Annotated in this window: 85 protein-coding genes and 5 pseudogenes (1 of these 90 only partly in view); 41 read left to right on the top strand and 49 right to left on the bottom strand. The window is 53.9% G+C overall.

All coding sequences use genetic code 11. From position 1 onward, the window contains the following. Positions 1–328: 328 nt before the first annotated feature. On the bottom strand, positions 329–1486 hold the full coding sequence (gene hpxO, locus ABD035_RS05085) for an FAD-dependent urate hydroxylase HpxO (protein WP_343868179.1): 1158 nt from the start codon (positions 1484–1486) through the stop codon (positions 329–331). A gap of 1524 nt (positions 1487–3010) precedes the next feature. Further along, positions 3011–3505 (bottom strand): M48 metallopeptidase family protein, encoded by a 495-nt coding sequence (locus ABD035_RS05080; RefSeq protein WP_343868242.1) that lies wholly within the window; start codon positions 3503–3505, stop codon positions 3011–3013. 487 nt (positions 3506–3992) lie between these two features. Here ABD035_RS05080 and ABD035_RS05075 point away from each other — a divergent pair, with 487 nt between their 5' ends. From ABD035_RS05075 to ABD035_RS05065, 3 genes are all read left to right on the top strand, one after another. After that, positions 3993–4451: an STM2901 family protein gene (locus tag ABD035_RS05075; RefSeq protein WP_343868177.1), complete on the top strand. Its 459-nt coding sequence runs from the start codon at positions 3993–3995 to the stop codon at positions 4449–4451. Then, positions 4445–4777 (top strand): DUF1493 family protein, encoded by a 333-nt coding sequence (locus ABD035_RS05070; protein ID WP_343868175.1) that lies wholly within the window; start codon positions 4445–4447, stop codon positions 4775–4777. Before ABD035_RS05075 ends, ABD035_RS05070 begins: the two co-directional genes overlap by 7 nt. A gap of 436 nt (positions 4778–5213) precedes the next feature. Then, a complete protein-coding gene (locus ABD035_RS05065) occupies positions 5214–6116 on the top strand; it encodes an endonuclease/exonuclease/phosphatase family protein (protein ID WP_343868240.1) in 903 nt (300 codons plus the stop codon). A gap of 386 nt (positions 6117–6502) precedes the next feature. On the opposite strand, the gene ABD035_RS05060 is transcribed toward ABD035_RS05065, so the two are convergent. Continuing rightward, positions 6503–6709 carry a hypothetical protein gene (locus ABD035_RS05060; protein ID WP_371813061.1) on the bottom strand — a complete coding sequence of 69 codons (207 nt, stop codon included), beginning with the start codon at positions 6707–6709 and terminating at the stop codon, positions 6503–6505. 914 nt (positions 6710–7623) lie between these two features. After that, the gene (locus tag ABD035_RS05055; protein ID WP_343868173.1) at positions 7624–8043 is read right to left on the bottom strand and encodes a hypothetical protein; all 420 of its coding nucleotides are present in this window, start codon (positions 8041–8043) and stop codon (positions 7624–7626) included. 289 nt (positions 8044–8332) lie between these two features. Here ABD035_RS05055 and ABD035_RS05050 point away from each other — a divergent pair, with 289 nt between their 5' ends. Both ABD035_RS05050 and nudI read left to right on the top strand, forming a co-directional pair. Then, positions 8333–8599, top strand: coding sequence for a DksA/TraR family C4-type zinc finger protein (locus tag ABD035_RS05050; RefSeq protein WP_343868171.1), 267 nt, complete (start codon positions 8333–8335; stop codon positions 8597–8599). A 43-nt stretch (positions 8600–8642) separates the two neighbouring features. After that, positions 8643–8897, top strand: a pseudogene (gene nudI / locus ABD035_RS05045) (nucleoside triphosphatase NudI); the annotation flags it as partial. 4 nt (positions 8898–8901) lie between these two features. Here nudI and ABD035_RS05040 read toward each other — a convergent pair. Beyond that, positions 8902–9195: pseudogene (locus ABD035_RS05040) on the bottom strand (helix-turn-helix domain-containing protein); the annotation flags it as partial. Positions 9196–9394: 199 nt separating this feature from the next. On the opposite strand from ABD035_RS05040, the gene ABD035_RS05035 reads away from it, so the two are divergent. Continuing rightward, positions 9395–9673 carry a CHRD domain-containing protein gene (locus tag ABD035_RS05035; RefSeq protein ID WP_343868169.1) on the top strand — a complete coding sequence of 93 codons (279 nt, stop codon included), beginning with the start codon at positions 9395–9397 and terminating at the stop codon, positions 9671–9673. A gap of 208 nt (positions 9674–9881) precedes the next feature. Here ABD035_RS05035 and ABD035_RS05030 read toward each other — a convergent pair whose 3' ends face one another. Next, entirely contained in the window at positions 9882–10325 is a 444-nt protein-coding gene (locus ABD035_RS05030) for a hypothetical protein (protein ID WP_212712878.1), read from the bottom strand. A 25-nt stretch (positions 10326–10350) separates the two neighbouring features. Then, positions 10351–10610 (bottom strand): annotated as a pseudogene (locus ABD035_RS05025) (recombinase family protein); the annotation flags it as partial. Positions 10611–10754: 144 nt separating this feature from the next. Between ABD035_RS05025 and ABD035_RS05020 the strand changes: the two are divergent. Further along, positions 10755–10979, top strand: coding sequence for a DUF4158 domain-containing protein (locus ABD035_RS05020; RefSeq protein WP_425579705.1), 225 nt, complete (start codon positions 10755–10757; stop codon positions 10977–10979). A 395-nt stretch (positions 10980–11374) separates the two neighbouring features. Here ABD035_RS05020 and ABD035_RS05015 read toward each other — a convergent pair whose 3' ends face one another. Both ABD035_RS05015 and ABD035_RS05010 read right to left on the bottom strand, forming a co-directional pair. Further along, positions 11375–12835, bottom strand: a complete 1461-nt coding sequence (locus tag ABD035_RS05015) for a pyridoxal phosphate-dependent decarboxylase family protein (protein ID WP_343868167.1) — start codon at positions 12833–12835, stop codon at positions 11375–11377. Between the two features lie 12 nt (positions 12836–12847). Further along, positions 12848–14233, bottom strand: a complete 1386-nt coding sequence (locus ABD035_RS05010; RefSeq protein WP_343868165.1) for a diaminobutyrate--2-oxoglutarate transaminase — start codon at positions 14231–14233, stop codon at positions 12848–12850. A 600-nt stretch (positions 14234–14833) separates the two neighbouring features. Here ABD035_RS05010 and ABD035_RS05005 point away from each other — a divergent pair. Next, on the top strand, positions 14834–15160 hold the full coding sequence (locus tag ABD035_RS05005; RefSeq protein ID WP_343868163.1) for an isochorismate lyase: 327 nt from the start codon (positions 14834–14836) through the stop codon (positions 15158–15160). A 375-nt stretch (positions 15161–15535) separates the two neighbouring features. On the opposite strand, the gene ABD035_RS05000 is transcribed toward ABD035_RS05005, so the two are convergent. Genes ABD035_RS05000 through ABD035_RS04990 form a run of 3 tightly spaced genes read right to left on the bottom strand, consistent with a single transcriptional unit; the run spans position 15536 to position 18515 of the window. Further along, the gene (locus ABD035_RS05000; RefSeq protein WP_343868238.1) at positions 15536–16663 is read right to left on the bottom strand and encodes a thiolase family protein; all 1128 of its coding nucleotides are present in this window, start codon (positions 16661–16663) and stop codon (positions 15536–15538) included. Positions 16664–16665: 2 nt separating this feature from the next. Continuing rightward, positions 16666–17820: an AMP-binding protein gene (locus ABD035_RS04995; RefSeq protein WP_343868161.1), complete on the bottom strand. Its 1155-nt coding sequence runs from the start codon at positions 17818–17820 to the stop codon at positions 16666–16668. Then, positions 17817–18515, bottom strand: coding sequence for a nitroreductase (locus ABD035_RS04990; protein WP_343868159.1), 699 nt, complete (start codon positions 18513–18515; stop codon positions 17817–17819). Before ABD035_RS04990 ends, ABD035_RS04995 begins: the two co-directional genes overlap by 4 nt. Before the next feature lie 368 nt (positions 18516–18883). Here ABD035_RS04990 and ABD035_RS04985 point away from each other — a divergent pair, with 368 nt between their 5' ends. Together ABD035_RS04985 and ABD035_RS04980 are read left to right on the top strand one after the other, a co-directional pair. After that, positions 18884–19771 (top strand): EamA family transporter, encoded by an 888-nt coding sequence (locus ABD035_RS04985; protein WP_212712871.1) that lies wholly within the window; start codon positions 18884–18886, stop codon positions 19769–19771. A gap of 372 nt (positions 19772–20143) precedes the next feature. Beyond that, the gene (locus ABD035_RS04980) at positions 20144–20902 is read left to right on the top strand and encodes a DUF4145 domain-containing protein (protein ID WP_343868157.1); all 759 of its coding nucleotides are present in this window, start codon (positions 20144–20146) and stop codon (positions 20900–20902) included. Between the two features lie 356 nt (positions 20903–21258). On the opposite strand, the gene ABD035_RS04975 is transcribed toward ABD035_RS04980, so the two are convergent. The 6 genes from ABD035_RS04975 to ABD035_RS04950 form a co-directional block, all read right to left on the bottom strand. Then, the gene (locus tag ABD035_RS04975) at positions 21259–22020 is read right to left on the bottom strand and encodes a hypothetical protein (RefSeq protein ID WP_343868155.1); all 762 of its coding nucleotides are present in this window, start codon (positions 22018–22020) and stop codon (positions 21259–21261) included. A gap of 489 nt (positions 22021–22509) precedes the next feature. Further along, a complete protein-coding gene (locus ABD035_RS04970; RefSeq protein ID WP_343868153.1) occupies positions 22510–24141 on the bottom strand; it encodes a GMC family oxidoreductase in 1632 nt (543 codons plus the stop codon). 42 nt (positions 24142–24183) lie between these two features. Next, positions 24184–25671 carry a c-type cytochrome gene (locus tag ABD035_RS04965; RefSeq protein ID WP_343868151.1) on the bottom strand — a complete coding sequence of 496 codons (1488 nt, stop codon included), beginning with the start codon at positions 25669–25671 and terminating at the stop codon, positions 24184–24186. Positions 25672–25795: 124 nt separating this feature from the next. After that, complete coding sequence (locus ABD035_RS04960) at positions 25796–26383, bottom strand: sugar dehydrogenase complex small subunit (RefSeq protein ID WP_343868149.1); 588 nt, start codon at positions 26381–26383, stop codon at positions 25796–25798. A gap of 1902 nt (positions 26384–28285) precedes the next feature. Beyond that, positions 28286–29116, bottom strand: coding sequence for a fumarylacetoacetate hydrolase family protein (locus ABD035_RS04955; RefSeq protein WP_343868147.1), 831 nt, complete (start codon positions 29114–29116; stop codon positions 28286–28288). 466 nt (positions 29117–29582) lie between these two features. Next, positions 29583–29912 (bottom strand): YciI family protein, encoded by a 330-nt coding sequence (locus tag ABD035_RS04950; protein ID WP_343868145.1) that lies wholly within the window; start codon positions 29910–29912, stop codon positions 29583–29585. A gap of 96 nt (positions 29913–30008) precedes the next feature. Between ABD035_RS04950 and ABD035_RS04945 the strand changes: the two genes are divergently transcribed. Continuing rightward, positions 30009–30917, top strand: a complete 909-nt coding sequence (locus ABD035_RS04945) for a LysR family transcriptional regulator (RefSeq protein ID WP_343868143.1) — start codon at positions 30009–30011, stop codon at positions 30915–30917. On the opposite strand, the gene ABD035_RS04940 is transcribed toward ABD035_RS04945, so the two are convergent. Beyond that, positions 30867–31811: a LysR family transcriptional regulator gene (locus ABD035_RS04940; protein ID WP_212712865.1), complete on the bottom strand. Its 945-nt coding sequence runs from the start codon at positions 31809–31811 to the stop codon at positions 30867–30869. The genes ABD035_RS04945 and ABD035_RS04940 overlap by 51 nt on opposite strands. A 172-nt stretch (positions 31812–31983) precedes the next feature. On the opposite strand from ABD035_RS04940, the gene ABD035_RS04935 reads away from it, so the two are divergent. Then, on the top strand, positions 31984–33393 hold the full coding sequence (locus tag ABD035_RS04935; RefSeq protein ID WP_343868141.1) for an MFS transporter: 1410 nt from the start codon (positions 31984–31986) through the stop codon (positions 33391–33393). 69 nt (positions 33394–33462) lie between these two features. Here ABD035_RS04935 and ABD035_RS04930 read toward each other — a convergent pair whose 3' ends face one another. Further along, a complete protein-coding gene (locus ABD035_RS04930; protein ID WP_343868139.1) occupies positions 33463–34203 on the bottom strand; it encodes a glutamine amidotransferase in 741 nt (246 codons plus the stop codon). Positions 34204–34526: 323 nt separating this feature from the next. Between ABD035_RS04930 and ABD035_RS04925 the strand changes: the two genes are divergently transcribed. Both ABD035_RS04925 and ABD035_RS04920 read left to right on the top strand, forming a co-directional pair. Continuing rightward, a complete protein-coding gene (locus ABD035_RS04925) occupies positions 34527–35162 on the top strand; it encodes a carbonic anhydrase (protein ID WP_212712862.1) in 636 nt (211 codons plus the stop codon). Between the two features lie 166 nt (positions 35163–35328). Then, the gene (locus tag ABD035_RS04920; RefSeq protein ID WP_212712861.1) at positions 35329–35919 is read left to right on the top strand and encodes a malonic semialdehyde reductase; all 591 of its coding nucleotides are present in this window, start codon (positions 35329–35331) and stop codon (positions 35917–35919) included. Between the two features lie 103 nt (positions 35920–36022). Here ABD035_RS04920 and ABD035_RS04915 read toward each other — a convergent pair whose 3' ends face one another. Beyond that, on the bottom strand, positions 36023–36202 hold the full coding sequence (locus ABD035_RS04915) for a hypothetical protein (protein ID WP_212712860.1): 180 nt from the start codon (positions 36200–36202) through the stop codon (positions 36023–36025). Between the two features lie 119 nt (positions 36203–36321). Then, the gene (gene rutR / locus ABD035_RS04910; protein ID WP_343868136.1) at positions 36322–36957 is read right to left on the bottom strand and encodes an HTH-type transcriptional regulator RutR; all 636 of its coding nucleotides are present in this window, start codon (positions 36955–36957) and stop codon (positions 36322–36324) included. Positions 36958–37250: 293 nt separating this feature from the next. On the opposite strand from rutR, the gene rutA reads away from it, so the two are divergent. From rutA to ABD035_RS04875, 7 genes are all read left to right on the top strand, one after another. Then, positions 37251–38342, top strand: a complete 1092-nt coding sequence (gene rutA, locus ABD035_RS04905; protein WP_212712858.1) for a pyrimidine utilization protein A — start codon at positions 37251–37253, stop codon at positions 38340–38342. Then, positions 38342–39085: a pyrimidine utilization protein B gene (gene rutB / locus ABD035_RS04900; RefSeq protein WP_343868134.1), complete on the top strand. Its 744-nt coding sequence runs from the start codon at positions 38342–38344 to the stop codon at positions 39083–39085. Before rutA ends, rutB begins: the two co-directional genes overlap by 1 nt. A 34-nt stretch (positions 39086–39119) precedes the next feature. Beyond that, on the top strand, positions 39120–39506 hold the full coding sequence (gene rutC, locus ABD035_RS04895; RefSeq protein WP_212712856.1) for a pyrimidine utilization protein C: 387 nt from the start codon (positions 39120–39122) through the stop codon (positions 39504–39506). Positions 39507–39518: 12 nt separating this feature from the next. Continuing rightward, positions 39519–40304 (top strand): pyrimidine utilization protein D, encoded by a 786-nt coding sequence (gene rutD, locus ABD035_RS04890; RefSeq protein WP_343868131.1) that lies wholly within the window; start codon positions 39519–39521, stop codon positions 40302–40304. A 43-nt stretch (positions 40305–40347) separates the two neighbouring features. Next, on the top strand, positions 40348–40851 hold the full coding sequence (gene rutF, locus ABD035_RS04885) for an NADH-dependent FMN reductase RutF (protein WP_343868129.1): 504 nt from the start codon (positions 40348–40350) through the stop codon (positions 40849–40851). 54 nt (positions 40852–40905) lie between these two features. Next, positions 40906–42231: a solute carrier family 23 protein gene (locus ABD035_RS04880; RefSeq protein ID WP_343868127.1), complete on the top strand. Its 1326-nt coding sequence runs from the start codon at positions 40906–40908 to the stop codon at positions 42229–42231. A 132-nt stretch (positions 42232–42363) separates the two neighbouring features. Beyond that, positions 42364–43008 (top strand): LysE family translocator, encoded by a 645-nt coding sequence (locus tag ABD035_RS04875; protein ID WP_343868125.1) that lies wholly within the window; start codon positions 42364–42366, stop codon positions 43006–43008. Positions 43009–43392: 384 nt separating this feature from the next. Here the strand turns inward: ABD035_RS04875 and ABD035_RS04870 are convergent, their stop codons facing one another. Together ABD035_RS04870 and ABD035_RS04865 are read right to left on the bottom strand one after the other, a co-directional pair. Then, a complete protein-coding gene (locus ABD035_RS04870; RefSeq protein WP_212712849.1) occupies positions 43393–44007 on the bottom strand; it encodes an alpha/beta hydrolase in 615 nt (204 codons plus the stop codon). A gap of 838 nt (positions 44008–44845) precedes the next feature. Continuing rightward, positions 44846–45847 (bottom strand): zinc-binding alcohol dehydrogenase family protein, encoded by a 1002-nt coding sequence (locus ABD035_RS04865; RefSeq protein ID WP_343868123.1) that lies wholly within the window; start codon positions 45845–45847, stop codon positions 44846–44848. A 188-nt stretch (positions 45848–46035) separates the two neighbouring features. On the opposite strand from ABD035_RS04865, the gene ABD035_RS04860 reads away from it, so the two are divergent. Both ABD035_RS04860 and ABD035_RS04855 read left to right on the top strand, forming a co-directional pair. Then, complete coding sequence (locus ABD035_RS04860) at positions 46036–46971, top strand: LysR family transcriptional regulator (RefSeq protein WP_343868236.1); 936 nt, start codon at positions 46036–46038, stop codon at positions 46969–46971. A gap of 279 nt (positions 46972–47250) precedes the next feature. Further along, positions 47251–48171 carry an alpha/beta fold hydrolase gene (locus ABD035_RS04855; RefSeq protein WP_343868121.1) on the top strand — a complete coding sequence of 307 codons (921 nt, stop codon included), beginning with the start codon at positions 47251–47253 and terminating at the stop codon, positions 48169–48171. Between the two features lie 321 nt (positions 48172–48492). On the opposite strand, the gene ABD035_RS04850 is transcribed toward ABD035_RS04855, so the two are convergent. The 3 genes from ABD035_RS04850 to ABD035_RS04840 form a co-directional block, all read right to left on the bottom strand. Then, positions 48493–48942: a GNAT family N-acetyltransferase gene (locus ABD035_RS04850; protein WP_343868119.1), complete on the bottom strand. Its 450-nt coding sequence runs from the start codon at positions 48940–48942 to the stop codon at positions 48493–48495. Between the two features lie 122 nt (positions 48943–49064). After that, positions 49065–49463, bottom strand: a complete 399-nt coding sequence (fos, locus tag ABD035_RS04845) for a fosfomycin resistance glutathione transferase (RefSeq protein WP_343868117.1) — start codon at positions 49461–49463, stop codon at positions 49065–49067. Positions 49464–49792: 329 nt separating this feature from the next. Continuing rightward, positions 49793–50623: an oxidoreductase gene (locus ABD035_RS04840; RefSeq protein WP_343868234.1), complete on the bottom strand. Its 831-nt coding sequence runs from the start codon at positions 50621–50623 to the stop codon at positions 49793–49795. Positions 50624–50727: 104 nt separating this feature from the next. Between ABD035_RS04840 and ABD035_RS04835 the strand changes: the two genes are divergently transcribed. After that, positions 50728–51648, top strand: coding sequence for an AraC family transcriptional regulator (locus ABD035_RS04835; RefSeq protein WP_343868115.1), 921 nt, complete (start codon positions 50728–50730; stop codon positions 51646–51648). Between the two features lie 39 nt (positions 51649–51687). On the opposite strand, the gene ABD035_RS04830 is transcribed toward ABD035_RS04835, so the two are convergent. Both ABD035_RS04830 and ABD035_RS04825 read right to left on the bottom strand, forming a co-directional pair. Next, positions 51688–52941, bottom strand: a complete 1254-nt coding sequence (locus tag ABD035_RS04830; protein ID WP_343868113.1) for an MFS transporter — start codon at positions 52939–52941, stop codon at positions 51688–51690. 299 nt (positions 52942–53240) lie between these two features. Further along, positions 53241–53420 carry a hypothetical protein gene (locus ABD035_RS04825; protein WP_343868111.1) on the bottom strand — a complete coding sequence of 60 codons (180 nt, stop codon included), beginning with the start codon at positions 53418–53420 and terminating at the stop codon, positions 53241–53243. Between the two features lie 267 nt (positions 53421–53687). Between ABD035_RS04825 and ABD035_RS04820 the strand changes: the two genes are divergently transcribed. The 5 genes from ABD035_RS04820 to ABD035_RS04800 all read left to right on the top strand — a co-directional run bounded on the left by ABD035_RS04820 (position 53688) and on the right by ABD035_RS04800 (position 57251). Beyond that, positions 53688–54080, top strand: a complete 393-nt coding sequence (locus ABD035_RS04820) for a VOC family protein (RefSeq protein ID WP_343868109.1) — start codon at positions 53688–53690, stop codon at positions 54078–54080. A 331-nt stretch (positions 54081–54411) separates the two neighbouring features. Further along, positions 54412–55008, top strand: coding sequence for a TetR/AcrR family transcriptional regulator (locus ABD035_RS04815; RefSeq protein ID WP_343868107.1), 597 nt, complete (start codon positions 54412–54414; stop codon positions 55006–55008). Positions 55009–55200: 192 nt separating this feature from the next. Beyond that, positions 55201–56235 carry an NADP-dependent oxidoreductase gene (locus ABD035_RS04810; protein WP_343868105.1) on the top strand — a complete coding sequence of 345 codons (1035 nt, stop codon included), beginning with the start codon at positions 55201–55203 and terminating at the stop codon, positions 56233–56235. 40 nt (positions 56236–56275) lie between these two features. Continuing rightward, the gene (locus ABD035_RS04805; protein WP_343868103.1) at positions 56276–56956 is read left to right on the top strand and encodes a type 1 glutamine amidotransferase domain-containing protein; all 681 of its coding nucleotides are present in this window, start codon (positions 56276–56278) and stop codon (positions 56954–56956) included. A gap of 4 nt (positions 56957–56960) precedes the next feature. Continuing rightward, positions 56961–57251, top strand: a complete 291-nt coding sequence (locus ABD035_RS04800; protein WP_212712833.1) for a DUF1330 domain-containing protein — start codon at positions 56961–56963, stop codon at positions 57249–57251. A 50-nt stretch (positions 57252–57301) separates the two neighbouring features. Here ABD035_RS04800 and ABD035_RS04795 read toward each other — a convergent pair whose 3' ends face one another. The 7 genes and pseudogenes from ABD035_RS04795 to ABD035_RS04765 form a co-directional block, all read right to left on the bottom strand. Continuing rightward, on the bottom strand, positions 57302–57829 hold the full coding sequence (locus ABD035_RS04795) for an Lrp/AsnC family transcriptional regulator (protein WP_343868101.1): 528 nt from the start codon (positions 57827–57829) through the stop codon (positions 57302–57304). Between the two features lie 97 nt (positions 57830–57926). Then, positions 57927–59204, bottom strand: a pseudogene (locus ABD035_RS04790) (aspartate aminotransferase family protein). A gap of 130 nt (positions 59205–59334) precedes the next feature. After that, complete coding sequence (locus ABD035_RS04785; RefSeq protein WP_343868099.1) at positions 59335–60465, bottom strand: M20 aminoacylase family protein; 1131 nt, start codon at positions 60463–60465, stop codon at positions 59335–59337. 4 nt (positions 60466–60469) lie between these two features. Continuing rightward, positions 60470–61396, bottom strand: a complete 927-nt coding sequence (locus ABD035_RS04780; RefSeq protein ID WP_343868097.1) for a 2-hydroxyacid dehydrogenase — start codon at positions 61394–61396, stop codon at positions 60470–60472. Then, entirely contained in the window at positions 61396–62241 is an 846-nt protein-coding gene (locus ABD035_RS04775; protein WP_343868095.1) for a GNAT family N-acetyltransferase, read from the bottom strand. The genes ABD035_RS04780 and ABD035_RS04775 overlap by 1 nt, the downstream gene beginning before the upstream one ends. Before the next feature lie 9 nt (positions 62242–62250). Next, positions 62251–62973 (bottom strand): annotated as a pseudogene (locus ABD035_RS04770) (NAD(P)/FAD-dependent oxidoreductase); the annotation flags it as partial. Positions 62974–63047: 74 nt separating this feature from the next. After that, positions 63048–63881 (bottom strand): GIY-YIG nuclease family protein, encoded by an 834-nt coding sequence (locus tag ABD035_RS04765; RefSeq protein ID WP_343868093.1) that lies wholly within the window; start codon positions 63879–63881, stop codon positions 63048–63050. 742 nt (positions 63882–64623) lie between these two features. On the opposite strand from ABD035_RS04765, the gene ABD035_RS04760 reads away from it, so the two are divergent. The 4 genes from ABD035_RS04760 to ABD035_RS04745 all read left to right on the top strand — a co-directional run bounded on the left by ABD035_RS04760 (position 64624) and on the right by ABD035_RS04745 (position 69911). Then, positions 64624–65124, top strand: coding sequence for a sugar dehydrogenase complex small subunit (locus tag ABD035_RS04760; RefSeq protein WP_343868091.1), 501 nt, complete (start codon positions 64624–64626; stop codon positions 65122–65124). Positions 65125–65172: 48 nt separating this feature from the next. Further along, positions 65173–66777 (top strand): GMC family oxidoreductase, encoded by a 1605-nt coding sequence (locus ABD035_RS04755; protein WP_343868089.1) that lies wholly within the window; start codon positions 65173–65175, stop codon positions 66775–66777. Positions 66778–66788: 11 nt separating this feature from the next. Beyond that, positions 66789–68144 (top strand): c-type cytochrome, encoded by a 1356-nt coding sequence (locus tag ABD035_RS04750; protein ID WP_343868087.1) that lies wholly within the window; start codon positions 66789–66791, stop codon positions 68142–68144. A gap of 990 nt (positions 68145–69134) precedes the next feature. Next, the gene (locus ABD035_RS04745; protein WP_343868085.1) at positions 69135–69911 is read left to right on the top strand and encodes a lysine/arginine/ornithine ABC transporter substrate-binding protein; all 777 of its coding nucleotides are present in this window, start codon (positions 69135–69137) and stop codon (positions 69909–69911) included. A gap of 61 nt (positions 69912–69972) precedes the next feature. On the opposite strand, the gene ABD035_RS04740 is transcribed toward ABD035_RS04745, so the two are convergent. From ABD035_RS04740 to ABD035_RS04725, 4 genes are all read right to left on the bottom strand, one after another. Further along, entirely contained in the window at positions 69973–71148 is a 1176-nt protein-coding gene (locus ABD035_RS04740; RefSeq protein ID WP_343868083.1) for a M20 aminoacylase family protein, read from the bottom strand. A 253-nt stretch (positions 71149–71401) separates the two neighbouring features. Beyond that, complete coding sequence (locus tag ABD035_RS04735) at positions 71402–72658, bottom strand: MFS transporter (protein ID WP_343868081.1); 1257 nt, start codon at positions 72656–72658, stop codon at positions 71402–71404. A gap of 197 nt (positions 72659–72855) precedes the next feature. Beyond that, a complete protein-coding gene (locus ABD035_RS04730) occupies positions 72856–74490 on the bottom strand; it encodes a multidrug ABC transporter permease/ATP-binding protein (protein ID WP_343868079.1) in 1635 nt (544 codons plus the stop codon). Positions 74491–74584: 94 nt separating this feature from the next. Beyond that, the gene (locus ABD035_RS04725) at positions 74585–76777 is read right to left on the bottom strand and encodes a TonB-dependent receptor (RefSeq protein ID WP_343868077.1); all 2193 of its coding nucleotides are present in this window, start codon (positions 76775–76777) and stop codon (positions 74585–74587) included. A gap of 166 nt (positions 76778–76943) precedes the next feature. On the opposite strand from ABD035_RS04725, the gene fhuF reads away from it, so the two are divergent. From fhuF to fhuB, 4 genes are read left to right on the top strand one after another with little or no spacing between them, the layout of a single operon-like run. Next, positions 76944–77615, top strand: a complete 672-nt coding sequence (gene fhuF, locus ABD035_RS04720; RefSeq protein WP_343868075.1) for a siderophore-iron reductase FhuF — start codon at positions 76944–76946, stop codon at positions 77613–77615. Positions 77616–77639: 24 nt separating this feature from the next. After that, entirely contained in the window at positions 77640–78431 is a 792-nt protein-coding gene (locus ABD035_RS04715; RefSeq protein WP_425579708.1) for an ATP-binding cassette domain-containing protein, read from the top strand. Beyond that, on the top strand, positions 78421–79347 hold the full coding sequence (gene fhuD / locus ABD035_RS04710) for a Fe(3+)-hydroxamate ABC transporter substrate-binding protein FhuD (RefSeq protein WP_343868073.1): 927 nt from the start codon (positions 78421–78423) through the stop codon (positions 79345–79347). The genes ABD035_RS04715 and fhuD overlap by 11 nt, the downstream gene beginning before the upstream one ends. Then, positions 79340–81307 (top strand): Fe(3+)-hydroxamate ABC transporter permease FhuB, encoded by a 1968-nt coding sequence (gene fhuB, locus ABD035_RS04705; RefSeq protein WP_343868071.1) that lies wholly within the window; start codon positions 79340–79342, stop codon positions 81305–81307. The genes fhuD and fhuB overlap by 8 nt, the downstream gene beginning before the upstream one ends. 670 nt (positions 81308–81977) lie before the next feature. Here the strand turns inward: fhuB and ABD035_RS04700 are convergent. Both ABD035_RS04700 and ABD035_RS04695 read right to left on the bottom strand, forming a co-directional pair. Then, on the bottom strand, positions 81978–82178 hold the full coding sequence (locus tag ABD035_RS04700) for a hypothetical protein (protein ID WP_343868069.1): 201 nt from the start codon (positions 82176–82178) through the stop codon (positions 81978–81980). 48 nt (positions 82179–82226) lie between these two features. After that, positions 82227–83579: a carbohydrate porin gene (locus ABD035_RS04695; RefSeq protein ID WP_343868067.1), complete on the bottom strand. Its 1353-nt coding sequence runs from the start codon at positions 83577–83579 to the stop codon at positions 82227–82229. A 625-nt stretch (positions 83580–84204) separates the two neighbouring features. Here ABD035_RS04695 and ABD035_RS04690 point away from each other — a divergent pair. Then, the gene (locus tag ABD035_RS04690) at positions 84205–85431 is read left to right on the top strand and encodes a multidrug efflux MFS transporter (protein WP_343868065.1); all 1227 of its coding nucleotides are present in this window, start codon (positions 84205–84207) and stop codon (positions 85429–85431) included. 424 nt (positions 85432–85855) lie between these two features. Here the strand turns inward: ABD035_RS04690 and ABD035_RS04685 are convergent, their stop codons facing one another. Next, positions 85856–86773: a bestrophin family protein gene (locus ABD035_RS04685; protein WP_343868230.1), complete on the bottom strand. Its 918-nt coding sequence runs from the start codon at positions 86771–86773 to the stop codon at positions 85856–85858. Positions 86774–87109: 336 nt separating this feature from the next. On the opposite strand from ABD035_RS04685, the gene mqo reads away from it, so the two are divergent. Continuing rightward, entirely contained in the window at positions 87110–88753 is a 1644-nt protein-coding gene (mqo, locus tag ABD035_RS04680) for a malate dehydrogenase (quinone) (RefSeq protein WP_212712805.1), read from the top strand. Between the two features lie 37 nt (positions 88754–88790). Here the strand turns inward: mqo and ABD035_RS04675 are convergent, their stop codons facing one another. The 5 genes from ABD035_RS04675 to ABD035_RS04655 all read right to left on the bottom strand — a co-directional run bounded on the left by ABD035_RS04675 (position 88791) and on the right by ABD035_RS04655 (position 94719). Then, entirely contained in the window at positions 88791–89627 is an 837-nt protein-coding gene (locus ABD035_RS04675) for an aldo/keto reductase (protein ID WP_343868063.1), read from the bottom strand. A 400-nt stretch (positions 89628–90027) separates the two neighbouring features. Beyond that, the gene (locus ABD035_RS04670; protein WP_343868061.1) at positions 90028–90927 is read right to left on the bottom strand and encodes a GNAT family N-acetyltransferase; all 900 of its coding nucleotides are present in this window, start codon (positions 90925–90927) and stop codon (positions 90028–90030) included. Between the two features lie 341 nt (positions 90928–91268). Next, on the bottom strand, positions 91269–92633 hold the full coding sequence (locus ABD035_RS04665) for an NTP/NDP exchange transporter (protein WP_343868059.1): 1365 nt from the start codon (positions 92631–92633) through the stop codon (positions 91269–91271). Positions 92634–92786: 153 nt separating this feature from the next. Further along, positions 92787–93413 (bottom strand): flavin reductase family protein, encoded by a 627-nt coding sequence (locus tag ABD035_RS04660; protein WP_343868057.1) that lies wholly within the window; start codon positions 93411–93413, stop codon positions 92787–92789. Between the two features lie 58 nt (positions 93414–93471). Beyond that, positions 93472–94719: an MFS transporter gene (locus ABD035_RS04655; RefSeq protein ID WP_343868055.1), complete on the bottom strand. Its 1248-nt coding sequence runs from the start codon at positions 94717–94719 to the stop codon at positions 93472–93474. A 228-nt stretch (positions 94720–94947) separates the two neighbouring features. Between ABD035_RS04655 and ABD035_RS04650 the strand changes: the two genes are divergently transcribed. Then, positions 94948–96417, top strand: a complete 1470-nt coding sequence (locus ABD035_RS04650; protein ID WP_212712800.1) for a catalase — start codon at positions 94948–94950, stop codon at positions 96415–96417. Between the two features lie 19 nt (positions 96418–96436). Here the strand turns inward: ABD035_RS04650 and ABD035_RS04645 are convergent, their stop codons facing one another. Continuing rightward, positions 96437–96928, bottom strand: coding sequence for a very short patch repair endonuclease (locus ABD035_RS04645; protein ID WP_212712799.1), 492 nt, complete (start codon positions 96926–96928; stop codon positions 96437–96439). Between the two features lie 637 nt (positions 96929–97565). Between ABD035_RS04645 and pmrA the strand changes: the two genes are divergently transcribed. After that, positions 97566–98113 carry the 5' portion of a two-component system response regulator PmrA gene (gene pmrA, locus ABD035_RS04640; protein ID WP_212712798.1) on the top strand. Its footprint extends 151 nt past the window's final position, so 548 of the gene's 699 nt are visible here — the first part of the coding sequence; it begins with the start codon at positions 97566–97568; its stop codon lies beyond the right edge, outside the window.

Genomic DNA, 98113 nt, shown 5'->3' with positions numbered 1-98113 from the left:
TGAATGCCAGAAGGACCGCCGCTAAGCCATTTTATTCGCTGATAGCCCGGAATACCGGGCCGCAGAGAATTGCCAGGCGTAGCCCGGATTGGTGCATGATCCCATTCAGGAGCCTTAAGCGTTGCGTCTCACGGTACAGAAAGTTATCTGTTAAAGACGCTGTAAGGAAAGCTATTCCGGGACGGGTTTAGTCAGCTATCGCGAGTGTACGCGATGACATCCGGTGACTCACTGAGCCTGCTGACGAGGCCGGGGACGTCCGGCATCATGGAGTAAAATGCCGGCGGATAACCGGCATGGTACGGGTACAGAGCTGCTGGTCCCATCATCAGCCCAATGGCCCGCCTTCGATGGTTTCACACATTCCGGCCAGCACATTGACGCCATCTTCACGGGTGAGTGCCTGATACCAGGCTTCGGTGACCTGAGGGTCTTTGGCGTGGGTGACATCACAGCGCTTACGGGCTTTCAGGATCAGGTCTTTGACGCGCTCATTCCGGCGCTGCTGATAACGTAACAGACTGTCTTCCAGACTCAGTGAATGCGATGCCAGTACCGAGGCCAGTACCACGGCATCTTCCATGGCTGCACAGCCCCCCTGGCCGATATCCGGCGTCGTGCTGTGTGCAGCATCGCCCAGCAGTGCCACGCGACCTTTAACAAACTCCATGAAAGGTTCTATATCGTGGATCTCCACCCGGTTGGTGGTTTGCGGGTCAATAGCATCGATCAGCCGTTGCACCGGTGGTGCCCATCCGCGGAAGTAGCCTTTCAGGTCTTCTCTGACCGTACTGCGATCTTCCTTTAAGCCCTTCGGCAGCGGAACATCAAAAAAGAAGTAGAAGCGGTTATCACTGACCGGCATCAGGGACACGCGTTTACCTTCACCGACATACGTTGTCCATTGATCCGCGGGCGCAATCGACTCATCGATGCTCACCAGTCCGTTCCAGTTCACATAACCGGCATAGCGACGCTCGGTAGGGAACCCCCGCACATATTCGCGTACCACGGAGTGAGTGCCGTCGGCGGCGATAAGAAAATCTCCTCTGGCATGACTCTGGTCATCAAACCAGACGCTGACACCTTCTGCGTCCTGTTCTATCCGGCAAACACGCTTACCAAAGTGGATTTTTTCTGCAGGGTAACTTTCAATCAGCAACTGCTGAAGCTCGGCCCGGGCGACCGGATAGGGGGATTCACCGACACGCGACACCAGAGGCGCCATACTGAAACGGGTCATATCGTTCCCGCTGATATAATCACGGTAAGCCATCCAGGCCATATTGCCGCCCAGTGCTTTTACCGAATCACGCAGGCCAAGGTAATTGAGGCATTTTACCCCGTTTGGCCAGACAGAGATGGCGGCACCCACTGGCCTGATCTCTTTGACGGCTTCATAGACGTCAGCATCATAACCACACCGGCCAAGCGCCAGGGCTGTACTCATCCCGCCAATACCGGCGCCAATAATTATTGCTTTCATTCTTCTCTCCTTTTCCGGACAGGGGAATGGCTGCAACTTTTGTACCAACCCGGGGGATAGGGTGATTTATTCACGAGGTGTATATAAAGCAAGTAAAATCAATGGTTTGAATAAAAGAGTATATAACGGTGAGATGCACGCAGAAAGTGCAATGATCGCGGATGGGCGGGAAGATGCACTACGAGCAGGCATTATGAATCGATGGTTTCATCTGCCTGCCTGAAGCGTGACGCCCGGGGTAAAAAACCGCAAAGCGTGCGGGGGAGTTTAGCGATAAGAAAGGGTCATAATGCCCCGTGAATGGGTGGTATTTAGCCAGTTCATCTGACTGGTACCGAAATCCGGTGGAAGCGTGGCGGTCGTCAGCCTATGCCACGTTTGAGTCGCCGCGGTCCGGATGGCCTTCGGGCAATTAAATACGCTTTTATAGGAGTCGTAACCACATGCAGACTGATAAATATACCCTGTAAAGTTAATGGTTCCGTCTCTGGAATAACTACTGAAACAGGAAAGTAATAGAACTACATTGATCCCAAAGCTGAATATTTTCATTTATTACTCCGTGCATAAAATGTATTGGCATACAGTCATCGAAGAAATTAATAAATTGAATTCAGATAATGATAACTCTCAACTAATAGCAGAACCGTGCTGCCAGTCACCGTGAATAAAGAAGACAACCTGAAAATAAAGGGCAGAGGTATCAAAACAATTACTGCTTACAGTCAAGGGTATCAATGATAGATTTTTCCTTTGAAAACCTCTTCTTTGATTAATTTATTAGCCTTTACTTTTTTTATCAACTGTTTATTTCCAAATTTAAAGTGAAATAAAAAATACCAATATAAATCAGTCGATTAATGCCCCCCCCCCCCGGGACTGGTTCTGTGGTCATCCACGAACAGCTGCTCAGTGAGTCAGAAAATGAACCGCGTTTGTAATTATAATGTAAATAATGGCAACAAAATTATTACATCTTTCTTTGTGTGTTCATCTTCCCGCCATCGGGCGTGCAGCCCGGGACGTTAACTGGCGATAGTTTCTGTAGCAGGGAGAACTTGCTCAAATAACCCCCCGGGAAACTCTATTCAGAATTCGCAGATTGTATTTATGCATTGTCTTATTAGAATAAAAAGCAGCATAAAGTTCTTCGGTCAATACAATATTATGGACAGGGACAAGATAATAGCGGGTGATGAGATTCACTTATCGTTATTGAAATAAATTACCTCAGGGCGTGAATAACGACTGTTCCTGAAAAGGATAATATACGTTCTGCGTAGCCGGTGTCTTTAATGACTTCGAACTTCATAAAATACACCGAGCATGAAATCAATCCGAAGAAAATCGCGCAGAGGGACGTATACCTTTGTACCACGTTAGGTTTTATCCGAAAGACAGTGCCTGTAAGAGGTCTTTTTAGTTACAACATACATTAGGGGTTTTGTAAATAACAGAGCTGTCAGAAAGTGCAGTGTACAAATCAGTCAAACCCCGACGGCAATCGTCAACAGGCCTAAGGGATCAGGCCTGCTGATCGCGCCAGTTCAGCCATAATCGCATATCGAACTCCAGCTGATGATAATCCGGTTCCATATGACAACATAGCTGATAAAACGCTTTATTGTGTTCTTTCTCTTTAAGATGCGCCAGTTCATGAACCACGATCATGCGAAGAAAGGCTTCCGGTGCATCACGGAACAAGGTCGCAATCCGGATTTCGTTATTTGCCTTCAGTTTTCCGCCCTGAACCCGTGAGACAAAGGTATTTGTGCCTAAGGTTCCGGTGATCGGGTTTTGTTTATTATCGTAATACACCTTCGAAAGCGAAGATGCGTTCCGTACATAGCGCTGTTTATAGCCATCGACATACTGATACAAAGACTTATCGCTCTGTATATCATGCCGGTCGGGGTATTTGCTGGTCAGCCAGCGACCCAGTTTTCCCTGGTCAGCGATGGCCTGGATCTGGCGGAGAATGTCAGGGGGATATCCCTGAAGATACTTTAATGGCTTCATAAATACTGGATAACAAGAGGTCTGGCCGACATCATACCATATAAGGGCCGGGAAGTTTGACAGAACCGAACGTGGAATTTTCTGAACCAGGAAGCCATTAAGCCTGGTGGCGAAAGGATCTTCCTGTTGTTCGTATCGGGTTACAGGGTGAATCATCACCCATGCACCAGGCGTTCAGCAATAGCGATTCAAAGACGTTTCACCTGATAACGACGCTCTTCAGCTATTTCCAGCCTGCAATCGGGTGTTGCTACGCGAAAAATACAGGGGCATTACCCTGAACAGCATTCAGATTTTACGTAGCGACAGCAAAAGAACAGGGGAGTTAACCGTCAGATTTCCGGTGAGACAATGCACATCCATCGAACTCGTGACACATTCCCCGGACATAATTCTGTGAATAAGTACAATCAACGAAGCCTGTGCGAGTCCTGTGACAATTTCGTGTGTTTTATATTCAAAAGGACAAAGAAGGAGGGAATACCGTATGGATACAGTTGAAGAAATGAACAATACATATTTTTATGCAGGTCGTTCAAACCTGACTGCCAGTCAGTTACAGTTCATTATTTTCTGTGAAAATACCGCTAATCAGTTGGATGTGAACGATTTTGGTGCCTTAGTCTCTATCGTGGCTGGGTTGAATATTTTACCTACACGAGCAAAGCCTCGTAATGCGATTGAGGGTACTTCATTAGCCTCCCGCAGTTCACGTAAAATCTTTGGTACGACTAAATTTCCGCGTGGGATACTTTTGCCTTCGGTGATCGGTGGATATCCGCCATCGACATTGAAGATAAAAATGGTTGCTAAGATCAGCTCATTTACAGGTCGTGCTATACCTGTGATGGGATGGGGGATTCTGGCGTCTGATGTGTCACAGATTGTCTATAACACCGTCAGGGATTACAACCGTATTGCCCGGGGAGATGACAAAATATGGTAAGTGAGACACCTGAACAACAAATTTATGACCTGGTAAAAAGTCACGATGGTCTTTATCTTTTTAAGCAGAGAGTATTGTCACCCGCAACGGATCTGGATTCAGATCTGCATCTGGACGATGATGAGGCGTTAGCGCTGATGGAGGATTATTTTTTGACGCTGGGGATCGAACGTGGGAATTTTTCAATCAGAACCTATTATCCGCCAGAACCGTCGCTGACCCATCTGCTAAATCCGTTCCGGAAAAAAGAAATTCCTCGAGTGCCTGATTTGACGATAGAGATGTTAATCGCGTCTGCCAAAGCGGGTCACTGGCTATACGACTAACGGATTAACGGGCACTACGCGTGTAATGGAGACCGGTGGCCGGGATGATTTTTTACAGCCGCCGGGAGTAATATCACTCTTAATACAGCAACGTTTCGATCTGAAACCCGGTGTTGCTACGTAAAAAATGCAGGGATAATCCTCCGGAAATTTCCCGGAATTTACGTAGCGACACCGGAAGAAAAGGGGAGTTAAAAGCGGATTTTCCTTGAGATGTTGTTTCCTGCTATAACCGTTGAGTATTGGTACACAATGAGCTGATCCGACCTCAGGCGCGGCGGGATAATTTTCGTTATTAAAACGGTACCTCATGTAACACCAGGAGAATGCTGGAAATCTCTGTTCACTGTTACGAGTCTGTGCAACGCCTCTCAAACCCTGGTTGTTACAATTGATACCATCAGTCCTTATTTTTAAAACAGGGACTCAAAAAGTAATGAAAAGAGGATTTGCTCTGACAATCGTGGCACTGGCATGTCTTATGGCCCACGTACAGGCTTCTGATAAAATTTCAGGTAATGAGATACTTACCGTACAAAAAGGCGGGGTGCCCGATAAAGTCTACACCGGGGATAAACCAGCACTGCGGATAGCCACTTATAATATCGGTAAGAATGAAGCCTCCGACAACGTCACTGATTTTACGGCACTTAATACAGCGATTAAAAAAATCAACGCTGACATTATTGCGGTACTGGAAGTCGATAACAAAACTCAGCGTAGTCAGAAAATCGATCAGTTAAAGCTACTTGCCGATGCCAATAAAATGCATTACGTGTTTGGTAAGGCACTGGATTTTGACGGTGGTGAATATGGTCTGGGGTTGCTATCAAAATATAAAATTCTGCATTCACAGGTGATTAAGTTGCCATCGGGCGATGCCGAACAGCGCGTTGTATTACTGGTGCAAGTAGAGATACCCGGGTTCGATTCTGCACCGATAATCATGGTAACGCATCTCGACTGGCAAAAAGATCCTGCCATTCGTACCGGACAGGCTCGTTACCTGTTAGACCTAAGTATCGGTGATGCGCCTTCTGATTTTAAAAATATTTCCTCTGCGATAAAGATTCTGGCCGGTGATTTTAACTCCACACGTGAAGAGCAGCCGTTAAAAGAGATAGGTTATTTTTTTAACAGAGTTTCTAAGCCCGGGACCGACACCCGCAGTTGGCCGGCAATCAATCCCGCGATCGATATCGACCATATTTTTACTTTCAAAGGGCAGAAATGGGACACCAGAGCCCTCGAAATTCCACATAACTCACCAGAGTTCAGCTGGTCAGCTGCCAGTGATCATTTACCGGTAATTGCCGATATTCAACTTACAGAACAGTAACACGAATATGGGTTTCCTGTTGGAAGCCCATGTTCAGATTGCCGGACGATATAAGCCAGGCTATCAACGTCAATATCAGGCCAGTCAGGATACCTGAACTATAAAATAATAAAGGTTCGCATAATGTATATTATGTTAAATATGATATTATAATCACTGGACCCACACAACCTTGAATACCCGCACATGAATCCTGTTGTTTCATCTGGCCTCACCTTCCTGGTTGCGGCCATCATCTTTACTCGTTACTTTACTCAATATAACTTTTGTCTGCTGACGCAGATCATCCTGTTCTCTGGTGAATAATGAAATTAGCCGTCATCTCCGCCGGCCGCCGTCGAAAGATAGCCAACAACCTGAGCCACTTCCGGAAATGCATCGTTTATTTACTGCTGGACTTTGATACGTGTCCAGCCTTTACGATACATACAGTCTTTCACCAAAATACCTCGCTGACCCGCATTTTGGTCACTCGTTGAGTAGCTGGTATCGGTCGTTTTATATTTTTTATTTTTAGAGGTGTATTTACCCGTGATTTGATTATCAGGTGGTAAATCCCTGAGCGCCTGAGCTTTACATTCAGTTTCAGCCATCTCTGCCTGCTGCCTGTCGGTTCCGGGTTTAACCCACTGATACCCAACGCACCCCGTCAGGCTTATCAGGATCAACGTCATCACAAAGGTCTTTTTCATAGTGTCCAGTCAAAAGTTAAATGAGGTTAACAGAAAATTCAGTGTCATCAGGCTTCTGTACATAAAATACCCGCCCACTCAGCATGGAGCATGGCGGGATAATACATTATGTCTGAAGATGAAAGTCTGACGCAGCATGCAATGTCAGACATATCTCTTACACATCGCTGTAAATTCTCAACCGTTAAAAGAGTCTCCTGAAGAATTTGAGTAAAGCTGCTCTCTGTCTATCCTCAAATCCATGTGCTTACCCGATTAACTGCTGCCATTCACACCCGCCGCTAAGCCATGACATTGTGATGATAATAGTTTTTGTCAGCATCAATTGAGCGTCACCGCCGAAAATATGATGTCAGATTGATCATTCATTCCCGGTCAGCCACGATTACCGCAGAAAGGCAGGTAAATCACCGGTGACGCTACGCGAAAAATCGGCACCTTACCCCCTGCTCTTTCATCAGATTTCACGTAGCGACGCCATTATTTTTGAGTGATATTTCGCCGGTTTATCTCCATCATCGAGGGAGACCCGGAGTGTCAGATCCTGTTCCCGGAGACTTGCTGGCAATCATTCATTTCTCAATGAAAACAGTGAAGCGGCACTTGAGGTGATTCCGGATCACAGGAAACTCTTTGCCGGCCGGGAGTAGAATTTTTTCAGGTTCCGAAGTAATACGCCCCTCTGACTCAGTATCAGAATGATTCCGGGGTGTGTTGCTGTTTATCAGCAGAACTCTATGCCGGAGGTTCGATTGGATGTGCGGAACGCCTCTTCGCTTTTACGATAATTAACAACCCGATCCCCCCAATCCTAATCATTCTTCCTTTCGAAAATCATCATCTTTTGCATAATCTGCGCACAGGCTAATGGCAAAAGGAACGTCGGGCAAAATATCGTTATCAAATGTGGGGCCATAGCCGGAGTTAGTATTATGTTCGGCCACACTGGTTCCCTGACCATTCACATTCAGACCAAGAGGATGCCCCGGCATTCCCATAAAAAAGTGCATAACCTCCTGTTCCCCACTACTGTACCCGTAATCATAGGTAGCGACTTGTGTTTTTGGCCACATCGAAAGGCAATGTGTTCCATCAGCATTGAAGTTAAAATTATCAATTGCCAGTAAATAGTTGATGGCATCTTTTTCACATGTAGTGTCATTCAGTAAAACCGTCATCAGCCCCGGATGCTGAAAGATGACATAGCCAATGATAATGGTTATTGTCAGCATCAATTGATCGTCACCACTGAAAATATGTTGTCAAATTCATCATTTATTCCTGGTCAGCCACAATTGCCGCAAACAGGCAGGTAAATCACTGGTATCGCTACGCGAAAAACAGCCATAAGCCCCCTGCTCTTTTCACCAGATTTCACATAGCGACGCCATCATTTTTGTGTGATATTTCACCTTTTTTTGTCGGTGCAGAGAAAGACTCTGAGGTTCATCGTCCGGGCCGGGAGTGTCTTCCGGTCATTTTCGTCTATACTTCAGTGTTACCGGGAAGACAGGAGGATAATTTATGGCCGGGGGCTGGTCTGATGACGGCGCCGTTAATAAGCAAATTGATGCCACCATTGAAGATGCTGTCGCTCGCGCAAGAGATCATCTGGGTCAGGGTGAAAGCGCAGAATTCTGTGATGAATGCGGTGAGCCCATCCCTGAAGCCCGACGGCGGGCGCTGGCCGGTGTCCGCTATTGTGTTAATTGCCAGGCGAAGGAAGATAAAAAGAATGCCATCGTGAGTGGTTATAACCGGCGCGGCAGTAAAGATAGCCAACTGCGTTAAACACTCACGGAGTCTGATGACCCTGCATATCCTGGTGTCCGGGTTAGGGGAAGAACTACGTATCACGGAAGTTAAGCCGTGGGCTTTTCGTGACGATATCCGGACTAAAACGTATCCGGATGGCACCACCGAAGAAATTTACATGATTTATCTTATATTTGACTGTATTAGTACAAACAGGAACATTACCTTTAATGAGGAATTTCAGGAAATTACCTGGGTGTCATCTGAAGCTATGAAAAGTATGGATTTGAATGAAGCGACCCGGATCACTTTTGCCCGGAAAGGACTTATTTAGCGAGCTATTCATGGTCTTTATGGTAGAAGTTTATCTGTTGATTATTCAGATTATTAATCCGGGAAAGCGTTCGATAGACTGTTGGCCGTGAGACTGGAAATAACGCCGCCAGATCGCTTATTGAGTACTATCCGGCTCCATGCATCCGGTACAATTCTTTCTGTTGTTTGTCCGATGGTTTTGGCTGCTTCCCATGCAGCCGCCCTTTCCCTCTGGCTATATTCCTGCTACGAAGGCGTATCAAATCTCCTTCAAACTTAGCAAAAGTGGCCAGCATGTTGAAGAATATTTTCCCTATGAGGGCATGCCATCGTGCGGGAATTTCCGGACAGTGATGCTGAAGGACCCGCGACCGTCATCGATGGAGTACAATGCCTGAACACGTTATCGCGGGAGAACTTTATTGATGCATCTTCCTCCCGATAAAAAGAGGATTATCTGATACTTATCCGTGTATCCTTTCAATAATTCGTGCATGAAAAATTAAGGTGGTACCCGTGTCCGAATATGAAAAATATCCTGACCTTTTAGCCAATGCTGTTCAGAATCCGACGGAAGAGGCATCTTTGTTACTCAATCCTACCGATCATGGCTGGCTGAATGATGCTGATTTTAAGACGCTGGTAGATCGTCGCGTAAAACTGTTGCTCAAATCTCAGGTGTATAGCAAAACTTATCCCAATGGTGAAATCTGGCAGGTGTTCCCGGAGGGTACAAAGCGGATGCATTTTGATCGGTTCGGTAACCAGGTCGATGGTGAAAGAATTCCTCAGTAACCTTTAAAACGGTGTGGCGCCTGCTCAGTCGGACAAGCACATTAAGAATAGTAAGTTTGCATTCTTTAAAAGGTTTTGTCTTAGTTCAAATAAATCTCGCTCAGGGGTTCTACACCGGAACCGCCGAAATTCCGGCCAGTAATGCGAATAAACCTGTCACTTACCTGTCCAGATCTGCTCCGGATTTATAGTTAAAGGTTAAAATTGATTAACACTCTCCTTCATCACCCAAGCCATAAGTGCATTCCATTGGGTCAATCCAATGATAATCCCGCTGATACAGATGTATTGTTTCACCATTATTCAGCAAAAGACTGGCTGTTCCGCTGGAGTATAAGTTCCAGCTGGCGCTGGTGCCGTCACGCCAGACCAGCTGACCGGAAGTGAAGCAAGGGGTATAACGATCTTTAGTCACTACAAACCCTTCAACAGGCTGGGCTTCGTTAAAAAAACTCAGTATTTGTTCACGGGTGGGCTGGAATTTACTGCAATCCTCTTTAATGGTTGCATCTTCTGATGACCACTCAAGCGTTTGCCCGGTTTCGATTTCAGTCAGTGTTTTTACTTTTCCTTCCTGACTACACGCAGTAATAATAAAAACAACTATTAATGGCGATAAAAATGTCAGAGGATTTTTTTTTATCGTTACCATTTTGCTGTACTCGCCTCTGATGGTGTTTCATTCCCCAGGCCCGGAGATCGTCCGCAATCGCTCTGGCATCCGGGACTGAACGGGCCAATCGGTCCAGCTTTGGTACAACCAGTGTGTCTCCCTGGTTCACTTCTCCAGACCGGGTCGCTGGCGATATGAGCCTGTAAGTCCCTTCTCGGTGTAAATCAGGTCGTGAGAAACGCCCTGACTGGTCAGGGCTTCCTGTTGCGCAGCCAGATCCTGGCTTACGGTACGTCCATAGCCTATGCGTATTTCAATTGTCATATGTACGATTCAGGAGCCATGAAAGAGATTGATAACGTACTGTCTCTATGAGATGACTTTATGCCTGATTTTCTGCAGATACCAGACACATTTTTGAATGTCCGCGGAGCGATCCCCTTACGGATATGATTAATCGGGGTCAGGATGACAATGCGTGGTAAATATGCACTGTTTGGTTACCGCTCGTGGTCATCTTCGCTGTATTCACAGCCTGAACAGCCGGCCGCTCACATTGTTCACAGGGATTGTAACCCCAGGTTTGTTGTCACAGAGCTGATTATTTGGCTCAACGAACATAAAATTATCTGGCGCGGTTATACCAGGTTTCAGGAGCTTGTGAGCCGGGTTCTTTCTGAAGAAAGACAGTGACAGGTGCGTATACTGGCGGAACAACTCGATAATGCAACTATTGCTGACCTGAACAAACCATTTTGCTGAACGGGCATTATAACTTCCAGAGCAGCAATGAACTTATCGCTCCGGATACGCTGGTAGCCGGACTGAAACTGACTTAACGGAAATTTCGGCGGTTCCGGCATAGAGCCCTTAGTAGTGAATTTCTTCCTCTTATCGATAGGGTTTCATCCGGCATCTAATAACCACCTGAATCTTCTGACAAACAGGAGGTGGACGCCTTAATATCATGATCGTGTTTCTTCTATTAAGGTTTGCACCCTGTTTATCTATAAACTCTACTGTATGTTGTAACTAAATTGAAGTAAAAAAAACCGACAACCCGCAGGTCATCGGTTCAGAACGTCCGGTTATGCGCTTAAGCGGCGACCGGTTTGCTGTACGCTGCTCAGCAGAACCTTAACGTCATCCAGCGTGACTACCGGGTTCAGTAAGGTCAGTTTCAGACAGGTGATACCGTCGGCTTCCGTCACACCCACATTGGCGCTGCCACTGGCCAGCAGTTCGTCTCCGATGCGCTGGTTCAGTAAGGCAATACCGCCCGGCACATCGTCTGACGGACGATAACGGAATAAGATACTGGCCAGTTGTGGCTGCATAACCAGTTCCAGATCGGACTGCTCTGCCACATACTCCCCTGCCTCGCGAGCCAGAGTTACGCCGTTATCGATGATTTCGGCATATTTCTTCCGGCCCAGCGCTTCCAGTCCCATCCACAGTTTCAGTGCGTCAAAACGACGGGTTGTCTGCAGTGATTTAGAGACGAGGTTAGGCACCCCCTGCTCTTCATCGAATCCGGAGTTCAGATAAGCCGCCTGATAACGCATCAGTTCATAGTGACGGGCATCCTTCAGCAGGAATGCGCCACAGCTGATGGTCTGGAAGTACTGTTTATGGAAATCCAGGGTCACAGAATCAGCTTTTTCCAGGCCATCCAGGAAGTGACGATATTTCTCAGACAGTAATAACGCCCCGCCCCAGGCGGCATCCACATGAACCCAAATCTGCTGCTCTGCTGCCAGCGCAGTGATTTCGTTTAATGGATCGATGGCACCGGCATCGGTCGTTCCGGCTGTCGCGACGATGGCCATAACCTGCTCACCCTTCGCTTTCGCTTCGGTCAGTTTTTCGGCCAGGTCATTCATATCCATCCGGGAGAACGCGTCTGTTTTAATCTGCGTCACCGAGCGATAGCCCAGCCCCATCAGCGCCATATTCTTCTGAACAGAAAAATGCGCATGCTCCGAGCAGAATACTTTGATTTTGCTCAGGTCGCCGGTCAGCCCCTGCTGCTGGACGGAATGGCCCTGGCGCGCAAAAAAGGCATCGCGGGCCAGCATCAGCCCCATCAGATTACTCTGGGTTCCCCCGCTGGTGAACACGCCCGCATCACCGGCCGGATAACCGACAGAGGCGCGCAGCCATTCGATCAGCTTCATCTCGATAAGCGTCGCTGAAGGGCTCTGATCCCAGGAGTCCATGCTCTGGTTAGTGGCATTAATCAGCACTTCGGCGGCCTGGCTGATCACCAGGCTCGGGCAATGCAGATGCGCCACACACTGCGGGTGATGGACAGACAGGCTGTCTTTCAGGAAATATTCAACCGCACGGCCAATCGCCGCCTCATTTCCCAGCCCCTGCTCAGTAAAGTTCAGCGAAATACGGTCACGTAGCTGCTCAACCGTTTTCCCCTGATACATCTCAGGCTGTTTCAGCCACTCAACGACAGCGGCGGTACTTTGTTCAATAGCCGCCTGGTAGGCGGCAATACTTTCAGCCGACCCGGAAAGGATCGGATTGATATCAGACATTAACTGACTCCGTTATACAGGCTGAACACCGGCGTCCAGCAGAGCCTGTTCGAATTTCTGCAGGAAAATACCCAGCTCTTCTTTGGTGATCAGCAGGGATGGCAGCAGACGCAGAACACAACCGTCACGCCCGCCACGCTCCAGGATCAGACCATTTTCAAAACATTTTTTCTGCAACAGTGCAGAAAGCTGTCCGTCGGCCGGGTAAGAGCCCATCGCATCCTGTGATTTTGACGGGTCAACAATTTCGATACCGATCATCAGGCCCGGGCCACGCACCTGGCCGATCACCGGATAACGTTTCTGCAGGGCACGCAGTTCGCCGGACAGCCATTCACCGTGCTCAGCGACCTGCTCTGCGATATTTTCCTGTTTCAGGATCTTCAGCGTGGTCAGACCGGTGGCCATCGCCATCTGGTTACCACGGAATGTGCCGGTGTGGTGTCCCGGAGACCAGACATCAATCTGCTTTTTGATGCCCAGTACCGCCAGTGGCAGACTGCCGCCGACAGCTTTAGACATGACAATGATGTCCGGCTCAATGCCTGCGTGTTCAAAGGCAAAGAACTTACCGGTACGCGCGAATCCGGCCTGTACTTCGTCGAGGATCAGTAAAATACCGTGTTCTTCGGTCACTTTACGCAGGCGCTGTAAGAATTCGACCGGTGCCGGGTTGACTCCGCCCTCACCCTGAACGGCTTCAAGGATCACGGCCGCAGGTTTACGCACGCCGCTTTCAACGTCGTTGATCAGGTTTTCAAAGTAGTAAGAGATCGCTTTAACACCGGCTTCGCCGCCCAGTCCGAACGGACAGCGGTAAAGATGCGGATACGGCATAAACTGCACTTCCGGCATCAGTCCATCCACCGCTTCTTTCGGTGACAGGTTCGCGGTTACGGACAGTGCACCGTGGGTCATCCCGTGGTAACCGCCGGAGAAGCTGATAATACCGCTACGGCCGGTCGCTTTTTTCGCAAGCTTCAGTGCGGCTTCAACAGCATCGGCACCGGAAGGTCCGGTGAACTGTAAGCAGTATTCTTTCCCTTCACCCGGTAATAACGATAACAGGTAAGCCGAGAATTCGTCTTTTAACGGGGTGGTCAGGTCAAGTGTATGTAACGGTAATCCGCTGGTGATAACACTCTGGATGCTCTCAAGCACTTCCGGATGATTATGACCCAGCGCCAGGGTACCGGCACCGGCCAGACAGTCGAGATATTCTTTACCCTCAACATCCGTGATCCACGCACCTTTGGCTTTAGCGATCGCCAGCGGCAATTTACGCGGATAACTTCTGACGTTTGATTCAAACTCAGACTGTCTGTTTAAGAAGTTTTCATTGCTTTGTGGTAATGAATGCGCATTCAAAGTATTCATACGGACTTTATCCGTCATCATATCACTCCTACAACCCGGAAAAGCTCTGTGCCGGATTGGATAAAAGGTTAAAAAAACAGGGTCTATAAAGCGCGGCTAATATAAGTTTTTTCAGTGGACGTTACAACTGTTTTTACTTTTCCGGTTTTTCGGACTTTTCCTTTATAAATCAACGTAAAATCAGGATTTCCTGTCTTACAGAGTGATCAGTTTTGTAACTAAACCCCGGCCCATTGATGAAGGGTTAATCGCTAACGGGAAATTACCCACTCTTTGGTTACGGGTATTCACTGTCAACCGACGGAACCGGACCACTTCGGGAGGACTTCCTTTGCGGCGGGTGGCATAACATTCTGAAGACTTTCTGAAGGGGGAAAAATGCCTGGTATCCCCCGGCGAACAGGCTGCCCGGCTCAGGATATCCGGGCAGAGATGGCGGGATAATCTGCCGATAACCCGTTCCGGCACGCCACAGCGCAGTCGTGACCAGAGGATGACGGTAGCCTGCCAGTGAATTCCGCGGCAGAAGCCTATTACTATAATCCCCTCTTGCACGCACAATGACCGAAGCCTTTGTGTTAACTTATCAGTCTCGTAAAGCCAGATTTCAACAGGACGACTATGATTAAGAAAAGTAGCGAGGGCAAAGCTGCTCAGTGTACAAACATGTCAGAGATCAGAACTGAAATTGATCGTATTGACCGTGAGGTAATCTCATTACTGGGTGAGCGATATGAATTTGTTAACGCAGCATCCCAATTCAAAAAGTCGCCAGATCAGGTCAAAGCTCAGTCCCGCTTTGACGCTATGTTGAAAGAACGCAGAGCCTGGGCAGAACAGCAGGGGCTAAGCCCGGATCTTATAGAAAAAATCTATAGGGATCTTGTTACCTGGTTTATTTCAGAAGAAATGAAACACTGGGAAGAAGCGCAATCAAATTTAACATAAGGTCATCTTACGTACAGCGTTAAGACGGCCTCAGAGCGATTCTGAGGCCAATGCCATGAACTCCGTCTTGCTGCCACCTGAAAAAAGGTCAGAATCGCTCCTGTGCCGAGTTGGGCTAAATGCACGCCCCTGTTTAACCCGACTACCACGCCATGTAAGGTAACTATCTGGACGCCAGGGCGAAGCACTCCGCATCGAATGTATAGGCTTTTTTCATCTCAGATCCCCTTTGAATGACGGGCGGTGACCGACGGTTATCGCCGGTCTCCGGACACAGTATTTCTGTTATCTTCTGAGTATTGCTTTAATAAAGGCGATATTCTGGTCGCTAATCGGCGGATTAGCGTGTCCCGGCCCCCTCTTTCGTGGCTGTTTTCAGCCCGTCGGGAAGGACGACGGGTTAGCACATTTCGAAAGCAACATCGCGCTGCCCAGGCCGCCGGCGGCCGCAATCGCACACACCCCATCACTGAGTTCAGAACGTTGCAGTTCATAAAACAGACGACAAATAAGAATGGCCCCCGACGCACCGATAGGATGGCCTCTGGCCAGTGCCCCGCCCCCGCAGTTAGTCTGCTGCACATTCAGCCCGCTTTCCTGAACACAGACCATCGCCTGTGAAGCATAGGCTTCCATCATCTCAGTGACACAGTCTCCGGGGGCGACCTGCGGGAATTTAGCGAACAGTTGCCGCAGTGCGACCACCGGAGCATAGCCTGGCAGACGGCTGTCTGCACCGGCGCTGACGAAACCGCGTATGGTCAGCCCCTCCCTGGCTTTCAGTCGGCCAGCGATAGCCCCGGAAACCACCAGACAGAAAGCCGCACCGTCCGCTTCCACCGCCGTCGACACCAGACTGACCGACCCGGAAAGTACAGGCGAACGGGCCGCCAGCCGCTCACTCATCCGGCGGGGGTAACCATCACTGACGACCCCTGCCACCGGCACAATTTCCTGCCGCAGCCTGTCCTGCGCTGCCATCGCCTTTCGGTGACTGTCAATCGCCCAGCCATCCTGGGCCTGCCGGGTCAGAGAATATTTCACTGCCAGGGCATCTGCCGCGTCCGTCATATCCGGATCGGTCGCGGGATCCGGGCTGAACGGCGGCCGGGTGTAAAAACGTGCCGGACGCCCGTCGGCATAAGTCTCCCCGCGGAGCGGACGTCGCGAATAACTTTCCGCGCCACCAGCAATCACGATCTGCGCCGCCCCCGAATCCACCAGCGCAGAAGCCAGTGCGACAGCATCCAGCCCCCCTGCACACTGGGTATCGATAGTGATTCCGGAAACCCCCGGCATCCCGGCGGCCAGTGCGGTGACCCGGGCGGGATTCCCGCCGGCCCCCAGTGCATTAGCCAGAATAAGCTGATCCACCTCTCCGGCAGCAATGCCGTTCTGAGCTAACAGTGCGGAGATCACCGGCGCGGCCAGCTGATGAACCTTCAGCGACTCAAACGCGCCACCCCGCGGGACCACCGCGCTACGCAGGGCTGCAATAATCATGCTCACGTTTTAAGATAGTCCTCAAGACGTTTCAGGTCGGCTTTACCTGCTGACAGCAACGGAAATTCCGGCAGAAACCAGAACCGGCGCGGCACCATACCGCTACCGAGTTGTTCAGTGATAAGCCTGCGCAAGGTCTTCTCCTGTAGCGGATCCGGATGTCCCTGAATAAACGCATGTAAGATATGGCCACGGCTGGCATCCGGAGCGGCAATCACCGCACATACCCCGCTGTCGGAATACTGGCTAAGCAACGCTTCGACCGCTTCCGGGTACACATTCTTATCGGCGATAGTCACCATGCGGCTGCGACGACCGCACAGCCATAAATGCCCGGACGGATCCAGAAACCCCAGTTCACCGACCGTCATAAAATCCCCGTCTGTCCGGGTTTCTTCACTGCCGCCGGCGGCATATCCGGAAAACAGATACGGGCTGCTCACCCAGACCTCACCTACTCCCTGATGAGCGTTTCGGATCGCTATAGTTACGCCGGGATACGTTTTACCCACCGATCCTTCCGGTGTCCCGGCATCCGCCAGAGTAATAAAACTGGTCTCAGAGGCCCCGTAAAACTCATGGATCGTCGCCGCCGGACAATAACGACCGGCACGTTCACGGGTCTTCGCATCGAGTTTACCGCCCCCGCAGAGGATCAGCCGCACCGACGGCAGAGTTTCGCCGCTACCGGTCAGCAAACGCAGTTGGGTCGGGGTAATATACAGCACCGTGGTGCCGGCAGCCTGTAATTGCATGGCCTGAGCACGCGGACGCATACCGGTGACAAAATCACATTCCATCCCGAGATGTAGCGATTCACAGACACCGTACAGCGCCAGTGAATGATTCAGTCCGCCAAAGATGGCACTGCGATCCGCGGCGGTCAGGCCAAAAATCTGCCGGTTAAGTTCAAAGGTTTTCTGCCATGTCATATAGGGCCGACGGATCACTTTGGGGATACCGCTGCTGCCGCAGGTCGTGCATTCGATATGCCCGCTATCATGACCGGTTTCAATCCAGGGTGACTGACTGACCGCACGAAACGTCCGGCCGGCGCTATAAGCCGTTACCACACGCTGCAAGGCATCGGCCACTTCGCCGTCAGCATTATCCAGCGCCACGCCCTGATAGCGAAGACGTGCCATCGTCGTCATCATTCGCCCTCCCCGTCGGCAAAGCCATGCAGAGTGCAGTACTCTTCAGCCGGCGCACGGGAGGTCCGGAAGCTATTCACCGCCGCTGTGATATCCGGCCGGCCCAGAGCGATACCGCAGACCACCGTTTCCTCGTCAGGTAACGCCATCAGACGATGAATGGCACGGCCATAATTTGCCAATGCCCCGATACCGCAGGTCCCGTAACCCAGTTCCTGAGCAGCAAGAAAGAAACTCATCAGTGCCATGCCAAGATCCATAAAGCAACCGGCGCCCATCTGCCGGTGCAGTGTTACCACAATCCCGACCGGAGCATCAAAGAAACGATAATTTGCCGCAAACTGACGCCGGCGTCCCTCTGTATCGCGTTTCTGAATATCCAGCGCCTGATAAAGCGCATAGCCCGCATCCCGTTGACGTTGTTTAAGAAACTCAGGCATCGGCCGGGGGAAATAGCTATACAGCTCCTCTTCAGGCGGCTGCTGTGCAATCAGCGTAAGCTGAGCCGTCATCTCTGCCAGCGGCTGCCCGGTATAGACATGGAACATCCCGGGTTGCAGATTGGCGCCGCTGGGGGCACGACGGGCCGCCTGCAACAGATGCCTGATATCGCTGAGCGGTACAGGATCATCAAGAAAGGCACGACAGGAATGGCGATGAGTCAGTAATTCTGACAACGGATTACGGGGATTGCGCATCGGAAATACAACCTGAAAAAGAGACAACGTAAATGAGCGGCAGTCACCGCAGGACGGTAATCTGACGACGTAGGCCGAGTATAGCTGTAAACTATTTTTATGACTACAGCCTTACAAGTTATGCTGGCCGAAAAGGCCGCCCGGCGCCTGGCAGAATTGCCGGTTCTCACCTGCGGGTAAGCGTCGTACTGGCCGTATCATCGACAGCAGAATAACAAGGCAAACTGCACAACTATCGCCCGGTTATCAGGTCACACTGAGGCCGGATAATCCCCGGTGACCGACCTTCCCTCTGAGCGGGGCTTGCGTAAATCGGCCAGCCATCACATAATCGTCAACTGATTTTTTTAATATAGGTTTACAACTCTGTGTGGTATCTCGCGATCGTTACCTTCCTCTGGGGATCCTCATTCAGTCTGACCGGCCATTTTCTGGCTGGCCAGGTTGACAGCTATTTCGCCGTATTCTTTCGGACGCTGGCAGGCACCCTGATCTTTGTTCCTTTTATGGTATGGCGTAATCTGCCGACGCGGTTAATTGCCGGGTTATGGTTCGCCGGTGCCCTTCAGTTCGGCGTCACTTATGCGCTCTCTTATCAGAGCTACACAATGCTGACGGTGCCGGAGATGTTGCTGTTTACCACCCAGACACCGCTCTACATCAGCCTGCTGAATAATGCACTGGAACGACGGTTTAATCCCTGGACGCTGGTCGCTGCGTTGTTTGCGGTCTCCGGCGGTATTGTCATTCACTACCATCCGCTCACCGGGCATTTCTGGAAAGGGTTCTGGCTGTTACAGCTGGCGAACCTGACGTTTGCCGCCGGACAGGTGATCTGTCGTCGCCTGCTGCTGAAATATAAGCCGGATGTTCCGTTGCCTAAGCTGTTTGGTCACTTCTTCCTGGGCGCGTTGATCATTACCGCCCCGCTCTATTACTTCTTCGGTCAGCAGGGCCATCTGCCACAAACCGGTGCCCAATGGACGGTGCTGGTTTATCTGAGTGTCGTGGCGACAGCGCTGGGCAGTTACTGGCTGGCAAAAGGCAGTACGCTGGTCTCGGTCGCGACGCTGTCGGTATTCAATGAACTGCATGTGCCGGTCGGACTGATTATTAATATGCTGTTATGGGGGAATGATGTTCCTGTGCTGAGGCTGATCGCAGGCTGCTGTCTGATTGCCATCGCTATCGGTATTAATTACCGTCATCCGTCACGTTCCCCGCAGCGCCCGGCACAACAGGAAGCCACAAACTAAGACTCACCGTCTTTTCCTGCCCTCCCTCCGGCACAACGCTACCTGCGTGCCGGAGGGATACGATATAAACCCCTGTTATTCCCCGCCAGTTGTTGCGGCATAAGGTATAGCCAGTGACTCAGGGGGGCGCCTGGAAAGCGGAAGCGTATCCTACATGAAACCTGTTTTTTTGAGCTGGCATGATGGGCTGCTGTGAGCGAGGAGCAAACGTTGAAAGGTTAAAATAGGCCAAGCAAAATTGCTACCTCCTAACGCATAATTGACCTCGGGATTACAAGAGAAATATAATCGGCAGAAAGTAGTTGAACCGATTCTACAATGCTATTTTATATGTTTAGCACTTTCAAAATGCTAATCCGTTGAGGTGATAAAATGACTGAAAAGGCAACGTTACGTGCAGAGTGCCCTGAATGCGCGGGAGAAAGAAACTGTATAGTAATCGGAGAAATAAAGCGGATTTGGGAGAGTGGTGACGGACGAAATTTTATACAATGGGGTACGGAATATCGTCTGTTACAATGCAAAGGATGTGACACGGTGTTTTATCATTCAAAATCGTGGGACAGTGAAGATATAGAATACGATTATGATGAAGAAGGTCAAACTGTTATCACTTCTAACTATAGATATGAAACCTATCCGAGAACACTTGAACACCGACCGCAATGGATTGAAAATATAGCAGCCATCGATTACCAACTTTACCTCTTACTTAATGAAGTGTATCAGGCCTATTATAATGAATCTTATATTTTAGCCTCCATTGGTTTAAGGACTGCCTTTGACCGCACTTCAGAGATTCTGAACATATTACCTGCATTACCTTTAGGGAGGAAAGTTGAAAAGCTTGCAGAGGATGGTTATATCGGTGAAACTGAGAAAAGTCAGTTACTTATAGTCACTGATGCAGGTAATGCTGCTGCACATCGCGCTTGGTCACCGACAAAAAGCGAGTTTAAATCCCTTTTAACAATAACAGAGGATTTTATTCGTCGGTCTGTACTTCGTGATGATGGCATTATTAAACTTGCCGGGAGAATCCCAGCTAAACAAAAAAGTATCGATAAAGACACTAATGCAGTCAATGTACTTCCCGAACTATTAGTACATTCTTATAAAAAAGATGAGTAACAATGCACACTTTCTCTGATAATCTAAGCCGAGAATGCGATATCGTGTGGCGAAATCAATATCCGTTCATTTGGCACCATTTTCGGTAATTCTAACGTTTGACATAATGACCATGGATTTCCATTGATGTGACAAATTATGACTGCTTATGGATCAGAGTAAACCTGTGTCCTAGTAAAGTCTGCTGTGAGCGAGGAGTAGATATTAGTGCAAAATATTAATATGAAATTCATAATGCCAAATGCACTTTAAATAAATCTTACAATTTACACATATGGAAGATGTAGAAAAAAGATAGCAATGGGGGTATTTTCTTCACATCTTCCAGTGTTATAAGCTTTGATTGGATGGTTAATTTAAGCTTTAACCCGCCTGACAAGAGTTTTACTGCAACCTATACTTAGAAGATGACGTCGAAGATTTTTATCAATATGACCATCCAAAGTAGTAATTAAAAAATCTATATCTTCAATAACTTTAAGAACATCCGTACTAGAAATTTTAGTGAGACTAACCTTTGGTCTATCACAATTATGAATGCAATCGTGTCTTCTCTGGATTAGTGAAGTATATCTGTTAGAGAGTTTTTCTAGCATAGATTTACGTTTTTTTTCTTTATCGGATTTGGATAGTTTTTTGTAATCTGTGGGACTGATCCCCATTAGCCGATGCTTCGCGGATTTGTTTATTAACCAGTCCTCCATCATCGACTTGGATAATATCTTATTTCTTTCATCCATAATATGGTTAAATAACTCTTTAATTTTATCAATTGAAAGCACGTTATCTTTTTCAATCAAATCACGCGCTGCATTTCTCCATTTCCAATTCGATGTTGTATTCTGAGCATTCACAATAGAGTTTATAGGCAACTTCAATGATTTTACCCTTGGGCTCAATTGAACTTTATCATCAATACTTTTTGCAATTAGAATTTTTGATAAAATATCTGCAAATGCATCACAAAAATATGCATCTAGTGCTCCAATCGCAATCATCCAAGAAGCTCTATATATATCATCCCTCAATGTTGATGCTGGTAATGAATCAGCATGAACCCTAAGAACATTTGCTCTATCAATATCTTGATTGAAATGGCTTAATGCTGTGCTTGGCATATAACTCCTATAATATAAATGAGAGACACTATAGTTTGAATTGAAAAAATTAAAAACACCACCATAATAATGGTTATTTTTTTATTGTTCCACTTGTAAATTCTATGCTACCTAACATTTGCGTATTTGCAACTTAAACAGTTTTCAATGTCCGCTCCTGCCATATAGCAAACCATCCAACTGTAAACTCAGGGTCATTACTGCCCTGCCTTTACCCTGGGTATGATTTGCCGCCTGGTACTAAACTCACGCGCAATGGTGCTGATACTGATCACGGCGTGGGTCCATGCAATCACCGTAGTTTTCTGTGCTTCCTTAAGAATGTTGCGGATGTCCTGACCTGTATCCGTAACAGTTGGGGGAATGCGTCACCGGCCGTGACTGCCAGTGAGGTGAAGACGCTGCGTAAAACCTTAGCCCGGTAACACGGGATGGTTCTTCCACAGCAGGCCCCGGTAACGGGGCCTGTATCATTCGCAGAAATAGCGATTAACCGTGCAGCAGATCGCGTTTAATACTGTCGGTTGCCCGCAGGGAAAGCGCCACCATACTCAGCGTCGAGTTCACTGTCCCGGCCGCTGCCATCGCCCCGCCGGAGGCAATATACAGGTTCTGGTGATCGTGGGTACGCATCCAGCTATCCACTACGGAATCTTTCGGATCATGCCCCCCGATAGTCCCGCCCATAATATGGTTATTCGGGTTAAAATACGGCGTCATTTCAATTTCTGTCGCACCGAACAGATTGGCAATCTGCATCAGGTGCTGGCGGGAAGAGACCGCTGCTTTACGCACATAATCCCCCACATCATAGGTGACATGCGGATACGGGATCCCCAGGCTGTCTTTACGCTGAGTACTCAGGGTCAGACGGTTGTCCGGGTTGGCCAGGACGTCATGGTTAACATAGATATCCATACCGCAGGCCGCACGGCGACGGATTTCCGCATCCAGTTTTTTACCCACCAGCCCCATCTGCAGTGCTTTCACTCCCGCTTTATGGTTCTGTGAGGTATTGTTCATCCCGATCTGAATCGCGGCATGCTCACTACGGAAGTCTCCATCACGGAAGTTAGTGATGGAACTCATCTGTACGGAACCCCCACCGGTCCAGATAGGCTCTGAGGCCTGGAAACTCATCAGGATCCCCGGGTGATCCATCATATTTCTGCCGACCATGTCCGAGCTGTTGGCAATACCGTTCGGGTTACGATCATTGGCGGCCAGTAATAACAGTTTCGGTGTTTCGATACCGTTACCGGCCAGTACGAAAGTCCGCGCCGTCACGCGATGCGAGTTCTTATCCGGATCGTAATAGTGCAGAGCCGTAATGTTATTATGCTCATCGGTTTCAAACCGGTAGACCACCGCATTCGGCAGAATTTTTGCACCGGCTTTTTCTGCTTTAACAATACTATGGATACCATTGAACATGGCACCGATAGGACAGATAGGCATACAGTTGTTATTACCACAGCACTGCGGACGTCCGTCATATGGGCGGCTGTTACGGCCCTGGGGGACCGGCGTATTTTCATACCCGGCGGTGGCGACCACCTCGGTGAAGCGGCGATCGGCGGGACCATAAGGCATCGGTTCCATCGGGAACGGCTTCTTACGCGGTGCGACATATTTCAGCGTTGTGTCATTCGGGCCATTGACCCCAATCAACACTTCGGCACGGTAGTAATAATCTTCTAACTCATCATAGGTCACGACCCAGTCACGCCCGACCCCATAGGTGGTATGTAACTGAAGATCATGCGGCAGGAAACGCCAGCATGACGCCGCCCAGTGCCAGGTGGTTCCCCCCACCCCTTTGATCATTCCCTGACGGAAGGCAGAGGCATCCGGACCGGAGACTTCCGGATAATTATTGTAAGGGTTTAACTGCGGATGTACCGCCCAGGGCTCGGCCGGATAAGGCGTCGCATAATCGGATTCTGATTTATTCACCGGCGGCATATTACGCCAGTTTTCGACCACTTCTCCCCTTTCCCAGCGCGGACCGGCATCCAGTACCAGTACCGAAAGACCGGCTTCCGCCAGCTCTTTGGCTACCGTACCACCACAAATCCCCGCGCCTACCACTACCACATCAGCGCTATATTGCTCAGACATAACCACCTCGAAATACTACAAATTCGTAAAATGACGGCACGTTCAACGACGTTTGCGTGACAGCCGTACCACAATAAGGACAATGATCAGTAGCACGATAATGCCGCCGATCACCGAACCGGCCGCGGCATAGCGTGCAAGGAACGGTTGCGCTCCGCCTTCGCGCAGGGTCTTAACCTCTGCTGCAGTGACAGACAGCTGCGGATTACCGAACTGCTTAAAGATGTAGTTGCTGAGTTTCGCCACCTGGTCATCATTCAGGGACTGTACATCCGAGCCCGGACCAAATGCCGGCATCAGCACTTCTTTGCCGTTCACTTCACGCTGCACACCAAACAGGATGGCCGACACCAGGTTATTCGGGGTATTTCCGCCGGTCGCCGTGTTATGGAACAGCGACGGATAGAAGCCATCGGCCGTGCCGGTACCGGAGGTCTGGTGACAGCTGGCACAGGTGGTGTCATACAGGGCTTTACCGGTAATATCTGCCGGAAGAGCGGAGCCCATCGGCTGCGTTCCGCGAACATCCGAATCCCCTGCCATCCCCGCCGGGCTGCCGAAATCGCCGGTCGCTTTCGCCTGACCCGGATGACTCACCGCCGGCAGACTTTGCAGATAGGTCACGATGGCACTGATATCATCATCGCTCAGATGCTGAAGACTGTTGGTGACCGCCTCCGCCATCGGACCGGCCGCCTGTGCTTTACCTTCCACATGACCGGTTTTCAGGTAAGTCATCAGCTGATCACGCTGCCAGCTGCCGATACCACTCAGCGGGTCGGATGTCAGATTAGGCGCATACCAGCTGCCCAGTGCGGCACCGCTGAGTTCGGCACTGCCGGTTTCTGTGCCCATCATAATATTGCGCGGGGTGTGACACTCGCCGCAGTGCTCCAGGTTATTCACCAGGTACTTACCGCGGTTCCAGGCGGCGCTCTGTGACGGATCCGGCTGGAAAGGTTTTTGTTTCAGGAATAGCAGGTTCCATCCCCACATCGCCTGGCGCAGGTTAAACGGAAAGCCCAGGGAGGTGATGCGGTTAGGTTGTTCGACGGGCTGAACACCGTGGGTAAAATAATAATACAGGGCATGCACATCCTGATCGGTCAGACCGGCATAGGAGGTGTAAGGCATGGCCGGATACAGATGGCTGCCATCGGCACGAATACCGTGACGTACCGCATTTTCAAACTGCGCTTCGGTATAGTTACCGATACCGTAGGTTTTCGACGGTGTAATATTGGTGGAATAAATTACCCCCATCGGTGAATGGATGGCGTATCCCCCGGCGAAGGTCTTTTTAGTCTGTGGATCCGTATGGCAGGCCGCACAGTCTGCCGCGACCGCCAGATACTGCCCCTGTTTCAGCAAGGCATCGGCACTGTTTTCGACCGCAGGTTGATGAACCGGTACTTCTTCAGCAGCATAGACCGGCAACGCCCCTGTCACGCCACAGCCAAGGCAGAGCGCCAGCAGCTTTCGGCGAAAGTTCCCCGTGGCGCGTTTCCTTATCGACTTTTGATATTTCACATTCACTCCGCATAAAATTCTGCCTTCAACCAGACTGTTACGGGTAACAGTTGCAGACTGATCCGTGACAGACAGAGATCAACCCCGGTTCAGGTTGTCAGGCCGGAAAGGTTTTTTGTTTTATTTAAAAGTTCAGCAGGCGATCAACCGGGGGAGGATCTGCAGTCCAGTAATCCGGGCCATTATGGGCATAGGTCGGGATCACCATTCCGTCACGCGGTACCTGATACATCAGCGCATTCTGGTAGCCGTACACTTTCGCGTGATGGCTGTTATCGGTAACTCCCAGATACCAGCCCCTGATCACAGACATCATCAGATCATGCAGGGGCTGGCCCTGTAACTGAGTATCCAGGGCTTCCACATCCTGCGGTTGCTTATCGGCTATCCACTGGTTCAGGGTGGCCAACCGGGTCACAAAGGCAGGGTCCTGCTCGCTGAAAGCCATATACAGACGCTCACCTAAGGTCACATCCAGGCTCTGATGACCGGTCAGAAAACGGGAAGTCTTCAGAAACTGATTCAGTGTTGCGCTATCCGGCTGAGGGGTAGCGGGTGCAGCACTGGCACTATTGGCCAGAGTTGTTCCGGCGATGGCAGAGCCGATAGCAAAGCTGGCTACCAGCCCCCCGGTCTGACCGAAAAGACGGCGACGACGTAACCCTTCCTCACTCAGAGTCTGCTCTGTGGCGGGATTTTTTTTATTGTCCATAAATTTCCTTGATGCTTATTGTATGATTCAACAGCGCCAACAATACTCACGCATCACCATACTATCCTTAGGGACAAGTAAAAATCTCAAAAAGTAACGATATACTTACAAATACATAAATTAAATTACATTTAAAGTTAACGAAAAAACATCAATGTGAATTTTAAGTTACCTGTTATGGGTGGTTGAATTTTACACACATCAATAATCTACTGATAATCAAGGAAATAAAAACATCTCACAGGCCGTTGTTATTTCCTGTCTTTTTATCGAGACGTGGTTAATTATTCAGCATATCTGCTGGATGATATTTCCGATAACAACTGCACGCAAAATAAACACATAATTAATGCTTAACACTTTTGACTCATCACAGTTACCCCCCTTTTGATTACTGACACCTGCCGGCGCGGCGATCGGGGCGTACCCTATTTATTATTGATGCCTGACCCGCAATCACTGGGGGGATGCCCGGGAGTATGTCTGATCGGGAGGGTGAGAAACGGAAGCCACTGCCATTGTGCTGGTCGTTAGGGAGCGTTGTGCAGAGTTTATCTCACGCCCCGGGTTTACCGCGGCTAATCGTCTACAGTATTTCCACCAGCGTTTTTGTGCAGGTAACAGAACACTATTGAGGCAATGGAACAATACCTTTCATCGTACATCGCGCCTGCCGTCACTTCTTTTACGCGGGGAGCGACAGGGATAAGTGATGGCCGCAGTCTTCAGCAACCGGCGTCACGGATACCGGTAATAACGCACACGTCCCGGTGGAGAATCCGATCTGTGTGTCTGTTTAATCTCTGTCCATGTAAACGATAATTACGGTAACCCGCGATAACCTCAGTTTCCTGCCACAGACCCTACGTGAGATATCACGGTGATTTCATGCTTTGCTGAGATTAATAGCATCCCGGCATCTGTGCAGAATCCTTCCGCTCGGCCGGGAGGCCTTTAGCGGCAGGATCAGAGCATTCTTGTCAGCAAAGGACAGTATTTCGTCAAAAGGCGTTCATAGATTAGTCAATAATGCCCTGTGCACCCGTATAAATGAGGTTTTTACGGCATACTGTATATATATACAGTATTCATATTGATTGAGGTAGTGACCTGTACCGGGGATCACGAAATCCATCGGTGAAGACAGTGCACACCCCATAAGGGCCGGGCCGGACGATTGGCTAAAGGTGACTTCAAGGCAGTCTATTACCCCGGGCGGCAGCGGATACCGATCATCGCCGCCAGGGCTGCAATGGGCGATATAAGCGTATGAAACCCGCAGCAGCGTCTGCGGTCAGAGAATCCGGTCAGGAATCACAAAGGACGTCAGTGCAGGTAATGCAGACAGATGACCGGCGCAGCGCGGGACACTCCCCGGGAAAGTCGCTGGCTATGTCCGGTCAGAAACCTCTGCCCGCCTCTGCGCCGGTAATGTTTTGCCTGAAGGTTCAGGACGGTCCAGGGAAATGACCGGCACCGTGCGGGGCACTACCGGGAGAATCGCAGGCTATTTCCGGTCAGAAACCTCTGCCCGCTTCTGCGTCGCAAATGTTTTGGTGGAGGGTTCTGGACAGACCAGACAGATGATCGCCACCGTGCGGGACACTCCCCGGGAAAGTCGCAGGCTATTCCGGTCAGCATACTTTGCCCGCCTCTGCGTCATAAGTGTTTTTGTGGAAGGTTCGGGACAGACCAGGGAAATAACCGGCACTGTACGGGACACTACAGGGAAAATCGCAGGCTATTTCCGGTCAGAAACCTCTGCCCGCCTCTGCGCCGGTAATTTTTTGCCGGGCCTGTGACCTAATCGGCGGCAAAAAAATCCGGCCAGAGACCGTAATATAGCCGCTGGCCGGACAGGATGCCCTGCTTCAGATAACAGAGCATTTACCGCAGAAAGGGTCAGGCAATCGTGTGAGCCAGGGTACCAATCTTGCTGATTTCGACCGAGATATGGTCGCCCGGGAACATAAACAGTTGCGGGGTACGCGATTTACCCACACCGCCCGGAGAGCCGGTGATGATCACATCGCCTGGCGCCAGAGGAGTGAAACAGGTCACGTAAGCAATAATGTCCTGCACGGTATGGATCATATTGGCCGTGGAGTCATGCTGTACCTGCTGATCATTCAGGAAGGTTTTGATATCCAGCTGCTGCGGGTCCGGGATCTCATCGGTGGTGGTCATCGACGGACCAAAACCGCCGGTGGCCGGCCAGTTTTTACCGGCGGTGAACCAGGTAAACTGCATATCACGTACCGTAGCATCCATAAAGCAGCTGTAGCCTGCCACATACTGCAGGGCCTCACTGGCCGGAACCTGATGTGCATTTTTTCCGATAATCACGGCCAGCTCGCCTTCATAGTCGAACTGCTCACTGCTGGCAGGTTTCTGCAGCGGTGTGTTATGTGCGGAGAGCGTATCGGCAAAACGGACAAACAGCGTCGGTGCCGGGTTAGTTTCGCCAAACTCTTTACGCTTTTCGGAATAGTTCATCCCGACACAGAGAATTTTCCCCGGATTTTCGATCACCGGTAAAAAAGTAATTTCGTCTGCCTGGTAATCTGCAGGTTTATCAGATAGCGCAGAAATTTCGGCTAAGGCGCCGGCAGTCAGTACTGCTTTAAGATCGCTGTAATCCACATATTTACCAGCATCAATGATACCGTCTTCCCGGATGAGACCGAAACTGTGCTGGTCATTATTATTAATTTTAAAACTGCATAACTGCATAGTAATTTAGTTTTCTTATGATTGTGAGGGTCCCCATATTATTACGATTGTGACGCAGCAGATCCAGCAGGAAAATGCTTTCAGTTGAACATATTACGTCTAATCCGCCCGGCCTTACCGGCAATGATGACCACATCCCACTGATAAATATAATTATTTTTTAAATAATCAACAATAGTTGATCCCCCTGAAAAACCGGCCCGCTGATAACATTAACTACTGAAAAATGAAGAAATTAAAATAAAACTCCCCGGTAAAGCGCGGTTTTGACGGCAACAAAAAGTTTAATCCGCTACCGATTAACCGTCCCTGATAATAATTAGCCACCCGCCCTGTTATTGTTAACTTTTCGTTAAATAAAAGCGGTGATTGCGATGCATCCCGAAGGACTTCGGGCGCCCGTAAACCTCTGCCAGCGGACGAAGGTACAACGGCCCCGGGCCCGGGGTCCGTCATACACCGGTTATCAGCCTGCGGTCTGGTCCTGCAACACAGGCGGTAATACGCCGGAAGAGACCTCTGACAGGCAACCGAACAAGGGATCCCACTGACAGATATCCAGCGTGACGATCAGGTTCTCCCTGCTGAACGGATCATCTTCAATCCATTGTCTGACCTGCTGTTCACTCTCCGCCCTGAAAATCAGTAACCCGGCGCGCAGCACTGACCCTTTTACCGGCCCCGATGCCAGCAGATGCCCCCGGGTGATCAGCCCGCGAAGGTAGCTGACATGCTCAGCAACATACTGCCCCCACTCCTCACCGTCCGGGTGCTCCATTCTGACTACAAAAATCATAATTACCTCCTCAATGACAGGATCCACAGTGTAATAAACTCAAACCAGTGGTTAAAATAGCCATTATTTGTTTTCACAAACCACCAGGAGTTGTTAATGCCGGATAAACTGACCGGAATGCAGGTCTTTGTTGATGTCGTTAAGACTGGTTCATTTGTTGCTGCAGCCGGTGTCCGCGGTCTGTCCCCGCAGATGGTGGCCCGGCATATCACCGCCCTGGAACAGCAGCTCGGGGTTACGTTACTGTCCCGTACCACCCGGAAACAGAGCCTGACCGCCGCGGGGGCCGACTACTTCCGGCGCTGTGAAATTATCCTCGGAGCGGTCGAGGATGCTGAAAGACAGGTGAAATTCGACGTCACTCAGCCCGCCGGAACCTTAAGGATTAACAGCCCGGTGACCTTTGGCCGCTATTCTCTGATACCGTTTATCGCCGATTTTATGCGCCGTTACCCGCAGATCCGTATCGAACTGACGCTGTCTGATACGGTGATCTCACCGCTGGACAACGGTATGGATGCGGTGATCCGCATCGGTGAGCCGGATCCGTTACTCAGGCTGGTGGCAAAACCGCTGACCCCGTACCGGCTGATCCTTGCCGCGGCCCCGTCATATCTCGATCACTACGGGGCCCCGCTGTCTCCGGCACAGTTACCGCAGCACCGTTGCCTGGGCTTTTCGCCGTGGCTGGCCGGCGAGATACAGGAATGGACACTGACCGATGGCCGTCAGATCTGGCACACTGACGTCAGTCCGCCACTGGTGATCAATGACTGGGGAGCCCTGGCAGAGGCCGCCACCGAAGGACAGGGTATTCTGGCCGGCCACCGGCAAGCATTAGCGGGCTATTTCCGGCGTCAGCAACTGCGGCCCGTGCTGCCGGGCTATCACTTTCCGGACCAGAAAATGCATCTGCTCTACCCGGCGCGCCGTGGCACCGAGGCCAGACTCCGGTTACTGGTGACTGAACTCAGCCAGTGGTTCCCGCCAGCAGACGGTGCGTAATTGCTCACGCAGCCAGCGGTGGGCGGGATCTTTATCCGAGCGTGGATGCCACATCTGCGATACCGTGATCCCCGGGACTTTCACCGGAAGTTCGAACCGGCGCAGGGTCCCTTCACCCGGCAATGCGGAAATTCCGGGGTAATTCTGTAAAAAGGAGGCCGGTACCTGGGCGATAAGTTCCGAGCCAGTGACCACCGCCAGTGCCGGCGCGAAGCCCGGCACCACGGCGACCACTTCCCGTTGAAAGCCGAGTTCGGCCAGTGCACTGTCTATCGGCCCGCTGTATTTCCCCCGTCTGGATGAGGCAATATGCGGCCAGCGGATATAGTCCTCCAGCGTGATCCGGGGGAGCTGTGCCAGCGGATGATGGCTGTTGACCACCCCGACAAACCGGTCACGGAACAGGGCCTGCAGGCGGATTTCCGGTCCCGTCTCTCCCGCCACGCCGATTTCAATATCCACCTGTCCCTCACGCAGCTGACTGACATTTTTTTCCGGCTTTGGAATAAAGCATAAGCGTACGCCCGGGGCCTGTTGCGCGACCACCGCAATCAATGCCGCCCCGAATGCACTGATAAAGCCGTCATTGGCCCGCAGAATAAAGGTTCGCTCCAGTTCCGGCAGGCATAGCGCCGTGGTGTCCGGCCGCAGCAACTCTCTGGCGGAAGAAACCGTTTTCCGGGTGCGCTCACGGATCTCCTCGGCATAGGGCGTGAGCACCATCTCCCGTCCGGCCCTGACCAGTAACGGGTCGCCGGTCACCGACCGTAAACGGCTCAGTGTACGGCTCATTGCGGAGGCACTCAGCCCGAGCCGGCGGGCGGCACCGGCCACCGAACGGGTCGTCAGCAGCATATCCAGAGCGGTTAACAGATTAAAATCAGCCTCGGCCATCGTGCGTTTTCCTGTCGAATTTTCAATCATGGCGTTGTGTGCACTATATAACTGCAAACAATGCACCTTCCGCCTGCTATCCTGAGAGAGTATATTCCCCACCTCTACAAATCAATGCGCAGACCGGATTGCATTTCCGGTCGCAACAGAAGTAACCGCGGAGACATTTAGCATGCTTTTTTCTGATATGCCGGGCGATGAAGGGCTGCCCGGACGACAACGCCGGCTGGCAATGATTGCGGTGATGATGACCACGGCGATGACCGTCTTTGATGCATCGATGGTCAATGTTGCCCTGCCACAAATTGCCCGCGCGATGAATGTCCGGGCCTCTGAGATTATCTGGGTATCCAACGGCTATCTGTTAGCCGCCGCCATGACACTGGCTATTTTCGCCGCGCTGGCCCCGCGGGTGGGCTACCGTGTTCAGTATCCCTGCGGCCTGCTGGTATTTACACTGTCTTCGCTGGGATGTGCCTTATCCGATACCCCGCACACGCTGATAGCAATGCGCATTCTGCAGGGGATCGGCGCCGCCGCGACCCTGAGTATCGGGCCGGCCGTGCTGCGTTCGGTGTTCCCTAACCGGTTACTGGGCCGTATTCTCGGTATGAATGCGCTGCTGGTTGCCTCAGGAACCGCCATTGCGCCCTTACTGGGCGGTACCCTGCTTTCAGCGTTCAGCTGGCAGTGGCTGTTTGCCATTAACCTGCCGCCGGGTATTCTGGCAATTATTCTGGCCATGCGTGTACTGCCTGAGCGGGCAAAAAAAATTACCGAGCCTTTCGACATCCCGGGCGCTTTCCTGTCGGCCATTGTGCCCGGCAGCCTGATCATGGCTGCGGACAGTTTCGCACTGCACGGCGGGCAGTCATTAACCGCAGATAACGTACTGCATGCCGCCGGTTTCCTGGCACTGGCACTGGCCGCCGGGACCGCGTTTATCTATTGTGAACGCCGGGCCAGTAAACCGTTATTACCGCTGTCTATCTTCTCATCATCCCGTTTTTCACTGGCGGCCCTAACCTCGATGGCGTCATTTATCAGTCAGGGGATCACGTTTATCGCACTGCCGTTCCTGTTCCAGAACGTGTACGGCTACAGCGCGTTTATCTCAGCATTACTGTTTACCCCCTGGCCTCTCGGCATCATCCTGGCCGCCCCTCATGCCGGGCGTCTGTCTGACCGCTTTCCGCCGGCGCTGATCTCCACCACCGGACTCTGTATTTTTGTGACGGGTCTGGCCCTGCTGGCTACCCTGCCGGAACATGCCAGTGTCCTCAATATCTGTCTGCGCAGCCTGGTGTGCGGTATCGGTTTTGGTTGTTTCCAGAGCCCGAACAACCGCGAAATGCTATCCAACGTGGCGCGGGAAAACAGCAGCTATGCCTCAGGAACACTGGCCATTATGCGGATGTTCGGGCAATGCATGGGCAGTGCCGCCATCGGTGTGATCCTCGCACTGTTCAGCCAGCAGGATCTGCACAGTGAAAGCCATGCCGTGCATATTGCTCTGTGGGTTGCCGTCACGTCCTGTCTGATTGCGATTATTGTCAGCGTCAGCCGCATTCGTCGTCCCTGATACTTCACCCCCGGGAGGACCCGGGGGTGACCGGTACGGGTCCCGGGGTTCCGCGCGTGACCTGTCCGGTCAGCAGCCTTCCGTACTTCCTTCCGGCAGATGATGTGCAATAAAACGCTGCAGGATCCCGGTCGCCTCCGGGGTTTCCGTCATCTGCGCCAGAATGGCATCGGTATCCCTTCCTTCCTGGCCGAAGACCGTCCGGTTCCTCTCTGTCATCGCCCTGGCGGCCGCGACCGGGAATTCCGGATGAAACTGGGTGGAAACCGCATATTTCCCGTAACGGATGATCTGATGGGGGTCGATAGCCGACCGGCCAAGTACCTCAGCCCCTGCCGGCAGCCGGGTCACCGATTGCATATGTGTCAGATGCGCCGGGAAGGTGGCGGGTAAATTCTGCAGCAGAGGATCGGCCGCTGCGGCGGCGGTCAGGCTGACCGGTAAACATCCGGTTTCGCGGATACAGTCAAGATACCCCACCTCGCCACCCAGGGCATGAGCCATCAGCTGATGTCCGTAGCAGACCCCCATCAGCGGCATCTCTGCGATTATCGCCTGGCGTATCCATTCGGCAGTGGCCTCACTCCACGGCAGCCGATCCGTCACCATCGCCCAGGAACCGGTAATAACGGCCAGCCGCGCGGGGTCCGGTGGCGGTAACGCTTCCCCTTCAAATACCCGTACCACCTGGATGGCAGATAACGGCAGGCCCATGGCCTGGCTGAACCACTGTGGTAAATCCCCGTACTGCTGACGGATAGCTTCCGGGGGTGTCCCGGTCTGAATAATGATCACTGCTGACTGTGCCATAAAATTCCCTGTGTCATGGTTATTTCTGCGGATAGTAATAGCCGGAAACCGTGGCTATCACAACCACCTTATTACCCGGGCAATGCGCCGCCGGGCAGCCACCCCGGAATGACGTGACACTGTCACACAACCCAGTTCCTCCCTGCCGGGCAATGGGCGGTCAGACAAGCCCCGTATTCCGTGCAGTACAGGCCGCAACCCGGGGTCACATTCCGGGCGCTGACTGTTTTATCGCCGCCTCCGGGGGCATTTTCCTGCAGGGACTTTCCCCGTACCGGTAATCGTTCTATGATTAAGCCGAATTTTTATTATTTGGGCGTGTTATGAAAACGATTGTTGAAGGGTTTCTGAACTTCCAGAAAGAAGTTTATCCGGAGCGTAAAGCGCTGTTCCATAGCCTGGCGGCCAGCCAGAATCCAAAAGCTCTGTTTATCTCCTGTTCAGACAGCCGTCTGGTTCCTGAGCTGGTGACTCAGCAGGAACCGGGCCAGTTATTTGTCATTCGTAATGCAGGCAACATTGTGCCGTCCTTCGGTCCGGAACCGGGCGGTGTGTCTGCCACCATCGAGTATGCTGTGGTCGCGCTGGGTGTCCGCGATATCATTATCTGCGGTCATTCGAATTGCGGTGCGATGGGGGCTATCGCCAAATGTCAGGATATGCACACCATGCCAGCCGTCGAGCACTGGCTGCGTTATGCCGATGCGGCAAAAGCCGTGGTGGACAAAAACGACTACCCGGATGAAGAGCATAAAGTCAGTGCGATGGTTCGGGAAAACGTGATCGCGCAGCTGAATAATATTAAAACTCACCCGTCCGTGGCTGTGGCCCTGCGCAATGAAAAAATCCGCCTGCATGGCTGGGTTTATGATATTGAAAGTGGTGAAGTTCAGGCACTGGATCGCGGCGGCAAAAAGTTTGTGTCGCTGGCCGAAAATCCGGGTACCTGTTTCGAATAAGTTTTACCGGCATTCGCCGTTTGTCACTGCGGGCCTCCGGGTCCGCAGTGTACACCCGGAAGTCATCTGCGTCAGACAGGTTCGGTGCAGTGGCCCTGCAAACAGGCCGCACCGATGACCGGACGGGCCGGCAGAGAAAAATAGTGGTTCATTTAGGGAGAATGCGATGAGTACACCGGTTGACAGATCTGCTCTTGATACACTTTTCCATCAGGCACGTACCCACAGTTACTGGCAGGATAAACCGGTAACGGATGATATTCTGCAAAGACTGTATGAACTCACCCGTCTGGGTCCCACGTCGGCTAACTGTTCCCCGGCCCGATTCGTGTTTGTGAGATCCGAGGCCGGCAAACAGGCACTGAAACCCGCCCTCTCTTCCGGGAATATCGAAAAAACGATGGCTGCACCGGTCACCGTGATCGTGGCCTCTGATATGGCATTCTATGAGAAGTTACCTGGCCTGTTCCCTCATGCCGACGCCCGCAGCTGGTTTACCAGCAGTGAAAGCCTCGCACGGGAAACTGCCTTTCGTAACAGCAGTCTGCAGGCCGGATATCTGGTGGTGGCTGCGCGCTCGCTGGGGCTGGATGTCGGTCCGATGTCAGGGTTTGATGCGGAGAAAATTAACGAAGTTTTCTTTCACGGCAGTGACTGGCAGGTCAATCTGCTGATCAATATTGGCTACGGAGATGACTCGAAACTGCATGGCCGCTTACCGCGTCTGGATTTCGACGACGCCTGCCGTTTTGCCTGATAAAAACCACCCGGAGAGCGAAGTGAATCCGCTGTCCGGGAGATCCTCCGGCCACAATACGCACAGCTCATTCCAGTAGGATAACCGCAACAGCCGTTGCTGTTTACTTCTGTTCATCATTTGTCCAGGCCGGATCCAGATATCCCGGGCCAATGCCGTATAACCCCATGATCGGGATCATCGACTCGAGCAGCAAATGACTGTCTCTTGCTCTTTCCGCCGCCGGACTCCGTGTTGCCAGACCGGAGAGTCGTTTTAACTTCTGCCATAAAACCGATGCCATGATAGTTTCCCCGCTGTGTTCTGATAACACCAGTACAGCCTGAAAATCGCCTTAAGGGAAATATCAAATTTATCGCTGTTATGAACTAAAATCGCATTACTACCCGCCCCCCTGGCCATTCAGCGGGGGCGTAATCCTTCGGTGATCACCTGCTGAATACTGTCCAGGGTTTGTTCAAAAAACACCGCATCCTGTAACGTTTTTCCGGTGATCGCCTCTACCTGGGTCGCAAAATCGGCATAGTGCTGAGTGACCGACCACAACATAAAAATCAGATGCCAGGGGTCGATAGCGGTCAGTTGCTGACGTTCGATCCACAGGCGGATCAGCGCGGCTTTTTCGTCCACCAGCGCCCTCACCGGCCCGGTCAGTTCTTCTTTCAGTACCGGTGCGCCCTGCAGCATTTCCAGGCAAAACAATCGCGAAGCGCGGGGATGGTCCCGCGAAACTTCCAGCTTCAGGCGGATATACTGACGGATAGCCTCCAGCGGCTGCTGATCGGCCTGCAATGCCCGCAGGGGGGCCAGCCAGACCGCCAGCAGATCCTGCAGTACCGCCAGATAGAGCTGCTTTTTAGAGGGGAAGTAGTAGAGCAGATTGGTTTTAGAGATCCCGGCGGCTACCGCGACCTGTTCCAGCCGCGTGCCATGCAGGCCAAACTGAGAAAACAGCATCAGAGCCGCATCGGTAATGGCAGAACGTTTTTCCGCGGTCGTCCGGCGGCGGCGCCCGGAATTTTTTTCTACAGCGTTCACTCAGACCTCGTAATTTCTGACTTTTCCGCATCATAACAGAATCCCCCGGTGCCCTCCCATCGCAGGGCTGCCCTTTTTTTGCACAGTCGCCTGAAAAACGTGCATCCTTTTTTACCAAATGGTCCACTTTAACCCTCTTCTGTTTGCATTATTTTTACATCTCTTTGTTTTAATTAATCTTTAAAACATGGCATACGCCTTGCATTAACTTTTACGCGACGACAGTACGGAGTTGCAGGATGCACCGCCGCCAGTAGGTTAAACCCGTGATCATCTTTCAGACGAGGTGTGGCATGAAGATAGGCGTATTTATCCCGATTGGTAATAATGGCTGGCTGATTTCTGAAAATGCTCCCCAGTATCTGCCGGATTTTGAACTGAACAAAACCATCGTGCAGAAGGCCGAGCATTATCAGTTTGATTTCGCGCTTTCAATGATCAAATTACGCGGCTTTGGCGGCAAGACCGAATTCTGGGATTACAACCTGGAATCGTTCACCCTGATGGCCGGCCTCGCGGCCGTAACCTCCCGCATTGAACTGTATGCAACCGCCGCCACGCTGACCCTGCCTCCGGCCATCGTCGCCCGGATGGCCACCACCATCGACAGCATTTCCGGCGGCCGCTTTGGCGTCAATCTGGTGACCGGGTGGCAAAAACCGGAATATGACCAGATGGGCCTGTGGCCTGGTGAAGAGTATTTCTCCCGCCGTTATGACTATCTGACCGAATACGTCACGGTATTACGTGACCTGTGGGGCACCGGTCAGTCCGATTTTAAAGGCGATTTTCTGACCATGAATGACTGCCGGATGAAGCCTCAGCCGCAGAAACCGATGAAGGTGATCTGTGCCGGTCAGAGCGATGCCGGTATGGCCTTCTCCGCCCGCCATGCTGAATATAACTTCTGCTTTGGTAAAGGCGTGAATACCCCCACCGCCTTTGCACCGACGGCTCAGCGGATGCGTAGTGCCGCAGAGGCCGCCGGCCGCGAGGTGGGATCCTATGTGCTGTTTATGATCATCGCCGATGAGACCGACGACGCCGCACGCGCCAAATGGGAGCACTATAAGGCCGGGGCCGATCAGGAGGCCCTGGCATGGCTGACCACCCAGAGCCAGCAGGACACCCGTTCCGGCCAGGACACCAATGTCCGGCAAATGGCAGATCCGACATCCGCCGTCAATATCAATATGGGCACACTGGTCGGTTCCTACGCCACCGTCGCCCGACTGCTGGATGAAGTGGCCACCGTGCCCGGCACTGAAGGCATTTTGCTGACATTCGACGATTTTGTGCAGGGTATCGAAAATTTTGGCCGGGAAATCCAGCCGTTGATGACCAGCCGCAGCGGTGCTGTTAATGCCATGCAGGAGGTAGCCTGATGAATACTGTGAACTGTACAACCACCCGTCATCTGAATAATGTCGTGCTTACCGCCGAACCGGAAGCGATCGCCTTTCCGCCGGAGCAGACCGCATTGATTGTGGTCGATATGCAGAACGCCTATGCCACGCCGGGCGGTTATCTGGACCTGGCCGGATTTGATGTGTCTGCCACCCGCCCGGTGATCGCCAATATTAAAACGGCCGTGGCCGCCGCCCGACAGGCGGGTATTAAAATCATCTGGCTGCAGAATGGCTGGGATGATCAGTATGCGGAGGCCGGTGATGCCGGTTCGCCCAACTTCCATAAATCCAATGCACTGAAGACCATGCGCCGTCAGCCCGAATTGCAGGGCAGGTTACTGGCCAAAGGCGGCTGGGATTATGCGCTGGTGGATGAACTGGTCCCGCAACCGGAGGATATTCTGATCCCCAAAATCCGCTACAGTGGCTTTTACAACACCCCGCTCGACAGCATGTTGCGCAGCCGGGGGATCCGCCACCTGATCTTTACCGGCATTGCCACCAATGTCTGTGTGGAGTCGACCCTGCGCGACGGCTTCTTCCTGGAGTATTTCGGCATCGTCCTGAAGGATGCTACCTACCAGGCCGGTCCCCCATCGGCCCATGACGCTGCCCTTTTTAATATCCGTACCTTCTTTGGCTGGGTGTCAGATGTCAGCAGCCTGTGCTCTGCGCTGGGACAGACCTCCGCCGCCGGACTGACCGGCACCGCTGCCTGAGCGTTTTTTTTACTGTAAAAATGAGGAAACTACGATGCCAAAAACTGTCATTACCCCTGCCGGTACCGGTACCCCTCTGGCACCGTTCGTGCCGGGCACCCTGGCGGATGGCGTGGTCTATGTCTCAGGGACCCTTCCGTTTGATGAACATAATAATGTTGTCCATGTCGGGGATGCAGCGGCCCAGACCCGGCATGTGCTGACCATCATTAAAAGCGTGATTGAAACCGCCGGCGGCAGTATGGATGACGTGACTTTTAATTCCATTTTCATTACCGACTGGCAGAACTATGCCGCGGTCAATGAAGTTTATGCGGAGTTCTTCCCCGGCGAAAAGCCGGCCCGCTACTGCATTCAGTGTGGTCTGGTAAAACCCGATGCACTGGTCGAGATTGCGACTATCGCGCATATCAGTCACTAAGAGGCCACGCCTATGCAGATTGAAATCAGCGGGCTGAGTTCCCCCGGGGCCCCGGTGCTTGTACTCTCTGCAGGACTGGGGGGGCTGGGCAGTTTCTGGGCCCCCCAGCGGGCCAGCCTGCAGGCCCGCTACCGGCTGGTGACCTATGATCATTACGGTACCGGTAATAATCCGGCCACGCTGCCGGAGCCGTACAGCCTGCAGGAGATGGGCCGGGAACTGGCGGATGCGCTGACGGCCCACGGTATTCAACGTTTCAGCCTGCTGGGGCATGCCCTTGGCGGACTGATCGGTATGCAGCTGGCGGCGGACTATCCTGAACGGGTGATAAGCCTGGTGGTGGTGAACGGGTGGCTGACCCTGAATGCCCATACCCGGCGTTGTTTCCGGGTCCGTCAGGATCTGCTGCTGAACAGTGGCGTGGAAGCCTTTGTCCGTGCTCAGCCCCTGTTTCTTTACCCTGCAGACTGGCTGGCCGCACATCAGGAACAGGCAGAGGCCGCCGATAGCCATCATCTGCAACATTTTCAGGGAACCGGTAATCTGCTGCGACGGCTGTCGGCATTGATGGCCGCAGACTTTAGTGCAATGGCCGCCGCGCTGACACTGCCGGTGTTACTAATATACAGCCAGGATGATCTGCTGGTGCCCTGGGACTGCTCCCTTGAACTGGAGGCCGCCTTACCGCAGGCAGAGTGTATCGCCATGGCGCGGGGCGGTCATGCCATGAGTGTGACCTGCAGCGAAGAGTTCAACCAACGACTGCTGCCCTGGCTGCAGCAGCATGCCACCGTCTGACCGGGCCTGACCGGAGCAGGTGATAGCCACCGGAGAAATCACTATGACGATCCCCCCTATCGAACAACAACAGTTCCGGAATGCGATGTCCCGGCTGGGTGCCGCCGTTAATATTATTACCACCGACGGTCCGGCAGGCCGTGCCGGATTTACCGCCTCGGCGGTATGCAGTGTGACCGATACCCCGCCGACACTGCTGGTCTGTCTGAACCGGTCGGCCTCGGTCTGGCCGGTGTTTCAGCAAAATGATGTGCTGTGTGTGAACACGCTGGCCAGTGACCATGAAACACTTTCCGGGTTATTTGGCGGCAAAACCCCGATGGAAGATCGCTTCCGGGCCGCGCAATGGTCTGTACTGACCACGGGTTCGCCGGTGCTGGCCGGGGCCGTGGTCTCCTTCGACTGTAAAATTACCCATAGCGTGGCGGTGGGTACGCATGAAATTTTGTTCTGCGAGGTGCTGGCACTGGCCGGTGACCCGCTGACCCACGGCCTGGTCTGGTTTGACCGGCGCTACCACCCGCTTATCCGGCAGGATGCCTGTTAACATTGCCCGTTTTCGGGGTTCATTGCTTTTCCACTCTCACGGAGTACAGCGTCTATGAACTGGTTTCCTGTTTGGCGAAAAAAAACGGCATTACCCGAAGGTGGCGTGATCGCCCCCGATGAAACCCTGCCGGCCGGCCCGACCCTGATCCTCGGGTTACAGCACGCGGTGGCGATGTTTGGTGCCACGGTGCTGATGCCCCTGCTGATGGGGCTGGACCCGAACCTGAGTATCCTGATGTCCGGCATCGGTACGCTGTTATTCTTTGTGATCACCCGTGGCCGGGTGCCCGCGTATCTCGGGTCCAGTGCCTCATTTGTCGGTGTGGTGATAGCCGTCACCGGATTTACCGGTCAGGGGCTGAATCCGCATCTGGGCCTGGCGCTGGGGGGGATTATTGCCTGTGGTGCCGTCTATGCCGTTATCGGGCTTATCGTGATGAAAACCGGCGCGGGCTGGATAGAAAAGTTGATGCCGCCGGCCGTCACCGGTGCCGTGGTCATGGCAATCGGCCTTAATCTGGCACCGGTCGCTATCCATAGTGTGTCCGGATCCGGGTTTGATAGCTGGGTGGCGGTGATCACGGTGGTTTGTATCGGCCTGGTGGCGGTTTTTACCCGCGGAATTGTACAGCGGTTATTACTGCTGACCGGCCTCTGCCTGGCCTGGGCCATCTATGCCCTGCTGACCAACGGTCTGGGGCTGGGGAAACCGGTGGACTTCTCCGCGCTGGCCTCAGCACCATGGTTCGGGCTACCGGCGACCACGGCACCGGTATTCGACCTTCAGGCGATGATTATGATTGCGCCAGTGGCGATCATCCTGGTGGCCGAAAACCTCGGTCATCTGAAAGCGGTCGCCGGTATGACCGGTAATGATATGACCCCCTGGACCGGGCGCGCCTTTTTTGCTGACGGTCTGGCGACACTGTTATCCGGCGCAGTCGGGGGCTGTGGCGTTACCACCTACGCCGAAAATATCGGCGTGATGGCGATCACTAAAGTCTATTCCACGCTGGCCTTTGTCGCGGCGGCCGTGATCGCCCTGTTACTCGGTTTTTCACCGAAGTTCGGGGCCTTAATCCACACCATTCCCGCACCGGTGATTGGGGGAGCCTCGGTGGTCGTTTTCGGTCTGATTGCGGTTTCCGGGGCACGTATCTGGGTACAGCATCAGGTCGACCTGAGTCGTAATAACCATCTGATCATGGTCGCAGTGACGCTGGTGCTGGGTGCCGGTAACTTCTCCCTGAATATCGGCAGCTTTACCCTGAGCGGTATCGGTACGGCGACCTTTGGTGCCATCCTGCTCAATGCTTTCTTAAGTTATCCGCGTAAAAAAACCGGGCAAGATACCAGCCTGCCCGGCCGTGCCCGATAACCTTCACTTCCACGCCGTTTCTTACCGCTTCACCCCGGGGCGGTAAGAAATTTTCGGTGACGTTAATTAAAATTTAGTTAACTTTCTGCGATAGTATCCTGCACAGACCCCTTCTATCTTACTGAGGACACGATGTTCGATATCACCAGCTATAGCTTTTTTGTGTTATCTGTTTTTCTGCTGTCAGTCATCCCCGGCCCGGATATGGCTTATGTGATCGGACAAAGTGTGGTCAATGGCCGACGTGCCGGACTCTTTTCTGCCAGCGGCGTAGCGCTGGGGAGCTGTACCCATGCGCTGGCCAGTACCCTGGGACTGACCGCGGTGATCGCCGCGTCACCACTGATGTTTTCGATAGTGAAATTTCTCGGTGCTTTGTATCTGGTCTTCCTCGGGGCAAAGATGATCCTGTCGACCTTCAGGAAACAGGCCTCATCCCCTGCAGAAAAAGTGGCTCCGGTGAACGGCATTGCCGCCGGCAGTTTGCTGTGTAAGGGCTTTATCACCACACTGACCAACCCTAAAGTATTACTTTTCTTTATCTCTTTCTTCCCGCAGTTTGTTACACCGCATGGCGCGCATCAGACGGCGTCTTTCCTGATCCTCGGTATGACTTATGCCCTGGTCGCCTTTATGGTCGATATCTCCTGCGCACTGCTGGCCGGCGGAGCTTCTGATAAATTTGCGGGAAATCAGCGTTTACAGCGGGTGATGGACAGGATAGTGGGGACCGCCTTTATCGGTTTAGGGATCCGCCTGGCGCTGACACGCCGTTAGGAGCATTCCCGGAAGCCGATGCCGGAGAGTTAACAGGGGAATGCCACGCATTCCCTTTTTTATACCGGTTTCATGCCAGAGATGAACAATAACGGATGGCCGGGCGTTATATTATAAGCCATGGCATAAAGCCGCCATCAACTTAGTATCATCCATGCTCATCCCCTCAACCGTTCATATCGACGGGTAACCTCTGCGATGAATACGTTGTCGCGACCGAAACCGCGTGTCAGGACAGGACTGAAACGAGTGTCAGTCCGTGCTGGCGGTACAGCCCTGACCCGGCCCTGCCTCCGGCACGCAGGACAGTCTTTTCATCACAATTGATGCAAAACCGCACAGCACATCCAGAGGTGCAGAAACAGTGCTAATCTGAACTGTCGCTTACTCGTCGTCCGGCAAATCAAAACACTGCTGAATAAAGTCCGTCGCCTCTGCGACCCCTTCACCGGAGATCGTATGCGGAACGCCTGGCTGATAGAACGAGGTGACCTCCACCCCGGCCGCGGTCAGTTGTTGCTCTGCATGGCGGCTTTCGGTCCACGGGATCACCTGATCGTCCTGGCCGTGGATCAGTAACACTTTACTGCCCGGGGCCGGGTGCAGAGGCGGCGGAGAGGCGAGACGTCCTGAAAATGCGATCACACCGGCCAGCGGAAATGCCGCCCTCGCCAGAGCATCCAGTGCCATGATACTGCCCTGAGAAAAACCGGTCAGGACCACTTCATCCTCCGGCGTGATACCGTACTGACTGAAAATCTTTTGCAGGGCCGCATCGAACGACGTTCTGGCTTCGGCAATCCGCGCCGGACGGTTTTCATCGGTTACCCCGTTGACACTGAACCACTGGTAGCCGGACCCCATATCACAAGGAAAAGGGGCATCGGGTGCGATGCAGGTCAGTCCCGGAAAAGACTCCGCCCAGAAATCTCCCAATCCCTGCAGGTCCGCACCATTACTGCCTACTCCGTGTAACAGAATTACAATTTGCTTGCTCATAGTTGTCCTCTCACAGTCCCGGCCCGTATCAGCCAGGCCCGGCTGGCACACTGCCCGTCGGAGTCAGTGTGTCATTCAAATAAAATCGATGTCAGTTGTTTTGCAGGTACCGGATGACGGAACCCGGGCCCCGGAAGCCCCGGTGCAGACCGGACCTGCGGCAGATAAACAGAAAATACGGCACTTCCGGAAGCCCCCGCCCGCGTTGGTTCCAGTGCAGACCAGCCGCCCGGTGATAAGCACGGGTCGGCCCGGGTAAAATCGCCGGGCAACACGTATTGCCGTGCCGTTACCGCCAGTGTAGCAAAAACTTCGGTGAATGTTGTCCGTCAGTGGCTTCGGTATACTGCCCCTGCCCGGTCATCCCGGGAACGGCTTTAGAAAGCGTCTTTCCGCCCGATCAGACAGGGAGTAATACCGCTAACCGAAGCGGGCCGGGGATAACTGAGTTTACCCCCGGGACACAGCTCCTGTCACAGCCACGTATTTCGGGAAGCCACATTGGTCAATGGCTGATGCCATTATTCTATGGAAAGTCTGGTAACCGTATCCGATAGGGCCCCGGGTAACCGTAGCGGTCCGGGCATGAATATGTTTGCCCCCGCCACAGAGCCTCAAACAGCCCCGCGCATCGGGAAGCCGCACTAGCTAATGGCTAATGCCGTTATTCGATGGAGCCCCTGGAAACCTGGGGGCCGGGAACGACTGTATTTGCCCCCGGCGACAGAGCCTCTGACAGCCCCGCACATCGAGGCCACGTGAGAGGCGGCACCGGCCGGGGACTGATGCCTTCTTTGGCGGGGTTTGCCCGTGGCCAGCGCCGCCGGGCGTGGCAGTATCAGAAGCCTTCCAGCACTATCTTACCGCGTGACCGTCCGCTTTCTATCCTGCGGTGTGCTTCCCGCAGGCTGGCGGCAGTAATTTTACCCGCATGTTCAGCCAGGGTGGTCCGCAAGGTTCCGTTATCGATCAGTGATGCAATATCATTCAGGATCTCGTGCTGACGGATCATATCTTCCGTGGTATACAGCGAACGGGTAAACATCAGTTCCCAGTGCAGAGAAATCGCCTTACGTTTCAGTGGCATGGCATCCAGCGTTTTTGGATCATCGATTAATCCCAACCGCCCCTGCGGGGTCAGTATTTCAATCAGCTGGTCATAATAATCATCGGTATGGGTCAGGCTGGCCACATAATCGACCGAACTGATACCTTTTGCCGCCAGTTGTTCACTGAACGGCTGCCGGTGGTCGATAACATGATCGGCACCCAGCGATTCAACCCACTGACGGGTTTCCGGGCGTGAAGCCGTGCCGATCACCGTCAGGCCGGTCAGCCGGCTGGCCAGCTGTGTCAGAATGGAGCCCACACCCCCGCCTGCACCGACGATCAACAGGCTTTTTCCCTGGCCCCCTCCGACCTGTAAGCGGTCAAATAACAATTCCCAGGCGGTCAGGGAGGTCAGCGGAAGTGCGGCGGCTTCTGCCGCACTCAGGGTGGCGGGTTTACGGCCGGTAATACGTTCATCCACCAGGTGATACTCCGCATAGGTGCCCGGACGGATTAGTGACCCCGCATAGAAAACTTCATCTCCGGGGCTGAATAGTGTGACACTGTCACCTACGGCTTCCACCACCCCGCAGGCATCCCAGCCCAGTACTTTGGGTGAGGACGGATTATCGCCGTGACGTACTTTCGTATCGACAGGGTTTACCGAGATGGCCTTAATTTTCACCAGCAGGTCATGACCGGAGGGCTGTGGTTTTTCCAGTTCCGTGTCATACAGCGATTGCGGATCGGTTAACGGTAAACCTGCCTGCTGATATACGATAGCTTTCATTTCTGCACTCCTCAGGTTGAATACGGGTCACAGCCTGTGCTGTCTGCCTCCATTCTGGTCGACGGCCGGCAGCAGAAACAGTACCTTTGCAGAGTAAGACTTTCACAATTTTTGTGAAAACGGCTACGATTACCGTCAGAAACCGGGGCAATCCGGCCCGTCAGCATGGCACGATAACGGAGGCAGCGATGGTTCGTCCTGAAGATCTCAGGTTATTTCTGCGGGTGGCTGCGCTGGGCAGTTTCTCCCGCGCGGCACGTGAGGCTGGCCTGTTACCAGGCCAGGTCAGTGCGGCTATCCAGCGGCTGGAAACCCGGCTCAATACCCGGCTGTTTGCACGTTCCACCCGCAGCTTACGTCTGAGTGCGGAGGGAGAAAAATATTTGCCGTATGCGGAAGAAATTCTGTCGGTGATGCAGGCGGGTGAAGAGATCCTGCATCCCCGTGACAACGAATTACGGGGCACCCTGCGCCTTGCCCTGCCTTCAGATTGTGGCCGTAACCTGCTGTTGCCCTGGATCAGTGATTTTTGCAGCAGTCACCGCGAACTGACGTTACAGCTGTCCCTGTCTGATCAGATGAGTGATATTTTCCGCGACCCGGTCGATATCGCTATTCGTTACGGTATTCCGGATAATCGCCACTACATCGCACAACCCCTGACGGAAGAGAATCGCCGGGTGGTGGTGGCCTCGCCGGATTATCTGGCGCGCTGTGGTCAGCCCCGGGTCCCTGAGCAGTTAGTGGATCACGTGTGCCTGCTCTACAGCCTGAAGGGCCATATTTATGATAAATGGGCGTTTCCGCTAGCCGCAGGCATGCAGCGCATCGCGCTGACCAGTCAGTGGCTATGTGATGATGCCGATGTGGTGCGCCGCTGGGCGGTAGCAGGTCACGGTATCGCCTATAAGTCGTGGATTGATGTCAGTGAAGACGTGCTTGCCGGACGACTTAAGCTGTTGCTTACTGATATTCCGGGAGAGTCCGCCCCGCTGTATCTGGTGTGTCCGCACCGTAAAGAATTTTCCCCGGCCATCCGTTTTTTACGCCATGAACTGAGCCGGCATCTGCAGGAAATCACCGGCAGACTGCCGGAGGCGCTGAAGCAGGCTTCTGCCTCCTGATATCATTAATTCACCTTGATCGTCCGGCGATCCTCGCCTAAGGTCTGTTGATTAACCGCCCCCGGGGTTCCCCGTCGCTGGCCCGCCTCCTGCGTGAAGCCGATTGCCACCGCTGAGGCACGCCATTTTCACCGGCCGGATCCTATGCCTGGGTTATCTGTCTGGCGTTTTCCGCCGGGGCAGTCTATCCCGGCCGGAAGTTTTTACGGCCCGGCAACGGGCCTGTTGCGGAGCGACGCCGGAAATCATGACCTTCCGGTTCACTGAGAGAATAAACTGATGAATGACACCGCCATTACCCCGTTTGATGCCACCACCTTTTTTCACCGTTTTTCCCACGGCACCTTTGATACCGGAGAAACCCGGCTGCATTATGTCGCCGGGGGTGAGGGAGAGCCACTGCTGCTGGTGCCTGGCTGGCCGCAAAGCTGGTACTGCTGGCGCTATGTGATGCCCCTGCTGGCGGATGCCGGACGACGGGTAATTGCGGTCGATTTACGGGGGATGGGGGACTCATCGGTCGGTACCCGGGGCTATGATACCGGGACGCTGGCCGCCGACCTCGCGGCCCTGATCGCCAGTCTGGGAGAGGCTCCGGCAGATATCGTGGCCCATGATGTCGGCAGCTGGGTCAGTTATGCGCTGGCCTGCGATCATCCGGCGCGGGTCAGGCGTCTGGCGCTGTTTGATGCGTTGATCCCGGGGCTGCCGGTGCCTGCCGGTAGCGATCCGGCCCCGTCTCCGGCGAAACAGGCCGCCGCCAGCTGGCATTTCAGTTTTAACCTGTTGGCCGATTTACCGGAAATATTGCTGACGGGACGTGAAGCGCAGTTTCTGGACTGGTTATTCGATAATAAAACCCGTAACCCGCTGGCTATCGATGCCCGGGACCGCCAGGAGTATCTGCGGGTCAACAGACGGCCGGGAGCACTGCGCGCGGCTCTCAGTTATTATCGCGAGGCTTTCAGCGAAACTGAGTTAACGCGCACACAGCAGCGTTCACAACAAACACTGACTCTGCCGGTGCTGGCCGGCGGCGCAGCACAGGGCGCCGGTCATAAACTACATCTCAGCCTGCAGGGCCGCTGTGAACGGCTGGAAGCCGCACTGATTGAGTGCGGGCACTATATTCCTGAAGAAGCCCCGACGGCACTCGTCCGTGCCCTGTTCGATTTCTATGCCCGGTATCCCCGTGGATAATCCGACTTCTGCTCTGTTCTCTTAGCCCCTCCCCTGCGAAGGGTTAAGAGACCGGCTTAGGGATCGTTGAGTGCAGAAGCCCGGGCATTCCGGTGCAGCTACTTATCTCCGTAAATCATGCCGGGACTGATGCATTCCCGGTGCTTAATCCATGCAGGGGCTTATGCATTCCCGATAGTTATACAACCGTGCCGCCAATTCCCCGTGAAGTGGCTGTGGTGCGTCCCGCGGGCCATGCACTCCGGCGGCCCGGTGGATAACAAAGCCTGCCACCCTCTGCCCCTGCGCCGAAGGTTTTATCACCAGGAAGGAAGTCCCGGCTTACTGATCACCTACCAGGCGGGGATTCTGATATGCGTAACAGTAAAAATAGTCAGCTTCTGTGCGCTCAGCACCTTCAATTTTGTTATACAGAGCCAGCGCAGGCGCGTTATTTTTCAGGCAGTTCCAGGTCAGAGTTTTTCCGGCCCCGGTACTTTCAACTAAAGAGGTCATTAACCGGTAGCCAAACCCTCGCCTCTGAAATTGCCTGAAGATCACCAGCAGCGAAATTTTTATGATTTCGTTTTCTGCCTTCCGGTGAATAATACCTGCTTTCACGTCATCAATGATAACCCAGCGAAAATCCTCACGCCGGAGAGCACGGCTGAACCCCTGTTTCTGAAATTCTTCATCCCAGCCAAAAAGCTCCTGTATAAAAGGCTGCATATGCTCTTTATAGACCTCAAACAGATCCATGTGCGGATCCACTTTCTGATATTTTACAGGCATTACGCGGGTCCTCACTCAACTCCGGAAGTGATTAAAATTTGTTCTTATAAGCATCACAGATAACAGGTGCCGCGGCTTTCCAGCCTGATTTTCTTCAGTGATAGCCTGCAGATCACTGCAAATTAATAAAACTCCATACCTTCATACGGTTCAGCCAGGCAAGCGCTCAGACGGCTTTTCAGGTCACCATCGTGGATTTCGAGCTTGTGCCCGTCAGGGTCCAAAAAATAGACGGACTTTCCTTCACTCTTATTTATCTTCCACTCCGTTATCCCGAGGGATCTTAGCCGCTCAGCAAACACATCAAACGCTTCGCCGGAGACGCTAAAGGCATAATGTGTGCCGTCATTTCCTGCTGCGGGTTTATCCAGTGCGAGGCATAACCAAAATCCCCCTGAAGAAAGGTAAGCACCGCTGGCCCATTTCGCTTCGGGGGTAAAACCCAGTGTGCCAACGTAAAAATCGAAACTTATATTCAGATCACTCACCGCAAGGGTGATGTGATTAATACCGGACAACATATAACGCTCCTTCAGAGGAAGTGAGAATTCAAAGCCCCCTGTCCGGAGGCCCCGTTCGGACAGCTGATATCGCCGTCCCGGCTTAGGCAGATCTGGCCGGGTCGCGTTCCCTGTGATGGCGATGGCTCTGTTTGTAAATTCAGAGACCAGGCTAAAACAGAGGGGTAAGGTGTGTCATTACGCAGAGTCACACACCTTATCGCCACTCCTTCTGTCCGGGCCACAGGCCCGAAAGCAGCGATCCGCAACCGTATCAGCCTCCTGCCGGGGTAAGCCTTTAGTACCCCCCAGCTTCCCCCGGGTCAGGAGCCGTTTATCAGCCAGACGGCTTAATGATCGGTCGAGCGGGTCAGTAATTCCCAGTCATCGATTTCCTGGCCTAATGCCGCCAGTTTCTGACGGACTAAGTCCAGGGCATCACTGCCTAATAACAGATGCGCAGGCGGCGTCTGGCTGTCGATTAATGTCAGTATGGCATGCGCCGCTTTCACCGGGTCGCCCAACTGCTTACCGCTTTTTTCCTCACGAGCCTGACGAATGGGATCAAATGACGCGTCATAGTCCGCGAGACTGCGGGCACTACGCACCATCGAGCGGCCTGCCCAGTCGGTACGGAACGAGCCTGGCGCGACCGCCGTCACCCGGATATTGAAAGGCGCAACTTCTTTGCTTAGGGTCTCTGAGATCCCTTCCAGAGCAAATTTACTGCCGCAGTAGAAGCTGATGCCGGGCATCGTAATAAAGCTACCCATTGACGTAATATTGATAATATGACCGCGGCGGCGCTGGCGCATAGCGGGCAGTACGGCTTTGATCATCGCCACGGCACCGAACACATTGACATCAAACTGGTGGCGCATCTCTGCGAGCGAGGATTCTTCCATAATGCCCTCATGACCATAACCGGCATTATTGACCAGCACGTCCACCGGACCAATGGCGGATTCCACCCCGGCCACCGCCTCATTAATACGCCCGAAATCGGTGATTTCCAGCAGCCTGCCGTAAGCGTGGGTATGCAGTGCTTCGAAAGCCTCCAGTGCCTGCTGGCTGCGCACGGTGCCAATGACCCGATGGCCCGCCGCGAGGGCTTCCTGTGCCAGTGCCCGGCCAAAGCCGCTACTGACGCCGGTGATCAGAATCGTTTTTGCAGTTGTCATCATGATACTCCGTTGAACAGTACAGCTTGCAGGATATTCTGTGTTCTGCCACATTATCAGGCCGTATCTTCTCTTTTTATTGCCTGATTTTATGAGGGGCTGTCATGTCCGGCATTATTTCCCTGACTAAATCCCTCGCGCCGCTGGAGGGGTATAACCTCACGGCGTTACCTGATGTACGGATTTTACGTGCCGACTGCCCCCTTTCAAAAACACCGGTGCTCTACGACCCGGGGATAGTGATTGTCTGTCAGGGCAGTAAACGCGGCTACTTCGGCCGACAGACCTATGTGTATGATGAACTGCACTACCTGGCGGTGTCGGTGCCGGTACCGTTTAAGATGGAAACCCGCGCATCTGCAGACCATCCGTTACTGGCAATTTATATGCACCTGGATTTTCAGCTGGCCGCTGAACTGATATTGCAGATTGAACAGCAGGGTGCCTATCCTGCCGCCGCCGCGCCGCAAAGCATGATGTCCAGCCCGATGGACGCGACGGTAAATACTGCCGTACTGCGGTTACTGGAGGTGCTGAATCATCCTTCTGAAGCGGCAATCCTCGGGCCGGGCCGGGTGCGGGAACTCTATTTCCGGGTGCTGACGGGGGCTCAGGGCAATGCCATGCGCGCCGCGCTGACCCTGGCGGGACAATTCGGTAAAATCGGTAAAGTGCTGCAGCATATCCACGCCTCCTATGCCGGGGCACTAACCCTCACGCAACTGGCGCAGGATGCCGGGATGAGTGTGCCGACGTTTCACAGTCATTTCAAAGCCATTACTCAAATGCCGCCGATGCAGTATGTTAAATCGGTCCGGCTTCACCAGGCACGGATGCTGATGGTGCGTCAGCAAATCACTGCTGCAGCCGCAAGTTATGCGGTCGGCTATGAAAGTCCGTCACAATTTAATCGTGAATTCAAACGCTTGTTTGGCCTGCCCCCGGCAGAAGAGATTAGACGTATGAAGCAGCACTTCGCCGTTCCGCCGGAGCAACCGGCTACGATATTTGTTTCTTCGCATTAAGGCAGAGGTTGCAAACCCCTGCCTTAGTGCTCCCTGTGCTCAGGGCTCCTGCAGCCGCGCCAGCATACTGCCCCTGCAAACGTAAATAATCGCGCACAATAACAGACTGAGCAGCATCGTACAGATAAAGACCCCGGCACCGGTCAACGCCAGCATGACCCCGCCGATTAATGGCCCGGCAGCAATGCCTAATGTCGACAGCATTGATGCGCCGAGATAAGCCCCCCGATATTCTGAAGGTGCCAGCTGATCGAGCAAAATGTTCAGATTCGGCATCAGGATCGCTTCTCCGACACTGAACACCGCGGTCACCATCAACCAGGGCCAGATATCCGGCGTACGTACACAAAAGAAACAGAGTTGTGACACCGCAAATATGGCTCCGCCCAAAAGAATACGTTTCGGCAGCGGTATATTTGTCAGAAATCGCGTCATAAAGGTCTGGAAAAACAGCACCGTACAGGCGTTCGTGACCAGGATCAGGGTGATCAGCCTGACCGCGGCATTACTGTTAAATCGCAGGATATACTGTGGCAGTATGGCTTCGTAGTGCATGAACACGATACTGCACAAAATACTGCACAGCAGCGCGGCAATGTAGATTTTATCCCTGGCAATAATCCCTGTGACGGTATGGAGTTTAATCGTCACGCCGCTGTCCTGTTGTGAGCCCTTCTGTAATTTACCCGCAGGGATAAACAGCAGCACATAGACGAAGAACGGAACATACGACAGTCCGGTGATCAGGAATGTCCCTTTCTGAGAGGTCAGTCCAAAGGCAATCCCGACCAGCGGGCCAAAAACGGCCGCGATATTGATCAGGTAATAGCGCAGTTGCAGGGCAAGTGCACGACGACGGCGATCCCCCAGTAAATCACTCATCAGTGCCCGCAACGGCGGGTCGACCCATGCAAACGAGACGCCGATGATCATCAGGCCGATAATAAACAGCACGATGCCGTTTGCCTGAGCAAGCAGGATATATCCCAGCGCAGAAAACGCACAGCCCAGCATCAGGATAACCCGCCGCCCGAGCCGGTCCGAAATATGCCCACCGTACATACCGAGCACCGCCGAGAACAGTGCGCTGCTGGTCATTGCCAGACCGATGGCGATCGGCGACATATGATAATTCCGTGTCATGATCACTGCGATAAACGGCCAGGCCATAAAATAGCTGAAACGGATCACCAGCGTGAAAAAGAGCAGCGAGTGAACAGCCAGCGGAAATGATTTCAGCGTCCGGAATAATCCAGGGGCCGGCCCCTCTTCAGCCGCAGAACTGGTTGTCATAATTTATCCTTTTTATAATTTTAATTTGCCAGAGTACGGCCACGAATAACCCACTCAATATTAATAAGATTATTCCCCATCGCCCGCAATACAAATATAAGTGTCCGGTTTGATTCACCCGATAATACGGTAAAGGTTACTGTTGGAAGAGCAATGTAGGGGAAGCGATCAGGTCGCCATTAAAATTCGGTGATTACTGCTGTTATAAACAGTAGTCCGTTCCCGGAGAGAGTCTGGCAGGGAGACTCATTCCCGTCTGAACGTCTGTACGCTGATAATCTCTCCGGTGCCAGCCCGGGCTACCGGGTTGTGGGTTGTGGGTTGTGGGTTGTGGGTTGTGGTTTGTGGGTTGCGGGTTGCGGGTTGCGGGTTGCGGGTTGCGGGTTGCGGGTTGCGGGTTGCGGGTTGCGGGTTGCGGGTTGCGGGTTGCGGGTTGCGGGAAAAATATTGCTGCCAGCCGGTAAGGTCAGGCTAATCATTTAACCGCCGTTGCTTCTGTTGAAACCGGCGAATACCGGTATCCGGCAGTGACTGATGTCGGCAAGATATCGTTGTCTGTACGTCAGCCGGTTGTCATTCCCGGCGAGGGTCCTGGAAAAGTCTGCCTCATGCGCAGAAAGATCTGCCCGCGGCAGTTGTGACCCGATACGTTTTTCCATGCGGGCACTATTTTCTGTTGCAGAGTAAAAAAGGTTTAGCTCATAGTGGTGATTTGCTTCATCAGCCTCTGAAGGAGAGCCATCATCATGACTTTGACCACCGGCGTACATCACATTGGTTTAACGGTAGCTGACCCCGAAGAAAGCGCTGAATTTTTCACCCGCCTGCTGGGCTGGGTGGTAGTAAAACGACGGGACGATTATCCGGCTATCTTTGTAAAAGATAATGAGATAATGATTACGCTGTGGAAAGCACAGACTGAAGCGCCCGTTAACTTTAACCGTAAAACAAACATCGGACTGCATCATCTGGCGTTAAGGGTTAACAGCAGAGAGGAACTGTTGCGGATTCATACGGTATTAAAGGAAAATAATATCGAAATAGAATTTGAACCCACGCTCCTGGGCGAAGGGCCAGCAATGCATATGATGTGCTATGAACCCGGCGGGATACGTATCGAGTTTTACTGTGCGGAGTGATTTACCGGTCTCCCTCATCCCCGTGACTTCCAAAACATCCCTACCTGCCATTTAATCACCCTGTCAGCTCGGGGTATCAGTGACCGTGACGCGACCTTATTCCTGTTCCCGGTTTATCCGGTTATCCGCTTCAATTACTGTTGCCCCTCTCTTCTGAGCCCACATCCCTTCGCTCCTCCTCCGTTACCGGGCGCAGTGGCGAAACCACGCCAGGAGTAAGAACTATGCCGGGGGTAGATGAATTCCGGGGCGCTCTTTATACTAACCACTCTTACCGCCTGCCCGCCGGCAGACGGTGATTAGCCCACGGCTCAGACGGGATACCCCTGCTATGAAATCATCACGCACTCTTAACGATAATCGCCAGCGGGTCATCGAGGTCGGCAGAAAAATTATCAGCCGCAAAGGATTCTCTGCCGTCGGCCTGAATGAGATCCTGACTACCGCCGGGATCCCCAAAGGATCGTTTTATTATTACTTCGCCTCCAAAGAAGCGTTCGGCACTCAGATGCTGGAAGACTACTTCGCGCGCTATCTGGAGACGATGGAAGCACTGCTCAGCTCTGTCCCCGATGCCACACAGGCCATGATGAACTACTGGCACAGCTGGACCGCTACCGACGATGGCCCGACTCCCAAAGGATATCAGTGCCTGGCGGTAAAACTGGGCGCCGAGGTCAGCGATTTATCCGAACCGATGCGCCTGGCGCTGGAACAAGGCACCACCCGTATTGTGCAACGGCTGGCCGGGCAGCTTGAACGGATGGCGGCGGAAAACAGCTTCGTCCCCCCGCCGGAAGGTTGCCTGGTGTTTGCCGGGGCCTTGTATCAGTTGTGGCTGGGGGCCAGTCTGATGGGAAAAATGACCGGCAGCCTTTCTCCGTTAGCCTCGGCGATGCCCCTGACAAAACGCTTATTGCAGCTATAATCATTTTATTAATATGTGCGTTTCAGGGAGGCTTCTCTTATCAGTGACTCAGTTTTACTTTACCATCCAGACGACTGGTCTAATTTCAGGTCCGGTGAAAAACTGTTTAACTGTATTTCAGGTTTCCACACTGATGACGGCTGCCCTTTTAATATCCAGACGACAGGTCTGATTTAATCTCCGGAGACAGATATGCAACAAACAGCTCACACAAACCGCCGCTGGGTACTGGCCTCGCGTCCTGTCGGCATTCCGACGGCGGAAAACTTCCGCCTCGAAAATGCCGAACTGCCTGAACCGGCTGAAGGACAGATGCTGCTGCGTGCCGTGTATCTGTCTCTCGACCCTTATATGCGCGGCCGCATGAGTGATGCGCCTTCTTACGCAGCACCTGTTGCCATCGGTGATGTGATGGTCGGTGCCACCATCAGTCGTGTAGTGAGTTCGCTGCATCCGGAATTTAAAAAAGATGACTGGGTACTGGCTTACGGTGGCTGGCAGGACTATGCCCTGTCCGACGGTAAAGGCGTCATTAACCTGGGCGCGCATCCGCAGCAGCCATCCCTATCGCTGGGGGTGACCGGCATGCCCGGTTTTACCGCTTATATGGGGCTGACCGATATCGGGCAGCCTGTTGCCGGGGAAACGCTGGTCGTCGCCGCGGCGACCGGTCCCGTCGGCAGTACCGTCGGACAGATAGCGAAGTTAAAGGGTTGTCGTGTGGTGGGCGTCGCCGGAAGTGAAGATAAATGCCGCGATGCCGTTGAACACGCCGGATTTGATCTCTGCCTGAATCACAAAGATCCTGACTTTGCAGAGCAGCTGAAAGCTGCCTGCCCGGACGGGATTGATATCTACTTTGAAAACGTTGGCGGTGCGGTCTTTGAGGCTGTGCTACCGCTACTCAACCCGAAAGCACGTATCCCCCTGTGTGGCACGGTGGCGCATTATAACGACACCGGTACCACGCCCGGCGGGGATCGCCTGCCGGCTTTTATCGGTACGCTGCTTAAAAAACGTATTCGTCTGCAGGGTTTTATCATTTTTGATGATTATGCCCCGCATTTCCCGGCGTTCCGCACGCTGATGACGGACTGGATCCGTCAGGGAAAAATTCATTATCGCGAACAGGTTATCGATGGCCTGGAGTATGCCCCGGGGGCACTCAGCGGAATGTTACAGGGTCACAACTTCGGTAAGCTGGTGATCCGGCTGGCGGATGATTAAACCTGCATACGATGACTGAACCCGCTTAAAAGGATAAACGATGAAAATTCTGATTGTACTGACTTCGCACGATAAACTGGGTAACACCGGCGAAAAAACCGGATTCTGGCTGGAAGAGCTGGCCGCGCCCTATTATGTCTTCAAAGATGCCGGTGCGGATCTGACGCTGGCCTCGCCTCTCGGCGGACAACCACCTCTGGATCCGAAAAGTAATCAGCCTGATTTTCAGACCGACGACACCCATCGCTTTGAAAGTGACGAGGCCGCAAAAACCGCTCTGGCGAACACTGTCGCGCTGAAGTCGGTCAACGTCGACGAATTCGATGCTATTTTCTACCCGGGGGGGCACGGCCCGTTATGGGACCTGGCTACCGATAAAGACTCCATTAGCGCGATCGAACAGACCCTGGCGAAGGGACGTCCGGTCGCAGCGGTCTGCCATGCCCCGGGCGTACTGCGTGACGTCAAAAAGCCGGACGGTGAACCCCTGGTTCGTGGTCTGCGTACCACCGGGTTCAGTAACAGCGAAGAAGCCGCCGTGCAACTGACCGATGTCGTGCCTTTCCTGGTGGAAGATATGCTGAAAGAAAACGGTTCTGAATACAGTAAAGGCCCGGACTGGGGATCTTATGTGGTGACCGACGGTCTGCTGATCACCGGTCAGAACCCGGGGTCTTCTGCCGCAACGGCCCGGGCTCTGCTGCAGGCACTGAAAGGCTAACCGTATGAGTGCATATATTATTTTTATCCGCGATGAAACGCTGGATCAGCATGAGATGGACGTATATGCGCAAAAAGCGTCAGAAGCGCGTGGTGATCATCCGATAACCCCGCTGGCCTTCTATGGTCAGGCCGAAGGGCTGGAAGGCCCGGCAGCAGAAGGGGTTGTGCTGCTGAGCTTCCCGGATATGGCTGCCGCCCGCGCCTGGTATCACAGCCCGGCTTACCAGGCCGCTAAAGAGCATCGTCTGAAAGGTGCAAAATACCGGGTCGTTCTGACCGAGGGAATTGCCTGATTCAGGACGGACACCGGTCAGCCACTGGCCGGTATCTGTCAGCCGGTCGTTTAGCGGCAGGCAGGGCTTTCCTCGTTATCCGCCTTTTCCGGATGTCCCAGCAGATCTTGTAACGGCATACTGCTCTTGAGGATCGGTGATTTAATCACGATATAACTGAAGTATTTTTCGATTCCGATATCATCATCCAGTAATCCCTCAATCACCTGCTGGTAGTGCTCAATGCTGCGGGTCATAAAACGTAGCAGGTAATCGTATCCCCCGGTGATCACATGGCATTCCATGATTTCTGTGACCTGCGCTAAACGCTGCTCAAAACGCTGAAAGTCTTCCCGACGGTGTCCGGCCAGCGTCACTTCGGTAAAAACGCTGACCGACCCGGTGATTTTCGCCAGATTAATATGGGCCTCATAGCCGGCAATAAATCCGGCGGCTTCCAGCCGTTTTACCCGTTGCAGACAGGGGCTGGGAGATAACCCTACCGCCTCGGCCAGATTCACATTACTGATCCGCCCGTCTTTTTGCAGGTGTGAAAGAATAGCAATATCCAGGCGATCCAGTTTCAGTAAGCCGTTCATAAAATCCTCTGCGTGTCCATCAGGCGCTATCTGTCACTACTGATATACCACGCCTTAATGCAGGAGGGCTACTGTTTTAAATATGAAAATCATAACGTTATAACCTCCCTGTTGCCCGGGCCAGCGCGAGTTCGAACAGGTGAAAGGCTTCTTCCAGCTGGGCGTTGGTGGTGACCAGCGGCGCCAGAAACCGGATAACATTCCGGGTTATTCCGCAACGGATCAGCAATAATCCTTCGATACAGGCCGCATCCAGAATAGCCTGCGCCAGCGCGGCATCCCGTTTACCGGTCTCGGGGTTAATGATTTCGACCGCCAGCATCAGACCGCGACCACGCACATACCGCAGGCAGGCATATTTTTCGCGCATTTGTACTAACCGCTGATAAAACCGTTCACCCAGCATCAGACTGCGGTTCAGCAGGTCTTCCTCACCCAGGACATCCAGGACCGCCAGTGCGGCAGCACAGGCCAGGACACTTCCCCCCTGAGGACTGACCGGCCGGGGGGCACTCATCACCGCGGTACGCCCGGTAACGGCCATTATCGGTAACCCTGCGCTGGGATTTCCGCTGATCAGCAGATCCGGCCTGATCCCTGACTGCTGATAAGCAAACATCTCGCCGGTGCGACCAAAACCGCTCTGCAGTTCATCACAAATCAGTAACATACCGTACTGCCTGCATATCCGCTGCAGGTACTGAATAAACGAGGCCGGGGCCGGGATGATCCCCCCCTCCCCCTGAACAGGCTCCAGAAGAATCGCGGCACCGGCCTGGTCTCCGCCCCGCAGACAGTGTTACAGGGCCACCCTGCAGTCTGCTTCCGTAATCCCTCTGGAACTATCCGGGTACGGCAGTGAACGGATATCGCTGGCCCCGTGTGCTGAATCCGCCTGCCCGGGCGGACTATGGCTGGTCAGCCGGCAGTCTGCCAGAGAATGATCATGAGACGCCCCCTCGAAGGTGATGATACCGTGACGTCCGGTAAACGCGCGGGCGCTGTTAATCGCCTGCACCACCGCGTCAGCCCCGGAATTAAAGAACACCGTCTGAAAAGCCTCGCCGTCACCCACCAGCTGATTAAGCCGGCAGGCCAGACGGATATACGCGGGGCTGGCCGCCACACGAAAGCAGTCACCGGTGAATTCGTTCAGTTGCCGGGTAATGGCCGAGACGACGGCCGGGTGATTATGCCCGACATTCAGTCCCCCGCTTCCGCCCGCAAAATCGAGATAACGGCTGCCCTCGACATCCCACACCTCGGCCCCGCGGCCCTTTTCTATCACAAGCCGATGGGCGGTCAGGAGTCCGGCGGGAATTTCTCTGTGATGCGCATCCAGCCAGTGGTCATTACTGGCCTGAAAGTCGGTCATTACTTCGCTCATATCCTGTTCCCCCCGACTGATGAGTCACCCGTCAGATCGATGACAAAATGCTCTCAGGAACTCCGCGCTGTCCTGCATACGGCAGAGATCCTGTGCCTGAAAATACCCGACCGGAACCCTATTCTCCGCCCAGCTCGAGCGCGACCAGCTGACGCCACCAGCGGACACCATAGGGGATCACGTCATCATTGAAATCATATTCTGCCTGATGTAATGCCGGGCCGGGACCCGAGCCCAGCCAGACATAGGCCCCCGGTTTTTGCTGCAACATAAAGGAGAAATCTTCAGAGGTCAGCGCCGGGTATTCCGCAGTTTGTGTGGACAGGCCGATGGCCTTTGCAGCCTGCAGAGCGATTCCGGTTTCCCGGGCACTGTTGCAGGTGGCCGGATAATAACGAAGGTAATTCACCTCAGCCGTCAGCCCGTGGGCCGCACTGATATGTCCGGTCATCTGCCGTAACTGGCGCTCGATAATGTCCTGCGCCCCGGGGCTGAACGTGCGGACCGTACCGGTGATCGAGGCCTCTGAGGGGATCATATTATGCGAATGCCCGCCCTGAATCCGGGTCACCGTCAATACCGCCGGTTCATAGGGCGCTAATGCCCGTGAGACCAGGGTATTCAGCGCCACCACCAGTTCACTGATCGCCAGTAACGTATCATGGGTCAGGTGAGGCTGCGCCGCATGTCCTCCGGTCCCGCTGAGGGTGATATCAAACCGGTCACCGGCAGCCATGATCGGCCCGGCCCGGCTACGGAACTCCCCGGCCGGTAATTCCGGCCAGTTATGGATAGCGTATACGGCATCGCACGGGAATCGTTCAAACAGACCGTCTTCGATCATCGCTCTGGCCCCGGCCAGTCCCTCCTCTGCCGGCTGAAATATAAAGCAGACGCTGCCGGTAAAGTCCGGATCCGCCGCCAGGGCTTCGGCAGCGGCCAGCAGCATCACCGTATGTCCGTCATGCCCGCAGGCATGGGCTACCCCCGGCTGCCGGCTGGCCCAGGGCTGTTTCCCCTCGTCATTCATCGGCAAGGCGTCCATATCGGCACGCAAACCAATCATCCGCGGCCCGTCACGCCCCTTCAGCAGACCGACCACGCCGGTCTTACCGATATTCCGGTAAACCTCTATCCCCAGACGATTCAGCTGGTCAGCGATGATCTCTGAGGTCTGAAACTCTTTAAAGCCGGTTTCAGGATGTTGATGCAGCCTTTGCCGGAGCTGTCGCCATTTGTCTGTCGTCATTGCACTAATACCCCCGTTGCGGATCGATCAGGCCTGCTATCGGCTCTCCCCGCTGATGACAGCGGATATTTTCCAGTAATACCCTGACCGAGGTTTCCGGTTGCGTTTCGCTGGCGATATGCGGGGTTAACCAGAGCGCCGGATGCGTCCAGAACGGATGATCTTCCGGTAAGGGCTCCGGGTCGGTGACATCCACAATCGCCTGACTGAGCTGGCCGCTGTCCAGTGCGGCCAGCAAATCCTGATGATTGAGTTGCTGACCCCGACCGGCATGAATCAGCCCGGCCCCCGCCGGTAACTGATGAAAGACATCGCTGTTGAGAATACCGCGGGTACGGGAAGTCAGCGGTAACAGGCAAACCAGGATGTCACTCTCTGCCAGAAATGACTGCAGCTGATCATCGCCCGACCAGCAGGTCACCCCGCTGACCGACTTCGGTGTCCGGCTCCAGCCTGAACAGTGAAACCCCAGAGAAAGCAGTTGCCGGGCGGCGGCCTCCCCCAGAGTTCCCAGCCCCATAATACCGACCCGACGGGTCTCTGTCGGAAGGATCCGTCCTTTTTTCCATTCCCTATTTTGCTGCTGGCGAAGATACATCGGTATTTCACGGTGCAGCGCCAGTACCGAGAAAGTGATATACGCCGTCATACTTTGTGCGATGCCAGGTTCAATCATCCTGACGACGCGGACGTCCGGGGGCAGACGCGAATAATCAAACTGATCCGCCCCCGCGCCCACCGAGAAAATCACTTTCAGGTTCGGGAAACGCTCACTCAGGTTTTCCGGCACCGTCCAGGTCACCAGATAACTGACCTGTTGCGGGTCGCCGGTCTCAGGCCAGAGATAAAATGGCAGATCCGGTGCGTGCTCCGCCAGCCAGGCTTTCCAGATAAGGCCGCGTTGTTGATCTGAATAATAGACAATACTCATTAGCCCAACGCCTGTGAAAATAGTCCAAAATCGAGAAAGGCATCCGGCTGCTTCTGCCAGGGGGTACCACGGATCATCATCACCGGTGCATCCACCACCGGCATCCCCTGAGCCTTCAGCCAGAGAGAGAACGGCCATTCGCCCTGCGTATCGATACGTACAAATTCATCCTGTAATCTGGCGGCACAGTCACAGAACAGGGTTCTGGCGGCGGCTTCGTCACGGGCCAGTAGTGGACCGACCACGTAACCCCGGCCAAAGCGTCTGACCACAGCAAAGCCTGCCATCTCATCTCCGCTCTCCAGTACGGTGATGAATTCTGAGGAGCCGGCTAAATCCTCATACAGTGCTGTCCGCCGTAATCCGTGGGCACTGTAGTCATAGTCAATCAGACGGGGTAAATCATCGGCAGTCGCCGCCCGTAACCGCTGCCCGGGCGCGAGGGTCGCGGCCGGAAACGGCGGTAAAGAGGCTGACTGATGCTGATGCATGGGTGACTGCTGCCTGAACCCGTATTTTTCGTACAGACCTTTACCCATTTCGGTTGCATGTAGCCGGACCATGCCCCCGGGCGATTTCTCCAGTAACCCCTCCATCAATAATTTACCGATGCCGCGCCCCTGACACAGAGGGTCGACAATCACCAGCCCGAGGGTATGAGATCCGCCCCAGTGCCAGATTAGGGCACAGCCGACCGTTTTACCGGCCTCGGTTGCCACCAGCCCTTCCCCTAACCGGTACGCCTGCAGCCAGTCTTCCCGGCGGTGGGGCCATTTCACCTGCTGACTCAGCTGGTAGCCGGTTTCCGTATCGTTTTCATTCATCTGACGCAATACAATGCTCATTCTTTCTCCTTACATCATTCCCGGTGCATCAAGATCACTGCCGTCAACCAGACGTGAGTAGCGATAAGGTGCGGGGTCAACAATCGGGGTATCCCCGGTCACTAAATCGGCCGCCAGCCGGCCCGCGCCCGGACCGATACCGAAGCCGTGGCCGCTGTAGCCGGCGGAAAGGACCAGCCCCGGGATCTGCCTGACGGTTGAGATCACCGGGATAGCATCCGGGGTACTGTCTATCATCCCGCCCCAGGACTGTGACACACGCAGCCCCTGTAAGGCAGGAAATTCTTTGACCATCGCCGCCAGCCCTTGTCTGACCATGTCATGATCGGCTTGCGGATCGAGGATCCTGACGGCCTCAAACGGTGAGACCGCCTCCATTGACCAGCGCGCCAGGGTTTCCGGACCGCGGATAAACGCAGACAACCCCGGCGAGACGGTTAAATTTTTACGGCGTGCACGGAACGTCTGAAGGAACTGCCGGCTGTACTTCAGCCCCTGGAAGCCCGGTTCCAGCCGCCCTTTCCCGGAGACAGAGACGGTATAACCGCCATCCGCCTGTGGCCGGCAGGCGAAACTGCCGGTATAAAACGGTGCTTTCACCACCTGGTCAATGGGATGGGTACGGAAAGCCGTGCCTATCACATTCCCCAGCGGCAATTCGAGGCCATGCCGGCGGCAAAACAGCGAGGTCCAGACCCCGGCGGCACAGATCACGGCCCGGGTTTTGATCAATAGGCATGACCTGCGTTAGCCTCAGGCACAGGTGCCAGGATAGGTTGAATACTCAGTAAACTATCTTCACCCGCTTAATTACGGTTATGGCCAAACTCCCGCGATAACAGGATCTGTTTCCAGTGCGTTTCGCGACGATTGATTTCGCCGTCTTCAGCATTAGGATCGAGTACTTCCAGGATTGCAAAGGTGATATTCTGCAGGCGCTGTTCATCACGTGGCCCGAATGTTTCCTTAAGCCCGACATTCCCGCCATGCCCGGAATCAAAATAGTCTTTCCACCTGCCCCAAATCCCTTCGCTTCCTCCGGCTTGCCCTATGTAGAGCTTTCCCTCGTCCCTGTCGGTTAATACATAGATGCCTTTAACCACAGAGAGTGCAGTACGCCAGGATTGCAGATTAAGGCGGAGGATTGCACCGATACTGTTCATATCCAAGATCACATTCCGGTAACCGGGGAATTCACCGAAGGTCAGACGTACCGGAGAGATTTCATTGACGATCAGATCGTTACCAATACTGTCACCACGACGAATAAAGTTGCGGGCTGTGTTCCTGAAACTGATATACATTCTTCCCGCATATTCCTCACCCGCGGGAACAATTTGCAGACGGTACTGATAATACTGTTCTTCACGGTCCGGACAGGCCTGTTTTTCAGAATGACCGATCTGCAGGAATACGCCCGCAAACAACCAGGTCCCGGTTCCCGGTACACGGATCAGTGAGACGACATATCTGCGGCTAAACTCTAAGCGCTTCTGCCAGCATTGCCAGGCATCGAAAGTCCCTTCACGGAATTTAACCAGAGGGTCCTCTTTATAATCATTCAGTTGCGCAAGATGTACTTTACTGTTGTCGGGGGTCAGATCCGGAATGACCATTTTCAGATAGTCGAAAAGTTTCAATACTGTTCCTCAATATTTACAATTTATCTGCTGCCGGGTACCGCTGAATTTGTAGTCGCGTGCAGCCCGTTGGTCATTCTCTGGCGGAGTTGAATCATCTGCTATCTGCCTTCTGTGACAGAATGTGTTGCGGTTGAATCTGCGCCATCGCCTGCCGGCTATCATCTTGTCATCCTGGCTCCGTTTCTGTGTCCGCCGCAGGGCCAGCCTGCACTTAGCACAGAATTTCCTTACCACAGGCGCCCGGCGCTGGTACCCTTCGCATCAATATCCCGCATATATTGTTAAGTTTAATTTATAAATAACAAACAGGAGTGTTAACGTTAACGTCCTGATATACCGTCGGCATGAAGTTTTTCCAGCGATTACCAGACGGTCAATCCCACTGTCATGACCGGCTCGGCAATGAAATGTAACATTTTTATTAACTGCTTGCGGTGCTGTCTCCCCGTTATGGTAGCGGAAGACACCCATGACACCTGTCAGATTAACTCTCTTATTTTTATCAGATAATTCCCCGGAAGTTTTTTTTCCCGGCAATGTTCTCTCCCTGCAGGATGGTATCCATTCTCATCCGGACCTGTCAGGACGGCTACTGTGTTAACAAAATAATAACCTCACGCCTCCGGGGTGCTTATACTTTTAATGGTGACTATTTGCGTGGGAATTATTAGCCCACTGATAAATACCACAACATTAATTATTTTAATATTTAACCTTAGCTGACTCAGGGGTCCTGATCATGGAATTTTTAGCACATCTGTCGCGACGGCGAATGTTACAGGGTATGGGCGCACTGGCCGCCACTGCATTATTGCCCGCGGGGATGTTACCGGCGTACGCAGCCGGTCCTGTGAATGATGATTTTGCGCTTATTTCCCGGTATCTGACCGGGCGAAATACCCTGCCTGACGATTTCGGTACGGCACTGTTTGATGCATTTGTGAAAACCGATGCTGATTTTCCGCAACAACTTAGCCGGCTGAATCAGTGGATCACCCGCAATTCTGTTCCGGCGGCAGAGATCAGCCGCCGGTTACCGGCAAACAGTCAGGTCAGCGACCTCGCCGGATTGCCGGCACTCATTCTGACCGGCTGGTACCTGGGGATTGCCGGTAGCGGCGCCCGGGCAATTTGTGTGGCTTATACCAGCGCACTGGCCAATCAGGATGTCGCCCCCGTCCTGAATCCGCCGACCTACGCCTACGGTACGTATGGCAGCTGGGCGGCCAAACCTTTTTGACGCTGCCTCTTTCGCCGCGTCCTCTTCTGATTAAACAGAGAACTGAGCATGTCTGAAACTCTTTCAACCGATGTTGTTGTTGTCGGCTCCGGTGTTGTCGGGGCACTGACCGCAAGAAAACTGGCCCTCGCCGGCCGGCAGGTACTGATGCTGGAAGCCGGGCCACGTATCCAGCGCGACCAGATTGTCACTAACTTTCGTCATTCCGCCCGTAAGGATGACCTTGTCGCCCCCTACCCGAATTCAGAAATCGCCCCGTTTCCCGATTACAAACCGCAGGATAATGGCTATCTGGATCAAACCGGGCCGGAGGACTATAAACCGGAATATCTGCGCGTCGTCGGGGGAACCAGCTGGCACTGGGCTGCCCAGGCCTGGCGCTTAGTGCCGAATGATTTCCGCATTAAATCTCAATACGGGGTGGGCCGTGACTGGCCTATCAGTTATCAGGATCTGGAGCCCTATTATTACGAGGCGGAATTGCTGTGGGGCGTCTCCGGGCCGGCAGCAATGGCGAAATATTCACCGCGCACACATCCTTATCCTATGGAGGGGGTGACACCTTCTTATCTGGAGCAGCGGGTCATAGCACGACTGGCCCCTAAGTATGAAGTGCTGACGAATACCACCGGCCGTAATTCCGTCCCTTATGACGGCCGGCCGCAGTGTTGTGGTAATAATAACTGTATGCCCATCTGCCCGATCGATGCCCAATACCATGGCGGGATCGCCGCGGCGGCGGCTGAAATGGCCGGAGTGACACTGAAAACCCATGCCGTGGTGTACAAACTGGAGCATAACGATAAAGGGAAGATTACCGCACTGCACTATTACGATTGGGATAAGGTTTCACATCGGGTTGAGGCCGAAGTGTTTGTGCTGGCGGCGAACGCTATCGAAACCCCGCGTATTCTGATGTTATCGGCAGACGCCCGCAATCCTAACGGGTTGTGTAACAACAACGATCAGCTCGGCCGTCATCTGATGGATCACCCCTCCAATTCGGCAACATTTTATGTGGATGAGCCTCTGTGGCCGGGCCGCGGTCCGATGAGCCCGTCATCTATCCAGCAACTGCGTGACGGGGCCTTCCGTACCGACTCTGCGGCTTTCCGTATCGATATTTCTAACTCGTCCCGGGTGGCCGGTGTCACCGCCGGGGCTATCAGGGAGGGGCTGACCGGTGCAGCACTGGACAACGCGATCACTTACCGCGCCTCCCATGAACTGAGTATTAAAAATGTGCTGGAACAGTTGCCGGATCCGAAAAACCGTACTCTGCTCAGTACCCGCAAAAAGGATGCCCTCGGCCTGCCCGTGCCGGCTTTTTCCTATTCCTTCGATGATTATGTGCATAAAGGTATGCAGCACTCGCTGGCGGTATATGCGGATATCGCCGCCATGCTGGGGGCCACTAATGTGCGTTATTCCGCGCCCGGGGTCTATAGCAATAACCAGCACATTACCGGCACGCTGGCGATGGGTAGCGATGAACGGACATCGGTTACCAACCCGGTCGGCAGGGCCTGGGAGTATGACAATCTTTATATGGTCTCTACCGGGGTGATGCCGACCGTCGCCACCGCCAATTCGACACTCACCGCCTGTGCGCTGGGGTTACGTACCGCAGACGCGATTCTCGGCAAAATTTAAGGGAGGCTCCGATGAAAAAATTGCTTTCTCTGAGTATTGCCGCCGCACTGAGCGGGATCCTGTTCGGGCAACCCGCCGGTGCGGCGGATAACGACGGTCAGGCTCTGGTAAAACAGGGAGAATACCTCGCGGTCGCCGGGGACTGTGCCGCCTGCCACACCGCCCCGGGAGGTAAACCTTTTGCCGGCGGTCTGGCGATTAACACCCCGATAGGTAACATTATCAGTACCAATATCACCCCTTCGGAGACGGCCGGTATCGGCCGGTATTCACTGACCGACTTTGAACGGGCGGTCCGCCAGGGAATACGCCGCGACGGGGCTCGTCTCTATCCGGCAATGCCTTATACCTCCTATGCGGTGATCACCGACGGTGACATGAAAGCACTGTATACCTATTTTATGCAGGGCGTTGCGCCGGTTGACGTCCGTCCACAGACAACCGCCCTGCCTTTTCCGTTTAATCTCCGGTTCTCTATGGCGGTGTGGGATAGTCTGTATGCCCGGGCAGCGCCCTTTGTGGCCGATGCAGGTCACTCTGCCGAATGGAACCGTGGAGCCTACCTGGTTCAGGGGCTGGCACACTGCTCAACCTGCCATACCCCCAGGAATTTCCTGATGGCTGAACAGTCCGGTCAGGCACTGGCAGGGGCATCGCTGGGCACCTGGTATGCCCCCAATATCACCCCCGATAAACAGGCCGGGATCGGTCAGTGGTCAGCCGGTGATATTGCCAGCTACCTGCAGACCGGACGCTCGCCAACCGGGTCGCAGGCCGGTGGCCCGATGCTGGAAGCCATTGATAAGAGTTTCAGCAAATTATCCGCCGCCGATATTCATGCGATCGTCACTTATCTGCAAGGAGTGAAGCCGCAGTCTGCCAATGCGCCCCCGGGACGCCTTGCTGCCACGCGGCCATTGATCTCTGATGTCGGACTGATGAACGGGAGCGCATCGCAAGGCGCCCGACTGTATGCGGAACATTGCTCCACCTGTCATCAGGTGTCTGGTCAGGGCAGTCACGGACTACCGGCGCTGTACAATAATGCCGCCTTTCGCCGCCCCGTCGCGGATAATGCGGTGATGGCGATCCTCGACGGATTAACGCCCGCCAGCGGACAAGCCATGCCGGCCTTCAGAACGGTCATGAATGATCAGCAAGTGGCAACACTGGTGAATTATTTATTTAAAAATGACGGGGATGCCGGCGTCCGGACCACGCCGGAACGGGTAAACACACTGCGTAACGGGGGGGCGCCTTCCCCGTTACTGGCGATCGCGAAAGGCGGGATGATCGCCCTGCTGGTGGTGGTTATTGTGCTGGTGATCGGCGGCGGGATACTGAAGTCACGTCGCCGGCAGCGGTAAGCCAGAGTCTGTGACGAACTCCACGCGGACAGATTGGCTCCGCGTGGAGTCCGGATCAGGGAAGCTCTCTTTATCACCCGCTGACAGCAGCTTATACGGCCCGCTATTCCGGTGCCGTACCCGGGGCGTAATACTCCGCGCCGGGTTTGCCGGTATCCCGGGTATGGGGTTTACGGTCTGTATAGCGTCTCCCTATACCGCAGTAACACTGTCTTTATACCGTTGGCGCGAACAGATAACGGTGCCGGGCCGCGGAGTGACGCACGGTGACATCCTGTTGACCGAACCGTCAGTCAATCTTCCGGGTACAGCACCACTTTGCCCTGTTACTTAAACGCGGTAATTATCAACACGGCAGTGATAGCTGGCAGTCATTCAGGCTGATTGCGCTTAATAACCCCCGGTCTGTGACTCCGGACAGCTTTCTCTTTTCGATCATCGGGTCATAAAACCGTTATTAACCTCTCCGGAACAAATACCGCGTTAGCCAGGGCTGGCAGTCATTCAGGCTGATCGCGCTTAATAACCCCCGGTCTGTGACTCCGGACAGTTTTCTCTTTTCGATCATCGGGCCGTGAAACCGTTATTAACCTCTCCGGAATAAATAACGCGTTAGCCAGGGCTGGCAGTCATTCAGGCTGACCACGTTTAATAAAATGTTGTCTGGATATATTTCTCTTTCAGATGCCGGGCCGCGAAACTATGAGTAACCGCTGCACAACGTTATTTCCGAGGCACATAAACCCGCGCCTGAAATAAGTTTTTCTTATCCATGAATCCTGAATACCACGGTTAAATTTCACCAAAAATCTTTCGAAAAAGTATTATTTGTCCAATCCCCGGGATTGAATTACTCTCAGAGAGGTTGTCGTTATGGACAGACACTACGCGGTATAACGATATGAGGTATAACGAAAGAGCACCGGTCCGGTGACGGGATCAGGACGCTGATAATTTATACGTCTCCATTACACAGGGAAACAGAAAACCATGAGAAAAATTATATCCGGATTGTGTCTTGCCGCGCTTTATTGTGCCGGCAGCACGGCGCACGCTGAAGAAGTTTTACGTTTTGGTGTGGACCCGACGTTCCCGCCCTTCGAATTTAAATCGGCAGACGGCGCATTACAGGGTTTTGATATCGATGTGGGGAATGCTATCTGCCAGCAGGCGAAAGTAAAATGTGAATGGACCGAGCTGGGTTTTGATGGACTGATCCCGGCCCTGAAGGCCCGCAAATTTGATGCTATTCTGTCATCAATGTCGAGGACCGAAAAACGTGAAAAAGAAATCGCGTTTTCTGACATGATTTACCACACGCCTAACGCCCTGGTGGTCGCTAAAGGCAGCAATATCACCGATAACCTGGCAAGCCTGAAAGGTAAAACTATCGGTGTCGCCCAGGGCACCACCCAGGAGGCCTGGGCGAAGGCGAAATGGGCTCCGGCAGGCGTACAGGTGGTCTCTTACCCGAACCAGGGGCAGATCTACCCTGACCTGCTGGCCGGCCGGCTGGACGGCACCCTGACCGATGCCGTCACGGCAGATACCGGTTTTCTGAACACCCCGCAGGGAAAAGACTTCATCGTCAGCGCACAGCCTGATGATAAAACCTTTTTCGGCACAGGTTCCGGTGTCGGGCTTCGCAAAGGGGATACTCAGCGCATGACACTGATTAATAATGCCATCGCTGCAATCCATAGCAATGGGGAGTATCAGCGTATCGAGAAGAAATACTTTACGTTCAGCGTCTACCCGAAAATGTAATAGTCCTGGCCGGCCACACGAAACGGTGGCTGGCCAGTGCCCGTTCCCGTTCCCGGAGGTATTACCGGCAGTGCTGACGAACCAGGCTGACAAAGAACGTGGCCCCTACAGAGATGATCCCGTCATTAAAGTCGTAGCCGGAATTATGCAAAAAGCACCCTTGTTTCTCTTCCCCGTCATTCCCCAGCAGGAAATAAGTGCCGGGCCGTTTTTCCAGCATAAACGAAAAATCCTCACTGCCGGTGGAAGGCCGGATAGACTCTTCCACCGCCTGCGGACCGAAAACTTCAATGGCTAATGCCCGGGCGTCTGCCGTCTCTTTTTCACTGTTGGTCAGCACCGGATAGGACTCATAGACTTCCACCGTCGCCGTCGCCCCGAAACTTTGCGCCGTTGAGGTGGCCAGGGTGTGTATCCGTTGGATCAGCAGGTCGCGGATTTCGGGCTTCATCGCCCTGACCGTCAGTTCCATTTCGGCAGTTTCCGGGATCACGTTGGAGGCAATGCCGGCATGCAGGGTACCGACCGTGACAATCGCCGTCTCTCCCGGGGTAACGTTACGTGACACAATTGTCTGTAACGACATCACCAGTGATGCCGCCACCACGATCGGGTCAATGGTCCCTGCCGGATGAGCACCGTGACCACCTTTGCCGGTCAGGATAATTTTTACCGTGTCAGCAGACGCCATAAAGTGACCGGCATAGAACCCCAGTTTCCCCGCCGGTAAACCCGGGCGGTTATGCAGCGCATAGACCGCATCGCAGGGGAAACGACTGAACAGTCCGTCGCGGATCATTAAATCTGCACCGCCGATGGCCTCTTCTGCCGGCTGAAAGATCAGATGAACGGTGCCATTGAACTCACATTCCGCACTGGCCAGGTACCGGGCGGCCGAGAGTAAAATCGTCGTATGACCGTCATGTCCGCAGGCATGCATCACGCCCGGCCGGGTACTGGCATAACTTAGCCCCGTGGTTTCATGGATTGGCAGCGCATCCATATCCGCACGTAACCCTATGGCCTTATCGGAAGTCCCTTTTTTCAGCGTTCCCACCAGCCCCGTTTTCCCTATTTCCCGGGTAACCTGATAACCCCATTCGCTGAGTTTATCTGCCACAAACTGGCTGGTGGCAAATTCCTGCAGGCTCAGTTCCGGATGTGCATGGAGATGACGGCGTATGGCCACCATTTCGTCTTCGTACGCTTTGATTCCCGGGATGATATTTTCAGACATTGTGCTCTCTCTTAGAATGATCTTTCTGTTTTTCTGTCCGGTTCACAATAACAGTCCACGATAAAAACGTAAGAACAATTTGTCAGTCTGAGGGGGGGCGGATCAGAAAATTTATCCAGCTACCGACAGATGAGCCACGCGTCGTCAGATGAAAAACCTATGACAGAGGGCAGGATATTTCCGACCCTCATCCGCAGTAATTTCAAGGTTACTCAGCGAGGCCGGTATTACTGATGACATCACCGTATTCCGGTTAATTAACATCTTCCGGCGAACCGGCAGATCCGGATTGTTTTTGATGATATGACAACAGAAGTAAAGCCGCCGCTGTAATCAGAGCAATGATGATGATCACCCACCAGGTCGCAATATATCCGAAATATTGAATGCAGGCCCCCATCAGAATGCAGGCAGGCATCAATCCTAAACTCCGCATCGTCGTCATTATGCTGTTTATACGCCCGCGATGACTCACCGGGGATTGATTAGCTAAATACACGCCTTCTTTCGTTAACAGCAACACTTCACCTGCAGAGAGGAAAAACCATGCCACAAACTGCATCGCGATCGGGCTAAATAACATGACGAGTAAGTAGCCTGCGGCAAACAGAATACCGGCAACCGCAAGGCTTTTTATTTCGCATGTATTCCGGGTCATTCTTATCAGCACCGGAGTGATAATCACCACCAGTAGACTGGCAAAGGTCATCAGCTGACCAAATAACAAGGGACCGTTCTCACCATAACGATGGGCCAGAAAAAGCGGGGTGGTTATCGTCATCTGATTTAAGGTAAACCAGAGAAAAGTGCACAAAACGCCGAAAACCAGTAGCCAGGGCCGCGCTTTTAATACCTGCCATACCGGCCCCCCGATCACTTTTTCAGGGGCTGCCGGGTCTGAGCCGGGTGTCATTTGAGGATCGCGTCGCCGACTGACACCCAATAAAACGATCAAAATACCGATGACTCCGGCCAAACCATTGCCGAAAAAAATCCAGCCCGGATGACTGCGGAACAGATACCCCGCCACGACGGGTCCCACTCCGGAACCTAAATTATAAGAAAGGTAGCTTAGGGATATCACGGCATTTCTGTTTTCCTCGGTCGATAAATCTGCCACCAGTGCATTACTCGCGGGAAGTGCAATTCCGAAGAAAAAATAACTGATAAAAAGCCAGACAGGCAGCATCAGATGCCAGTCATGGAAAAAACTGCTCAGTATAAGTCCCGCCGAACCGGTGAATTCGCCAGACACCATAACGATTTTATGGCCCAGGGCATCAGAAAGCTTCCCCCCTGAAAAATTGCCGATCAAATAGAATAACGTTACCCCCATCGCTAATTCCCCGGCGGTTGTCGCTGAATAACCCAGCGTCAGGGTAAGTAACAGGAAGAGAAAGGGAATAATAAAATTACCCAGCCCGAGTATAAATCTTGCCAGCGCGAGGAAATAGATATCGGTCGGTAATCCCCGATAGAGTAAAAATGGATGGACAAATTTTTTAAGCAATAAGCACACTCTCCGGATCTGGCTAAAACACAGGACGTCAAAGCCTTACCCGGGCAGTGTAATCTGTCTGACCCATGATTTTAATATTTATCGCTCTGAGGGGGTTATATTGATAGCCTCCGGGCTCTGATCCCTCCCGGAAGCCGCCGTCGCCACGCCCTCCGGCCGGGAGGATATCGCCTGTCGGGCAGTCTGCCCTATCGCCCCAGTTGAGAAATCACGTCCCGCGAGGCATTGTCCCGCTGTTCCGCCGTCAGTTCACGTAACTGCCCCTGATGCATTTCCAGGACCCTGTCGGCAACATCGAAATAATCATCATCGTGACTGATAATCATCAGGGTTTTGCCCTGCGCCCGGAACCAGGGCAATAACTCGCGGTAAAAATAGCGTCTGAACTGCGGGTCCTGCTCGGCGGCCCATTCGTCAAGAAACAGGATATCGCGGCGGGCGGCCAGGGCCAGCAACAGCGCCACCCGCTTCTTCTGGCCCTGCGACAGGTCCAGCGTGGACAGCTGATTATTTTCAATACTGACCTTTCCCGCCAGGCCGAGTTTATCCAGCCACAGTTCAGCTAACGCGTTATCCCCGCTTTCCGGCGACACAAACACGGTTTTAAACAGATAAGGCCGGGTAAATACCACCGAAAACAAGGATTTCAGCGCTGCGGTAGTCAGTGGCTGATCATCCAGCCACACGCCGGCCCCGGGGCTGGCATACAAGCCGGTCAGCATCTGACTGAGGGTCGATTTTCCGGAGCCGTTGGCCCCGATGATAAACACGATTTCACCACGATTCAGCCGGGTCGTGACCGGCCCGACACTGAAACCGGATTGCGGGTAATGCCAGCTCAGATTCTCCCAACGCAGGGTCTGCCAGCCGGCAGGCAGCGACACGTCTGTGTCCGGCAGTATTTCCTGATCCGCGGCGAGCATCCCGCCAATTTTTTTAAATGCCAGTTCACCGCTCAGTAATGTCGGCCAGGCCCCGATAGCCTGCAGCAGCGGAGAGCGCAGGAATAATACCGTCAGGGAAAACGAGGTTGCCACGGTGCCGGAAATCCAGCCCATGGCCTGTGAAGCCAGGAAGATCAGGCCTATTAACCCCAGCATCATGATATTGGACCAGTTAATGGCCGAGAGGTGGAAGCTGTCGGCACGGATAATATGCTGCCGGTAGCCGAGCGCCGCCTGCTGGTAGTCGTTTTCATAGAAATGCCGGGCCCGGGCCGGATCGAGCGCCAGCTCTTTATTACCGTGGATCACTACCTGGAAGGCATCCTGCAGATCGGTTTCATAGTTGCGTACTTCCCGCAGGTGCAGGTAAACCCGCGCCACCATCCGGTAACCGGAATAAAAGGTCAGCCCCATCCAGATCATGACAATGGCCAGCACCGGCAGAGAAAGATAGCCGAGATAGCCGATAGCGACGACCCCCAGTACGATCCCCTGAATAAGCTCCGGCAGACGGACAAATGCCAGCGTAATGTTACGGATATCCGGCCCCAGCATCGACAGCAACTCGCCGTGGCCCTGTTGCTCCAGCCTGTCCGGAGACATGCCCAGCAGTTGCAGGACCATCCGGCTGCGTTTCTTCCAGATAAAGTGGTGTCCCAGTGCGGTCAGTGTCCACTGGGCCGCCAGCGTCACCAGCAATAAGGCGATCAGTAAGCCAGCCAGTTTTGCGAGCCCGGTTTGTGGTGAGCTTTCCTGCACCAGCGACTGGTTAATATAGGAGATGGTAAAAATACCCAGACAGGCACTGAGCAGATTTAGCAGGATAATCCCGGTCATCGCCGGCAGATGGTGTTTCAGAACCGATTTAAGTAACAACATTTGAGTAACAACATTTAAGTAATAACATAGTCTTCTGCAAAAAATTCCCGCCAGCACAGGCGGGCGGGAAGAGAAAGGATAATCAATGCAGTGATCAGAAATCCACACTCAGCGATAACTTCAGGGTACGAGGGTCACCCTGGGTCAGATAGCCACTGTCCTGACCAATGGTTTGCCAGTATTTCGCATTGGTGACGTTTTCTACCCCGGCACGCCAGGTCAGGCGTGTTTGCTGCCACGGCATCGCATACTGAACGCCGAGATCCAGCCGCGTCCAGGCCGGCATACGCAGGTTATTCTCACTGTCCGCATACTGATGGCTGGTATGCATCAGGGTGCCGTTAACCGTCACGCCCTGCAGACCCGGCACATCATACTCCGTATATAGCCGCCACTGGTTACGCGGTACACCCACCGCATCCTTACCGTTTGCCGGTCCGTAAATATTATTCATTACCGGCTTCAGCCAGGTCGTGCCGGCATTCACCCGCCAGCCCAGCACCGGTTCACCGAAGACATTCAGTTCCACCCCCTGGTTACGCTGCTCTCCGGCCAGACGGTACACCCCGTCACTGCCCAGCACGCCGGCCATTTTGCGCATATCGAACAGCGCCAGGTTGCCACCGAACCGGTCACCCTGAACTTTCAGCCCGACCTCATTTTGCCGGGTGCGGCCGATACCGGTGATCTTCCCGGCATTGGAGGCATTAAAAGGCGCGGCATTCGCGGCCTGAAGGGCCTCGATATGGTTTGTATACAACGATAACCAGTCACGGGCTTTCCAGACCGCACCATACACCGGCGACCAGCGGTGCGCGTCGAATGCGCCGTTCGGGTCTTCTGCGCCAGTATATTCATAGTTGCGGATACGTAATTTCTGGTATCTGGCCCCGGCAGTGAACAGTAGGCGGTCATCCAGCACCCCGACGGTATCGGAGAACGACATACCGTTATTCGCTGTCCGGCTGCGGACCGAAGGCGCCGACATATTGCCGCCGGTATAAATAATTCCGGTCGGTTCCACCTCAGACGGATGATAAATATTCGGCCCGGTAAAGTTCCCGGTCATCTGGTAAGCATTACCTGCCCGGTTATAGATCCCGGAATACCCGAGGTTGACCTGGTGACTGACGTCGCCGGTATGGAATTTCCCGCGCACACCGGCCATCCCGCTGAGGGTATCTGCGGTGTAATGAGTATTCAGCAGGGACATCTTAGAATCACCGGCCAGGTTATAGACCACCGGAGAGGCACTGGCGGACCATTCGTTGGTGTGGCTGCCGCCAATGGCACTGTAGAACACCCAGTCCGGCGTCAGGTGATAGTCATTTTTCAGCATCGCGTAACGGGTGGTCAGGTCGGCATAATTCCAGCGCTGTGCATAGTTGGTTCGCGGATCCGGTGCCGCCGGCAACGAGGTCATGGTCTCATCCAGTTTGATCCCGGCACGACCATTATGGATCGTCGACTCCACATACCCCAGGTCTAGTGAACTGTCGAACCTGTCGCCGTGGTAATCCAGGCCCAGAAAAGCGGCCGTGGTCCGGTCTTTTTCATGACGGATTGCGGTTTCACCTTCCCGGTGAACCACATTCGCCCGGACGCCAAACTGGTCATTGTCCCCGAATCGCTGACCGACATCGGCACTGATCCCGGGCTGACTGCGCGAGTTATAGTCCACATTCAGACGACGGACAGGAGAAGCCGTGGCGTGTTTCGATTCAATGTTGATGATCCCTCCGACCCCGGTCCCGGCGGCCGGGACACCGTTCATAAAGGTGCTGGCACCTTTTATCAGCTCCACCCTGTCCACATCCTCCAGCGGCAGGATCTGCCGGGGTAAAACGCCATATAACCCGTTCAGGCTGATATCATCCCCGTACAGATCAAATCCACGGATACGAAAGCCCTGTGAAAAGTTTCCATAACCACGCACACTCTGGACAGAGGCGTCATTCTTCACCACGTCCTGCAGCGTGCGGGCCTGCTGAGCGTCCAGCAGCGTCGAGGTATAGCTGATCACACTGAAAGGAACATCCAGCGATTTCTGTTCTCCCAGCACCCCCAGCCTTGCACCGTTGGCAATCCCCCCGTCCAGGAACGCCGGTACCGGATCCTGCCCGTTATTTGTCCCCACGGCCTGCGGTCTGGCGGTCACGACCAGGGTCTGAGGCCGGGCCTGCGTGTCGCTACCGGCGGCCAGAACCTGGGGACTGACCGGTATCAGTGCAATCAGCATCGCCTGACGGAGGGCATGCGGGCGGAAGAGCGGGGAATTTTTGTACATTGTTTCAACCTGCGAACTGGATGTTTTGGAAAATATTTTGTCGTCCGGGGGCGTCCCGCCACGACAAAGTCCCTGAAAAGTGCTGCAAACGCCAAGATAGTAATGTAACTCTTTATCATTTGCATTATTATTCCGGGATATTTACCGTCAGTGATGGAATAACGTCATGCCTTTACCCCACACTTCTGCGAGCGCAGCACTGACTGACGTTCCGGCCAGTATTCTCTGCCACCCGCATCAGTTTGAGGCCCTGCTTCCGGGCGACTGGGCGGCCAGGTCCCCTGCCCGTAAAGTCGCCTGGCTGTCGCTGTGGTCGCAATGGTTTTTTGCGGATGCACTGATCAGCTGGGCCGACCAATTATGCAGTCAGCAGCAGGCCTGCCCGCTGTGGGAGTTTAATGGTCAGCTGGCGCTGAATGCCGCGGGTTGTCCGGAACGCTGGCATCTGCGGGGGGAACCGCTGTGCGGGCTGACATCGGCTCAGCAACATCAGCTGACGGACCAGTTAATCTGTCAGTTTATTGCCCCGGTCTGTCAGACCCTCTCTTCGCTGGCGGGGAATAATCTGACGGTGTTCTGGAGCAATGCCGCGGTGCGCTTATGGCAGGGCATGCAGCAGGCCGACAGTAAAGCGGCCGATGTGCGGATATTACAGAATCTGTTTTCTGCCAGCCATTTCGCCGACGGCAGTATTAACCGCCTGAAAACCCCCTTACGCACGGTGAAAACGCCTGACGGCGGAGATAAAACCGAACGCCGCCATTGTTGTCTAATCTTCCGGCTGGATGAACACAGTAAATGTGCCTCCTGCCCGCTGGAAAAATGCGGTAAACATTAATTCCGGAGAGACCCCGTGAAAAGTATCCCCCCGGCACAGCCGGAAGCGACATTTCGCCTGCATCAGGCCCGGGTATCGATAGATAACCGGCAGTTACTCAGCCCCCTGTCCCTGGAATTTACCCCCCGGCGTGTGACCGGTTTAATCGGTCATAACGGCTCCGGGAAATCGACCCTGATTAAACTGCTGAGCCGGCAGAATCCGGAATTCGGCGGGGAGATTAGCTGGCGGGGCAAACCCCTTCACCAGTGGGGTGCCCGCGAATTCGCCCGTCAGGTGGCCTATCTTCCCCAACACCTGCCGGTAACTGAAGGGATGACCGTCACTGAACTGGTGGCTCTGGGACGCTATGCCTGGCACGGGGCGCTCGGCCGGGTCACCGATGAAGACAGAGAGATCATCGCCCGGGCCATCGAAAGCGTATCGCTGACCCGGCAGGCCAGCCATCCGATCGAGCAGTTATCCGGCGGGGAGAGGCAGCGGGCCTGGATTGCCATGTGTGTGGTTCAGGGCAGCCATTGCCTGCTGCTGGATGAACCCACGTCGGCGCTGGATATTGCCCATCAGAAAGAGGTGCTGTCCGTCATCCGCGATCTCTCACGGCAGCGGCAGTTAACCGTGATCATGGTGCTGCACGATATCAATATGGCAGCACGCTTTTGTGATGAATTTATTGCGCTGCGCCAGGGCGAAAAAATCTTCCAGGGCGGTGTCAGTGAACTGATGACAGAACAGCAACTGGAACACATCTATGGTGTTGCCATGGGCATCATCCGCCAGCCGGAGAACGGGGATCTCATCAGTTATGTCAGATAATCACCTGCCTGACCACCACACACCGATGCTGACCCGCCGTCAGATGCTGGGCCGATCGGCGCTGTTACTGGCCGCAGCCGCCCTCCCCGCCGGCGTTGTTGCTGCAGCCCCTCCGGCAGCTGTGCTACGGGTGGCCGCGCTGGAATGGTCGGCCGTCGAAACCCTGTATGCGCTCGGGCTCACTCCTGTCGCTGTCAGCGATATTCAGGGCTATGATGACTGGGTAGGGGCACCGGTTCTGCCGCCACAGGTGGCCGAACTCGGGTTACGCACCGAACCGAATCTGGAACTGCTGGCCAGCCTCGCCCCGGATTTGCTGATCCTGCCGGAACACTCGCCATTGCCTGTCTCCCGCCTGCAGCAGATTGCTCCGGTATGGGAATATGCCTTCCGTGTGGCGGGTAAAAGTCTGCTTAATGCTGCCCGGGATAATATCCTGCAACTGGCCACACGCCTTCACCGGGAGGCTCAGGCACAACAGTTCCTTGCCGGTTTCGCGCAGCAGATGGCCGGATACCGGCAACAGCTGGCACCGATGGCGGGGAAAAGGATCCTGATGTTCACCCTGATTTCCCCGCGTCAGGTTCTGGTGCTGACACAGGACAGCCTGTTCGGGGAAGTGCTTGCCGCCACCGGACTGGAATGTGCCTGGCAGGGCGCCACCAGCCTGTGGGGCAGTGTGATTGTCGGGACCGAACAGTTACTGACCTGTCAGGCAGATATTGCTTTACAGTTTTCACACAATGATGCATCGGTCACCTCCGCCCTTGCCGGTTCTCCTCTCTGGCAGCAGATGCCGTTTAATCAGCAGCACCGGCGCTATTTGCTGGACCCGGTATGGCTCTATGGCGGGCTTTGTTCTGCCCTGCGTTTTGCCGGAGCACTGGCCCGCAGCGCCGGAGAGTGGCATGCGTAAACCTGTCGGGATCCTCCTTATTTTTCTGCTGTGTCTGAGTGCCGCGGGCTTATTGCTCACCAATACCCTGCATTACATTCACCCGGCCGGAATGACACAACTCACTCCAGCGGCCGCCGCCGATCTTCTGCTGCAACAGCATCTGCTGTTTCAGTACAGCTTTCTGCCGCGTATCGCCGTTGCTCTGCTGGCCGGGGCCGCGCTGGGCCTTGCCGGCTGGCTGTGTCAGCTACTGCTGAAAAATCCGCTGGCGGAACCGGCCACGCTGGGGATTGCCTCCGGTGCCCAGCTGGGGCTGACCCTGGTCACATTGCTGGGTGGCGGCGTGCTGGCCGGTCAGGGATTTTCGCTGGCCGGGGCCACGGTAAGTATGCTGATTATTTTTGCACTCAGCCGTCAGCGTCAGTTATCCACCCTGACCCTGTTACTGACTGGGTTGCTGATCGGCCTGTTCTGCTCTGCCCTGCAAAACGGGCTGACCTTGTTCCGGCATGAACAATTGCAGGATCTGTTTATCTGGAGCAGCGGTAACCTGGCACAGAACGACTGGTCGGTAGCGCGCCGACTGGCACCGGTGCTGATCCTGACCACTTTAGTAGCACTACTGTTTTCCCGGGCGCTGAACCTGCTGCGTCTTTCCGATACCCTCGTCGACAGTCTGGGGGGCAGCAGTCAGAAGATACGACTGGGCGGGTTAGCGCTGGTGACACTGTTAAGCGGATGGACGGTCAGTCAGGCCGGAATCATCGGGTTTATTGGCCTGTTTGCCCCGCAGATTTGTCGCTTATACCCGCATCAACGGTTTATCAGTCACATGCTCCGGGTGATGCTGTTTGGCGCGCTGATTTTGCTGATCTGCGATCAGCTCTCGATATTGTCGGAATCGGCGGGATATCAGTTTACGGCCGGCAATATCACGGCTATCGGCGGTATTCCGCTGATGTTGTGGATCATCGCCCGGGCGCGTTTTGTGACCGCGCCGGACCTGCAGACACCGATCCGCCGGACACTGTCGATGAACGGTAAAAAGGTTACGCTACTGGTACTGCTGATGGTCGGCGTGGCACTGTTCTGTTTTGCTGTGCAACGAAATGCCAGCGGACTGACCTTCAGTCTCCAGGATCCACTGGCTTTCCGCTGGCCGCGGGCCCTGGTCGCCGGCAGCTGTGGCGGTTTATTAGCCATTGCCGGGGTTATCCTGCAGCGCCTGACCGCTAACCCGCTGGCCAGTCCGGAAGTGCTGGGGGTAAACAGTGGTGCGGCCTGCGGGGTGGTACTGATGCTGCTGTTCTTCCCGGCATCGGCCGGGATAGCCATGTTCCCGGCGGCACTCGCCGGCGCACTGTTGAGCCTGGGGATCATCATCTGCTTTGCTTTGGGCAGGCAGACCTCTTCTTCGCGGATCCTGCTGGCCGGCACCGCGCTGAGTGCACTGTCGGCAGCCGTTATCAGCATCCTGCTGGCAAGTGGTGCGCCGAATGCCAGCCAGATCATCAGCTGGCTGTCGGGCTCTTCCTGGGGGGCAACGCCGCAGATGGCACTGACCGGACTGTTACTATTGGTGGTCGCTCTGCCGGTGGCATTGCTCTTTTCCCGCTGGCTGACCCTTCTGACGCTGGGACGTGAGGTCGCCTCCTCGCTGGGCATTGCCCTGCAGCCGGTCACCGCGGTATTGCTGATCTTTTGTGCGGTACTCAGTGCCTGCGCCACACTGTTGCTCGGGCCGATGAGCTTTATCGGCTTACTGGCGCCGCGGATGGTAAGCCTGACGGGTCTGCGTTCGATGACGGTAGCGCTGCCGGTCGCGGCAGTGACAGGCGCGGTACTGATGATGGTGGCCGATACCCTCGGCCGGCTGGTGATTTTTCCTTTTCAGATCCCGGCCGGGATCATGGCGGTGTTACTCGGTACTCCGCTGTTTATCGGGTTGCTATGTGGCAGAAAACGCAACGGGTCATAACCCGTCAGCACTGTCCGGAAGCACATGCCGATAATAGGCAGAAGATTGCCCACGGATAAACTGGTGGGAGTAACGCCTAAGCGCCCTGGTGCCTGTCTGTCAGCACTGTCCGGAAGCACTGTGTGGGTAACAGACAGAGGATTGCCGCCGGGTAAACTGCCGGGGGTAACGACTGAGCGCCCTGGTGCCAGTCAGTCTGCGCTGTCCTGAAGCACTGTGTGGGTAACAGACAGAGGATTGCCACCGGACTATGTGCCAGGATTAATGCCTAAGCGCCCTGGTGCCTGTCAGTCTGCGCTGTCCGGAAGCACAGTGTGGGTAACAGACAGAGGATTGCCGCCGGGTAAACTGCCGGGGGTAACGACTGAGCGCCCTGGTGCCAGTCAGTCTGCGCTGTCCTGAAGCAATGTGTGGGTAACAGATAGAGGATTGCCGCCGGACTACGTGCCAGGATTAACGCCTAAGCGCCCTGGTACCTGTCTGCCCGAACTGTCTGGAAGCGAAGGTGGGTAACAGACAGAGGGTTGCCGCCGGGTAACTTGTTAGGATTAATGGCGGAGCGCCCTGATGCCTGTCTGCCCGTACTGTCCGGAAGCGAGTGTGGATATCAGACAGAGGGTTATCGCCGGGTAACCTGCCGGGATTAACGACTGAGCACCCTGGTGCCTGTCTACCCGAACTGTCCGGAAGCGAGGGTGGATAACAGACAGAGGGTTGCCGCAGACGAACAGAAATAGCGGGCGGCACAGGATGGCCGATCGCCGTTGCGGGGATCCCGCAAGGCCTGCGCCTCCGGCAGAAATACTCCCGGGAAAAATTCTGTCCGGCAGAGCTGAGGGTAGCTCTGTCCGGACGAGAGACGCCTAAGCATGGAGAAGAGATTCGGGTCTCCCGGCAGGGCTGGCCGGGAGATATCCCCCTAGAAAGACACTACCGTTTTCAGCCCGGCCACCCAGGCATCCGGCGTGCTGCCGGCACCGCCCGGATTATGCCAGTACTGAATATCCGGCTGCACTTCCAGCCAGGATGTCGCGCGGATACGATAATACAGCTCGGCGTTCACCGAATAACCGATAGCCGGATATCCGTTTACGCCCGGAGTCAGTCCCTGACTGGCAAACCGTAACTGCTCGTTCGCGTAACCGCTCATTTTAATGTAACTGACGCCCAGACCCAGCCAGTCTTCGGGACGCGCATCCAGTAACCCGCGATAACGCATCGACACAGAAGTGCTCATACGCACACGATTAGTCCGCTGATCCGAAAAGCTGCCACTCCAGGAAACGCTCATCCCGCGGGCCGCATCATCCGCGTGACGGGTAACCTGCTGGTTTGCCGATGCCCAGATAAACCCGGTGGTACTGTACGAAAGGTAGCCCTGAGGGTCGCGGCTGCCATCCTGTTGCGACACGCCCCGGGACAGATGCTGCTGACGGGCATTAGTCAGCAAGGCCCCAAGATTGTAGACGCCGGGCAGTCCGTTGACCTGCGTTTTCAGTTCTGCCTCGACCGGGAATAATGCCCCGCGGCTGCCCCGGGTTGACCAGCTCCAGGCATGGCTGCGATCCGCCACACGCGGGTTCTGTTCCATCACCCCGGCTTTCAGGGTCCACTCCGGTGTCAGTTTATAAGCCAATGTGGTGCCCCAGCTATGAACATTCCAGTTATTCCACAGCATGGCATTGGCGGATTTCCCGCCGCACTGACTTAATACCTGAAAATCACACGGGATAGACTGGTCAAAGGTCTGAACCTTATTGATCAGTCCCACCCGCCAGGAGAGCCGGTGGTCCAGGAAACTGCGCGAGAACGTCAGCCAGCCAAGACGGGTTATCGACTGCCCGCCCCAGCTTTCCTGAGCCAGGTCGTTAAAGGGAATCGAGGGATTTTGCAGACGCGAGACGGTCAGGTTACTGTTATGGTTACGATTGACGATGTTCCCTTCAATCGCTGCATCCGGAATACCGGTCAGGGCTTGCAGATCCTGGTTAAAGGTCAGTGAGAACTGATCAATATATTCCGCTTTACTGTGGCTGTTATAGCCGCCCGCCATATTGACCGCTGTCTGGCTAAGGTAGCCGAGAGAATAAGTAAAGCCGCGGGCTTGCAGTCCCGAACGCAGGCCTCCCAAATCGCCAAGCAAGCCTTCCCGGGGCGCTTCAAACCCCAGAACGCTGTAATCCGGGACGGTTGCCAGCGCTGAAGAAGATAAAAATAATGCCGTAATGATGACTGAAGGTTTAAAAGGGCCGTATTTCCCTGAGTTATCCATATTCTCATCCTGAAAGATTATCCGTTATCCGTTATCCATTGACGGTGCTATAACACTAAAGCCCGAATTAACAATATCCTGTAATAACGCCAGCTAACGAAGTCAATACGCAGGGATATCACTGCCTCTGCGTCAGGCGGTTTTACTGCGTATTCGCGTACCTCAGAAAGCTGGCGGAGACTGTGTTCAGGCACAGCGATTTTACGTAACCCACTGAATAGAGGCTACTCCTCGCGTCTGCTCACTGTATCACCCGGCGGAATGAGTGAAAGCGTATTTTGCTTTGTTCACTCAGTATTGTGACTGCGGTCATAGTCAACTGAACGGTAAATAAGAATATTTCCATCCCGTGCAACTGTTGAAAAATAATTACCCTTTTTCCTGTCCGTCAGGGGTAGTGAGATTATGGAAAATAATCTGACCGATATGACCTTGCCTGATCACAGAAAGACGTTATTCCGGGAGGGTGACCGGCCGTACGGACAATGGCTGCAGGCGGATCAAAAATGCGAATTCTGCTCCGGCACCCGTAATTTCAACGGGTTATTACCGGTTGAGGCTGCCATTGTGCCGTCGGCTGGCGTATACTTTTTCCTCCGACTGCTTAGATAATCGCCCTCTGCTTATGATCTCCTGGAAGAAGAACCTGTTTTCCCTCTGGCTGGGATGTTTTATTACAGGTTTAGGTACTAGCCAGATTCTGCCCTTTCTGCCGCTCTACATTTCACAACTCGGCCACTACAGCACGGCGGACCTCACCCTGTGGTCAGGCCTGACCTTCAGTATTACCTTTCTGGTGTCGGCTATCGTCTCGCCTATGTGGGGACGATTGGCAGACAGCAAGGGCCGCAAGTTGATGCTGATCCGGGCGGCTATCGGCATGGCGATCGCTATTTTCTTCCAGGGACTGGTAACCCATGTCTGGCAGCTGTTTTTATGGCGCGGCATTATGGGACTGGCTTCCGGCTATATCCCGAATGCCATGGCACTGGTCGCCTCTCAGGCACCGAAAGGCAGGAGTGGCTGGGCACTCAGCATTCTTTCTACCGCCCAGATCAGCGGTTTTCTCTGCGGGCCGTTACTCGGAGGTTATCTGGCAGATACCATTGGTCTGCGCCCGGTGTTTCAGGTGACGACCGGCTTGCTGGTCATTGCCACGCTGGTGACTTTTTTTCTGATCAAAGAAGAGCCGCACCCCCCGCGGCAGAAGAACACGGTCAGTAAACCGCCTTCTGTCTGGCAGACCGTCCCTTCTGCCAGCGTGATACTGAGCCTGCTGTTCTGCACCTTGTCGGTTCAGTTATGTAACGGGTCAGTAAACCCTATCCTGTTTCTTTATGTTCAGCATCTCTCCCCCGACAGCCATAATATTGCTTTTATCAGCGGGTTTATCGCGGCTCTGCCGGGGATGTCGGCCCTGATCTCCGCCCCTGTCTGGGGACGAATGAGCGATACTCTGGGCCCCCGCCGGATCATCTCTGTCGCCTTTATCATGTTTATCCTGCTGCTGACCCTGATGTCTCTGGTCAGTAGTGTGACGCAATTTTCTCTGCTGCGTTTTCTGCTGGGATTTGCCGACGGCGCCATGTTTCCCGCCATCCAGTCGCTGCTGTTGCGTCACTCTTCGGCCAAAATTTCCGGGCGGGTATTTGGTTACAATCAGTCTTTTATGAACCTGGGGAATGTTACCGGCCCGCTGCTGGGCGCCGTAACGTCCGCATCGCTGGGAATGGGCTGGGTCTTTCTGGCATCGGCGGTGGTGATCCTGCTGAACCTGATTTACCTGAGCCTGACCTTCCGGCGCGCCGGCCGGGCTGGCACGCTGAAGCCGAATAAATACCGTCAGAGATAAGCCCGGCAGGTTGGAGCCCCGTAACGAACTCAGCCCCGGCGAGAGATACACCCCGCTATCAGCGCAGGATTGCTGGCCTGCACCAGACGTTCCGGGCATTACGCGTCGTAAAAGATAAGTGAGCCGTGTTTCGGTCCCGTAGCGAACTCAGCCCCGTCGGGCCTCAGTTTACTTCGGCAGATCTGTGCCCTGCTAACGGCGGAGTCCTGTCGGGGCATTCATCAGTATTAACGTAATGAGCGTTGTAAAAAATAAACCCGGTGGGCTGTTGGCCCATAACGAATAGCATCCCCGCCAGGCCGCAGGTTCCCCGGACGGAGATGCACCCCGCTATCAGCTCAGGTCACCACTCAGCGCGGCATAAAAACTGGCCTGCTGAGCCAGTACAGAGTATCGATCAGCCGTCAGCTTCTGCACGTACCGATCAGGTCAGTTTAAAATGCCGGTCCGGCTGTAACGCCGGGGGCAAAGGCGACAGGTCGTTCATTTCCAGCATATGGCGCTCAATGGTCAGACAGATCGCATCCAGCGGTAACTGATTAGAGGCTGTGCCGAACGGCCGTTCCAGTTCTTCGGCCAGCGACTCCAGTGAAAGAAAAGTATAGGAAATAAATGCCGACACCAGAATGGTCATATAATGCAATTCTGTCACCAGCGAGAACGGTAACAGGGTACAGAAAAGATAGACGGTGCGGTGCAGGATCAGCGTATAGGCAAACGGGATCGGGGTGTTATCCAGCCGTTCACATCCCCCAAGTATGCTCTCGAGTTTACGCAACGGCTTGTCCAGTTCAGCGAACAGAATATCTGACAGTTTCCCTTCACGACGCATTTTCCCGAGTGACTCCCCCAGACACAGCAATACCCGGTTGGCGGGAAAAGGACTACGGATCACCTGCTGAAAAACCGCTTGCGGCAGCAGACGTTGTAAATCCGGTCCCGGGTCGTTGCCCCTGAGCTGATGCTTCAGCGCATACGCATAGGCCGATAATAATTGAGAAAAGCTGATTAATTCCGGGGCATTGGCCGGTAACAGGGAATGAAGCTGACGTAACATAATACGGCTGTTAATCAGCAGTGTACCCCAGAGTAAACGAGCTTCCAGAAAGCGGGCATAACTCGCATTGTTGCGAAAGCCCAGGAAGATCGCGATGGCTATGCCCAGCAGGCTGAACGGTGCCGTAGTCAGTCGCACGTTCAAACTCTCATACCAGGGCAGGCTCAGTAAGGCCAGCAGGGACATCAGTACATTCAGGCTCAGACGGAACGAGATCTTTGAAAGGACTGAACCATGCCAGTCAAATAAGCGGATAAACCAGTGCTGAGGTTTTCGGATAATCATGCGGATGTCGGCGGTGGTTAGCGGTCTGACGATTATACAATAATTCTCAAGTCTGACCTCAGAAATTGCCATCCCTCTCCCCGCACGCTACCCCCCGCTGCGGCATAGTATTTAATCACTTACTGTTACATTCAGGCCGCCCGGCATTACACATGTTAAATATTTACCTGCCTTTCCATTTTAATGCCTGGTATATTTAATAATAAAATCAATAAGTTGTCAGTTACCCCACAATTAACTAACAGATTTAATTCAATATTATTACACAAAACCATTCACATTTGATCACATTTGGCGTTACACTTCGGCCAGTTTTTACCAATGACCAGGCGTATTATGATGTATTCAAAGAAAATTGCTTTCAGTCTTACCCTGTTATCCGCGGCCACCTTCAGCCAAAGTGTGGCCGCAGCCACCGAAAAAACCGATGTCTTGCTGATAGGTGGCGGCATCATGAGTGCTTCGCTGGGGACCTGGTTGCATGAACTGCAACCGGACTGGCAGCAGATCATGGTGGAACGACTGGACGGTGTGGCCGAAGAATCGTCGAATGGCTGGAACAATGCCGGTACCGGCCATTCTGCAAATATGGAGCTGAACTATACGCCGCAACGTGCTGACGGTAGCATCGATATCAGTAAGGCACTGGAAATCAATGAATCCTTCATGATTTCAAGACAATACTGGTCTTCCCTGGTCAGACAAGGGGTACTGAATAACCCGCATTCCTTTATAAACTCCACGCCGCATATGAGCTTTGTCTGGGGCGACACCAATGTGGATTATCTGCATAAACGCTATGAGGCCCTGCAGACCAGTACCCTGTTCCAGGGAATGAAATTTTCTACCGACCAGAATCAGATCCGTCAGTGGGCGCCGTTAATCATCGAAGGCCGCGACCCTGCGCAAAAAGTGGCCGCCACCTGGACACCGCTGGGGACCGATGTCAACTACGGAGAGATTACCCGTCAGCTGGTTAGCAGCCTGAAAAAACAGCCTAATTTCAGTCTGGAACTCTCTACTGAAGTGACCGGCTTCTCACGTAATGCCGATAATTCCTGGCATGTGACCGTCAATGATCGTAAAACCAATACGACCCATGAAATTGATGCCCGCTATGTCTTTATCGGTGCGGGCGGGGCCTCACTGAAGTTATTGCAGCAGACGAAAATTCCGGAAGCAGAAAACTATGGCGGTTTCCCGGTCGGCGGCTCTTTCCTGGTGACAGAAAACCCAGCCATTACCGAACATCATCCGGTGAAAGTGTATGGCCAGGCCTCGGTCGGTGCGCCACCGATGTCCGTACCGCATCTGGATGCCCGCAATCTGGACGGTAAAAAAGTGGTCCTGTTCGGGCCCTTCGCGACCTTCTCGACCAAATATCTGAAGAACGGTTCGCTGTTTGATCTGCTGAATGCGACCACTGTTCACAATTTCATGCCAATGGCGCATGTGGGGATTGATAACTTCGATCTGGTGAAATATCTGATAGGCCAGGTCATGCTGTCTGATGAAGACCGTTTTGCCGCGCTGAAAGAGTACTACCCTGACGCGAAACCGTCAGACTGGCGTCTGTGGCAGGCCGGTCAGCGGGTGCAGATCGTGAAGAAAGATGCCAGTAAAGGCGGCGTGCTGAAACTGGGCACCGAGATCGTCACCGATCAGCAGAATACGCTGGCCGCGCTGCTCGGGGCTTCTCCGGGGGCGTCAACAGCCGCACCGATCACCTTAAATGTGATCGAAAAGCTGTTCAGCGATAAAGTGAAGACGCCGGAATGGCAGCAGAAAATCCGTGCCATTGTACCGAGCTATGGCCGTAAGCTGAACGGTGATGTGGCGCTGACTCAGCAGGTGTGGGATGAAACGGCTCAGACGTTACAACTGACCAAACCGCCGGTGATCGCCGCCCCAGCCGCCGCGCAGACATCGACCCCGTCAGCAGAACACACGGCCAGTCCGCAACAGGATATGGCTCTATAGGGGCCCTGCACCGCTAAACCGCGATGCAGAGCGTTGATTAACGGATTTCCAGCGGGGTTTCCCGCTGTGGCGCAGGGAAGCGTCTCTCCAGTAATTGCAGATCAGTGTCCGTCAGTTCGCCTGTTAAGGCAGCAGCATTGATGGCGGTATGTTCAGTACTGCCGGACTCAGGGATCACCAGCATATTCCCCTGCCGGATAGCCCAGCGCAGCAAAATATCCGCACTTCCGGTCTGATACTTCTCCGCCAATGCCTGCACGACCGGGTCGTGCAGTAATTCACTGCCATGCCCGCCGAGCGGCGAGTAGCCCATCACGGTGACCCCGTGTCCGGCGCTCCAGGGGAGCAATGAATATTCCACCCCACGGGCGGCCGGGTTATAGAAAATCTGATTCACCGCACACTGATCCCCTCCCGGCGTCTGCCAGAGCTGCTGCATGGCGCGGGTATCGAAGTTGGATACCCCCCAGGCCCCGATTTTACCCTGCACTTTCAGCCGTTCGAACCCCTCGATAATTTCTTCCAGCGGATGTTCCGATGACCAGTGCAGCAGGTAAAGATCAAGATAATCTGTCTGCAGCCGGCGCAGTGAATCCTCGCAGGCTTTCTGCATTGTACCGCGTGAGGCATTCCACGGATAAACCTTGGATACCAGCCATGCCTGCTCACGGATCCCCTTCAGTGCTTCGCCGATCAGGGTTTCAGACTGGCCGTCTCCGTACATTTCGGCGGTATCGATCACCCTAATCCCCTGAGATAACCCGAAACGTAATGCGTCGGCTTCCTGCTGACGGGCATGGCGTCCCTGCCCCAGACGCCAGCTTCCCATGCCGACGGCAGGAAGCTGCTGACCATTCAGCGCCACTGTATGCATGATTACCCTCCTGATACCGGGGGTCATCCCGGTTGTTGATTATTTTCCAGTAATTTCTGTTTTTTCCCCAGCCACAGGCTGTTGACGGGGTCCGCTTGCACACCGATAACACCAATCCCGGCAAGCCCTCATGTGCCCAAGGAATATTCCCTGTCAGCCCGTTGACGGGGCTCTGCACAGAGTAAAGGCCAGTTAATTCCGGTGCAGGGCCTTCCCATCCCTAATCAACTCGCGCAGTGAACTTCTCCTTATCGCAGCGACCTGTATTTTTTCAACATTAAAGACAAGCAAAAGAAAAAGCAGGACGGTATCAGCAGATAAAAGGAAAAAAACCAGATAAAGGCAAAAACCGCGTGTAGCCAACAATCTGAAAAAACATAGTGTAAGATGCCTGAAGCTCTTAATCATGCACATTCCCCCCCAGAAAAGCATACTCCATCACCCGCTTTCTCCCGGCACGCTCAGCGGCTCGTATTGAAGGATAGTTACTACTTTCAATGGTTCCCCATAGCAATGCCGGTGCGCGGTGTATGCTGAGAAAGGAAAGTAAGGCCTGTTGTGCGGCACCCGCAACGTGCTTTCCGCGAAAGCGCGGAATAACAATCTCTTCGGTGATCCACAGTCCGGATACAAAAGCCCGGCGTCCGTTCTCACAGATGATAAAACCGGCACGCGCCCCCTCATAAACTATGATGAACAGGCCTCCATCCTGAATGGCATCGCGAATGTCTTCTTCATCTGCAGGAAACACCTTATCCTTCAGAAAAGGATAGCGGGAATACGTCCCGGCATAAGCCAGTTCCAGAGCCTGAAGGCACCATTCAACTGACTGCAGGCAGGCCCGCTCAATGCGGACAGTCTGGACGCTGGTAGCCGCTTCATTTTTTTCATGCATGCTTTTGCCGACATAGAAAAACTGATCGGCACAGCCACGCGTATCCTCAGACACGGGCCGGAGAACGCGGACTGAATGTGCGCCTATGGGATGCCATACATCCAATATTGAGGCCATAGCCCGCCGGGTCAGAGGAGCAGAGCTGGCGACCAGATCAATGAACGGCTTATTCAAATCGCCGCCTCTGTATCGTGGTCCGGTGAGGTAGTCATTACCGTCGCAGGAAACGATTTTCTGGAGAAAAAAATCCTGAGGCAGCCCGGTCTCCCGGAAAGGGAAGTTTGATGAAAAATTGCTGTCCTCGCACCAGAGAAGCTGTTCATCAATATAGTCTTTCATGCCGTTCCTGAGTAACCCGGAGTCAACAGGCAGCCAGCTGAACTGCTCAACCATATAATCAAGCATTAACTTATTCCTTTTATTTCCACGGGGATGCCTGTTTTATAGAAAGAATGGGGTTGATAACGTCTTTTCTTTCAGCTCCGGGGCGTGCAGAGAAACGACAATACGTAACCCGGGCGTGACATTACCAGCAATGACGCCAGTTTCGGATACCCGCATTGCAGCCCTGCCACGTCGTGCCTCAACGGCCAAAACAACAGCGCTTACCCGAAAAAAAGAAACTGGCTACGCTTGTTGCATTCTCCTGTTGTATGGAGGCGACGGCTCAGGATGACCCTTGACAAAAGGTTATCCCATGCCGACGGCAGGAAGCTGCTGACCATTCAGCGCCACTGTATGCATGATTACCCTCCTGATACCGGGGGTCGTCCCGGTTGTTGATTATTTTCCAGTAGTTTCTGTTTTTTCCCCAGCCACAGGCTGTTGATAAGCCACAATAAAGAAAGCGGGATCGCCAGCCAGGCGATCAGGCTGCCGCTCAGACCTACCGCATTCATTGCCGTCCAGCTCCAGGCGCCGGCCTGATCGCCGGCGCGGTAGACGACGGTGTCAGTGACATTTTTCGCCTTATACTTTTTTTCCCGCGAAAGCACGGTAAACAGGACTTCCCGGGCCGGGCGTGCAAAGGCAAAGTTCCCTGCCCGACGCAGTACAGCGAAAATAAACAGGCCCGCCAGCGTCGGCCAGACACTCAGCATCAGGAATCCGGCCAGCGTGACCAGCGGCAGGATCGCCAGGACCCGCCGGGTCCCGTAGCGACTGAGCAGGCGGCCGGTGATCAGTAACTGGCTGACCAGTGTCAGAATATTGACCGACAGATCACTGGCGGCAAAAAAGGTGGTGCGGCTCTCATCACTTTTGAAGATCTGATGCACCAGATCCGCCTGACGGAAATAGACAAAGGTGGAGGTAATAGAAAAAAGCAACATATACAGACAAATGTTCAGCAGATAACCGGAGCGGGCAATGGCCGATATGCCGTCGAAAATACCGCCCTTCACCGGGCCGTCATCCGCCTGAGCCGCTGCCCTATCGGGATCTTCTGTGTCAGACAGGGGATTTTTCCGCACCTGCGTATTCAACTGACGGACACAGAAGACCGCGACTTCAAGCAACACGGCTGAGAGCAGAAAAAGTCCGCTCATATTCAGCCAGCGGACCAGCGTGGTGGTCAGCAACGAACCTATCACCGCCCCCAGGGTGGCCCCCGCAGCCATCAGCGAAAATAACCGGCTGGCACGTTCACGGGTAAAGATATCGGCCACCAGCGACCAGAAGACCGACACCACATAGAGATTAAAGACAGAGACCCAGACAAAAAATACCCGTCCCAGCCAGCGATGATCGCCGCGGGGCAGATAAATCATCAGTGCGGCAAAAATAAGCAGGTGGACGATAAAAAACCGGTAGACCCAGGGAATAAAACGCCGTCGGGGAAGCCTGGAAGATAACGCCGAGAATGGCAGGGTCAGCAGGATCATGACAACCAGGGTGGCGGCGAACAACCATTGCAGATTATTCACTCCCCCGTCAATACCCAGCGTATCGCGTATCGGACGGATCACATAGTATGCCGATAATACACAGAAAATATACAGCATACTCCAGAGCAGCAGCGAGACTTCTTCTCTGCGAACACCTGCGGTATGCATGAGTTTTCGAATTAACGGATGCAGGGCACCTGTCGCCCCTTGCGGTTGATGTTGCATGCATTCTCCTGACTCCAGTGAATGATGCACTCAGCCATGCAGAAAGCATTCTCCACGACTCAATGCGCGCCTGAGTCTACAGGTATAGCGTCAAACCGGCGGAAATTCCAATTCACCGCCGGTGACGCAGCGCTCAGGGGATGGTCACGCGGCTCACGGGACTTGTGGCCGGAACAGATCAAACCGCTGTTCGTCGCTGATCCCGTAATAGGCTGAAGGTCCGCCGGCACGCAACACCGGCTGTGCCTGACTGGTCTGATAGACACCATCGGTCAGTAAACGGGGATCGATATGAATACGCACCACTTCACCGAGCACCAGCCAGCTGTCCAGTTCACGACCGTCCGCATCCTGCAGCCGCAGACATTGCGTGAGACGGCATTCGAAATGGACCGGGCTCTCCGCGACACGGCAGGCCGCAACCTCGACAGAAGGCAGTGTTTTTAGTCCGGCATAGGTAAATTCATCACCCTCCGGCGCCAGTGCGGCCGAACTGGCATTCATCGCTTCCGCCAACGGCCGTGTCACCAGGTTCCAGACAAATTCTCCGGTACGGGTGATATTGGCCACACTGTCTTTCCAGCCGCTGCTGGCAAAGCCAATCACCGGTGGCGAATAATTGAAACAGTTAAAAAAGCTGTACGGGGCAAGGTTATGATTTCCCTGCCCGTCATGGGAACTTATCCAGCCGATTGGCCGCGGGCCGATAATCGCATTTAAGGGATCATGTGGCAGACAGTGCCCCTGACGGGGCTGGTATGTATAATGTTCTTTTGTCACAGGCCCTCCTGATTAGCCGGTACAATAGAATACCGGGCCTACAGCACCCGGCATAGGTTCAGACATTCTCTGTCATTTCACTGTGTGAAAGTTGCTGACGACGGCGTAGCTGCGGGAACATCACCATCCATAGCCCAACCACCACCAGTGTTCCCACTCCACCGATCACCGACGCCGATACGGCCCCGATGGCACTGGCCAGTACGCCGGTCTCAAATTCACCCAGCTGATTCGACGTGTTAATAAAGATGGAATTCACCGCATTCACCCGTCCGCGCATGGCGTCCGGGGTATCCAGCTGGACCATTGCGCCGCGGATCACCATGCTGACCATATCAAAGCCGCCCAGCGCAACCAGTGCCAGCAGCGACAGAACCACATTATGGGATAACGCGAAGACCACGGTAGCCACCCCAAAACCGGCGACACAGCCAAACATTATCAGACCAGTATGCCGGTGAAAGCTGTTGCGGCTGACCCAGATCCCGGTCACCAGCGCACCGACGGAGGGTGCCGCACGCAGCGCGCCCAGTCCCCAGGCCCCGGTGTGCAGAACGTCATGGGCAAATACCGGCAGCAATGCGGTAACTCCCCCCAGCAGTACCGCGAATAAATCCAGCGATATTACCCCGAGAACATCTTTACGTTTAACGATAAAATCCAGCCCGGCGAACAGGTTACGAAGGGTCATCGGTAACGGTTTGAGCGGTTCATGCTGGTATTTCAGCCGCATCATGACCAGTAACGAAATCAGATAACAGACCGCCGCCGTGCCATAGGCCAGCGCCGGGGAAACCACGTATAACAGCCCTCCGGCCATCGGCCCGGCAATCACCATCGCCTCGCGAAACACCTGGTTGGTTGCCATGCCTTTTGACAGCACACTGGCGGGTAACAGAGCCGGTAACAGCGAGGTCATCGACGGGCCTTCAAACGCCCGGGCCAGCGAAAAGATAAATACCAGCGACAGCAGCAGCACGGCACTGCCGGGCATCAGAAATGACATCAGGATCAGACCGATAGCCGCCAGGAACTCGACACTTTGCCCCCCGAGGATCAGCGACTTTCGGTTGTACTGATCGGCGAGATGACCGGCCGGTAAGGCCAGCAGCACCGAAGGGACGAATTGCATCAGCCCTATCATGCCCAGCATAAATGCACTGTGCGTCATCGAATACAGCTGCCAGCTGACGGCGAGTGAGATTATCTGAAAACTGAGTGAGGAACAGGTCTGTGCCGTCACATAGGCTCGAAACCCCGTGTGATGAAAAATGCGCGATGAAGGCTCCCCGGAAGAAGAGTCCATAAGTGTGCTCCGGAAAAATGAGTAGCGTTATTATTAGGCCGCCAGCATAACTGATTCCTGCGGGCAAGCCAATGTGATGAACAGCGGTCATAAGACCTCCGCCCTCCCGAGAATCCCCTGCGGGCACGGCATTTTTCTGCAGGAAGGGATTCTCCCGGCGTAATGATAATTATCAGCTATGCTTTATCGGGTGCGGAATTAAACCCAGTATTTATCAAGGAGAAAGGCATGAGCAATGATAATAAACCAAAAATAACCACCACCGATGGGGGCGTACCGGTAGCCAGTAACGAACACTCGTTGTCTGTCGGCCCCGATGGCCCGCTGGTTCTCCATGATCACTATCTCATCGAACAGATGGCGAACTTTAACCGCGAACGTATCCCTGAACGGCAACCACATGCTAAAGGGAGCGGTGCCTTTGGTCATTTTGAAGTGACCGAAGATGTCAGCCGTTACACCCGTGCCGCCCTGTTTCAGCCAGGGGTAAAAACCGACGTCCTGATGCGCTTCTCCACCGTCGCGGGCGAACGCGGCAGTCCGGACACCTGGCGTGACCCGCGCGGCTTTGCCATGAAGTTTTATACCACCGAAGGAAACTATGATCTGGTGGGCAACAACACGCCGGTGTTCTTCATCCGTGACCCGATGAAATTCCAGCATTTCATCCGCTCCCAGAAACGCCGTGCGGACAACAACCTGCGTGATAACGATATGCAGTGGGATTTCTGGACGCTGTCCCCGGAATCGGCGCATCAGGTCGCCTGGCTGATGGGTGACCGCGGGATCCCGAAAAGCTGGCGCCACATGAACGGCTACTCCAGCCATACCTATATGTGGGTCAACGCTGAAGGTGAGAAATTCTGGGTAAAATATCACTTCAAAACCGATCAGGGCGTGGAATGCCTGACTCAGGACGAGGCGGATAAACAGGCCGGGGCTGACGGTGATTTCCACGTCCGGGATCTGTACAACGCCATTGATAACGGTGAATTTCCGCAATGGACGCTGTATATGCAGATAATGCCGTTCGCAGATGCGGAAAACTACCGTTTCAATCCGTTCGACCTGACGAAGGTCTGGCCACACAGCGACTACCCGCTGATTAAAGTGGGTAAACTCACCCTGAACAAGAACCCGACCGATAACCACGCGCAAATCGAACAGGCCGCGTTTGAGCCGAATAACCTGGTACCGGGTATCGGTCTGAGTCCGGATAAAATGTTGCTGGGCCGGGTGTTCGCCTACGCGGATGCCCACCGTGCGCGCCTGGGGGTGAATTATAAGCAAATTCCGGTCAATGCCCCGCAATCGCCGGTTAACAGCTACAGTAAAGATGGTGCAATGCGTATCAATCCGGTCAGCGACCCGGTGTATGCCCCGAATTCGAAAGGCGGATCGGTCGCTGACGGCGAACGTTACCCCACCGACTCCTCCTGGGAAACCCAGGGCGCACTGGTGCGTCAGCCTTATTCATTACACGCTGAAGATGATGATTTCGGACAGGCCAATGCGCTGGTCACCCGGGTCATGGATGATGCGGCCCGTGACCGTCTGGTCAATAATGTCACCGGTCACCTGCTGAATGGCGTCCGTGAGCCGGTACTGTCCCGGGTGTTCGACTACTGGCGGAAGATCGATCAGAGTATCGGTGACCGTATTGCCAGCAGTGTGGCGGCGGCTCAGAAAAAATCGTAGTCTCCCACAAGTCCGGCGGCTAGGTCGCCGGATTTTCCGCAATCTCCAGCCATCGGATCCCGAACTGATCAATTTCTGCCGAAGACTCACCGGCACAGATCCACTCTTCCAGTCGCTCCGCCAGTGCGGTCGCCGGCAATTGCGTTTTGCCTTTAAGGGCACATTCCCAGATGATCAGTACCTTCCAGCCCTGCTGCTGCAGCGCCAGCAGATTTTCTTTATCCCGTTGCAGATTGCGGCCGATTTTCGCCAGCCAGAAATCCGTGCGGGTTGCCGGGGGTTTAAACAAGTGGCAATGATGCTGATGCCAGAAACACCCGTGGGTGAAAATTACCTTCCGCGCCCTGTCCAGCACAAAATCAGGCCGGCCCGGCAGATCCCGGGCTTGCAGCCGCGCTTCCAGCCCCAGTTCTGTCAGTAACTGCTGTAAACGCTGTTCGATACCGGTATTACAGTGTCGAATAGCCCGCATGTTTTTGCTGCGGGTCTCACGGTTATGGACATCGGCCATCTTCACTCCTCTGTTGACGGCAAACTGCGGCTAGCGGCAGTGAACTGTCGGCCATCACTGATGACTAAGTAACATCAGCTTAAGGTTTCCTTAATACTTCCCCCGCACAATAGCCGCGTTGTTCGGGGTCGTGGCCGGTAAGCCCGCGGGCGCGGCACTGACAGCGACATTATTTATGCTGACAGATACCTGCCCGGCCTCTTACCGGCGGAACTCTCCGCGCCTTCTCCTGCGACGCCGGGTTTGCAGCGGCTGAACCTGCGATATCAGGCCCGGGGGCCGGATTCTGCCCTGCGGCGGTAACACAGCCCTCTGCTGACCGCCAGGCATCGTCGCAGGCTGACCATCCACGGACGGAAAGATCCATAACAGCATTGCTGACCGGTCAGCGTCAATGGCCGGATGAATACGGGGCCCCGGAGACGCCGAGCGCCCCTCGTCCCGAATGACAAGCGATCTGCTGATATCACCGCATTTACAGGGGGTGACGGGGTCAGCGTATCAGTAAACCCTTCAGTAAAAGGGTTATTAACAACACAGATATGCAGAAGCGCCCGCCAGGGACACTGTCCGGTCGGTTTGACAGGAGATCCCCTCCACACTGGCCGTGCCGGGCGGCCTTCTGCCGGAGCCACGGATGAAAATACTGATTGTCGAAGACGATACCCTGCTGCTTGAGGGACTGATGCAGGCCATGCAACAGGAAGGCTATACCTGTGATGGTGTCAGCAGCGCCCGGAGTGCGGAACACAGCCTGAAAACGTCGCAATACAGCCTGATGATCCTCGATCTTGGCTTACCGGATGAAGACGGCTTACAACTGTTGTTACGCCTGAGACGCGAAAAAATGGCATTACCGGTGCTGGTGCTTACTGCCCGCGACACGCTGAGTGACAGGATCTCCGGACTTGACAGCGGTGCCGATGACTACCTGATTAAACCTTTTGCGCTGGAGGAACTGACGGCACGTATCCGTGCGTTGATCCGCCGGCATAATAATCAGAGCGATAATCGTCTGATCGTGAATGATCTGGTGCTGGATGTCACCTATCGTCAGGTGTTCCGTGAGGGCGAACGTCTGGAGCTGACCCCGAAGGAGTACGCGTTACTGTCCCGGTTGATGATGAAGGCTGGCATGCCGGTGCATCGTGAAGTCCTGTATAACGATATCTATAACTGGGACAG

Source organism: Tatumella terrea (assembly GCF_039523755.1).
In the GTDB taxonomy this organism is placed as follows: Bacteria; Pseudomonadota; Gammaproteobacteria; order Enterobacterales; family Enterobacteriaceae; genus Tatumella; species Tatumella terrea.
The sequence above is the reverse complement of the archived record's forward strand: the minus strand, read 5'-3'. Positions and strand labels throughout refer to the sequence as shown.

What these genes read in the sequence shown, in the direction of transcription:
- ABD035_RS04795 (WP_343868101.1), bottom strand. Translation starts at nt 57,829, where the DNA reads ATGAACGGCTTACTGAAACTGGATCGCCTGGATATTGCTATTCTTTCA.
- fos (WP_343868117.1), bottom strand. Translation starts at nt 49,463, where the DNA reads ATGTTGTCCGGTATTAATCACATCACCCTTGCGGTGAGTGATCTGAAT.
- ABD035_RS04725 (WP_343868077.1), bottom strand. Translation starts at nt 76,777, where the DNA reads ATGTACAAAAATTCCCCGCTCTTCCGCCCGCATGCCCTCCGTCAGGCG.
- ABD035_RS04840 (WP_343868234.1), bottom strand. Translation starts at nt 50,623, where the DNA reads ATGACAACTGCAAAAACGATTCTGATCACCGGCGTCAGTAGCGGCTTT.
- rutF (WP_343868129.1), top strand. Translation starts at nt 40,348, where the DNA reads ATGACGATCCCCCCTATCGAACAACAACAGTTCCGGAATGCGATGTCC.
- ABD035_RS04650 (WP_212712800.1), top strand. Translation starts at nt 94,948, where the DNA reads ATGAGCAATGATAATAAACCAAAAATAACCACCACCGATGGGGGCGTA.
- ABD035_RS04745 (WP_343868085.1), top strand. Translation starts at nt 69,135, where the DNA reads ATGAGAAAAATTATATCCGGATTGTGTCTTGCCGCGCTTTATTGTGCC.
- fhuB (WP_343868071.1), top strand. Translation starts at nt 79,340, where the DNA reads ATGCGTAAACCTGTCGGGATCCTCCTTATTTTTCTGCTGTGTCTGAGT.
- ABD035_RS05030 (WP_212712878.1), bottom strand. Translation starts at nt 10,325, where the DNA reads ATGGTAACGATAAAAAAAAATCCTCTGACATTTTTATCGCCATTAATA.
- ABD035_RS04835 (WP_343868115.1), top strand. Translation starts at nt 50,728, where the DNA reads ATGTCCGGCATTATTTCCCTGACTAAATCCCTCGCGCCGCTGGAGGGG.
- ABD035_RS04950 (WP_343868145.1), bottom strand. Translation starts at nt 29,912, where the DNA reads ATGATTTTTGTAGTCAGAATGGAGCACCCGGACGGTGAGGAGTGGGGG.
- fhuD (WP_343868073.1), top strand. Translation starts at nt 78,421, where the DNA reads ATGTCAGATAATCACCTGCCTGACCACCACACACCGATGCTGACCCGC.
- ABD035_RS04930 (WP_343868139.1), bottom strand. Translation starts at nt 34,203, where the DNA reads ATGGCACAGTCAGCAGTGATCATTATTCAGACCGGGACACCCCCGGAA.
- ABD035_RS04935 (WP_343868141.1), top strand. Translation starts at nt 31,984, where the DNA reads ATGCTTTTTTCTGATATGCCGGGCGATGAAGGGCTGCCCGGACGACAA.
- ABD035_RS04955 (WP_343868147.1), bottom strand. Translation starts at nt 29,116, where the DNA reads ATGCAGTTATGCAGTTTTAAAATTAATAATAATGACCAGCACAGTTTC.
- ABD035_RS05015 (WP_343868167.1), bottom strand. Translation starts at nt 12,835, where the DNA reads ATGTCTGATATCAATCCGATCCTTTCCGGGTCGGCTGAAAGTATTGCC.
- rutD (WP_343868131.1), top strand. Translation starts at nt 39,519, where the DNA reads ATGCAGATTGAAATCAGCGGGCTGAGTTCCCCCGGGGCCCCGGTGCTT.
- rutC (WP_212712856.1), top strand. Translation starts at nt 39,120, where the DNA reads ATGCCAAAAACTGTCATTACCCCTGCCGGTACCGGTACCCCTCTGGCA.
- ABD035_RS04645 (WP_212712799.1), bottom strand. Translation starts at nt 96,928, where the DNA reads ATGGCCGATGTCCATAACCGTGAGACCCGCAGCAAAAACATGCGGGCT.
- ABD035_RS05010 (WP_343868165.1), bottom strand. Translation starts at nt 14,233, where the DNA reads ATGATGACGGATAAAGTCCGTATGAATACTTTGAATGCGCATTCATTA.
- ABD035_RS05080 (WP_343868242.1), bottom strand. Translation starts at nt 3,505, where the DNA reads ATGAAGCCATTAAAGTATCTTCAGGGATATCCCCCTGACATTCTCCGC.
- ABD035_RS04975 (WP_343868155.1), bottom strand. Translation starts at nt 22,020, where the DNA reads ATGCCAAGCACAGCATTAAGCCATTTCAATCAAGATATTGATAGAGCA.
- ABD035_RS04860 (WP_343868236.1), top strand. Translation starts at nt 46,036, where the DNA reads ATGGTTCGTCCTGAAGATCTCAGGTTATTTCTGCGGGTGGCTGCGCTG.
- ABD035_RS04880 (WP_343868127.1), top strand. Translation starts at nt 40,906, where the DNA reads ATGAACTGGTTTCCTGTTTGGCGAAAAAAAACGGCATTACCCGAAGGT.
- ABD035_RS04740 (WP_343868083.1), bottom strand. Translation starts at nt 71,148, where the DNA reads ATGTCTGAAAATATCATCCCGGGAATCAAAGCGTACGAAGACGAAATG.
- ABD035_RS04870 (WP_212712849.1), bottom strand. Translation starts at nt 44,007, where the DNA reads ATGAGCAAGCAAATTGTAATTCTGTTACACGGAGTAGGCAGTAATGGT.
- ABD035_RS04700 (WP_343868069.1), bottom strand. Translation starts at nt 82,178, where the DNA reads ATGCTTAGGCGTCTCTCGTCCGGACAGAGCTACCCTCAGCTCTGCCGG.
- ABD035_RS04665 (WP_343868059.1), bottom strand. Translation starts at nt 92,633, where the DNA reads ATGCAACATCAACCGCAAGGGGCGACAGGTGCCCTGCATCCGTTAATT.
- ABD035_RS04730 (WP_343868079.1), bottom strand. Translation starts at nt 74,490, where the DNA reads ATGTTGTTACTTAAATCGGTTCTGAAACACCATCTGCCGGCGATGACC.
- ABD035_RS04800 (WP_212712833.1), top strand. Translation starts at nt 56,961, where the DNA reads ATGAGTGCATATATTATTTTTATCCGCGATGAAACGCTGGATCAGCAT.
- ABD035_RS04925 (WP_212712862.1), top strand. Translation starts at nt 34,527, where the DNA reads ATGAAAACGATTGTTGAAGGGTTTCTGAACTTCCAGAAAGAAGTTTAT.
- ABD035_RS04865 (WP_343868123.1), bottom strand. Translation starts at nt 45,847, where the DNA reads ATGAAAGCTATCGTATATCAGCAGGCAGGTTTACCGTTAACCGATCCG.
- ABD035_RS04805 (WP_343868103.1), top strand. Translation starts at nt 56,276, where the DNA reads ATGAAAATTCTGATTGTACTGACTTCGCACGATAAACTGGGTAACACC.
- ABD035_RS04670 (WP_343868061.1), bottom strand. Translation starts at nt 90,927, where the DNA reads ATGCTTGATTATATGGTTGAGCAGTTCAGCTGGCTGCCTGTTGACTCC.
- ABD035_RS05050 (WP_343868171.1), top strand. Translation starts at nt 8,333, where the DNA reads ATGGCCGGGGGCTGGTCTGATGACGGCGCCGTTAATAAGCAAATTGAT.
- ABD035_RS04830 (WP_343868113.1), bottom strand. Translation starts at nt 52,941, where the DNA reads ATGACAACCAGTTCTGCGGCTGAAGAGGGGCCGGCCCCTGGATTATTC.
- ABD035_RS04655 (WP_343868055.1), bottom strand. Translation starts at nt 94,719, where the DNA reads ATGGACTCTTCTTCCGGGGAGCCTTCATCGCGCATTTTTCATCACACG.
- ABD035_RS04815 (WP_343868107.1), top strand. Translation starts at nt 54,412, where the DNA reads ATGAAATCATCACGCACTCTTAACGATAATCGCCAGCGGGTCATCGAG.
- ABD035_RS04755 (WP_343868089.1), top strand. Translation starts at nt 65,173, where the DNA reads ATGTCTGAAACTCTTTCAACCGATGTTGTTGTTGTCGGCTCCGGTGTT.
- fhuF (WP_343868075.1), top strand. Translation starts at nt 76,944, where the DNA reads ATGCCTTTACCCCACACTTCTGCGAGCGCAGCACTGACTGACGTTCCG.
- ABD035_RS05005 (WP_343868163.1), top strand. Translation starts at nt 14,834, where the DNA reads ATGATTAAGAAAAGTAGCGAGGGCAAAGCTGCTCAGTGTACAAACATG.
- ABD035_RS04685 (WP_343868230.1), bottom strand. Translation starts at nt 86,773, where the DNA reads ATGATTATCCGAAAACCTCAGCACTGGTTTATCCGCTTATTTGACTGG.
- ABD035_RS04820 (WP_343868109.1), top strand. Translation starts at nt 53,688, where the DNA reads ATGACTTTGACCACCGGCGTACATCACATTGGTTTAACGGTAGCTGAC.
- ABD035_RS04850 (WP_343868119.1), bottom strand. Translation starts at nt 48,942, where the DNA reads ATGCCTGTAAAATATCAGAAAGTGGATCCGCACATGGATCTGTTTGAG.
- ABD035_RS05065 (WP_343868240.1), top strand. Translation starts at nt 5,214, where the DNA reads ATGAAAAGAGGATTTGCTCTGACAATCGTGGCACTGGCATGTCTTATG.
- ABD035_RS04760 (WP_343868091.1), top strand. Translation starts at nt 64,624, where the DNA reads ATGGAATTTTTAGCACATCTGTCGCGACGGCGAATGTTACAGGGTATG.
- ABD035_RS04945 (WP_343868143.1), top strand. Translation starts at nt 30,009, where the DNA reads ATGCCGGATAAACTGACCGGAATGCAGGTCTTTGTTGATGTCGTTAAG.
- ABD035_RS05070 (WP_343868175.1), top strand. Translation starts at nt 4,445, where the DNA reads ATGGTAAGTGAGACACCTGAACAACAAATTTATGACCTGGTAAAAAGT.
- ABD035_RS04855 (WP_343868121.1), top strand. Translation starts at nt 47,251, where the DNA reads ATGAATGACACCGCCATTACCCCGTTTGATGCCACCACCTTTTTTCAC.
- rutA (WP_212712858.1), top strand. Translation starts at nt 37,251, where the DNA reads ATGAAGATAGGCGTATTTATCCCGATTGGTAATAATGGCTGGCTGATT.
- ABD035_RS05000 (WP_343868238.1), bottom strand. Translation starts at nt 16,663, where the DNA reads ATGATTATTGCAGCCCTGCGTAGCGCGGTGGTCCCGCGGGGTGGCGCG.
- ABD035_RS04990 (WP_343868159.1), bottom strand. Translation starts at nt 18,515, where the DNA reads ATGCGCAATCCCCGTAATCCGTTGTCAGAATTACTGACTCATCGCCAT.
- ABD035_RS04810 (WP_343868105.1), top strand. Translation starts at nt 55,201, where the DNA reads ATGCAACAAACAGCTCACACAAACCGCCGCTGGGTACTGGCCTCGCGT.
- ABD035_RS04675 (WP_343868063.1), bottom strand. Translation starts at nt 89,627, where the DNA reads ATGCATACAGTGGCGCTGAATGGTCAGCAGCTTCCTGCCGTCGGCATG.
- ABD035_RS04940 (WP_212712865.1), bottom strand. Translation starts at nt 31,811, where the DNA reads ATGGCCGAGGCTGATTTTAATCTGTTAACCGCTCTGGATATGCTGCTG.
- ABD035_RS05020 (WP_425579705.1), top strand. Translation starts at nt 10,755, where the DNA reads ATGACAATGCGTGGTAAATATGCACTGTTTGGTTACCGCTCGTGGTCA.
- ABD035_RS04750 (WP_343868087.1), top strand. Translation starts at nt 66,789, where the DNA reads ATGAAAAAATTGCTTTCTCTGAGTATTGCCGCCGCACTGAGCGGGATC.
- ABD035_RS05060 (WP_371813061.1), bottom strand. Translation starts at nt 6,709, where the DNA reads ATGGCTGAAACTGAATGTAAAGCTCAGGCGCTCAGGGATTTACCACCT.
- ABD035_RS04780 (WP_343868097.1), bottom strand. Translation starts at nt 61,396, where the DNA reads ATGAGTATTGTCTATTATTCAGATCAACAACGCGGCCTTATCTGGAAA.
- ABD035_RS04775 (WP_343868095.1), bottom strand. Translation starts at nt 62,241, where the DNA reads ATGAGCATTGTATTGCGTCAGATGAATGAAAACGATACGGAAACCGGC.
- ABD035_RS04695 (WP_343868067.1), bottom strand. Translation starts at nt 83,579, where the DNA reads ATGGATAACTCAGGGAAATACGGCCCTTTTAAACCTTCAGTCATCATT.
- ABD035_RS04920 (WP_212712861.1), top strand. Translation starts at nt 35,329, where the DNA reads ATGAGTACACCGGTTGACAGATCTGCTCTTGATACACTTTTCCATCAG.
- ABD035_RS04785 (WP_343868099.1), bottom strand. Translation starts at nt 60,465, where the DNA reads ATGACGACAGACAAATGGCGACAGCTCCGGCAAAGGCTGCATCAACAT.
- ABD035_RS04875 (WP_343868125.1), top strand. Translation starts at nt 42,364, where the DNA reads ATGTTCGATATCACCAGCTATAGCTTTTTTGTGTTATCTGTTTTTCTG.
- ABD035_RS04980 (WP_343868157.1), top strand. Translation starts at nt 20,144, where the DNA reads ATGACTGAAAAGGCAACGTTACGTGCAGAGTGCCCTGAATGCGCGGGA.
- ABD035_RS04970 (WP_343868153.1), bottom strand. Translation starts at nt 24,141, where the DNA reads ATGTCTGAGCAATATAGCGCTGATGTGGTAGTGGTAGGCGCGGGGATT.
- ABD035_RS04690 (WP_343868065.1), top strand. Translation starts at nt 84,205, where the DNA reads ATGATCTCCTGGAAGAAGAACCTGTTTTCCCTCTGGCTGGGATGTTTT.
- ABD035_RS05075 (WP_343868177.1), top strand. Translation starts at nt 3,993, where the DNA reads ATGGATACAGTTGAAGAAATGAACAATACATATTTTTATGCAGGTCGT.
- ABD035_RS04915 (WP_212712860.1), bottom strand. Translation starts at nt 36,202, where the DNA reads ATGGCATCGGTTTTATGGCAGAAGTTAAAACGACTCTCCGGTCTGGCA.
- rutB (WP_343868134.1), top strand. Translation starts at nt 38,342, where the DNA reads ATGAATACTGTGAACTGTACAACCACCCGTCATCTGAATAATGTCGTG.
- hpxO (WP_343868179.1), bottom strand. Translation starts at nt 1,486, where the DNA reads ATGAAAGCAATAATTATTGGCGCCGGTATTGGCGGGATGAGTACAGCC.
- ABD035_RS04825 (WP_343868111.1), bottom strand. Translation starts at nt 53,420, where the DNA reads ATGATTAGCCTGACCTTACCGGCTGGCAGCAATATTTTTCCCGCAACC.
- ABD035_RS04960 (WP_343868149.1), bottom strand. Translation starts at nt 26,383, where the DNA reads ATGGACAATAAAAAAAATCCCGCCACAGAGCAGACTCTGAGTGAGGAA.
- ABD035_RS04995 (WP_343868161.1), bottom strand. Translation starts at nt 17,820, where the DNA reads ATGATGACGACGATGGCACGTCTTCGCTATCAGGGCGTGGCGCTGGAT.
- mqo (WP_212712805.1), top strand. Translation starts at nt 87,110, where the DNA reads ATGATGTATTCAAAGAAAATTGCTTTCAGTCTTACCCTGTTATCCGCG.